Source organism: Thioalkalivibrio sulfidiphilus HL-EbGr7 (assembly GCF_000021985.1).
Taxonomy (GTDB): domain Bacteria; phylum Pseudomonadota; class Gammaproteobacteria; order Ectothiorhodospirales; family Ectothiorhodospiraceae; genus Thioalkalivibrio_A; species Thioalkalivibrio_A sulfidiphilus.
The window spans coordinates 2663666-2773762 of record NC_011901.1 but is presented as its reverse complement, the minus strand read 5'-3'; the positions used below and the strand labels follow the sequence as shown (position 1 = coordinate 2773762).

114 protein-coding genes and 2 pseudogenes (2 of these 116 only partly in view) are annotated in these 110097 nt (G+C 65.3%); 73 read left to right on the top strand and 43 right to left on the bottom strand.

Annotated features, from left to right (window positions below; genetic code table 11):
• From rsxG to metG, 9 genes are all read right to left on the bottom strand, one after another.
• A protein-coding gene (rsxG, locus tag TGR7_RS13220; protein ID WP_012639180.1) for an electron transport complex subunit RsxG crosses the window boundary here: on the bottom strand, positions 1-60 show its start. It extends 642 nt beyond the left edge of the window; 60 of the gene's 702 nt are visible here — the first part of the coding sequence; it begins with the start codon at positions 58-60; its stop codon lies beyond the left edge, outside the window.
• Positions 57-1115: an electron transport complex subunit RsxD gene (gene rsxD, locus TGR7_RS13215; protein WP_012639179.1), complete on the bottom strand. Its 1059-nt coding sequence runs from the start codon at positions 1113-1115 to the stop codon at positions 57-59. Before rsxD ends, rsxG begins: the two co-directional genes overlap by 4 nt.
• Before the next feature lie 66 nt (positions 1116-1181).
• On the bottom strand, positions 1182-2780 hold the full coding sequence (rsxC, locus tag TGR7_RS13210; protein ID WP_012639178.1) for an electron transport complex subunit RsxC: 1599 nt from the start codon (positions 2778-2780) through the stop codon (positions 1182-1184).
• 210 nt (positions 2781-2990) lie between these two features.
• Positions 2991-3551, bottom strand: a complete 561-nt coding sequence (gene rsxB, locus TGR7_RS13205; protein ID WP_012639177.1) for an electron transport complex subunit RsxB — start codon at positions 3549-3551, stop codon at positions 2991-2993.
• 7 nt (positions 3552-3558) lie between these two features.
• Positions 3559-4137 (bottom strand): electron transport complex subunit RsxA, encoded by a 579-nt coding sequence (gene rsxA, locus TGR7_RS13200; protein WP_012639176.1) that lies wholly within the window; start codon positions 4135-4137, stop codon positions 3559-3561.
• Positions 4138-4380: 243 nt separating this feature from the next.
• Positions 4381-5055, bottom strand: coding sequence for an acireductone synthase (gene mtnC, locus TGR7_RS13195; protein ID WP_012639175.1), 675 nt, complete (start codon positions 5053-5055; stop codon positions 4381-4383).
• A 139-nt stretch (positions 5056-5194) separates the two neighbouring features.
• Positions 5195-5737: a 1,2-dihydroxy-3-keto-5-methylthiopentene dioxygenase gene (locus tag TGR7_RS13190; RefSeq protein ID WP_012639174.1), complete on the bottom strand. Its 543-nt coding sequence runs from the start codon at positions 5735-5737 to the stop codon at positions 5195-5197.
• Entirely contained in the window at positions 5734-6357 is a 624-nt protein-coding gene (locus TGR7_RS13185) for a methylthioribulose 1-phosphate dehydratase (protein ID WP_012639173.1), read from the bottom strand. Before TGR7_RS13185 ends, TGR7_RS13190 begins: the two co-directional genes overlap by 4 nt.
• 64 nt (positions 6358-6421) lie before the next feature.
• The gene (gene metG / locus TGR7_RS13180; RefSeq protein ID WP_012639172.1) at positions 6422-8464 is read right to left on the bottom strand and encodes a methionine--tRNA ligase; all 2043 of its coding nucleotides are present in this window, start codon (positions 8462-8464) and stop codon (positions 6422-6424) included.
• 234 nt (positions 8465-8698) lie between these two features.
• Here metG and apbC point away from each other — a divergent pair, with 234 nt between their 5' ends.
• Both apbC and dcd read left to right on the top strand, forming a co-directional pair.
• Positions 8699-9790 (top strand): iron-sulfur cluster carrier protein ApbC, encoded by a 1092-nt coding sequence (gene apbC / locus TGR7_RS13175; protein ID WP_012639171.1) that lies wholly within the window; start codon positions 8699-8701, stop codon positions 9788-9790.
• Between the two features lie 86 nt (positions 9791-9876).
• On the top strand, positions 9877-10443 hold the full coding sequence (gene dcd / locus TGR7_RS13170) for a dCTP deaminase (protein WP_012639170.1): 567 nt from the start codon (positions 9877-9879) through the stop codon (positions 10441-10443).
• A 219-nt stretch (positions 10444-10662) separates the two neighbouring features.
• Here dcd and TGR7_RS13165 read toward each other — a convergent pair whose 3' ends face one another.
• From TGR7_RS13165 to TGR7_RS13150, 4 genes are all read right to left on the bottom strand, one after another.
• Complete coding sequence (locus TGR7_RS13165; RefSeq protein ID WP_012639169.1) at positions 10663-11238, bottom strand: DNA-3-methyladenine glycosylase I; 576 nt, start codon at positions 11236-11238, stop codon at positions 10663-10665.
• 300 nt (positions 11239-11538) lie between these two features.
• Positions 11539-12900, bottom strand: a complete 1362-nt coding sequence (locus tag TGR7_RS13160; RefSeq protein WP_012639168.1) for a sigma-54-dependent transcriptional regulator — start codon at positions 12898-12900, stop codon at positions 11539-11541.
• An 11-nt stretch (positions 12901-12911) separates the two neighbouring features.
• Entirely contained in the window at positions 12912-14507 is a 1596-nt protein-coding gene (locus TGR7_RS17935) for a sensor histidine kinase (protein ID WP_012639167.1), read from the bottom strand.
• 6 nt (positions 14508-14513) lie between these two features.
• Positions 14514-14753: a PP0621 family protein gene (locus TGR7_RS13150; protein ID WP_012639166.1), complete on the bottom strand. Its 240-nt coding sequence runs from the start codon at positions 14751-14753 to the stop codon at positions 14514-14516.
• A gap of 523 nt (positions 14754-15276) precedes the next feature.
• Here TGR7_RS13150 and TGR7_RS13145 point away from each other — a divergent pair.
• The 6 genes and pseudogenes from TGR7_RS13145 to TGR7_RS13120 form a co-directional block, all read left to right on the top strand.
• Positions 15277-18102: pseudogene (locus TGR7_RS13145) on the top strand (ribonucleoside-diphosphate reductase subunit alpha); the annotation flags it as partial.
• Positions 18103-18334: 232 nt separating this feature from the next.
• Positions 18335-19561, top strand: coding sequence for a ribonucleotide-diphosphate reductase subunit beta (locus TGR7_RS13140; RefSeq protein WP_012639164.1), 1227 nt, complete (start codon positions 18335-18337; stop codon positions 19559-19561).
• Between the two features lie 470 nt (positions 19562-20031).
• Entirely contained in the window at positions 20032-20910 is an 879-nt protein-coding gene (locus TGR7_RS13135; RefSeq protein ID WP_012639163.1) for a hypothetical protein, read from the top strand.
• Positions 20911-20980: 70 nt separating this feature from the next.
• Positions 20981-21796 carry an LPO_1073/Vpar_1526 family protein gene (locus TGR7_RS17515; protein WP_012639162.1) on the top strand — a complete coding sequence of 272 codons (816 nt, stop codon included), beginning with the start codon at positions 20981-20983 and terminating at the stop codon, positions 21794-21796.
• Positions 21797-21971: 175 nt separating this feature from the next.
• Entirely contained in the window at positions 21972-22886 is a 915-nt protein-coding gene (locus TGR7_RS13125) for a D-hexose-6-phosphate mutarotase (protein WP_012639161.1), read from the top strand.
• 64 nt (positions 22887-22950) lie between these two features.
• Entirely contained in the window at positions 22951-23466 is a 516-nt protein-coding gene (locus TGR7_RS13120; protein WP_245522987.1) for a hypothetical protein, read from the top strand.
• A 55-nt stretch (positions 23467-23521) separates the two neighbouring features.
• Here the strand turns inward: TGR7_RS13120 and TGR7_RS13115 are convergent, their stop codons facing one another.
• A complete protein-coding gene (locus TGR7_RS13115; RefSeq protein ID WP_012639159.1) occupies positions 23522-24460 on the bottom strand; it encodes a manganese-dependent inorganic pyrophosphatase in 939 nt (312 codons plus the stop codon).
• On the opposite strand from TGR7_RS13115, the gene TGR7_RS16855 reads away from it, so the two are divergent.
• From TGR7_RS16855 to TGR7_RS17645, 4 genes are all read left to right on the top strand, one after another.
• Entirely contained in the window at positions 24459-25436 is a 978-nt protein-coding gene (locus TGR7_RS16855; protein ID WP_049764676.1) for an Lcl C-terminal domain-containing protein, read from the top strand. The genes TGR7_RS13115 and TGR7_RS16855 overlap by 2 nt on opposite strands.
• A gap of 156 nt (positions 25437-25592) precedes the next feature.
• Positions 25593-26021: an N-acetyltransferase gene (locus tag TGR7_RS13105; protein WP_012639157.1), complete on the top strand. Its 429-nt coding sequence runs from the start codon at positions 25593-25595 to the stop codon at positions 26019-26021.
• 90 nt (positions 26022-26111) lie between these two features.
• Positions 26112-26900 carry a class I SAM-dependent methyltransferase gene (locus tag TGR7_RS13100; protein WP_012639156.1) on the top strand — a complete coding sequence of 263 codons (789 nt, stop codon included), beginning with the start codon at positions 26112-26114 and terminating at the stop codon, positions 26898-26900.
• 60 nt (positions 26901-26960) lie between these two features.
• Positions 26961-27128 (top strand): hypothetical protein, encoded by a 168-nt coding sequence (locus TGR7_RS17645; protein WP_187148400.1) that lies wholly within the window; start codon positions 26961-26963, stop codon positions 27126-27128.
• Positions 27129-27214: 86 nt separating this feature from the next.
• On the opposite strand, the gene TGR7_RS13095 is transcribed toward TGR7_RS17645, so the two are convergent.
• On the bottom strand, positions 27215-27736 hold the full coding sequence (locus TGR7_RS13095) for a hypothetical protein (protein ID WP_012639155.1): 522 nt from the start codon (positions 27734-27736) through the stop codon (positions 27215-27217).
• Positions 27737-27933: 197 nt separating this feature from the next.
• Here TGR7_RS13095 and TGR7_RS13090 point away from each other — a divergent pair, with 197 nt between their 5' ends.
• The 4 genes from TGR7_RS13090 to TGR7_RS17640 all read left to right on the top strand — a co-directional run bounded on the left by TGR7_RS13090 (position 27934) and on the right by TGR7_RS17640 (position 31248).
• A complete protein-coding gene (locus tag TGR7_RS13090; RefSeq protein ID WP_012639154.1) occupies positions 27934-28143 on the top strand; it encodes a DUF2788 domain-containing protein in 210 nt (69 codons plus the stop codon).
• Between the two features lie 147 nt (positions 28144-28290).
• Complete coding sequence (locus TGR7_RS13085; RefSeq protein ID WP_012639153.1) at positions 28291-29682, top strand: FAD-dependent oxidoreductase; 1392 nt, start codon at positions 28291-28293, stop codon at positions 29680-29682.
• 32 nt (positions 29683-29714) lie between these two features.
• On the top strand, positions 29715-30131 hold the full coding sequence (locus TGR7_RS13080) for a VOC family protein (RefSeq protein WP_012639152.1): 417 nt from the start codon (positions 29715-29717) through the stop codon (positions 30129-30131).
• Positions 30132-30399: 268 nt separating this feature from the next.
• Positions 30400-31248, top strand: coding sequence for a hypothetical protein (locus tag TGR7_RS17640; RefSeq protein ID WP_049764674.1), 849 nt, complete (start codon positions 30400-30402; stop codon positions 31246-31248).
• Between the two features lie 52 nt (positions 31249-31300).
• Here the strand turns inward: TGR7_RS17640 and TGR7_RS13065 are convergent, their stop codons facing one another.
• Complete coding sequence (locus TGR7_RS13065; protein WP_012639150.1) at positions 31301-31600, bottom strand: DUF190 domain-containing protein; 300 nt, start codon at positions 31598-31600, stop codon at positions 31301-31303.
• A 24-nt stretch (positions 31601-31624) separates the two neighbouring features.
• The gene (locus tag TGR7_RS13060) at positions 31625-32032 is read right to left on the bottom strand and encodes a hypothetical protein (protein WP_012639149.1); all 408 of its coding nucleotides are present in this window, start codon (positions 32030-32032) and stop codon (positions 31625-31627) included.
• Between the two features lie 239 nt (positions 32033-32271).
• Between TGR7_RS13060 and TGR7_RS13055 the strand changes: the two genes are divergently transcribed.
• Complete coding sequence (locus TGR7_RS13055; RefSeq protein ID WP_012639148.1) at positions 32272-33306, top strand: S1C family serine protease; 1035 nt, start codon at positions 32272-32274, stop codon at positions 33304-33306.
• Here TGR7_RS13055 and TGR7_RS13050 read toward each other — a convergent pair.
• The gene (locus TGR7_RS13050) at positions 33303-33779 is read right to left on the bottom strand and encodes an IS66 family transposase zinc-finger binding domain-containing protein (protein ID WP_012639147.1); all 477 of its coding nucleotides are present in this window, start codon (positions 33777-33779) and stop codon (positions 33303-33305) included. The two genes, TGR7_RS13055 and TGR7_RS13050, sit on opposite strands and share 4 nt — an antisense overlap.
• 182 nt (positions 33780-33961) lie before the next feature.
• Here TGR7_RS13050 and TGR7_RS13045 point away from each other — a divergent pair, with 182 nt between their 5' ends.
• The 3 genes from TGR7_RS13045 (at position 33962) to TGR7_RS13035 (ending at position 36578) form a co-directional block, all read left to right on the top strand.
• Entirely contained in the window at positions 33962-34459 is a 498-nt protein-coding gene (locus TGR7_RS13045; protein WP_041441899.1) for a hypothetical protein, read from the top strand.
• A gap of 29 nt (positions 34460-34488) precedes the next feature.
• Positions 34489-35253: an SDR family oxidoreductase gene (locus TGR7_RS13040; RefSeq protein WP_012639145.1), complete on the top strand. Its 765-nt coding sequence runs from the start codon at positions 34489-34491 to the stop codon at positions 35251-35253.
• A 128-nt stretch (positions 35254-35381) separates the two neighbouring features.
• Positions 35382-36578, top strand: a complete 1197-nt coding sequence (locus tag TGR7_RS13035; RefSeq protein WP_245522986.1) for a mechanosensitive ion channel family protein — start codon at positions 35382-35384, stop codon at positions 36576-36578.
• Between the two features lie 9 nt (positions 36579-36587).
• On the opposite strand, the gene TGR7_RS13030 is transcribed toward TGR7_RS13035, so the two are convergent.
• Positions 36588-37073 (bottom strand): DUF4124 domain-containing protein, encoded by a 486-nt coding sequence (locus tag TGR7_RS13030; protein WP_012639143.1) that lies wholly within the window; start codon positions 37071-37073, stop codon positions 36588-36590.
• A 114-nt stretch (positions 37074-37187) separates the two neighbouring features.
• A complete protein-coding gene (locus TGR7_RS13025; RefSeq protein WP_012639142.1) occupies positions 37188-37493 on the bottom strand; it encodes a hypothetical protein in 306 nt (101 codons plus the stop codon).
• A 294-nt stretch (positions 37494-37787) separates the two neighbouring features.
• On the opposite strand from TGR7_RS13025, the gene TGR7_RS13020 reads away from it, so the two are divergent.
• The 17 genes from TGR7_RS13020 to TGR7_RS17925 all read left to right on the top strand — a co-directional run bounded on the left by TGR7_RS13020 (position 37788) and on the right by TGR7_RS17925 (position 54690).
• On the top strand, positions 37788-38639 hold the full coding sequence (locus tag TGR7_RS13020) for an MOSC domain-containing protein (RefSeq protein ID WP_012639141.1): 852 nt from the start codon (positions 37788-37790) through the stop codon (positions 38637-38639).
• Between the two features lie 501 nt (positions 38640-39140).
• Positions 39141-40508, top strand: coding sequence for a YeeE/YedE thiosulfate transporter family protein (locus TGR7_RS13015; RefSeq protein WP_012639140.1), 1368 nt, complete (start codon positions 39141-39143; stop codon positions 40506-40508).
• A gap of 1 nt (position 40509) precedes the next feature.
• Positions 40510-42789: a putative bifunctional diguanylate cyclase/phosphodiesterase gene (locus tag TGR7_RS13005; protein WP_012639139.1), complete on the top strand. Its 2280-nt coding sequence runs from the start codon at positions 40510-40512 to the stop codon at positions 42787-42789.
• Positions 42790-44496 carry a GGDEF domain-containing protein gene (locus TGR7_RS13000; protein WP_012639138.1) on the top strand — a complete coding sequence of 569 codons (1707 nt, stop codon included), beginning with the start codon at positions 42790-42792 and terminating at the stop codon, positions 44494-44496.
• The gene (locus TGR7_RS12995) at positions 44493-44915 is read left to right on the top strand and encodes a GNAT family N-acetyltransferase (protein WP_012639137.1); all 423 of its coding nucleotides are present in this window, start codon (positions 44493-44495) and stop codon (positions 44913-44915) included. Before TGR7_RS13000 ends, TGR7_RS12995 begins: the two co-directional genes overlap by 4 nt.
• Before the next feature lie 141 nt (positions 44916-45056).
• Complete coding sequence (locus TGR7_RS12990; protein ID WP_012639136.1) at positions 45057-45794, top strand: MipA/OmpV family protein; 738 nt, start codon at positions 45057-45059, stop codon at positions 45792-45794.
• A gap of 213 nt (positions 45795-46007) precedes the next feature.
• On the top strand, positions 46008-47006 hold the full coding sequence (locus tag TGR7_RS12985) for an HDOD domain-containing protein (RefSeq protein WP_012639135.1): 999 nt from the start codon (positions 46008-46010) through the stop codon (positions 47004-47006).
• Between the two features lie 27 nt (positions 47007-47033).
• A complete protein-coding gene (locus TGR7_RS12980; protein WP_012639134.1) occupies positions 47034-47477 on the top strand; it encodes a YaiI/YqxD family protein in 444 nt (147 codons plus the stop codon).
• A gap of 154 nt (positions 47478-47631) precedes the next feature.
• Positions 47632-48084 (top strand): DsrE family protein, encoded by a 453-nt coding sequence (locus tag TGR7_RS12975; protein ID WP_012639133.1) that lies wholly within the window; start codon positions 47632-47634, stop codon positions 48082-48084.
• A 154-nt stretch (positions 48085-48238) separates the two neighbouring features.
• On the top strand, positions 48239-48574 hold the full coding sequence (locus TGR7_RS12970) for a 4a-hydroxytetrahydrobiopterin dehydratase (protein ID WP_012639132.1): 336 nt from the start codon (positions 48239-48241) through the stop codon (positions 48572-48574).
• A 41-nt stretch (positions 48575-48615) separates the two neighbouring features.
• The gene (locus tag TGR7_RS12965; protein ID WP_012639131.1) at positions 48616-48939 is read left to right on the top strand and encodes a hypothetical protein; all 324 of its coding nucleotides are present in this window, start codon (positions 48616-48618) and stop codon (positions 48937-48939) included.
• Between the two features lie 199 nt (positions 48940-49138).
• Entirely contained in the window at positions 49139-50641 is a 1503-nt protein-coding gene (locus TGR7_RS12960; protein WP_222702407.1) for an OpgD/OpgG family glucan biosynthesis protein, read from the top strand.
• Positions 50638-50892 (top strand): hypothetical protein, encoded by a 255-nt coding sequence (locus tag TGR7_RS12955; RefSeq protein WP_012639129.1) that lies wholly within the window; start codon positions 50638-50640, stop codon positions 50890-50892. Before TGR7_RS12960 ends, TGR7_RS12955 begins: the two co-directional genes overlap by 4 nt.
• Entirely contained in the window at positions 50882-53032 is a 2151-nt protein-coding gene (mdoH, locus tag TGR7_RS12950; RefSeq protein WP_012639128.1) for a glucans biosynthesis glucosyltransferase MdoH, read from the top strand. Before TGR7_RS12955 ends, mdoH begins: the two co-directional genes overlap by 11 nt.
• 2 nt (positions 53033-53034) lie before the next feature.
• Positions 53035-53997 carry a calcium/sodium antiporter gene (locus tag TGR7_RS12945; RefSeq protein ID WP_012639127.1) on the top strand — a complete coding sequence of 321 codons (963 nt, stop codon included), beginning with the start codon at positions 53035-53037 and terminating at the stop codon, positions 53995-53997.
• A 61-nt stretch (positions 53998-54058) separates the two neighbouring features.
• Entirely contained in the window at positions 54059-54292 is a 234-nt protein-coding gene (locus tag TGR7_RS17930; protein ID WP_081434296.1) for a serine dehydratase beta chain, read from the top strand.
• 137 nt (positions 54293-54429) lie between these two features.
• Positions 54430-54690, top strand: coding sequence for a hypothetical protein (locus TGR7_RS17925; protein WP_281054568.1), 261 nt, complete (start codon positions 54430-54432; stop codon positions 54688-54690).
• A 65-nt stretch (positions 54691-54755) separates the two neighbouring features.
• Here the strand turns inward: TGR7_RS17925 and TGR7_RS12935 are convergent, their stop codons facing one another.
• The gene (locus tag TGR7_RS12935) at positions 54756-56012 is read right to left on the bottom strand and encodes an MgtC/SapB family protein (protein ID WP_012639126.1); all 1257 of its coding nucleotides are present in this window, start codon (positions 56010-56012) and stop codon (positions 54756-54758) included.
• Positions 56013-56110: 98 nt separating this feature from the next.
• Positions 56111-57202, bottom strand: a complete 1092-nt coding sequence (locus TGR7_RS12930) for a class I SAM-dependent methyltransferase (RefSeq protein ID WP_012639125.1) — start codon at positions 57200-57202, stop codon at positions 56111-56113.
• Positions 57203-57315: 113 nt separating this feature from the next.
• Between TGR7_RS12930 and TGR7_RS12925 the strand changes: the two genes are divergently transcribed.
• The 3 genes from TGR7_RS12925 to TGR7_RS12915 all read left to right on the top strand — a co-directional run bounded on the left by TGR7_RS12925 (position 57316) and on the right by TGR7_RS12915 (position 60074).
• Positions 57316-58353 (top strand): GlxA family transcriptional regulator, encoded by a 1038-nt coding sequence (locus TGR7_RS12925; RefSeq protein WP_012639124.1) that lies wholly within the window; start codon positions 57316-57318, stop codon positions 58351-58353.
• 124 nt (positions 58354-58477) lie between these two features.
• Entirely contained in the window at positions 58478-59479 is a 1002-nt protein-coding gene (locus TGR7_RS12920) for a carboxypeptidase-like regulatory domain-containing protein (protein ID WP_012639123.1), read from the top strand.
• Positions 59480-59600: 121 nt separating this feature from the next.
• On the top strand, positions 59601-60074 hold the full coding sequence (locus TGR7_RS12915) for a cyclic nucleotide gated channel beta (protein ID WP_245522985.1): 474 nt from the start codon (positions 59601-59603) through the stop codon (positions 60072-60074).
• Positions 60075-60148: 74 nt separating this feature from the next.
• Here the strand turns inward: TGR7_RS12915 and TGR7_RS12910 are convergent, their stop codons facing one another.
• The 8 genes from TGR7_RS12910 to nosR form a co-directional block, all read right to left on the bottom strand.
• Positions 60149-60706 carry an OsmC family protein gene (locus TGR7_RS12910; RefSeq protein ID WP_041443077.1) on the bottom strand — a complete coding sequence of 186 codons (558 nt, stop codon included), beginning with the start codon at positions 60704-60706 and terminating at the stop codon, positions 60149-60151.
• 205 nt (positions 60707-60911) lie between these two features.
• Entirely contained in the window at positions 60912-62441 is a 1530-nt protein-coding gene (locus TGR7_RS17920; protein ID WP_012639120.1) for a sigma-54-dependent Fis family transcriptional regulator, read from the bottom strand.
• Between the two features lie 85 nt (positions 62442-62526).
• Entirely contained in the window at positions 62527-63042 is a 516-nt protein-coding gene (locus TGR7_RS12900) for a nitrous oxide reductase accessory protein NosL (protein WP_012639119.1), read from the bottom strand.
• 48 nt (positions 63043-63090) lie between these two features.
• Positions 63091-63921, bottom strand: coding sequence for an ABC transporter permease (locus TGR7_RS12895; protein WP_012639118.1), 831 nt, complete (start codon positions 63919-63921; stop codon positions 63091-63093).
• On the bottom strand, positions 63914-64846 hold the full coding sequence (locus tag TGR7_RS12890) for an ABC transporter ATP-binding protein (protein ID WP_012639117.1): 933 nt from the start codon (positions 64844-64846) through the stop codon (positions 63914-63916). Before TGR7_RS12890 ends, TGR7_RS12895 begins: the two co-directional genes overlap by 8 nt.
• Entirely contained in the window at positions 64843-66156 is a 1314-nt protein-coding gene (locus TGR7_RS12885; RefSeq protein ID WP_012639116.1) for a nitrous oxide reductase family maturation protein NosD, read from the bottom strand. Before TGR7_RS12885 ends, TGR7_RS12890 begins: the two co-directional genes overlap by 4 nt.
• Before the next feature lie 51 nt (positions 66157-66207).
• Positions 66208-68094: a TAT-dependent nitrous-oxide reductase gene (gene nosZ, locus TGR7_RS12880; RefSeq protein WP_012639115.1), complete on the bottom strand. Its 1887-nt coding sequence runs from the start codon at positions 68092-68094 to the stop codon at positions 66208-66210.
• A 23-nt stretch (positions 68095-68117) separates the two neighbouring features.
• Complete coding sequence (gene nosR, locus TGR7_RS12875) at positions 68118-70262, bottom strand: transcriptional regulator NosR (protein ID WP_012639114.1); 2145 nt, start codon at positions 70260-70262, stop codon at positions 68118-68120.
• A gap of 152 nt (positions 70263-70414) precedes the next feature.
• Here nosR and TGR7_RS12870 point away from each other — a divergent pair, with 152 nt between their 5' ends.
• A complete protein-coding gene (locus TGR7_RS12870; RefSeq protein WP_012639113.1) occupies positions 70415-70756 on the top strand; it encodes a hypothetical protein in 342 nt (113 codons plus the stop codon).
• 12 nt (positions 70757-70768) lie between these two features.
• Here TGR7_RS12870 and TGR7_RS12865 read toward each other — a convergent pair whose 3' ends face one another.
• The 5 genes from TGR7_RS12865 to TGR7_RS12845 all read right to left on the bottom strand — a co-directional run bounded on the left by TGR7_RS12865 (position 70769) and on the right by TGR7_RS12845 (position 76650).
• Complete coding sequence (locus TGR7_RS12865; protein ID WP_012639112.1) at positions 70769-71458, bottom strand: alpha/beta hydrolase; 690 nt, start codon at positions 71456-71458, stop codon at positions 70769-70771.
• Positions 71459-71491: 33 nt separating this feature from the next.
• Positions 71492-72685 (bottom strand): NnrS family protein, encoded by a 1194-nt coding sequence (locus TGR7_RS12860; RefSeq protein WP_012639111.1) that lies wholly within the window; start codon positions 72683-72685, stop codon positions 71492-71494.
• Between the two features lie 121 nt (positions 72686-72806).
• Positions 72807-74063: a metallopeptidase TldD-related protein gene (locus TGR7_RS12855; protein WP_012639110.1), complete on the bottom strand. Its 1257-nt coding sequence runs from the start codon at positions 74061-74063 to the stop codon at positions 72807-72809.
• A 62-nt stretch (positions 74064-74125) separates the two neighbouring features.
• Positions 74126-75562, bottom strand: a complete 1437-nt coding sequence (locus TGR7_RS12850; protein ID WP_012639109.1) for a TldD/PmbA family protein — start codon at positions 75560-75562, stop codon at positions 74126-74128.
• A 296-nt stretch (positions 75563-75858) separates the two neighbouring features.
• Positions 75859-76650, bottom strand: a complete 792-nt coding sequence (locus TGR7_RS12845; protein ID WP_012639108.1) for an oxygen-binding di-iron domain-containing protein — start codon at positions 76648-76650, stop codon at positions 75859-75861.
• Between the two features lie 157 nt (positions 76651-76807).
• Here TGR7_RS12845 and TGR7_RS12840 point away from each other — a divergent pair, with 157 nt between their 5' ends.
• Genes TGR7_RS12840 through TGR7_RS12830 form a run of 3 tightly spaced genes read left to right on the top strand, consistent with a single transcriptional unit; the run spans position 76808 to position 78466 of the window.
• Positions 76808-77413: a TetR/AcrR family transcriptional regulator gene (locus TGR7_RS12840; RefSeq protein ID WP_245522984.1), complete on the top strand. Its 606-nt coding sequence runs from the start codon at positions 76808-76810 to the stop codon at positions 77411-77413.
• Positions 77410-77826, top strand: coding sequence for a DUF488 domain-containing protein (locus tag TGR7_RS12835; RefSeq protein ID WP_012639106.1), 417 nt, complete (start codon positions 77410-77412; stop codon positions 77824-77826). Before TGR7_RS12840 ends, TGR7_RS12835 begins: the two co-directional genes overlap by 4 nt.
• Positions 77816-78466 carry a class I SAM-dependent methyltransferase gene (locus TGR7_RS12830; RefSeq protein WP_245522983.1) on the top strand — a complete coding sequence of 217 codons (651 nt, stop codon included), beginning with the start codon at positions 77816-77818 and terminating at the stop codon, positions 78464-78466. Before TGR7_RS12835 ends, TGR7_RS12830 begins: the two co-directional genes overlap by 11 nt.
• A 332-nt stretch (positions 78467-78798) precedes the next feature.
• On the opposite strand, the gene aceK is transcribed toward TGR7_RS12830, so the two are convergent.
• Complete coding sequence (gene aceK, locus TGR7_RS12825; RefSeq protein ID WP_012639104.1) at positions 78799-80568, bottom strand: bifunctional isocitrate dehydrogenase kinase/phosphatase; 1770 nt, start codon at positions 80566-80568, stop codon at positions 78799-78801.
• Between the two features lie 221 nt (positions 80569-80789).
• Here aceK and aceA point away from each other — a divergent pair, with 221 nt between their 5' ends.
• Together aceA and rraA are read left to right on the top strand one after the other, a co-directional pair.
• Positions 80790-82106 (top strand): isocitrate lyase, encoded by a 1317-nt coding sequence (gene aceA, locus TGR7_RS12820; RefSeq protein WP_012639103.1) that lies wholly within the window; start codon positions 80790-80792, stop codon positions 82104-82106.
• A 79-nt stretch (positions 82107-82185) separates the two neighbouring features.
• A complete protein-coding gene (gene rraA / locus TGR7_RS12815) occupies positions 82186-82671 on the top strand; it encodes a ribonuclease E activity regulator RraA (protein ID WP_012639102.1) in 486 nt (161 codons plus the stop codon).
• Between the two features lie 132 nt (positions 82672-82803).
• On the opposite strand, the gene aceB is transcribed toward rraA, so the two are convergent.
• Positions 82804-84384, bottom strand: a complete 1581-nt coding sequence (gene aceB / locus TGR7_RS12810) for a malate synthase A (protein WP_012639101.1) — start codon at positions 84382-84384, stop codon at positions 82804-82806.
• Positions 84385-84776: 392 nt separating this feature from the next.
• On the opposite strand from aceB, the gene TGR7_RS12805 reads away from it, so the two are divergent.
• The 7 genes from TGR7_RS12805 to TGR7_RS12775 all read left to right on the top strand — a co-directional run bounded on the left by TGR7_RS12805 (position 84777) and on the right by TGR7_RS12775 (position 89857).
• Positions 84777-85790 (top strand): LysR family transcriptional regulator, encoded by a 1014-nt coding sequence (locus tag TGR7_RS12805; protein WP_012639100.1) that lies wholly within the window; start codon positions 84777-84779, stop codon positions 85788-85790.
• Positions 85791-85837: 47 nt separating this feature from the next.
• A complete protein-coding gene (locus TGR7_RS12800) occupies positions 85838-86593 on the top strand; it encodes an FHA domain-containing protein (RefSeq protein ID WP_012639099.1) in 756 nt (251 codons plus the stop codon).
• Positions 86594-87069: 476 nt separating this feature from the next.
• A complete protein-coding gene (locus TGR7_RS12795) occupies positions 87070-87510 on the top strand; it encodes a hypothetical protein (RefSeq protein ID WP_012639098.1) in 441 nt (146 codons plus the stop codon).
• Positions 87511-87639: 129 nt separating this feature from the next.
• Positions 87640-88185, top strand: a complete 546-nt coding sequence (locus tag TGR7_RS12790; RefSeq protein WP_012639097.1) for an Lcl C-terminal domain-containing protein — start codon at positions 87640-87642, stop codon at positions 88183-88185.
• A gap of 294 nt (positions 88186-88479) precedes the next feature.
• Positions 88480-88734 carry a hypothetical protein gene (locus TGR7_RS12785; protein ID WP_012639096.1) on the top strand — a complete coding sequence of 85 codons (255 nt, stop codon included), beginning with the start codon at positions 88480-88482 and terminating at the stop codon, positions 88732-88734.
• 320 nt (positions 88735-89054) lie between these two features.
• Positions 89055-89495, top strand: coding sequence for an EamA family transporter (locus TGR7_RS12780; RefSeq protein ID WP_012639095.1), 441 nt, complete (start codon positions 89055-89057; stop codon positions 89493-89495).
• A gap of 80 nt (positions 89496-89575) precedes the next feature.
• The gene (locus tag TGR7_RS12775; RefSeq protein ID WP_012639094.1) at positions 89576-89857 is read left to right on the top strand and encodes a peptidylprolyl isomerase; all 282 of its coding nucleotides are present in this window, start codon (positions 89576-89578) and stop codon (positions 89855-89857) included.
• A 59-nt stretch (positions 89858-89916) separates the two neighbouring features.
• On the opposite strand, the gene TGR7_RS12770 is transcribed toward TGR7_RS12775, so the two are convergent.
• Positions 89917-91119, bottom strand: a complete 1203-nt coding sequence (locus TGR7_RS12770) for an MFS transporter (protein ID WP_012639093.1) — start codon at positions 91117-91119, stop codon at positions 89917-89919.
• A 58-nt stretch (positions 91120-91177) separates the two neighbouring features.
• Between TGR7_RS12770 and TGR7_RS12765 the strand changes: the two genes are divergently transcribed.
• The 3 genes from TGR7_RS12765 (at position 91178) to TGR7_RS12755 (ending at position 92851) form a co-directional block, all read left to right on the top strand.
• Positions 91178-91483 (top strand): hypothetical protein, encoded by a 306-nt coding sequence (locus tag TGR7_RS12765; protein WP_012639092.1) that lies wholly within the window; start codon positions 91178-91180, stop codon positions 91481-91483.
• Positions 91484-91613: 130 nt separating this feature from the next.
• Positions 91614-91826 (top strand): hypothetical protein, encoded by a 213-nt coding sequence (locus TGR7_RS12760; RefSeq protein ID WP_012639091.1) that lies wholly within the window; start codon positions 91614-91616, stop codon positions 91824-91826.
• A gap of 311 nt (positions 91827-92137) precedes the next feature.
• On the top strand, positions 92138-92851 hold the full coding sequence (locus TGR7_RS12755; protein ID WP_012639090.1) for a DUF3581 domain-containing protein: 714 nt from the start codon (positions 92138-92140) through the stop codon (positions 92849-92851).
• 77 nt (positions 92852-92928) lie between these two features.
• Here the strand turns inward: TGR7_RS12755 and fabA are convergent, their stop codons facing one another.
• Both fabA and TGR7_RS12745 read right to left on the bottom strand, forming a co-directional pair.
• Positions 92929-93441 carry a 3-hydroxyacyl-[acyl-carrier-protein] dehydratase FabA gene (gene fabA, locus TGR7_RS12750; protein WP_012639089.1) on the bottom strand — a complete coding sequence of 171 codons (513 nt, stop codon included), beginning with the start codon at positions 93439-93441 and terminating at the stop codon, positions 92929-92931.
• A gap of 116 nt (positions 93442-93557) precedes the next feature.
• A complete protein-coding gene (locus tag TGR7_RS12745) occupies positions 93558-93878 on the bottom strand; it encodes a hypothetical protein (protein WP_012639088.1) in 321 nt (106 codons plus the stop codon).
• A 161-nt stretch (positions 93879-94039) separates the two neighbouring features.
• On the opposite strand from TGR7_RS12745, the gene TGR7_RS12740 reads away from it, so the two are divergent.
• Entirely contained in the window at positions 94040-95458 is a 1419-nt protein-coding gene (locus tag TGR7_RS12740; RefSeq protein ID WP_012639087.1) for a hypothetical protein, read from the top strand.
• 143 nt (positions 95459-95601) lie between these two features.
• Here TGR7_RS12740 and TGR7_RS12735 read toward each other — a convergent pair whose 3' ends face one another.
• On the bottom strand, positions 95602-96033 hold the full coding sequence (locus TGR7_RS12735; RefSeq protein ID WP_012639086.1) for a rhodanese-like domain-containing protein: 432 nt from the start codon (positions 96031-96033) through the stop codon (positions 95602-95604).
• A gap of 204 nt (positions 96034-96237) precedes the next feature.
• Here TGR7_RS12735 and TGR7_RS12730 point away from each other — a divergent pair, with 204 nt between their 5' ends.
• On the top strand, positions 96238-96894 hold the full coding sequence (locus TGR7_RS12730; RefSeq protein WP_012639085.1) for an OmpW/AlkL family protein: 657 nt from the start codon (positions 96238-96240) through the stop codon (positions 96892-96894).
• A gap of 142 nt (positions 96895-97036) precedes the next feature.
• Here the strand turns inward: TGR7_RS12730 and TGR7_RS12725 are convergent, their stop codons facing one another.
• Positions 97037-97270 carry a hypothetical protein gene (locus TGR7_RS12725; RefSeq protein ID WP_012639084.1) on the bottom strand — a complete coding sequence of 78 codons (234 nt, stop codon included), beginning with the start codon at positions 97268-97270 and terminating at the stop codon, positions 97037-97039.
• A gap of 151 nt (positions 97271-97421) precedes the next feature.
• Between TGR7_RS12725 and TGR7_RS12720 the strand changes: the two genes are divergently transcribed.
• The 14 genes and pseudogenes from TGR7_RS12720 to TGR7_RS12655 all read left to right on the top strand — a co-directional run bounded on the left by TGR7_RS12720 (position 97422) and on the right by TGR7_RS12655 (position 108492).
• Positions 97422-98081 (top strand): TIGR04211 family SH3 domain-containing protein, encoded by a 660-nt coding sequence (locus tag TGR7_RS12720; protein WP_012639083.1) that lies wholly within the window; start codon positions 97422-97424, stop codon positions 98079-98081.
• Between the two features lie 178 nt (positions 98082-98259).
• Complete coding sequence (locus TGR7_RS12715) at positions 98260-99198, top strand: MBL fold metallo-hydrolase (RefSeq protein WP_012639082.1); 939 nt, start codon at positions 98260-98262, stop codon at positions 99196-99198.
• Positions 99199-99409: 211 nt separating this feature from the next.
• Positions 99410-99580, top strand: coding sequence for a hypothetical protein (locus TGR7_RS12710; RefSeq protein WP_420084399.1), 171 nt, complete (start codon positions 99410-99412; stop codon positions 99578-99580).
• A gap of 243 nt (positions 99581-99823) precedes the next feature.
• Positions 99824-100090 (top strand): annotated as a pseudogene (locus TGR7_RS12705) (OsmC family protein); the annotation flags it as partial.
• A gap of 165 nt (positions 100091-100255) precedes the next feature.
• Positions 100256-102556, top strand: coding sequence for a putative monovalent cation/H+ antiporter subunit A (locus TGR7_RS12700; RefSeq protein ID WP_012639081.1), 2301 nt, complete (start codon positions 100256-100258; stop codon positions 102554-102556).
• Positions 102553-102978 (top strand): Na+/H+ antiporter subunit B, encoded by a 426-nt coding sequence (locus TGR7_RS12695; RefSeq protein ID WP_012639080.1) that lies wholly within the window; start codon positions 102553-102555, stop codon positions 102976-102978. The genes TGR7_RS12700 and TGR7_RS12695 overlap by 4 nt, the downstream gene beginning before the upstream one ends.
• Before the next feature lie 100 nt (positions 102979-103078).
• Positions 103079-103432, top strand: coding sequence for a four helix bundle protein (locus TGR7_RS12690; protein ID WP_012639079.1), 354 nt, complete (start codon positions 103079-103081; stop codon positions 103430-103432).
• A gap of 79 nt (positions 103433-103511) precedes the next feature.
• Positions 103512-103859, top strand: coding sequence for a Na+/H+ antiporter subunit C (locus TGR7_RS12685; RefSeq protein ID WP_012639078.1), 348 nt, complete (start codon positions 103512-103514; stop codon positions 103857-103859).
• Positions 103856-105373, top strand: coding sequence for a Na+/H+ antiporter subunit D (locus tag TGR7_RS12680; protein ID WP_012639077.1), 1518 nt, complete (start codon positions 103856-103858; stop codon positions 105371-105373). The genes TGR7_RS12685 and TGR7_RS12680 overlap by 4 nt, the downstream gene beginning before the upstream one ends.
• A complete protein-coding gene (locus TGR7_RS12675) occupies positions 105370-105843 on the top strand; it encodes a Na+/H+ antiporter subunit E (RefSeq protein WP_012639076.1) in 474 nt (157 codons plus the stop codon). The genes TGR7_RS12680 and TGR7_RS12675 overlap by 4 nt, the downstream gene beginning before the upstream one ends.
• 11 nt (positions 105844-105854) lie before the next feature.
• Positions 105855-106130 (top strand): MrpF/PhaF family protein, encoded by a 276-nt coding sequence (locus tag TGR7_RS12670; protein WP_012639075.1) that lies wholly within the window; start codon positions 105855-105857, stop codon positions 106128-106130.
• Complete coding sequence (mnhG, locus tag TGR7_RS12665) at positions 106123-106509, top strand: monovalent cation/H(+) antiporter subunit G (RefSeq protein ID WP_041441863.1); 387 nt, start codon at positions 106123-106125, stop codon at positions 106507-106509. The genes TGR7_RS12670 and mnhG overlap by 8 nt, the downstream gene beginning before the upstream one ends.
• Positions 106510-106680: 171 nt before the next feature.
• On the top strand, positions 106681-107166 hold the full coding sequence (locus tag TGR7_RS12660; protein ID WP_012639073.1) for a CBS domain-containing protein: 486 nt from the start codon (positions 106681-106683) through the stop codon (positions 107164-107166).
• A 36-nt stretch (positions 107167-107202) separates the two neighbouring features.
• Entirely contained in the window at positions 107203-108492 is a 1290-nt protein-coding gene (locus TGR7_RS12655) for an arsenic transporter (RefSeq protein WP_012639072.1), read from the top strand.
• A gap of 54 nt (positions 108493-108546) precedes the next feature.
• Here TGR7_RS12655 and TGR7_RS12650 read toward each other — a convergent pair whose 3' ends face one another.
• The gene (locus TGR7_RS12650; RefSeq protein WP_012639071.1) at positions 108547-108996 is read right to left on the bottom strand and encodes an OsmC family protein; all 450 of its coding nucleotides are present in this window, start codon (positions 108994-108996) and stop codon (positions 108547-108549) included.
• Positions 108997-109149: 153 nt separating this feature from the next.
• On the opposite strand from TGR7_RS12650, the gene TGR7_RS12645 reads away from it, so the two are divergent.
• Positions 109150-110097, top strand: the 5' portion of a protein-coding gene (locus TGR7_RS12645; protein WP_012639070.1) for an MFS transporter. The gene runs 246 nt beyond the window's last position; 948 of the gene's 1194 nt are visible here — the first part of the coding sequence; the start codon lies at positions 109150-109152; the stop codon falls past the right edge of the window.

Sequence of the window (110097 nt, the reverse complement as noted above, 5' to 3'; positions counted from 1 at the left end):
CGTGCCGACCACGCCGAACAGGGCCAGCAGCACGCCGGAGATGACGATGTTGCGCATCATGGCGCGCCACCGTTCTCGCGCCGTGGCGGCTTCTGGCCGAACACCCTTGGCCGGGTGTAGTGATCGATAGTGGGCGCGGCCATATTCATGAGCAGCACGGCGAAGGCCACCGCGTCCGGGTAGCCGCCCCAGGTGCGGATCACGTAGATGAGCACGCCGATGCCCAGGCCGTAGAGGATGCGCCCCATCGGCGTGGTGCTGGCGGACACCGGGTCCGTGGCGATGAAGAAGGCGCCCAGGATGGCGGCGCCGCTGAACACGTGGAAGGCGGGCGAGGCGAAGGCGTCCGGGTCGACGATCCAGAACAGACCCGCGGTGACGGCCAGGCCGCCCAGCACCGCCACGGGGATGTGCCAGGTGATCACGCGCATGAACAGCAGCGCGATGCCCCCCAGCAGGAACCAGTTGCCGATCCATTCCCAGCCCCGGCCGGAGAAATCGCCGAACAGCGGGTTGTCGCGGATCTCCGTGATGGTCAGGTTCCTGGCCAGCTCGGTCTTCATGAGATCGAGCGGCGTGGCGGTGGTGATGGCGTCCCAGGTCAGTCCGGGCGGTAGCTGGCCCAGGAAGGTGATGGCCAGGGCCTGGGTCGGGCTGAAGCTCACCTCGGCCAGGGCCGTGGGCGGCAGCCACAGGGTCATCTCCCGGGGAAATGACAGCAGCACCACCACGTAACCCACCATCGCCGGGTTGAAGGGGTTGTAGCCCAGGCCGCCGTAGAGGTGCTTGGCCACCACGATGGCGAAACCGACGCCCACCAGGGTCACCCACCAGGGGGTGAGCGGCGGCAGGGCCAGGGCGAACAGCCAGCCGGTGACTACCGCGCTGTAGTCGGAGAGCGTCGGGATCACCGGCCGCCGGCGCAGCACCAGCATGAGCGCCTCGAGGCCCACCGCCAGCACCACCGCCAGGGCCACGTTGATCAGCACGCCCCAGCCGAAGTACCAGGCCATGGCGAGCGTGCCCGGCACCAGGGCGTAGAGCACGCGGCGCATCACCTGGCCCACGTTGTGGGCAGGGGTCATGTGGGGGGAGGTTTGGGTGCGGAAGTGCATGAAGGCGCTAGAGGTAAGATCCAAGAGGCAAGAGACAAGTAAAAGCCGGTTTCCGTGGCATGGTGGTCAGCCCGACGGTTCCTTATCTGCCTTCTCTGCGCTCATCTGTTCGGCTTCCTGGGCGGCCTTGCGGGCCTTGGCCCGTTCCAGGGCGGCCTGGATGGCGGCCTTCTTGGGGTCGTCGGCGGTGTCGTCCTGCTTGGCGGCCAGGGCGGCCTTCTTGCGGGCCAGGCGCTCGGCCTTCTCCCGTTCTTCCTGTTCCAGGCGTGCCTGGCGGAACTCATGTCGCTCGCGGGCGATGTCCGCCTTCCGGCGTTCCCGCTCCTGGGACCAGATCTCGTTCTTGGCGAAGCGGTAGTACTGTACCAGAGGAATGTTGCTGGGGCAGACGTAGGCGCAGCAGCCGCACTCGATGCAGTCGAACAGGCTGTAGTCCTGGGCCTTGTCGAAGTCCTTGGCCCGGGCGAACCAGTAGAGCTGCTGGGGCAGCAGCTGCGCCGGGCAGGCCTCGGCGCACTGGCCGCAGCGGATGCAGGGCATCACCGGTCCGGGCGGGGCCACGTCCTCGTGGCTGGCGGCCAGGATGCAGTTGGTGCCCTTGACCACGGGGATCGCGTCGCTCTGCAGGGCGAAGCCCATCATGGGACCGCCCATGATCAGCCGGCTCACCTCGCCGGTGTAGCCCTCGGCGGCGGCCACCAGGTCGGCGATGGGAGTGCCGATCAGCACCTCCAGGTTGCGCGGGTGCTGCACGCCTTTGCCGGTGACGGTGATGATGCGCGAGATCAGCGGCTCGCCGTGGGCCACCGCCCGGTAGATGGCGTAGGCGGTGCCCACGTTCTGGCACACCATGCCGATGTCCGCCGGCAGTCCCTGGCTGGGCACTTCCCGGCCGGTGAGCACCTGGATCAGCTGGCGCTCACCGCCGGCGGGATACAGGCTGGGGATGGGCACGATGCGGATGCCGTGGGCCTCGTCCCCGCCCAGGGCATTGCGCATGGCGGCGATGGCGCCGCTCATGTGATCCTCGATGCCGATCAGGCAGCAGCTCGGCTTGAGGGCCTGCATGAGGATGCGGATGCCCTCGATCACGCCCCGGGCATGGGTGCGCATCAGGGAATCGTCGCAGGTGATGTAGGGCTCGCACTCGGCGCCGTTGATGACCAGGCAGTCCAGGGTCTGACCCGGGCGCGGCGTGATCTTCACGGCGGCGGGGAAGGCGGCCCCGCCCAGGCCCACGATGCCCGCTTCGCGGATGCGGTTGCGCAGGCTCACCGGGTCGGCGTTGAGATAGTCCTCGATGGGCGGCAGGCGGCTCTCGCCCCAGGACTCACGGCCGTCCGGTTCGATCACCACGCAGGGGGCGGACAGGCCGGAAGGATGGGGCACCGGGTGATCGGCGATCTCCACCACGCGCCCGGAGGTGGGGGCATGGACCGCCGCACCCACGTAGGTGTCGCAGCGGCCGATCACCTGACCCTTGTTCACCCGATCCCCCGGCGCCACGCAGGCCTCGGCGGCCTCGCCGATGTGCTGGCGCAGGGGCACGATCAGGCGCGCCGGGATGCGCATGGGCAGCACCGGATCCCGGGTGCTCTCCTCCTTGTGGCGGGGCATGTGCAACCCGCCGTGGAAGCGATGCAGCTTGTGGGCCTGTTCGGTCATGATGGTGAAGCATTCTAACCCGGTTCGGGCTATCTAAAGACGCCGCGGAGGCGCGGAGGCGCAGAGAAAATCAATTTGACAGGATTTACATGATGAACAGGATTAAATAACGAAACCCGAACGGCTTTTTGAAATCATGTTCATCATGTAAATCCTGTCCAGTGTTTTCAGTTCTCTGCGCCTCCGCGCCTCTGCGGCGCAGCGTGGAATTCAGGACACTACCGGCTCCCGGGCGGGTGTCTCGCCGGCCGGGAAGGGCCACTTCCAGGTGCTGATGTCCTGGGCGATGGGCACCATGTCGATGCAGTCCACCGGGCAGGGTTCGATGCACAGCTCGCAGCCGGTGCACTCGGATTCGATCACCGTGTGCATCTGCTTGGCGGCGCCGAGGATCGCGTCCACCGGGCAGGCCTGGATGCACAGGGTGCAGCCGATGCACACCTGCTCGTCGATGATGGCCACGCTGGGCGGCTTGGTCTCGCCCTCCACGGGCTTGGGGTCCCGGCCCAGCAGGTCGGCGAGCGCCAGCACCGTGGCCTCGCCGCCGGGCGGACAGCGGTTGATGTCCGCCTCGCCGGCGGCGATGGCCTCGGCGTAGGGGCGGCAGCCGGCGTAGCTGCACTGACCGCACTGGGTCTGGGGCAGCAGGGCGTCGATCTGGTCCACCACCGGGTCGCTTTCCACCCGAAAGCGCACGGCGGAATAGCCCAGCAGCAGGCCGAACACGGCGGCCAGGGTGCTGATGGCGAGGATGGCGGCAAGCACACTCACGGGGGCCTCACTTCACCAGGCCGATGAAGCCCATGAAGCCGAGCGACATGAGCCCCGCGGTGATCAGGGCGATGGCGTTGCCCTTGAAGGGCAGGGGCACGTCCGCCACCGCCACCCGCTCGCGGATGGAGGCGAACAGCACCAGCACCAGGGAGAAGCCCACCGCGGCACCCAGGCCGTAGAGGGCGGACTCGATGAAGCCGTGGGCCTCCTGCACGTTGAGCAGGGCCACGCCCAGCACCGCGCAGTTGGTGGTGATCAGGGGCAGGAAGATGCCCAGTACGTTGTAGAGCAGCGGGCTGGTCTTGTGCACCACCATCTCGGTGAACTGCACCACCGCGGCGATCACCAGGATGAAGGCGATGGTGCGCAGGTATTCCAGGCCCAGCGGCGCCAGCAGGTATTCGTTGACCAGGTAGGAGCACACGGAGGAGAGCGTGAGCACGAAGGTGGTGGCCAGCCCCATCCCGGTGGCGGTCTCCACCTTGCGCGACACCCCCATGAACGGACACAGCCCCAGGAACTTCACCAGGACGAAGTTGTTCACCAGCACGGTGCTGATCAGGATGAGGGCGTATTCGGTCATCGTTCGTCAGTATCCGGCGCCAGCCTTCGGGCTGCAACCGGGTTGGGATTGGGGTTAAAGGATGGAAGGGCTTGCCGCAGAGGCGCGGAGGCGCAGAGACAATCGATTTGACAGGATTTACATGATGAACATGATTTCAAAAGGCCGTTCGGATTTCCTTATTTAATCCTGTTCATCATGTAAATCCTGTCCAGTGTTTTAACTTCTCTGCGCCTCCGCGTCTCTGCGGCAATCTTGCGCTTTTCAAACCCCGACCCCGGCAAAATCCCGAGCCACCGGATGCGGGCCGAAGTCTTCGCCGTTGCCGGCGCGGTCCAGCGCCGTGGTCTTCATGCCGGCCTCGGCGGCGGCGTCCAGTTCGGCGCGCAGGTCGGAGAGGAACAGCACTTCCCGGGGCTCGACACCCAGTTCCTTGGCGATGGCCTTGTAGGAGGCGGTGTCGCGCTTGCCGCCGATGCGGGTGTCGAAGTAGGCCTCGAACAGGGGGTTGAGATCACCGAAGGCGGTGTGGCCGAACAGCAGCTTCTGGGCATGCACCGAGCCGGAGGAGTAGACGGCGAGCCGGAGGCCCTGCTGGTGCCACTGGCGCAGGTGCGCCACGGCGTCCTCGTAGACGTGGCCCTGGAAGTCGCCGCGCGCGTAGCCGTCCTCCCAGATCAGGCCCTGGAGGGCCTTCAGCGGGGTGATCTTCTGGTCGTTGTCGATCCAGCCGATCATGCGCTCGATCAGCGCCTCCTCGTCCAGGTCCCCGCCGGCATAGGCCCGGGCGTCGGCCAGCAGGCGCTTCACCTCGGTGTCGTCCCGGTGGCCGCGCACGAACTCGGGCAGGTGTTCCCGGGCATAGGGAAACAGCACGTCCTTCACAAAGGACAGGCTGGAGGTAGTGCCTTCGATGTCGGTGAGGATGATCTTGGTCATGGTTGTTTATCGGTGAGTCGGGGCGCTTTTGTAATCAACGCAGAGAGCGCAGAGGCGCAGAGGTCGCAAAGATTTTGACTCGAATCTCTTTGCGCTCTCCGCGCCTCTGCGCCCTTTGCGTCGACAGCGGGCCCCAATCTCACTCGCCGAAGCGAGGAAAGCGGCTGGCGATGTCGCTGCCGGTGAAGTTGGCCACCCAGCCTTCCGGGTTGGAGAACAGCCGGATGGCGGTGAAGCGCGGCTCGGGGCCCATGTCGAACCAGTGGGTGGTGTTGTCGGGCACGCTGATCAGGTCGCCCTTCTCGCAGAGCATGGCGTAGACCCGGTCGTTCTTGTGGATGTAGAACAGGCCCTGGCCGTCCACGAAGAAACGCACCTCGTCCTCGCTGTGGGTGTGCTCGTCCAGGAACTTGGCGCGCAGGGCCTCCCGCTGGGGGTGGTCCGGGGTCAGGCTCACCACGTCCACGGACTTGAAGCCGTTCTCGCGCATCAGCCGGTCCACGTCGGCCTGGTAGGCCTCGAGGATCTCCTCCTGGCTGGCGCCGGGGGCCACGGGTTTGCTGGCATCCCAGCGCTCGAAGCGCACGCCGATGGCGTTGAGTTCGCGGCGGATGTCGTCGAACTCGGTGAAGCGCCGGGCCTGGCCCGGGTCGTTGTCCGCGTAGATGCTCAGTGCGCTCACGATCTCAACCTCCGCATTTGCATGTCACATTCAAACAGGAACTCGAAGGCCTCCATGTGCCGGCGCGCCGCCGCCACGTCCTGGCCCCAGGTGTACAGGCCGTGGCCCTCGATCAGGTAACCGGGGATGTTGGGCTCCCGGTTCATCAGCTCGTCCACCCGCGCCGCCAGCTGGCGGATGTCCTGGTCGTTGGCGAACACCGGCACGTTCAGGTGCGTCTGGTGGGTGTCGATGCCGGGAAAGGCCTTCAGCACCTCGTAGTCCTCGATCACCAGCCCGCCGGGGGACAGCTTGGAGAGTACCGTGGCGTTCACCGAGTGGGTGTGCAGCACGGCGCCCAGGTCCGGGAAGCGGCGGTACAGGACGATGTGCAGGAAGGCCTCCGCCGAGGGGCGCTTGCCCTCGGAGATCACGTTGCCGTCCAGGTCCACCACCATCAGGTCGTCCTCGGTGAGCTCGCCCTTGTGGCGCCCGGAGACGGTCACGGCCATGTGGTGCCCGTCCAGGCGCGCGGAAAAGTTGCCCGCCGTGGCCGGCACCCAGCCCCGCTCGAAGAAGAAGTGCCCCGCCGCGATCAGCTCCGCCGCGCGCACCTTGAATCTGGGATCCCGCTCGTCCATCCGTTACCTATCGTGTCCTGATTTTCCTAGCCACTTGAGACATGCCACTCGCCACTGCCGCGGCTCACTTAACCCGCATCCCCGGCCTCGCGCCATCATCCGGGTTCAAAATGAACAATTCCTTCCCGCCCGGCCCCGCGGCCAGCACCATGCCTTCCGACATGCCGAACTTCATCTTGCGCGGGGCGAGGTTGGCCACCATCACCGTGAGTTTGCCTTCCAGGTCCGCCGGGTCGTAGGCGGACTTGATGCCGGCGAACACCTGGCGCATCTCGCCGCCGAGATCGAGGGACAGGCGCAGCAGCTTGTCGGCGCCCTCCACGTGCTCGGCCTTGACGATACGCGCCACGCGCAGGTCGATCTTGCCGAAATCCTCGATGCCGATTTCTTGGGCAATGGGGCCGCCTTCCAGTTCCTGCTTCGGCGCGGTGGCGGCGGTGAGATCCTCCCTGGAGGCCTCCTGCAGGCGCGCCACGGCGTCCGGGTCCACCCGGGTCATGAGCGGCTCGAAGGGGTTGATCCTGTGCGCCAGCAGGGGCTCGGCCACGTGGTTCCAGGCGAGCGGCGCCACGTTCAGGAAGCCCTCGGCCTTCTCCGCCATGGCGGGCAGCACGGGCTTCAGATAGGTCATGAGCACCCGGAACAGGTTCAGGCCCTGGGTGCAGACCGCCTGCACCCGGTCCTCCATGCCTTCCTGCTTGGCCAGCACCCAGGGCTTGTGCTCGTCGATGTACTGGTTGGCCACGTCGGCCAGCGCCATGATCTCGCGCATGGCCTGGCCGAATTCACGGGCCTCGAAGAGTTTCGCGATCTCGTCCCGGCTGCGGGCGAAGCGCTGGTAGAGGTCGGCGTCGGGCAGGCTGTCGGCCAGCTGGCCGTTGAAGCGCTTGTGGATGAAGCCGGCGCAGCGCGAGGCGATGTTCACCACCTTGCCCACCAGGTCGCTGTTCACCCGGGCGATGAAGTCATCGAGGCTCAGATCGATGTCGTCCACCCCGGAGCCGAGCTTGGCGGCGAAGTAGTAGCGCAGGTACTCGGGGTTCAGGTGATCCAGGTAGGTGCGCGCCTTGATGAAGGTGCCCCGGGACTTGGACATCTTCTGGCCGTTGACGGTGAGAAAGCCGTGGCAGAACACCGCCGTGGGGGCGCGGAAACCGGCGCCCGTGAGCATGGCGGGCCAGAACAGGGTGTGGAAGTAGGCGATGTCCTTGCCGATGAAGTGATACAGCTCCGCCTGGCTGTCCGGCGACCACCAGGCGTCGAAGTCCAGGCCGTGGCCCTCGCAGTAGCGCTTGAAGCTCGCCATGTAGCCGATGGGCGCGTCCAGCCACACGTAGAAATACTTGCCCGGTGCATCGGGGATCTCGAAGCCCCAGTAGGGGGCGTCCCGGGAGATGTCCCAGTCGGTCAGGCCCGCCTTGAACCACTCGTTCAGCTTGTTGCGGATCTCCGGCTGCAGGCTGCCGGAGCCGGTCCACTCGCGCAGGAACTGCTCAAAATCCGCCAGCTTGAAGAAATAGTGTTCCGACTCCTTCTCCACGGGGGTGGCCCCGGAGATGGCGGACACCGGGTTCTTCAGGTCCGTGGGCGCGTAGGTGGCGCCGCAGGCCTCGCAGGAATCGCCGTACTGATCCGCCGCGCCGCACTTGGGGCACTCGCCCTTGATGAAGCGGTCCGGCAGGAACATGCCCGCCTTCGGGTCGTAGGCCTGGCGGATGGTGCGCCGGGCGATGTGCCCGCCGTCGCGAAGCCTTGTATAGATGAGTTCCGCGAAGTGCTGGTTCTCCGGCGAGTGGGTGCTGTGGTACTGGTCGAAGGCCACGTGGAAGCCGGCGAAGTCGGCGCGGTGCTCGTGGCCGATGCGCTCGATGAGTTCTTCCGGCTCGATGCCCTCGGCGCGCGCCTTGAGCATGATCGGGGTGCCGTGGGCATCGTCGGCGCACACGTAGATGCAGCGGTGCCCGCCCATGCGCTGGAAGCGCACCCAGATGTCGGTCTGGATGTATTCCACCAGGTGGCCCAGGTGGATCGGGCCGTTGGCGTAGGGCAGGGCGCTGGTGACCAGGATCTGCCGGGTGGCCGGGGAGTTGTCGGGGGTCTGGGTCATGGGTGCACGGATCGGCGGGAAAAGTGAACTAAGTTAGCAGGTTGGCGCCCTGATCGCCATATTTCACGGGCCGTTGACCCCGCTTGCCGGCCTGATCCGGACCCTTGCGCGCCATAAACCCCCATTCTGTGGTTTTTTTGCCGGGGCGCCGTTGGTGTAGAATCCCGAGGCTGTGTCCGGTCCAGCCGCAGGCCGGCCCGTAACCCGATTCGATAGCCCCCAAGGAGCCCAGACATGTCCGACGTTTCCCGGTTGCAGGTTGAGACCGCGCTCAAAGAGATCCAGGACCCCTACATGGAGAAGGACCTGGTCGCCGCCAGTGAGATTGCCGACATCCGTATCGATGGCGCCAAGGTGGCCGTGGACGTGCGCATGGGCTACCCGGCCGCCGGTTATCACGCCAAGCTCGCCGACCAGATCAAGGCCAAGGTGGGCGGCATCAGCGGCGTGTCTTCCGTGGACGTGAAGGTGGAGACCCGCATCACCGCCCACGCGGTGCAGAAGAACCTCAAGCCCATGGAGGGCATCAAGAACATCATCGCCGTGGCCTCCGGCAAGGGCGGCGTGGGCAAGTCCACCACCGCCGTGAACCTGGCCCTGGCCCTGGCCGCCGAAGGCGCCACCGTGGGCATCCTGGACGCCGATATTTACGGTCCCAGCCAGCCGCGCATGCTGGGCATCCACGGCAAGCCGGAGTCCAAGGACGGCCGCCACATGGAGCCCCTGGAGAACCACGGCATCCAGGCCATGTCCATCGGCTTCCTGATCGAGGAAGACACCCCCATGATCTGGCGCGGCCCCATGGTCACCCAGGCCCTGGAGCAGCTGCTGCGCGATACCCGCTGGCGCGGCCTGGACTACCTGGTCATCGACCTGCCGCCGGGCACCGGCGACGTGCAGCTGACCCTGGCCCAGAAGATCCCGGTCAGCGGTGCCGTGATCGTCACCACCCCCCAGGACATCGCCCTGCTGGACGCCCGCAAGGGCCTGAAGATGTTCGAGAAGGTGGAGGTGCCGGTGCTGGGCATCGTGGAGAACATGAGCATCCACATCTGCTCCAAGTGCGGCCACGAGGAACACATCTTCGGCGAGGGCGGCGGTGCCCGCATGGCCGAGGAGTACGGGGTGGAACTGCTGGGCGCCCTGCCGCTCGACATCCACATCCGTGAGCAGGCCGACGGCGGCAAGCCCACCGTGGTCGCCAATCCCGACAGCCGCATCACCGAGATCTACCGGGAGATCGCCCGCCGCACCGGCGCCCGCCTGGCCGCGCAGACCAAGGACTACAGCTCCAAGTTCCCGAGCATCGTCATTCAGAATACATAACGGCGCAGAGGCAAGATGCAAGAGACAAGAGGCAAGTAAACCCTTCTTGTATCTTGGATCTTGCCTCTAGTAACTGGCGATTTCCTATGTCCATAAAATCCGACCGCTGGATCCGCCGCATGGCGGAGCAACACGGCATGATCGAGCCCTTCGAGCCGGGGCAGGTGCGTCATGCCGGAGAGGAGCGCATCGTCTCCTACGGCACGTCCAGCTACGGCTACGACGTGCGCTGCGCCGACGAGTTCAAGATCTTCACCAACATCAACTCCAGCATCGTCGACCCCAAGGCCTTCGATGCGCGCAGCTTCGTGGACGTGAAATCCGACGTCTGCATCATCCCGCCCAACTCCTTTGCCCTGGCGCGCACGGTGGAGTACTTCCGCATCCCCCGTTCCGTGCTCACCATCTGCCTGGGCAAGAGCACCTACGCCCGCTGCGGCATCATCGTCAACGTCACCCCGCTCGAGCCCGAGTGGGAAGGCCACGTGACGCTCGAGTTCTCCAACACCACCCCCCTGCCCGCCAAGATCTACGCCAACGAGGGCGTGGCCCAGATGCTGTTCCTGGAGTCCGACGAGGTCTGCGAGACCTCCTACAAGGACCGGGGCGGCAAGTACCAGGGGCAGGTGGGGGTGACGCTGCCAAAGACCTGAGTCCTTCGCCCCCGTAGGAGGCCCGACCCCGGGCCGAACGCCCAAGCCCGGTGAATTCGGCCCGGGGTCGGGCCTCCTACGAAGGGGCGCGGTCTCAACCGGTGCGATCGTGATCCGTAGGTCGGGCTTCAGCCCGACAAGCGATGCTTCGTGAGACATGGGCGTCGGGCTGAAGCCCGACCTACGTCCATTCCCACTTCCCAATTCACCCTTCCCACTTCATCGCTTGTCCGGGTGACTCGGACAATCGATGAGATGGTCGTTCACCAGTCCCACCGACTGCATGTAGGCATAGCAGATGGTCGGCCCCACGAAGCGGAAGCCGCGCTTCTTGAGATCCCGGCTGATGGCCTCGGACACGGGGGTCTGGGCGGGCACTTCTGAAAGCGTCCTGAATCGGTTCACCACCGGTTCGCCGTCCACGAAGTCCCAGAGATAGGGCGCGAGTCCGCCCCGTTCGTCCCGCAATTTCAGATACGCCTGCGCGTTGCTGACTGCCGCCTGCACCTTGAGCCGGTTGCGCACGATGCCGGGGTCCGCGAGCAGTTTCTCGATCTTCTTTGGCGTGTAGCGGGCCATCTTCTCCGGATCGAAACCATCGAAGGCGGCCCGGTAGGCCGCGCGCTTCTTCAGGATGGTCGCCCAGGACAGCCCCGCCTGCGCCCCCTCCAGGATCAGCATCTCGAACAGGTGTGCCTCGTCGTGGCTCGGCACGCCCCATTCCTCGTCGTGATAACGCACGTACTCGGGAAACGCGAGACACCAGGGGCAGCGGGGGTCGTGTGTGTCGGTCATGGTTGTTGCTCAGCCACAGAGGGCACAGAGGACACGGAAGAAAAGCATTCTCTCGCGGAGGCGCGGGGGCGCGGAGAAAAGATTTCTGGATGTGTTTTCCTCCGTGTCTCCGTGGCCCCGTGAGAGGACAAGTCTTTGGGATGTTCCCTGCAAAACCATCCTCTCACGGGGCCACGGAGGCACGGGGAAAGCATTATTGATGCAGTTCTCCGCGTCTCTGCGCCTCTGCGAGAGCATCTTCTTTTGATCTTCAGGTCTTTCTCCGCGCCCCTGCGCCTTCGCGAGAGAACAACGCCTTCCTCACCCCGGCACATCGATATCCAGCTTCTTCAGCCGGTAGCGCAGCTGGCGGAAGCTGATGCCGAGGAGCCTGGCGGCGGCGGTGCGGTTGCCGGAGGTCTTGGCGAGGGCGGCGAGGATGGCCTGGCGTTCCTGGTCTTCCAGCACGTCGTCCAGGGGCAGGCCGTCGGCGCCGGTTCGGGCGGTGATGCCCAGGGGCGCGCCCGCTTCGGGCAGGTGCAGGTCGGCGGCCTCCAGGATATCGCCCTCGCACAGGGTCGCGGCCCGCTCCAGGATGTTCTCCAGTTCGCGCACGTTGCCGGGGAAGGGATAGGCGCGCAGCGCGGCCAGGGCGTCCTCGGAGAGCTGCGGCGGCTGGGTGCCCCAGTCCTGGGCGATGCGCGCGAGGATGCGGCGCGACAGCAGCGGCAGGTCCTCCAGGCGTTCGCGCAGCGGCGGCACGCGCAGTTCGATGACGTTGAGCCGGTAATAGAGGTCCTGGCGGAACTGGCCCTCGCGCACCAGGGCGGCCAGGTCCCGGTGGGTGGCGGAGAGGATGCGCACGTCCACGGGGATCTCGCGGCTGCCGCCCACGGGCTTGACCGCCCGCTCCTGGATGGCGCGCAGCAGCTTCACCTGCATGTGCAGGGGCAGTTCCGCCACCTCGTCCAGGAACAGGGTGCCGCCCTGGGCGGACTGGAACAGGCCGGGATGGTCTCCGGTCGCGCCGGTGAAGGCGCCCTTCACGTGGCCGAAGAACTCGCTCTCCATGAGCTCCGTGGGGATGGCGCCGCAGTTCACCGGCACGAACGGCCGCTCCGCCCGCGGACCCAGGCGGTGGATCTCCCGGGCCACCCGCTCCTTGCCGCTGCCCGACTCGCCCAGGATGCACACCGGCGCCTGGCTGCGGGCGAGCTTGGCGATGGTCTCCTTGAGCTTGCGCATGGCCGGCGCCTGGCCCAGTAGCTGGGAGCCGTCGTCATGATCCTCGCTGCTCTCCCGCGCCTTGTCCTTCTCCGAGAGCCGCAGGGCGGTGTTGATCAGGTCCCGCAGCATGGACAGGTCCACGGGCTTGGAGACGAAGTCGAAGGCGCCGGCCTTGAGCGCCGCCACGGCGGTGTCCATGCTGCCGTAGGCGGTGATCACCGCCACCGGCAGGCAGGGGCAGTGTCGCTGGATGTGTTCCACCAGCTCAATGCCGTTGCCGTCGGGCAGGCGCATGTCGGTCAGGCACAGGTCGAAGTCATGCCTGGAGAGCAGCGCCCGGGCCTCGGTGACGCTGCCCGCGGCGTGGGTGCTGAGCTTCATGCGCCCCAGGGTGATCTCCAGGAGTTCGCGGATGTCGGGCTCGTCGTCGACGATGAGTACGTGCTGGATGCTCATGGACGTCCTGATCACTCGGGCACGGGGAAATGAATGCGGAAGCAGCTGCCGCCGGTGGGCAGGGGAAGGTATTCCAGGCCGCCGCCGTTGTTTTCGCACAGTTCCCGGGCGATGTACAGGCCGAGTCCGGTGCCGTCACGGCCGCTGGTGATGAAGGGTTCGAACAGCTTGTGGCTGATCTCGGCGCTCACCCCGGGGCCCTGGTCCATCACGTCCAGGGTGGCGTGGCGGCCCACCTGGCGGGCGCCGCCCTGCAGGCGGATGTAGGCGCGTCCGTCGGCGGAGCGTCCGTAGGTGAGCGCGTTCTCGCACAGGTTCCAGAGCACCTGGTGCAGGTGGTCCGGGTCGAACAGCACCCGGCTGTCGGCGGGCTCGATCAGCGCCTCCAGCTGGATCTCGTCCAGGCCCTTCTGGCGGCGGAACTCCTCGGCGAACTGGGTGACCCAGGCCGCCAGGCTCAGTTCCTCCCGGCGCGCGTCCTCGCGCCGGGACAGGCGCAGCACGCTCTGGATCACCGCGTTCATGCGCTGGCTCTGGGCCTGGATGATGCCCGCCAGGCGCTTGTCCGGGGTGTTGAGGTCCTCGGACTCCCCCAGCAGCTGGGCGGCATGGCTGATGGCGCCGAGCGGGTTGCGGATCTCGTGGGCGATGCTGGCGGTGAGCCGGCCCACCGAGGCCATCTTGTCCGCCTGCATCTGGCGGCGCAGCTCGGCGGTGTCCTCCAGGAAGATCAGGGTGCCCACCGCCCGGTCCACCCCCAGGCGGGTGAAGCGCACCCGCAGCTCCGGTCCCCGGGCATCGCCGGGCAGGGTCAGGGCCGAGGCCTGGGCCGGGTCCATGAGCCATTCCTGCAGGGCGGCGTAGAGGCGCGGCGAGAGATGGGCCAGGTCGCTGGGGTTGTCCGTGTCCGGGTTGCCCACCAGGGCCCAGGCCGCCTCGTTGATCAGGTGGATGTGCCCCTGGTCGTTGGCCACGATCATGCCCGACTGCATGCGGTCGATGATGTGGGCATTGAGCTCCGCCATGTTGGCGAGGTCGATGCGGTGGCGGATGGCCAGGTCCTCGCTCTCCCGGGCCCGGCGCGACAGGGCCAGGGCCAGCAGGGCAGTGGCGAACAGGGCCGCGCCCAGCAGGCCGGTCTGGGTGAAGGCGCCGTCGTCGATCACCCCCAGCACCAGGCCCTGGCCCTGGGCCGCCAGCAGGGACAGGGTGGCCAGGGCCGCGAACAGCAGGGCCCAGCGCCCGGACACCAGCAGGGCCAGGCCCGCCACGGCGGGGATCATGAGCATGCCCAGGCCGCTGGCCACACCGCCGCTGGCGTACATCAGGGCGGTGATCAGGGGCAGGTCCACCGCCGCCTGCAGACCCACCTGGGTCTCGTAGGCGGGCCGGCGCAGCAGGCCCAGGGCGAGCAGCACCAGGCCGGCGACCAGGTAGGCCAGCAGGGCGGTGTCGAATACCTGGGGCAGGGCCTCGCCGAGCAGCTCCGGGCCGGTGCCCAGCCACTCCACCGCCAGCAGCAGGCAGACCACCAGCAGGCGGTACAGGGAAAAGGCCCGCAGGGAACGCCAGTGGGAATCCTTGCGGGGGCCGGAACGCAGGCGCACGGCGTGTCAGCCGTCCCGGCCCAGGCGGGCCTGGTGTTCGTGCTCCGGGCTGCAGTAGCGGTGCCCGTCGGCGAGGATCGCCTCGTGTTCCGGCACGTGCAGGCCGCAGTGGTCGCAGCGCACCATCTTCTCCGCCCCCAGGGGCTTGCGCTCGTCCCGCTTCAGGGTCTTCTTCGGCCGCTTCAGCAGGGTGCGGGCAATCATGAACACGATGACGATGGCGGCGATGACGAAAAGGATGCGCATGAAGGATCCAGAGGCAAGTTGGCAGATACAAGATACAAGGGTTTGGGGCGTTGCCCCAGAGGCCTGCTGACACGGGTCCACCCGTAGGTCGGCCTTCAGGCCGACAGCGATGTCCGGAAGCACGCCGTCATACCGCGTCCGAGCCGCTCTTCCATGAAACTTTTCTATGGTCCCGATCAGGTCATTTTAGAGCCTCTGATGCCCCCCTGTCCCGGCGCCGGTCGCAAACCCAGACGGGGCGCGGGTTTGCGCCCCGAAGGGGCCATTCATGCCCAGTTTATCCACAGCCTGTCCCCATGCTGTGCACCCTCTTACACACAAGATCTTGTGCTTGACGGTTTTCGGAACCCCGTCCTATAGTGTTTCGAGTCACGGGGCCCCACAAGACCCCGACCTCCCCCACCACACCGCTCATCCCGCGAGGCCAACCTACATGCAAACGGACGTCAGCACCGAACAGAATACCCGCCCGGCCGCCGCAGGCGCCGCACCCGAAGTCAGCCCAGAATCCCAGGTGACCGCCGCCGAACTGGCGGCCACCGCCCCCGGTCAGCACCACGTGATCCGCCGTAACGGCAAGGTCACCGCCTTCGACGCCTCCAAGATCAAGGTGGCCATCACCAAGGCCTTCCTGGCAGTGGAGGGCGGCAATGCCGCCGCCAGCCGCCGCATCCACGACATCGTCGCCGAGCTCGCCGAGCAGGTGTGCGAGAACCTGTTCCGCCGCGCCGGCGGCTCCGCCGTCACCGTGCACATCGAGGACATCCAGGACCAGGTGGAACTGGCCCTGATGCGCGGCGGCCACCACAAGATCGCCCGCGCCTACGTGCTCTACCGGGAGCAGCAGGCCCAGAAGCGCGCCGCCGAGGCCGCCACCAGGAAGCCCGCCCGGCAGGCCGAGGCCGCCGTCATCCACGTCACCCGTCCCGACGGCACCCGTGCCCCCCTGGACACCGCCCGCCTGGTCAAGGTGGTGGAAGAGGCCTGCGCCGGTCTCGAGGCCGTGGACGGCCAGCTGATCCTCAACGAGGCCCAGCGCAACCTGTTCGACGGCGTGGCCGAGAAGGACGTGGGCACCGCGCTGGTCATGAGCGCCCGGGTGCTCATCGAGAAGGAGCCCAACTACTCCCAGGTCACCGCCCGCCTGCTCATGGACACCCTGCGCCGCGAGGCTCTGTCCTTCATCGCCGGCCTGCCCCAGGCCGCCACCCAGGCGGAGATGACCCAGCGCTACCCGGAATACTTCAAGGCCTACGTGAAGCGCGCCGCCGAGCTGGAACTGCTGGACAGCGAGCTGACCCGCTACGACCTGGACCGCCTGGGCGCCGCGCTCAAGCCCGAGCGCGACCTGCAGTTCACCTACCTGGGCCTGCAGACCCTCTACGACCGCTACTTCATCCACTCCGGCGGCGTGCGCTTCGAGCTGCCCCAGGCCTTCTTCATGCGCGTGGCCATGGGTCTGGCCATCCACGAGATCGACCGTGAAGGCCGCGCCATCGAGTTCTACAACCTGCTGAGCTCCTTCGACTTCATGAGCTCCACGCCGACCCTGTTCAACTCCGGCACCCTGCGTCCGCAGCTCTCCTCCTGCTACCTGACCACCGTGCCCGACGACCTGGACGGCATCTTCGGCGCCATCAAGGACAACGCCCTGCTGTCCAAGTTTGCCGGTGGCCTGGGCAACGACTGGACCCGGGTGCGCGGCATGGGCGCCCACATCAAGGGCACCAACGGCAAGTCCCAGGGCGTGGTGCCGTTCCTGAAGGTCGCCAACGACACGGCGGTCGCCGTGAACCAGGGCGGCAAGCGCAAGGGCGCCGTGTGCGCCTATCTCGAGACCTGGCACGTGGACGTGGAAGAGTTCATCGAGCTGCGCAAGAACACCGGCGACGACCGCCGCCGCACCCACGACATGAACAGCGCCAACTGGATTCCCGATCTCTTCATGAAGCGCGTGGCGGAAGAGGGCGAGTGGACCCTGTTCTCCCCCAACGAGACCCCCGACCTGCATGACCTGGTCGGCGAGGCCTTCGAGCAGCGCTACGCCGAGTACGAGGCCAAGGCCGCCCGGGGCGAGATCAAGGTGTTCAAGAAGCTCAAGGCCGTGGACCTGTGGCGCAAGATGCTCGCCATGCTGTTCGAGACCGGCCATCCCTGGATGACCTTCAAGGACCCCTGCAACCTGCGCAGCCCCCAGCAGCACGTGGGCGTGGTGCACAGCTCGAATCTCTGCACCGAGATCACGCTCAACACCTCGGACGACGAGATCGCCGTGTGCAACCTGGGCTCCGTGAACCTGGCCGCCCACGTGGACGAGAACGGCCTGAACCTGGAGAAGCTGGAGCGCACGGTGAGCACCGCCATGCGCATGCTGGACAACGTCATCGACTACAACTACTACTCCGTGCCCCAGGCCCGGCGCTCCAACCTGCGCCACCGTCCGGTGGGCCTGGGCATCATGGGTTTCCAGGATGCCCTCTACCAGCAGCGCATCCCCTACGCCTCGGAAGATGCCGTGGAGTTCGCCGACCGTTCCATGGAGGCGGTCTCCTACTACGCCATCAAGGCCTCCACGGATCTCGCCGAGGAGCGCGGCCGCTACCAGAGCTTCGACGGCTCCCTGTGGAGCCAGGGCGTGCTGCCCATCGACTCCATCGAGCTGCTGGCCAAGTCCCGCGGCCAGTACCTGCAGCAGGACACCAGCATGACCTTCGACTGGGACAGCCTGCGCGACCGGGTCAAGACCGTGGGCATGCGCAACTCCAACACCATGGCCATCGCGCCGACGGCGACGATCTCCAACATCTGCGGCGTGAGCCAGTCCATCGAGCCCACCTACCAGAACCTGTTCGTGAAATCGAACCTCTCCGGCGAGTTCACCGTGATCAACCCGAACCTGGTGAACGACCTGAAGGCGCGCAAGCTGTGGGACGAGGTGATGGTCAACGACCTCAAGTACTACGACGGCTCCGTGCAGCCCATCGACCGGGTGCCCGCGGACCTCAAGCAGCTCTACGCCACCGCCTTCGAGCTGGACGCCCGCTGGCTGGTGGAGGCCGCCTCCCGCCGCCAGAAGTGGCTGGACCAGGCCCAGAGCCTGAACCTCTACATGGCCGAGCCCTCCGGCAAGAAGCTGGACAATCTCTACAAGCTCGCCTGGGTGCGGGGTCTGAAGACCACCTACTACCTGCGCTCCATGGGCGCCACCCACGTGGAGAAGAGCACCGTGGCCGATGCCAGCCGGGCTAACAAGCTTAACGCGGTGAAGGGCGCCGATGCGGCCGCGCCCGCCACCGAGGCGCCGAAGATGTGCTCGATCCTCGATCCCGAATGCGAAGCCTGCCAATAGGCAGGCAGTGGCAAGTGGCTAGTGGCAAGTCTCAAGGTTTAAGCCCCCTCTCCCTCAGGGACAAATCCGCCGGGAGCGGATTTGAACAGCCGAAAGGCTGGCCCGAAGGGTGGAGGGCAGGACGCCCGGAATAGAGGGCCGGGGTGAGGGTGGTCCCCCTTGCCACTAGCCACTTGAGACTAGCCACTAGGCTGCCCAGCACCCATACCGAATAAGAACTGGAGGAATCAACATGCTCTCATGGGAAGACCCCATCGCCGCAGTCACCAAAAAGCAGCCCGAACCGCAGGTTCGTCCAGGCATGGGCTTTCAGGACAACGAATCCCTGATGAACACCGCCGGCGCTGCGCCGAGCGTGAACCCCGATCCCATGGCCGCCCTGGCGGACGTGGAGGCCGAGGGCACGGGCAACACCGGCCTCGAAGACATCGAGCTGGGTGCCGAGCGCATCCGCGTGGATGACAAGAAGATCATCAACTGCCGCGCCGACCTCAACCAGCTGGTGCCCTTCAAGTACCAGTGGGCCTGGCAGAAGTACCTGGACGGCTGCGCCAACCACTGGATGCCCCAGGAAATCAACATGAACGCCGACATCGCCCTGTGGAAAGACCCCAACGGTCTGACCGAGGACGAGCGCACCATCGTCAAGCGCAACCTGGGCTTCTTCTCCACCGCCGATTCCCTGGTGGCCAACAACCTGGTGCTGGCCGTCTACCGCCACATCACCAACCCCGAGTGCCGCCAGTACCTGCTGCGCCAGGCCTTCGAGGAGGCCCTGCACACCCACGCCTACCAGTACTGCGTGGAGTCCCTCGGCCTGGACGAGGGCGAGATCTTCAACATGTACCGGGAAGTGCCCGCGGTCGCCCGCAAGGCCGAGTGGGCGCTGCCCTTCACCCGTTACCTCGCCGATCCCGACTTCCACACCGGCACCCCCGAGAACGACCAGAAGCTCCTGCGCGAGCTGATCGCCTTCTACGTCATCTTCGAGGGCATCTTCTTCTACGTGGGCTTCGTGCAGATACTGTCCATGGGCCGGCGCAACAAGATGACCGGCGTCGCCGAGCAGTTCCAGTACATCCTGCGCGACGAGTCCATGCACATGAACTTCGGCATCGATGTCATCAACCAGATCAAGGTGGAGAACCCCCACCTCTGGACCGCCGCGTTCAAGGAAGAGATGCGCACCATGATCCGCGACGCCGTGGAGCTCGAGGCCCAGTACGCCCGCGACACCATGCCCCGCGGCGTGCTCGGCATGAACGCCGCCATGTTCGAGGAATACCTGCACTTCATCGCCAACCGCCGCTGCGCCCAGATTGGCCTGGCGGAGATCTACCCCGGCGCCGAGAACCCCTTCCCCTGGATGAGCGAAGTGCTGGATCTCAAGAAGGAAAAGAACTTCTTCGAGACGCGCGTGACCGAATACCAGACGGGCGGTGCGCTGAGCTGGGATTGATGTGCTTTATTTAACCCGAAGGTTTCATGAAATCGTGCGATGATCGCGCCGGATATTGGTCGCACAAGGGATTTTCCGAACGAGCGTCGTATCTGGCTATACGGCCGACTGAGGAAAATCCCTTGTGCGGGCAAGAGACAAGCGAGGGCGTGCGCAATTCATGAAACATTCGGGTTTAGGAATGCCGCAGAGGCGCGAAGGCGCCGAGGGACAGGGCACGAAGTGACTTGGGGGAATGTTCAAGGGATTGAATGCAGGAACCACTGCAGGAGTGGTGATTGGAGCCATAACAGGAAGAACCCGCAACGGGATGTAGTGTGATTGAGAGGGGTGCCCCGGTGGGGGTGCCCCTTTTTGTTTGGGGGCTGGGGGTGTTAGACGGAATCTGTGATATTGGTGATAGGCGGAATCAGTCTATCACCAATATCACAGATTCCGTCTAACATACTGTTAGCGTAATTGGAGTCTGAGTGGGCGACGGTAAGATCAAAGAGCAGCTCCACGATGTCATGCGCGAAGCCAAGAATGCCGCGCGCAGTCTCGATCACCTGATGCACGGCGTCGTAATGATCCTGGTGCTGATAGGGTTGCTTTTCCTGCTTGTCAGCGCGATTTCGACTGGATTGCTGATCGCCATCACCATGACAGTAGTGTTCTCTGTTTCGCTCGCTGTGTTTGTAAGCACTCAAAGCTTTGGTGAAGGTGCTCTGGCGTTGATCTTCGGCTTGGTTGGGATCTTCTCAGTGGACTGGACGACAGGCGGGCTAATCGCTTTCAACTTTGCCTGGGTTGCCTTTGCGGGTTTGGCGTTCATCATCTCAGCCATCCGCTCAAACGCTGATCTACAGATCATTTACGGAGACATCGCGCAACGTCTTTCCGATAGTCGTCAAGAAGCCGCCTCGAAGGAGAAAGAGATTACTGCGCTGGCAGACTCACTCAAAATTGGTTTACTTGGCTACGAGGGAGTTGCCGAGACATTCCGGTTGATGGCGTACCGAGGGGTGAAGGAGGCGCTCTTCAGCCCTGTTGTCCTGGAAACCGAGCGGCTTGTGAAGCTAACGCGAACCGACCACGAGAAGCTCAGCAGCTTCTTGGTGGACCTGATCAAGCGCCTAGATGTGCAGACGGTAGGTGAGTTCGAGAAAGTAGCCGAGGAGGTTCGCGATATTCTGAGGGGCGTAAAGGCAACTCCGGGCGAGTTTTTCGCAGCGTACGAGGCGAGCAGGGCTATTCTTCTCCGCAGAGAAGTTCGCCATGATGAGTTCTTTCGGGCGCTTGGTCAGGCCATTGACGAAGGCGTTCCGCCCGAACAAGCGCATGCGGCAGTAATGGAGAAAATGCGCTAACCAGGCGTTCGAGCTGACGGCCCACCTGCGGCGGGCCGTCACCTCAACTCTGCGTTAGAGGTCATAAACAATGGCAGATCCGCTATCCCTTATTGCACTGGGCGCCGCAGTTGGCGGTGCTGCAGGTAAGTTCGTTGAGAAGGCATGGGACTCCGGCGATAAATGGATTACATCCTATTTCGCCGATCATCGTCCCAAGGCAATAGCGCAAGCGCAGGAAAATTCCGCAGATTTCCTGAACGAATTGGCACAACGCATTAAGGCGCTGGAAGACCGCGGAGCTATCTCGAAACATGACATTGAAACTGCTCAAGAGCATCCAGATTTCTCAATTGCCCTACAGAAAGCGCTGCTTACTGCAGCGCAAACAGACGATAAGCAAAAACATCAATTGCTTGCTCGTACACTTTCAGAGCGGCTAGGCGCGAAGCCAGAAGGGCTCCGCGCAATGGCGAGTAAAATGGCACTTGATGCTATCGGGTACATGACCCCCTCTCAGATGAAGCTTCTTGCATTGGTTGCCGACCTGCTTTACGTCAACCCGGGATCTCCCCTGCCATCATCGGCGTTCAAGCAATGGTTCGAGGTACGATTCAGTCCATACGCCTCTCTGGCCTTCACAAATCTGGATTTGCTTCACTTGGAGTCAATCTCCTGCCTTAAGTACACGCCAATCATTTCCAGAGATCTGTCCGCAATTTTGTCTCAGAAGAACTCAAGCGAGTTTGATCCCGCCATGCTTGAGTCGCCCCTGGGTCAGCACATTCGCACGCTCTGGAATCAGGGGATTCAGGCCGTAGACCTCAGTTCGGTTGGTCAACTCATTGGTGTATATGTATCGGACTTGATGACTGGTGGAAGCACTTCATTCACTGGGTGGGACTGACCTCTAACAAGTCGCTGCACCTGACCGGCCAAAAGCTGCGCTTTTGTCCGTCAGGGGGGACGCTTTGGGACACCCAAAATTCGAGAGCACACCAGATCAGAGCGGGATTTTCTCTGGCTATTACAGCGAGTTACCCTGTGACCCCTGTTTCTCTAGCTAATCCAAGGAGCCCGGCGTGAGCATCGAATCCCTGAACAAGCGTTTTTCCAATCCCCATGTGCGCTTCAGCCAGCACGAGGCGCTGATGATGGTGGATCTGGAGAACGATCACGGGCATGCAAGCCTGACCACCTTCGGCGCCACGCTCCTGAGCTACCGTCCCCGGGGCGGCGAGGACGTGCTTTGGGTCAGCGAGACCGCGCTGTATGACGGCAAGAAGCCGGTGCGGGGCGGGGTGCCGGTGTGCTGGCCGTGGTTCGGGGCCTACGATCCCGCTGCGCTGGGCGCGGATCCCAGCGATGCACACAAGAAGGGCCACGGCGTCGCGCGTTATGCGCTCTGGGACGTGGAGTCCGTCGAGACGGTGGGTGATGCCACGCAGGTGGTTTTCGTGCTCAGGCCCGATGACGAGATCCGCAAGGCCTGGCCGCTGGATTTCATTCTTCGCCTGAAGGTGAGCCTCGGTCAGTCACTGGAGATGACGCTCGTGGGCGAGAACCTGAGCGATCGTGACTGGCAGGTCTCCGAGGCCTTCCATACCTATTTCAGCGTGGCGGACGCCGAGGGCCTGGTGGTGCGCGGTCTGGACGGCACGCCCCGTGTGGACAAGCTCGCCGGCGGCGCCCGGGGTGTCCAGGCCGGTGAGGTGCGCATGAGCATGCCCATGGAGCAGGTGTTCCTGGGTCATGGCGGCCCCCTGGTGATCGAGGACCGGGGCAACGGGCGCGAGATCGTGATCGAACGGGAAAACAGCGCGAGCAGCGTGCTATGGAATCCCGGTCCCGAGGGCGTCAAGGCCTTTGCCGACATGCCCGACGACCAGTACCGCAAGACCGTGTGCGTGGAAGTGGCCAATGCCCTGGAGGATGCCTATGCCCTGAAGGCCGGGGCGAGCCATGCCATGCGCATGCGTCTTTCGGTACGGGGTTAAGGCCATCCGTCATCCCTGCCGGGACCGTTGGAAAAGGTGACAGATCGATTTTTACAGCGCGACAATGACCCTGTCATTTCTTTCAGCGGAAGAATCCGTTATGGAAAATCGAGACGAAGAACCTGCGGGCGTCAACACGCCGGAGTCCGCTGCGCTCACTGGCTTAGCGAACCTGTTCAAGCTGGTTTTTGTCATGCTCGTGCTTGCCCTGCTGTGGATACTGGCTGTCGTGGTCGCCATCTATTACAGCTACGTCTCACTGGACGGCAGCTTCCAGCAGGGCCTTGCAACCACCTCCCTGGCTGCATTGATGCTCGCTGTCGCGGTGCCTGTCCTGTTCACAGTGGTCCTTCGCAGGCCGCTCTGGCATTCCATCGCCGTCGCGATCTTGGCCGCGGGCATTTTGTGGCTGGCCGCACTTGTACCTGGCGCGTTGAGAGACGTCTTGCTGAGCCTGGGTGTCGGGGTTTGGTTCGTTCTGGCAATCGACTACTACATCGTCTATCGAATCAAGGCCTGGAAGAAGCGAATGGAGAGTGATGCGAGGGAAGCGTCTAGGGATATTCGGCTCGTCCTTTGAGTGAATATGGATCTGTCGCGACTTGCTGATCTTCCCCCGGTTTGACTGACGCGTTTCACGCGCCCCGCCGGGCCAGCACTTCCTCGAGCGGCGGCACCACCTGTTTCTTTCGCGACAGGCAGCCGGGCAGGTGTACGCGGCCCTGGCTGATCGGGCCAAAGGCCTGTTCGGCCACATCGAGACGATCGCCCACGACCCACAGGTCGCTGGCCTGGGCGTCGATGTCGGTGACCATGAGTATGACCAGCGCCAGCCCCCGCGCCTCGAGCACCTCGCGCATCTCGGTGAGGATGTCCTGCTTGCGGTGCGCCAGCGCGTCCGCCCCCATGACCTCCACCTGGCCGATCCCCAGGCGCAGTTCGCCCATGTGGAATTCCTTGAAGTCGCTGCCCAGGATCGCCGCCGCGCTGAGACTGGCGGTGGCCTGTGTGCGGATCTCCCGCAGACGCCGGTCGAAGTCCTCGAGGTCCAGGCCCGCCAGCGGCGCCAGCCGGGCCGCGACGTCGCGATCCTTGTCGCTGGTCGTGGGTGAGCGGAACCCGACCGTGTCGGACAGGATGGCGGCGATCATCAGCCCCGCCATGGCGGGGCTGGGCGTGAGGCGGCTGGAGAAGTAGCGCTCGGCGATCAGCGTGGCAGTGGCCCCCACGGGCTCGCAGTGGATCAGGATGGGTTCCGGCGTGCGCAGATCGCCCATCCGGTGGTGTTCCAGGATCTCGTGCACCCTGGCCTGCTCGATGTTCGGCAGGGCCTGGCCGATCTCACTGTGGTCGACCAGGATGAGGTCGAGTCCGGTGGCGTCGCTGAGCAGTTCCGGCGCCGGCACGTGGAAGTGCTTGAGCACGAATCGGGACTCCGCGTTCAGTTCTCCGGCGCGCGCGGGGCGGACATGCGACTCGCCCTGCAGGTTCTTGAACTGCGCATAGGCGATCGCCGCGCCGATGCTGTCGGTGTCCGGATTGCGGTGTCCGATGACGTAGATGGGCTTGGGCATGGCCGGTCAGGGTATCCAGTCGGGGGTGGTGCCGGTGTCGATGTCGATGTATAAACCGGATCAGAGAGAGATCTTCGCTAATATCAATAATAATTGCACCCTGACCCTGTTCATCTGGACCCTTCACATGACCGTCATCGATTCAATGAATGTCTCGAGTTTTCGCCATGTTCGTAGAGGAATGACTTGCACCCTGGTGGTGATGTTGCTGGTGATGCAGGCGGGATGCAAAACCGGCGATACGGGGCCTACCGGTGCGGTCGGGCCACAGGGTGAGCAGGGCGACGTCGGGCCCATGGGCCCCCCGGGGCCACAAGGCCTGACGGGGTCCGTGGGGCCTGCGGGACCGATGGGCGAAGCAGGGCCCGGCGTTCCCGCCGGTGGCGTGACCGGTCAGGTGCTGACGAAGGCGGGGGATACTGATTTTGACACGCAATGGTCCGATGCCCCACCGCAGTATGTCGTGGGTCAGGAGGCATTGGGTGGTGTCATCTTCTGGGTTGATCCGACAGCGGGCTATGTCCTGGTCGCGGCCAGGCAGGACACGGTTGGCCAGAGCTATCCTTGGGGGCCGAATGTACTCACCGGTGCGAGAGGCAACGGGATCGGCGCAGGGATCAGGAACACGGACTTGATCATTGCTGCCTTCGCAAATGTTGGTTCCTACAACCAGCTCAGCGTCCCGGCAGTCTGTGCCGAGTATGCCGTCCAGGCGGATGGTGTGACCCCGTGTGGCTCGCCGGGTGATGCCGGAGAGGTCTGTTATGGCGACTGGTACGTGCCCTCGCCGTTTGAACTGAACCAGTTGTTTCTGAATCGCGCCGTGGTCGGCGGTTTTGCAAACGCGACTTACTGGTCGTCTCGGGAGGTCGACAGTAATCTGGCCGAGACACAGTCTTTCTTGAATGGCAGTGTGACCATCACATCCAAGCCTGCAGGCGGAGTCAGAGGGCGCTGCATACGCATGGCCCGATGACGTGAGCACTGGGGCCTGTTTACTAGGGGTTGAATAGGGGGTGGTGAGAAATGAGAATCATTTGTCACCGCCTCCCCCTGCTGCTCTCTTACTGCTCGCAAAGGCGATGACACTTCCTGCAGATGCCAGGCTTTTGGAGTTGCCAGGAACACCCTCATGATTCGTGACTATAGAGAAGCGGATATCGATCAGGTCATGGATATCTGGTTGTCAGCATCAATTAAAGCACATGACTTTGTCGAGCCTGCTTATTGGGAGTCCAAGCTTAGCGACATGCGGAGTGTGTACATCCCCACATCAGAAACCTTTGTATTCGAGGTCAATGGCCAAGTGGCTGGATTCTATTGCCTATTCGGGAATGCTCTGGCTGCAATCTTCGTTTCCCCGGATTATCAGGGCAGGGGTATCGGTGCTTGTTTGCTTAACGATGCGAAGAGTCGAAGAGAGAGCTTGACGCTAACTGTTTATCGTGCAAACGATCGAAGCATCAAGTTTTATGAGAGGCACGGATTTCATTCAAGAGGCGAGCAAATGGATAGCTATACTGGCCACCCCGAGCTCATTATGGAATATCGCTCATACTAAATTGCACTCGTAAAAGCCTGCAACACAGGTCGCTATCTCGCCCAACTTCAGAGCTATCACTGCAGGTATCACCAGGCACCAGGGTCAGACATGGCAACGTACGGAAATCTCTGTACAGAATTCTACAATGCGGACAAGCCGTCCGCCCCGCCGGAGTCACTCGCCTTCTATCTTGGCAAAGCTCGCGCTTCCGGTGGTAGAGTGCTTGAGCCAATGTGTGGTTCAGGTCGCTTCCTCTTGCCAATGATCCAGGCTGGATTCCAGGTTGACGGCGTCGACGCATCGTCTGCGATGCTGGAGTCCTGCCGGGCCAGCGCACGAAGGCTAGGGGTTCATGTTTGCGTTTATCAGCAGGAGGTGGCGTCACTGCAGCTGCCTGAATGGTACTCCATGGTCTTCATCCCCTCTGGATCTATTGGGCTCCTTGCCGAGGACGAAGAACTCCGCACTGGGCTTACACGTATTCGTTCACACATGCAGCCCAATGCAGAGTTTCTGCTAGAGGTTCCGGCCTGCGAGCAGGTGTCCAGCGAGAAAGTGCGACTCGAATCACGCACAGTAGTCTGCGCTGATGGTGCTTCGATCACCTACTCTTGCACCGTTTCAAAATCGAGTTGGGCGGATTCGGTCCGTTTCACCGGGCTGTATGAGAAGCGTCGAGGAGGCCATGTTATTGATACGGAGCATGAGGAATTGATCCTGAGGATGTACAGCGTTGAGCGAGTCGTGGAGGAGTTGACCATGTGTGGCTTCCGGTCGATTGTGGTGTCGACGGTTTCTGAGAAACCTTTTCTCTCCGAGAGTGGTTGCACTCTAATCGAGGCGCGTGCCGATGCAGGAGCATACTTTCAGCGCAACATCTCCTCGCGAAGCAGTTAGAAGAGGTCATGGACGGTCATCAATTATATTTGGGATGTCTATAGGCTGATGGACTAATTCGTGTTCGATAAAAACGATTACGTGCTCATTCCACTCTCAAGATCACTGGCTGCTGGCAGCCCATACCACCTCCAGGACGACCGCCGCCACTTCCTGCGCGAATCGTTCATGAGTGACGATGGTATAGTGATCTGCGCCGACGATCTTTCGGTGCTCCCCGCGCTCTGAGAGAGTGAAAAGGGGTCGGTGACAAATGAGAATCATTTGTCACCGACCCCTTGCCTCATCTTACCCCTTGCCTCATCTTGCTTGCCTCATGACTCTGGATCAGCGCGCTGACCACCCTTTTGCCTCACCGAGCCGGCACCGCCCAGGAGCCAGCCGCGCCCGGCGTCTGGGTGCTGTTCGAACTGACGGCTGGAACCGGCCACCCAGATGAAGGCGGCCATGAGCAAGGGGAGGGTGATGTCGTACCAGAGCGGTTCGCGCAGGCCGAGCAGCAGCTCATACCAGGGGAGCTGGCCGGGCAGGGCCAGAGTGGCGGGCGCCAGCCACTGGTGATAGCCGGCATCGATCAGGCCGAAGCCCAGCACCAGGGCGATCACGCCGAATACGGCGCCGATGGAGTCGGACACCCGGTGCGCGATCCAGCCGCCGATGCTGGCGGCGGTGAGGCTCACGATCAGGGCGACCCCGATCCAGGCAGTGTTGAACTGCAGGGTGCCAGCCACCAGGGCGTGTTCGGGACCCAGGATCAGGAACAGGGGAACAAGGAACAACAGGCTGATGCCTGTCACGGCGGCCAGACCGGCCGCAATACCCAACAGCAAGCGCATCGAAGCATTCTCCGCTACACGGCCACGGGCCGAACCGGCGCACCCCGCGATACGGGATTGGCGTAGGATTAGAAAGGGATTTCGGGTGTTGGTTCCGTGCTCACTGCTCCAGAATCAGCGCAGGGGGTGGCAAAGGATGTCAGGCTCCCGCCGGGCACGAGGCGGCCAGGCTGACACATTCACAGACAGGTAACCCCATGTTCGGCTTCACAGAAGAGCAGATCGCGCGGTTCGGCATGACCTGGGGCCTGGGCCTGTTCATCGGCTTCATGCTGTTCATCATCTGGGACCTGGCGCGCAAGTCGAAGGCCGGCCGGCTGGGTACCTTCGTGCTGTTCTTCGTCCTGGCCTTCGGCATGCTGGGGTTCGGCATCAAGCAGTTGATCGAGTGGCTGCTGGATGTGTAGCCCGCCAGGGGTCCCGCCCTGTCCTAGACACCATGGGTAGAATCTTTGTTCGACCAGCACGGATGCCGGCCCATGAGTTATGATTGACCGATTATGTTTAAACGAAACAACGGGTTGCGAATCCACCCGGTATCTTGAGGTTTTGCAATGGCCCAGGTTTTCGATCTGTTGATCGTCGGCGGCGGTGTCACCGGCTCGGCGCTGCTGTACGTCGCGAGCCGCTACACCGATATCAAGCACATCGGCATGCTGGAGAAGTATGCCGCGCCGGCGCGGGTCAATTCCCTGCACAGCAACAACAGCCAGACCCTGCACTGCGGCGACATCGAGACCAACTACAGCCTGGAGAAGGCCCTCAAGGTGCAGCGCGCGGCGCGCATGGTGGAGAACTACGCCGTCGCCCAGCCGGATATCGACCACCTGATCTTCCGCTATCCCAAGATGGTGCTGGGGGTCGGCGAACGGGAGTGCCAGCAGCTGCGCAAGCGATTCGAGACCCTTTCACCCCACTACCCGAAGCTGCGCCTGCTGGAGGCGAAGGACATCGCCCGCATGGAACCGGCAGTGGCCTACAGCAAGGGCAGCCCGCGCGCCGACGAGATCGTCGCGCTGGGTTCCGAGAACGAATACACCGCGGTCAACTTCGAGGCCCTGGCCCGCTCCTTCGTGCGCCAGGCCCAGCGGGTCGGGGACAAGCAGGTGTCGGTGGAGTACAACCAGCGGGTGCTGCACATCCGCCGCAAGGGCGAGGTGTTCGTGGTGGAGACCGGCGACACCAGCTTCCAGGCGCGCAGCATCGTGGTCTGCGCCGGCGGGCACAGCCTCAAGCTCGCCCACGACCTCGGCTACGGCCACCACTTCTCGGTGCTGCCGGTGGCGGGCAGTTACTACTTCACCCCCCAGGTGCTGCGCGGCAAGGTCTACACGGTGCAGAACGACAAGCTGCCGTTCGCCGCCATCCACGGCGATCCGGACGTGATGGTGCCGGGCAAGACCCGCTGGGGGCCCACCGCCCTGGTGCTGCCGGTGCTGGAGCGCTACAACTGGGAGACGGTGAAGGACTTCATGCGGGTGTTCAACTTCGATCGCAAGGTCTGGGACGTGCTCTACGACCTGCTCAAGGTGCCGGACATCCGCAACTACATGCTCAAGAACTTCCTGTTCGAGGTGCCGGTGCTGCGCCGCGACCTGTTCCTGCGCGACGTGCGCAAGATCGTCCCGGACATCAAGTTCCGGGATCTGAAGTTCGCCCGCCACGTGGGCGGCATCCGCCCGCAGCTGATCGACAAGGAGAACCGGCGCCTGATGATGGGCGAGGCGAAGATCGACACCGGGCTCGGCGCGATCTTCAACATGACGCCCTCACCGGGCGCCACCTGCTGCCTGGAGAACGCCGAGGTGGACATGCGCGCCGTGGCGCAGTTCCTGGGCGCGAAGGTGGACGAGGAACGCTTCGCCCGTGATCTGCTGCGGGGCGACAGCCGGCATGCGGCGTCCGACCTGCCGACGCACCTGATCAGCGGCGAGGACGCCAGCTGATCGCACAGCCCATGGTCCGAGTGAGCCCGCGTATGAACAACCCCTTCCATCTCGCCTTCCCGGTCCACGACCTCGCCGCCGCCCGCGCCTTCTACGGTGGCATCCTGGGCTGCCCCGAGGGGCGCAGCGCAGAGACCTGGGTGGACTTCGATCTCTACGGCCACCAGATCGTGGCGCACCTGGCCGAGGGCCTGTCCCGTCCTGCCGTGGAGAACGAGGTGGATGCTCACCAGGTACCGGTGCCTCACTTCGGGGTGATCCTGACCATGGACCAGTGGCATGCACTGGTCGAGCGGCTGCGTGAGGCGCAGGTGACGTTCGTCATCGAGCCCTACGTGCGTTTTAAAGGCGAGCCCGGCGAGCAGGCGACGATGTTCGTGCTCGACCCCAGCGGCAACGCCCTGGAGTTCAAGGCCTTCGCCGACTTCGGTCAGATCTTCGCCAGGTAGGGGAGGCCGTGAGTGGGCCCATGGCGCACGCGTGTTTGCCTGTCGGGGTGGCCCGGCAGATGCCATCGGCAGCCGGTGCAGAACGGCAGACGGAAGGTCAGACGTCTGTCTTGACGGGCTGACCTGCTCAGGAGGACCCTATCCGCAAGGCTTACAGATTGTGCGGATTATCCCGCATGACCGGGTGCCGGGGCTCGTCGGTTTGGGGACCGACGCGGCAACACGGAGGCAGGCCTGCATACCACCACAACGATAATCAGGGAGTGCAATGATGTTCATGATCAGGCGTATCGCAGTCATCCTGGTGGCTGTTCTGTGGGCCGCGACGGCATCAGCTCAATTCGAGGACTTTGATCTGTCACCGGGCTTTACGCCCGATCCGGCGACCGGTACGGGGATCTCCGGCGGCAGCGTGGATGCGGCCGGGCATGGCAGCACATCCAGCGGGCCGTGCACGGGGAAGATCGACACGACCCCCGATCACACCCTGGTCCTCAGGGCCGATTTTTCGCAGCTGCGCGTTCAGGTGAACTCGGCCAAGGACACCAGCCTGGTCATCCGGGGACCTGCCGGCTATCGCTGCAATGATGATGGCGATGGGCTCAACCCCGTGATCGAAGGTTACTGGCCTGCCGGTACCTATCAGATCTACGTGGGCAGCGTGGACACCGGCGCCCACTCGTACACCATCTCGATCAGCGAGTTGCCTCCCGGGGCCAGTTTGCCGGGGTCGGCAAGCGGCGATTACGAGAGCGTGGTGCTTGCCCCGGGATTTGAGCCCGATCCCCGGATCCTGACCGGCACCTCGGGCGGCGGCACCGATGCCGCCTCCATGGGCAGCAGCTATCACGGGCCGTGCGTGGGCAAGATCGACGGGACGCCGGATCATGTGGTGACCCTCAGCAACGAGTTCGCTTATCTGAAACTCCACGTGCTGAGCGACGCGGACACCAGCCTGGTCATCCGGGGGCCGGACGGGCTGCGATGCAATGACGACACTGACGGCCTGAACCCGGTGGTCCAGGGGCGCTGGCCTGCCGGACGCTACGAGGTGTTCGTCGGCAGCGTCGCAGAGGGTTTTCACCGCTACAGGCTGCGGGTGACCGAGTTCCGCTGACCCGGTCGATCCATGGCAGAAGGGGGCGGATCATGAGGTTGCAGCGGCGCTGTTACTGATTGATCCGCGCCGTCCAGCTGAGGAGATGACCGGGCTTGATCTCGGTCTGCAGGTGCCGGAGCACGGCCTCGATCTTCTCCGGGGTGTCGAAGAACTCCACCACCACCGGCAGGTCCGGTTCCAGGCGAACAGGGCCTTCGCGACGGATCACGCCGTCATCGCCGAAACCGGAGATCCCCCGGAACACGGTCAGACCCCGCAGTTTCTCCCAGTCGCGCAGCCGCCGCATCAGGCTGTCCAGCTGCGCCTCGCCTTCGCTGAGATAGAGTCGAACCACGGTTACTTCGGTCATGGGCATGATCCCGGTGCGTGCGTCTCAGGTCGAAACCCCGAGGCCCAGGTTGCGCAGGGCAGTCCGGAACGCGTTGAAGGGACTCAGGATGGCGTCGCCCAGGATGATGGCGAAACCGAACCAGTGGTAGAAGGTCGGGACCTGATCGAGCGAGAAATACAGGTAGCTCAGCAGTACGGTGGCGACGATCAGGGACAGGACCGCGCTGCTGAGATCGATCAGGAACGCCGCGGCGTTGATGTCCCCGCTCTTGAAGAATTCCACGAACAGCACGAACACGCCGAGGCCGATGAAGACGTAGCCGGTGATCCCGCTCATGTCGAGGGCGGAGTAGTGCACCACCACCATGTACAGGATGATCACCAGTGTCCAGGGAATGCTGGCCAGGGTCGAGAGACGACGTCTGCCGCTGCGGATGTTGAGTTCGGTCATCCGGGTATGCTCCGGCGGGTAGGGCATGTGGATATGGGGCCTTGTTCAGTCACCATAGTGCCTCAGCGCTTAAAGGCAAGGAAGCGCAAATCCGGCTGCCGGGGTGCCTACGACCCGCATTCCGGGCAGGGTAAGGATTCCGTCATGCCTTGACCGGCCGATCCGGGGTGGACCTCGTCGCGCCGATCGCTTCAAATGGCAGGGACGACTACAAGCCCAACATCAGCGGAGTCTTCTCAATGCCCCGGTTTCTTGCCTGTCTTCTTTCACTCCTGATCCTTGCATCCGCCTCGGCGCAGGCAGCGGATCTCGCCGATCTGTTCGAGCGGGTCAATCCCAGCGTGGTGGTGATCCAGTCCCAGGAGCAGGTGGCGCGGGGCACCGACCAGCTGGCGTGGCGTACCATCCAGCGCGTCGGGTCGGGGGTGCTGGTGTCCGGGGACGGCCGCATCGTGACCGCCGCCCACGTGGTGCAGTCCGCGGACCAGATCCAGGTGAGCTTTGCCGATGGCAGCACGGTGGATGCCCGGGTGATCGGTTCGGAGCCCGCGGCGGATATCGCCCTGCTGAAGGTGGAGGCGGTGCCTGCGAGTGCCGCGGTGGCACGTCTGGGGGACTCGGACGGCGTGCGCATCGGCCAGCCGGTGTTCGCCATCGGCGCGCCCCACGGCCTGGCCCATGCCCTGAGCGTGGGACACATCAGCGCCCGCCATCGGGGCAGCGACATCACCGGCGACTTCGGCCTGGGCGAGCTGCTGCAGACCGATGCCTCCCTCAACCGCGGCAACTCCGGTGGACCGTTGTTCAACCATTCAGGTGAAGTGGTGGGCATCGTCAGCCGCATCCTCACCAGTTCCGGCGGCTCCCAGGGCCTGGGGTTTGCGGTGACCTCCAACCAGGTGCGCGAGCTGCTGCTGGAGCAGCGGGCCTTCTGGAACGGCCTGAACGGTTACTGGGTGCAGGGCAACCTGGCCCGGCTCCTAAACATCCCGCAGGCGCGGGGCCTGCTGGTGCAGGGCATGGCCTCGGGTTCGCCCGCGGCGCGCATCGGCCTGCGCGCGGGCACGGTGGAGGTGGACATCGCCGGCGAGACCCTGATCCTCGGCGGCGACGTGATCCTGAGCGTCGCGGGCATCTCCTTTGCGGACGATGATGGGTATCAGCGTGTCCGTCAGCATCTGGGCGGGCTCAATCCTGGCGACAGCGTCACCATCAGCGTCCTGCGTGCGGGCGAGCGGATCTCCCTGACCACCACCCTGGGCGAATCGGATTAGCCCGGCGGGATCTCCGCGCTGCGAAACGCGTTGGCCACCGCCTGCATGACATCGCGCTGAAGCCCCGACTCCGGTTCGCTGGCCTGCTTGTCGCAGGCCGGGCAGCGATACAGGGGCACGATCACTTCCACCGCCACCGGGTCTCCTTCCGGCACCGCTACGTGCGCGCGGCCGTTGCGCCGGTCTTCGGCCACCGAGGAGAGTTCCTTGCCGCAGGCTGGGCAGAGCAGGCGCTTGCGGAACAGGCCCTTCTGAACGGCGGGCGTGACGCCATCCAGGGCCTCGGATTCCACCAGGTGGCGGATGAATTCAAGCGGGAAGTCCGGCGTGGGAAAGCGCCGGTGGCCGTTGCTGCAGTCCAGGACGGGCAGGCCCTCGATGGTGACGTGGATGCCGCTGTTCTCGCCCTCGACGCGATCCAGTCGCAGTACCGAGACATCGGCACTGCACTGACGACAGACGTGTGCAGTCATGATGATTCCTCCGGTTGGATGGTGCGTGTGTCCTCCTCTGGTCATCCCTGGGGAACAAGCCCGGCACCGTGCCTGGCTGGCCGGACGGCGGGGTGTGGGTACAATTCAAAAGTATAGAAGCTGCGGCGGGTCACTGCCGCGGGCCGCTGTTGCCCATGCCAAATGGGCGTATATTCAGGCCTGTGACACACAGACATCGCAAACGCCTGCAGCGCTTCCTGCGCGACGTGATGTTCCATACGCCGTTCGTGTGGATGTTGTTGCTGCTCGTGGGGCTGTGGTTGCTGTTCGCCGCAGGCATGCTCCTGGCCGAGCGCGCTGCGGACGGATCATCCATCGATGGCTACGGCGCGGCGCTCTACTGGGGCGTGGCGGCCTTCTCCACCGCCGGCATCGCGGACACCCCCGTGACGGGCACGGCGCGATTCATCGGCGCGCTCTGGATCGTGCTGGGCTCGGTGCTGTTCTTCGGCACCATCGTGGCCACGGTCACGGCCTACTTCATGCGCCCGCTGCAACGCCCCGCGAAGCAGATCATCGACACCATCGAGTACAACCTGGAAAGGCTCGACGATCTGTCCGTCGAGGAACTGGAATTGCTCAAGGAGACCACCGACGGACTCATCGAGCACATGGAAGCACTCAAGGCCCGGAAGGCCGAACCCGGGCGCGCGCCCTGAAACCGAATCCCGAACCCGGAGAGAGCCTGATGAGCAGCAGACGCGTGGTCTATGTCACCGGCGGTGCCCAGGGCATCGGCAAGGGGATCGCTGCCCACCTGCTTGGAGAAGGCTATGCGGTGGTCATCTCGGACATCGACGCCGAGGCGGGACAGGAATGCCTGGAGGAGCTGGGGGCCGGGGATTCGCTGCGCTTTCTGCACTCGGACGTGCGTGACGAGTCCGCGGTGGCCGGCAGCATCGCGGCCACGGTCGAGGCCTTCGGGCGTCTCGACGGGGTGGTCAACAACGCCGGCATCGCCGATCCCTTCCTGGGTCCGGTCGAGTCGCTGTCGCTGGCGGACTGGCAGCGCGTGATCACGACCAATCTCACCGGCGCCTTCCTCACCGTGAAACACGCCGCCCCCCATCTGCGCCGGACCCGGGGCGCCATCGTCAACATCGCCTCCACCCGCGCCCTGCAGTCGGAACCCGACACCGAGGCCTATGTGGCGAGCAAGGGCGGGCTGGTGGCCCTGACCCATGCCCTGGCCATGAGCCTGGGGCCGGAGATCCGGGTCAATGCCGTCAGCCCGGGCTGGATCGATGTCAGTGAATGGCGCAAGCGCTCCGACCGACATCCTGCTGATCATAGGGCAGTGGACCATGAGCAGCATCCCGTGGGTCGGGTAGGTCGGCCACAGGATATCGCCGCATTGGTGGCATTCCTGCTTTCGCCTGACGCAGGCTTCATCACCGGGCAGAACTTCGTGGTGGATGGGGGTATGACTCGAAAGATGATCTACGTGCCGTGACCTGACCCTAGGGAATTACCGAACGGGGGCAAGCACAATGCTGCGGCTCGGGCAGGGGGCAGTCTCCATGATCCTCCGCGGAGGCGGGTGTGTCCTCGTGCCACCAGTGGTAGTCTTCCCGGTCGTGAGTGTCTGAACTGATCGGGAAACTGGATTCGATGGATATCGCCACATTTGGGGAATTCTGGGAGCTTGTCACACAGGTATGGCGTGAGGGCGTGTTTGGCATCAATATTTCAGACACTCTGATTGCTCTTTCAATATTCCTGTTATTCCTGCTGTTGAGGAATGTCTTAAGTCGTTTTCTTTTGCGTGCGCTTGAGCGGGCAGCCTCGCGAACCAGATCAAATCTGGATGACCGTATCATTAACGCGCTGTACGACCCAATCCGGTTCATTCCGGTAGTGATGGGAGTGTTTTTTGCTCTGAGTGTGCTTGAGGTCGACGAGGGTAAGCGCGAGGTGTTTTACAACCTCAATCGCACCCTGATCGCGTTTACGCTTTTCTGGGCCTTTTACCGCATTACGACCCCTGTGGGTTCTCTGCTGCTCAAGGCAGAGGGTGTGCTCACACGTCCGATGGTCGACTGGATTGTCAAAGCGGCGAAGATTGCTTTTGTGGTGCTGGGCGTAGCCACAATATTGGAACTCTGGGGGATTGCGGTGGGGCCGATCATCGCCGGCCTCGGCCTGTTCGGTGTCGCCCTCGCGCTGGGTGCTCAGGACCTGTTCAAGAATCTGATTGCAGGCCTTTTCGTGATCGGCGAACGTCGTTTCCAGCCCGGGGACTGGATCCATGTGGATGGCGTAGTGGAGGGAACGGTCCAGCAGATCGGGTTTCGTACCACCACGGTACGTCGGTTCGATCGTGCCCCCGTCTATGTCCCCAATGCCCGCCTCGCGGACAGCGCGGTCACGAATTTCTCACGCATGAGCCACCGTCGTATCCGCTGGATGCTTGGTGTTGAGTACAGAACCACCCTTGAGCAGCTCAAGCAGATCAGAGACGGCATCGAGAGATATATTCTGGAAAACGAGGAATTCGCAAAGCCAGATGATGTGCCGACTTTCGTGCGCATAGACTCCTTCAATGACAGCTCCATCGACATCCTGGTGTACTGCTTTACCACCACCACGGTCTGGGGCGACTGGCTGGAGATCAAGGAACGCCTGGCCTACGCCATCAAGGAGATCGTCGAGAGCGCGGGCACAGGCTTCGCCTTCCCGAGCCGGTCTTTGTACCTGGAAAGCCTTCCCGATGCGCCCGAGGTTTTTCCTCTCTCTCCGCCGCCTACAGGCACTGCGCAGTCCGGTCAAAATCCCTGATGCAGGACGCTAGTCGCAGAATCGTGCGACATTCCCCCTGGCCTGCTGGATCTGCGTGCTGCGTGTCGCGTCGTCCAGGTAGACGCGCTCACCTTTCTCGTCCACGTGAAACACCGGGCGGGGCGTCTCCAGGATCCTGAGCTCGCTGCGGGCCTGCTGGCAGTAGCTGCGGCGCTGTGCCTGCTGGCGTTCCTGCTGCTGTTGCTCGCGACGTTCCGCCTCCTGCACCTGTCTCTGGATCAGTTCCCGCTGCTCGCGCGCCTCGCGCTGTCTCTCCCGTTCCTCCCGGGCGCGCTCCAGCTGTTCCTGGCTGGGCCCCGGTGCCATGCGGACCTCGGTGGAATTGCAGCGCGGCGGTGCACAGTCGCCGAAGTGGACCTGGCCCTGCTCGTCCACCCAGCGGTAGATCTGCGCACCGGCCGGGGCGGCCAGGGCCAAGGCGAGGACAAGAACCAGGGGCAGGATCAGGGAAATCGATGCAAGGGATGTGTTCATGTTGCGCCTCCATGTGCTCGGGCTGGTTGCCCTCTCAGGGGCAGGCCATGAAAAAGGCCATGCCCGATCGGGCATGGCCTTGTGTTAGCGGTATTGATGGACGCTGGCTGACGCCTACTGCGGGCGCCGGAACAGTTCGCTGTTGCGGGCGGTGTCGCGATCGGAGACCAGGGGGACCTGCATCTCCTCGATCTCCTCGGACATCAGCTGATCCCCTTCCACCATGGGCGGCGGGGTCTGGGGCCGCATCTCGAACACCTGGGAGATGTCCGGCACCTGGACCCGGGAGATCAGTTCCGCGGCGGAATCACGGGCCATGGGGTTCTGCAGGGTCAGTAGCAGCCCGGTGGCCAGCACCAGGGCGGAGAGCATGAAGCGCTGGTCGCCAACAAGTGTGTTCAAACGTTCGGTGAGGTGCATGGGCTATGCCTCCGGGATTGCCTGATGCTGAAACCGTAAGCCCGCGGCTCCCCGGGGTCAAGTCTGCCCCCCGGTCCGTACGGTCATGGGGGTGTAGCGATTTACCTTGTTTTTGCAGGGTTTTGCGCACCAATCCGGTGCCTCTGCACACGGCCTTGCCGCGCGGCCGGGCCATGCGTCCCCCGGTTAGGCGGTGCGTGGCCCACCGGGCAGGGCGTGGAACGTATCTTGCCTTGTGTTTGGCCAGGCCTGGAGGGTGCCGGAGGGCCCGGCATCCCGGCGGGGAGAGACAGCATGATCAAGGTGGGCAGGATCGGTGAAATCTGGCGTTACCCGGTCAAGGGCATGGCGGGGGAGCGGCTCGAGGACTGCGCCCTGGGCGAGCGGGGTCTGGAGGGTGACCGGATCTGGGCCCTGCGCGACGAGGCGCGTGAGGAGGTGCAGAGCTGCAAGACCCGTCCGGACCTGCTGCGCTGCTCGGCACGCTGTCGCCCCGGGGGAGGCGGTGAGGTTGAGGTGCGTTTTCCCGACGGCTCGGTGCTGGGCAGCGACAGCGCGGAGATCGACGAGCGCCTCTCGGCCCTGGTGGGCCGTGCGTCCACCCTGCAGGCCCTGAGACCCGCCTCGGACAGTGCCTTCTACCGGCGCTACAAGCCCGACGCGCACAGCTGGCTCGAGGAACTGGCGGCCACCTTCGAGCGCGAGCCGGGCGAACCGCTGCCGGCCCTGGACCAGCTCCCCGAACCCCTGGTGGATCACGTCTCGGTGCCCGGCAGCTTCTTCGTGGTCACCACCCTGCACCTGCTCACCACCGCCTCGCTCAGGCACCTCAAAGGGCTCCATCCCGGCGCAGACTGGGACAGGCGACGCTTTCGCCCCAATGTCCTCATCGAGACCGAACCCGGGCTGGAGGGCCTGGTGGAGCAGGACTGGATCGGCCGGCGGCTGCGCATCGGGGATGTGAGCCTGGAGTGTGTCGGCACCACGCCCCGTTGCGGCGCCATCACCCGCGCCCAGGCCGATTTCGACGCCGACACCGCCATCCTGCGCACGGTTGTCCGGGAGGCGGATCAGAACGTGGGCGTGTACGGGGAGACCCGTCTGGCAGGCCGCGTGCGCGTGGGTGATGAGGTTCTGCTGGATTGAGGTCCAGGATGATGGGTGTCCCAACTCGCCCGTCTCAGGATGATGGGTGTCCCAACTCGCCCGTCTCAGGATGATGGGTGTCCCAACTCGCCCGGATGATGGGTGTCCCAACTCGCCCCGATGAGGTTCCGTCTGGCAGGCCGCGTGCGCGTGGGTGATGAGGTTCTGCTGGATTGAGGTCCAGGATGATGGGTGTCCCAACTCGCCCCGGCTGGATTGAGGTCCAGGATGATGGGTGTCCCAACTCGCCCCGGACGCGCAGGGTTCACCGAACATTCCCGACACCTGGCGCTGTCGGGCTCAGCGGCTGAGAATCCCCGACAGGCGGGCCATATCCCATCGCGGAGTGCGGTTATCGTGTGCGATTGAGGCCACTGTCCGGGGATTACCCATGGTATCTGGCCCCAGTCATTCACGACAGCCGCGATGACCTGGACAGTCGGCGAGTCCGTGATAGATCTCATACGGAAGTGCGCGAGGGACCGACGGGTATGGAACTGCATGGGTGAATCCCCTTACACACTGATCATCGTCACCTCGGCTGTGATCGGCCTGGTCGCCGGTTTCGTGATGCATCGTTCCGATTTCTGTGTCACGGCCATGTTCCGTGACCTGTTCCTGGTGAATGACCGGTTCCTGCTGCGCATGCTCGTGCTGCTGGTGGTGGTGAGCATGTTCGCCTTCGAGCTTGCCCGCCTTGGCGGACAGCTTACCCCCTATCCCTTCCCGCTCCTGGGTCCCGCTTCACTGACCACTTTGGTGGCTGGCGTGCTGTTTGGCATCGGCATGGTCCTGGCGGGTGGCTGCGTCGTGGGGACCCTCTACAAGCTGGGGGCGGGCAGCGTGGTGGCCGCGGTCGCCTTCGTGGGCCTGCTGGTCGGCTCCGCGCTCTACGCCGAATGGCATCCCTGGTGGAGTGACCTGGCGCGCTCCACGATGCTGCATTCGGCGGTCACCCTGCCGCAACTGTTGGGTCTGCAGCCCGGCTATCTGATCCTGCCCCTGGCCCTGCTCGGGCTGGTCTACCTGGTGCGATGCCAGCATCTTGGTCTGCTCAGCCGGCCGGCCTTTGCCCGGGGCCACATCGCGCCCTGGCAGGCGGCCCTGGTGCTGGCGGCCCTGGGCCTCATCTCCTGGTATGTGATCGGCATGCCCCTGGGTATCACCACCTCCTACGCAAAGCTTGGCGCCACCCTGGAATCCCTGGTGCTGCCCGAACGGGTCTCCAGTCTCGCCTTCTTCCAGGCGCAGGGGCTGAACTACACCCCGCCGTTCGCGGACTCTGCGGTGCAGGGCGGGGCGGGCCCGCAGCTGGATGCCATTGCCGCCATCCAGTATCCGCTGATCGCCGGTATCGTCCTGGGGGCCGCCGCCTCCGCCCTGAGTGTGGGCGAGTGGCGCTTGCGCTATCGCATCCCCGCCCGCCAGTATGCCTCGGCCCTGTTGGGAGGGATTCTGCTGGGCGCCGCCTCGCGCATGGTCCCGGGGTGCAACATCTGGCATCTGTGGGGCGGGGTTCCCATACTGGCCCATGCAGAGTCTGCTGTTTCTGCTCGGCCTGGTGCCGGGGGCGTGGATTGGCAGCAGGCTGCTGTCCAGGGTAGTGATTCGCTGATGGCCGAGCGTGCACAGGACAATGTCGTGCTTGATATCAGGGGGCAGATCTGTCCCTCCTGTCTGTTGTTGGCCCTGAAGGAGCTCAACCGATACGGCGAGGCGGTACGCAGCGGCAGCCTGGAGATCGTCGTGATCACCGACGACCGGCAGGCCACCAGTACTATTCCCGCCGCCGTGGACAAGATGGGCTACATCGCGGAAGTGACACACATCCCGGAAGGCTACCGGATCTGCCTGCGTGGAGCGGTTTAAGGTGAGCGGCGTGGGAATGGACTACCAGTCGGAGTACTACAAGGCGATCACCTATATCCGGGCCAAGATCGATCAGATGCTGACCCTGATCGGCACCCTGCCGCTGCGCCCTGAAGAGCTGGATGATCGCACCCTCATCGACCTGGATCCCATCGGCATCGTCAGCGATGCCTTCGGGCAGATCCTCTCCCACCTCCATGACACCAATCAGAAACTCGATGTGGCGCGTCAGGAGATCCGGGCCATTTTCGATTCCATGGATGCCGCCGTCGTGGTGGTCAACCACGATGGCAGCATCGATGATTGCAACCGGCAGGCCCGGGAGTGGCTGTTCGGAGATCTGGATGCCCAGATGCTGATCGGAAGACCGCTGGCGGAATTGTGTCCCTGCGACAGGGAAATACAGCAGCAGGTGATGTCGGGCAGGGGGCGTGGACAGACGATAGAGGTGGACGGCCGTCATCTTCAGATCATCGTCTCCGATATCACCGACGCCCATCAGAACAGCATCAAGAAGGTGGTCATCTGTTTCGACGTCACGCAACAGAAGAAGACGGAGGCAAGCCTTGGTCTGTATGGCAAGGTCTTCGAGAGCACGGCGGAAGGGATCGCCATCACCGACAGCAGAATGCGTTTTCTGCAGGTCAACGAGGCCTACTGCCGGATCACCGGGTACAGCGACGGGGAACTCCTGGGCCGGACGCCTCGCATGCTCAAGTCAGGCCATCATGATGCGGCCTTCTATGCGGATATCAGCAAGACGCTGGAGGTCCGGGGACACTGGCGGGGCGAGATCCTGGATCGTACCCGTGACGGCCGCGTCATTCCCTTGCTGCAGACCATCAGCGTGGTGCGCGACACCCAGGGCGCGGTGAGTCACTACATCACCATCGTCACCGATATCTCGTCCATCAAGGAGACCCAGAGCCGGTTGGACTTTCTGGCCCACCACGACCCGCTCACCGAGCTTCCCAATCGGCTGCTGTTCACGGCACGGCTCGAGCATGCCATCGACTGGGCGGTGCGCAACCAGGCGCACTTCGGCCTGCTGTTCATCGACCTGGACCGGTTCAAGACCATCAACGACAGCCTGGGTCATCAGCTTGGCGACAGGCTGCTGGTGCAGGTGGCCAGGCGGTTGCGGGGGCTGGTGCGCAAGTCGGACACCATCGCCCGCCTGGGCGGTGACGAGTTCGTAGTGCTGGTCGAGGGTATTCATAACGCCGGCGAGGCGGAGTTGCTTGCCGAGAAGCTGGTGCATGCCATGCGACAGCCCTTCTTCCTGGAAGAGACCGAACTGCACATCGGTTGCAGCATCGGTATCACTCTTTACCCGGAGGACGGCGAAGACCCGGTGACCCTGTTGAAGAATGCAGATGCCGCCATGTACCGGGTCAAGGACTTCGGGCGCGACGGGTTCTGCAAGTTCAGCCAGGACCTGGCCGAGGCCGTCGACGAAAGGCTGGCGCTGGAGACTGCGCTGCGTCAGGCCTTGCGTGAAAATCAGCTGCAGGTGCATTACCAGCCGGTGATCGATCTGGCACAGGGCCGGATGGTGGCGGTGGAGGCCCTGGCGCGCTGGCGGCATGCGGAGCGGGGCGAGATAGCGCCCTGCAGTTTCATCCGCCTGGCCGAGGAGACCAAGCTCATCCTGCCGCTGGGCGGGTGGATGGCCCGCACGGCCATCGGGCAGTTCCGCCTCTGGCGCGAGCGGGGCATGGAGCTGGATTACGTCTCCATCAACACCTCGGGGATCGAGTTGTTCGACCCCGGATTCGTGGACGGATTGTTCGAGGCCCTGGACGAGCACGGTCTGGAAGGCAGACACCTGCAGATCGAATTGACGGAGAACGTGCTCATGCAGGACTACGAGGCCTGCCGCAGGGTACTGCTGCGCCTGCGTCAGCAGGGGGTGCGTATCGCCATCGATGACTTCGGCACCGGCTACTCGTCTCTGGCCTACCTCAAGCAGCTGCCCATCGACATGCTCAAGATCGACAGATCCTTCATCAAGGATGTGCCGGGGGATCCCGGTGACTGTGCCATCGTGGAAACCATCATCGCCATGGCCCACCGGCTGGGGCTCGCCACGGTGGCCGAGGGCGTGGAAACCGAAGAGCAGGAAGACTATCTGCTGGCCATCGGTTGTGAGCGCTTGCAGGGATATCGCTATGCCAGGCCCCTGGACCCCGTCTCGCTGGAGCGCTTACACGCGGATTCAGTCCGGCAAGCGGCGCCGGACAGCGCGTCGAGTGCTGTTAGGGTTCCAGGGGGCAGGTAAGTGCGACGTCAGCTGAGCATCCTGCTGTTTCTGGCCATCCTGCTGGCCTCCCTGGGCACGGCCCTGGTGGTGGCCCTGTCGATGTACAGGGAGCTGGTGGCCAGCAGCGATGCGCATGTCTCCAGGCTGCACGATCAGCTCCGGGATCGTTTCCATGCCTTCGACCTGTTGCTTGCGGAACAGGAGCAGGGCCTGAACCGCCGCCTGGAGGGCATCCTGCCCCGGGTGGCAGAGGAGCTCGAGGCCATGGTCGATGACCCCCTGGGCGCCACGCCCGAGCAGCTGGATCTGCTCAGCGAGCGCCATGGGGTCTCCTACCTCTACCTCATCGACCGCGCGGGCCGTGTCGCGGCCACCAATTTCGCGCCGGACCTGGGCCTTGAACTGGCGGCCGCCGGCGAGGGCATGCGACAGATGTTCGAGCGCCTCTACGGCAGCGGCCAGATCAACGCGGACCGGTTCAATGCCTCCATCCACACCGGTCGGCTGTACAAATACGCCTACTACGGCCCCCGTGACCGGGACTACATCCTGGAGGCGGCGGTGGACCTGCGCGACTACCTGCAGACCGAGGTGAGCCCGCGCATGGACCAGTTCCTGTTCGGGGACCTGCTGCGGCTGGGCACCGCGGACAATGGGCATGTGACGGATTTCGACCTGTTCATCGCCACCGAGTACGGCGGCTGGTCCCTGTGGCGGGAAGGGCGCCGCCTCGACAGTCATGTGCTGGAGGCCTTGCGAGGCCACGGTCGCGTGGTGCTGCAGGACAACGGCGTCCAGGCTGTCTATGAGCATCTGCGCCGGGTGGACGCGGACGGCGCCGAGACCGACAGTCTCATCACCCTGGTCGCCTATGACCGCAGCGGTCAGGAGCGGCTGCTGATGAGCTCGGTGGGATTCGCCCTGCTGCTGGCCGTGGTGCTCGGGGTGCTGGCCTTCCTGGTGGCCCGCGTGATCATGCAGCGCAGCCTGCTGCGGCCGGTGTTGCAGATCGTCAGCCGGCTGGACGACGTGAGCCGGGGGGAGTTCCGTCGCCTGCCCACCACCGGGGTCTCGGAGCTGGACGTGATCACCCGGGGCGTGAACACCATGCTGGAGCGCATCGACGACCGCGAGGAGCGCCTGCTGGAGGCCAAGCATCAACTGGAGCGGCGGGTGCAGGAGCGGACCGCGGCACTGGAATCCCTCAATCAACAGCTGGCGCACCTGGCCACCACCGACCCGCTGACCGGGCTCGCCAACCGGCGAAGCTTCTTCGAGGCCGCCGAGCGGGAACTGGGCCGCTCGCGGCGCGCCGGCTACGCCACGGTCGTCGCCATGCTGGACCTGGATCACTTCAAGGACGTCAACGATACCCACGGCCACGCCGCGGGGGACCGCATCCTGGAGCTGGTCAGCCGCGTGCTCGTCAAGGAACTGCGCGATGCCGACCTGGTGGGCCGACTGGGCGGCGAGGAATTCGGCCTGCTGCTGGTGGACGTGAGCGTGGCCCATGCCCGGGAGATCGTGGAACGCATCCGTACCCGGGTCATGCACTGCGACACGGGCCTGGATCTCAGCGTGACCCTGAGCGCCGGGATCGCCGACTGCGATCCCGCCATGCTCGGGCTCGACGTGGCCATGGCCCTGGCGGACCGCGCCCTGTACGAGGCCAAGCGCCAGGGACGCAACCGGGTCATCACGCGGGCCATCGGCAGCCCGTCATGAACATCCGTCACGCCAGCGAAGAGGCCGATCTGGTCGCCTGCTACCCGGTGATGCGCGCGCTTCGCCCTCAGCTTGATCCGGAAGATTTCATCGCCCGGGTGCGACGCCAGCAGGCCGGCGGCTATCGCCTCGCCATGCTCGAGGCGGATGGCCAGGTGGTGACCGTGGCCGGCTATCGCCTGGGAGACAACCTGGCCTGGGGGAGACACCTGTACGTGGATGACCTGGTGACCCTGGAGAGCGCCCGTTCCCGGGGCTACGGGACCCGGATGCTCGCCTGGCTGCGCGCCGAGGCCCGCCGCGAGGGCTGCGTCCAGCTGCACCTGGATTCGGGCGTGCAGCGCGAGGATGCCCACCGTTTCTACCTGCGCGAGGGGCTGCAGATGACCAGCCTGCACTTTGCTGAACGCCTGGACTGATCCCTGGCCGATCCGGAGCTGCGTTGTTGCTATGACGGGCCGGACCCTTTGAACTGTCCAGCCGTTGTACTGTCATTGGGAAGGTAAGACTGCCCAATCTGTCGACAAAGACGGCCACTGCCTTCCTTAAAGGATCTCACCATGACCCACCCACGCACCTTGATATGGGCGATGCTCACCCTGCTGCTGACCATTCCCCAGGTCCAGGCCCAATGGGAATTGGGCGTGGGCGTCATCGCCCGTGACGCCATCCAGAAGGGCGCCGACAGCGATCCCTTCGTGGTGCCCCTGATCACCTACTCCGGCGAGCGGGTCTATTTCCGCGGCATCGAGGCCGGCGTGCGCCTGTACGACACGCAACAGCACAGCACCACCCTGTTCGCGCGTCCCCGGCTGGACGGTTTCAAGGGCACGGACGATCCCTTCCTGGAGGGCATGACTTCGCGGCGCAATTCCCTGGACGCGGGCCTGCGCCACACCGTACGCGTGGGCCCGTGGCAGTACACCGCGCTCGCCACCACCGATGCCCTGGGCCGCAACGATGGCCAGACGGTCACGGGCACGGTGGGCTACGTGTTCGGCTCCATGCGAAGCCTCCTGTTCGTGCCCTACGCGGGCGTGGAATGGATGAGCGCGGATCTCGTGGACTACTACTACGGCGTGCGTGATGCCGAGGCCGTCTCCGGCAGGCCCGCCTACTCGGGCTCCGATGTCTGGAACCTGGTCTACGGTGCGCGCATGGTGGCGCCCATCACACCGCGGGTGTCATTCCAGGGCGTACTCGCAGGCACCCGCTACGGCGACAGCGTGGCCGACAGCCCGCTGACCGAAGACCGTCACCGGGCCATCGCCATCTTCGGGGTCTCTTACCGGTTCTGAAACCGGATTGCCTACCGAATCCCCGGTCTAGAGCTCCGCCCGGCTCGGGGCATTGCCTGTGTCCGGTCCTAGGCCGGATCTGAACCCGCCTTTCAGGGATGTGCCGCAGGGCCTGCTTGCTGCGGTTCAGGACCTGTTCGCGCTATAGTCTTCACCAAACAAGCGCCATTGGGGGCGGGCCCTGGAGCGGGCCTGGTGGGGGTAGGCGGGTCGATGTTTTCCTGGTTCAGACGCAAACACAAACCGGAGCCCGAGGGGTTCACGCTGACGGCTGCGCGCGCGCAGGCCCCGGAGAGCGGCGCGGCGCCGGCTGCGGCCGCCGTCCCCGAAGACGCCGAGATCCAGCTGCGTTACCTGGCCAGGCTGTTCCGCGCCGCCGTCGATGCCGATGCCGCCCTGCGGGAGGACGAGGCCGCCTGGCTGCGGCAGCGCGATGAGGAGCTGCGTTCCAGGCACGCGAGTCTGCTGGAACAGGTGCCGCGCCTGCCGTCGCTGATGCCGCGCCTGCTGGCTGCCATCAATGATCCGGGCAAGGGCAATGCACGGGCGCTGGCCGCCCTGCTGGAGACCGATCCGGTGTTCGCCGCCAACGTGCTCGGCGTGGTCAACGGGCCGGCCCTGCGGGTGCGCCGGGAGCCCATCGAGAGCCTGGAACAGGCGGTGGTCATCCTGGGCCTTTCCGGCATGCGTGAGGTGATCGCCGCCGCCGCCATCAGCCCCATCGTGAACTTCAACCGTGATCGTCGCCTGGACGGGGAGGCCGTCAAGGGGCTCTGGTCCCAGAGCCTGGACGTGGCCATGGCCATGCGCTTGGCGGCGAGCAGGACAGGCTCGGCCCATGGCTTCGCGCTCTACCTGGCCGGGCTCACCCATGCCAGCGGCCTGATGGCCCTGCTCAGGGGCGTGGGCAGCCTGACCGCTGCCGTGCCCAGCGGGGCGTTTCTCAGCGGCCTGGAATCCCTGTCACGACGCTACACGGTCGCCATCGTGCGTCACTGGGGACTGCCCGAGCACACGGCCCACGTGCTCTCCTGCCGGACGGGCGCGCGTTGCAGCCATCCGGAGGCGGCCATGCTTGAACAGGCCGTCAGCCTCATGCGTGCCTGTGTCCTGGCGCAGGCGGGATTGCTGGACCAGGCGCGACTGGCGGCCCTGCGTCAGCGGTTGCCGGACTACGCCGAGGGCTGGTGCCAGGGCGCGGCACATGGCTGAGCTTCACATCCAGGGGCCCGGCGTGGCATGAAGATCTGGGTGGACGCCGATGCCTGTCCCGGGGTGATCCGGGAGATCCTGTTCCGTGCCGCGCAGCGTACCGGCGTGGCGCTGACCCTGGTGGCCAACCAGCCGGTCAAGGTGCCGCCGTCCCCCCATATCCGCAGCTTGCAGGTCTCTGCGGGCTTCGACGTGGCGGACAACGAGATCGTCAGGCGTGTCAGCGCGGGCGACCTGGTGATCACCAGCGATATCCCCCTGGCGGCGGAGGTGATCGCCAAGGGAGGCCATGCCCTGAGTCCCCGGGGCGAGCTGCACACCCGGGAGAACATCGGCGCGCGGCTCAACATGCGCGACTTCATGGACACCCTGCGCGCCAGCGGTATCCAGTCCGGCGGTCCGCCGGCGCTCAACCAGAAGGACCGCCAGGCCTTCGCCAATCAGCTGGACCGGCTGCTTGCCAAGCGTTGAATGCGGGGCCCGGCGACGCCGGTGCACGGATCAATATTCCGTAGTCCACGGGCCGTCAGTACGTTTATGATCAGACTTCGAAAGCCCGGTATTCATCTGCGGTCCGCCCTGGCATGGAATGCTGAATCATCCCTTACATGCGAGGTTTTCCCGTATGCCTAGCCGTCTCGTTTCCCTGCTGTTGCTGGTTTTCCTGGTCGCGTCTTTTTCCGCTGTCTCTTTCGCCGCCGATACCGAGGCCAAGCCCTTTGCCGAGAAGCGCGTGGTCCTGCAGATCAGCGAGGACTCGGTGCAGCGCCAGACCCTGGTGCTCAATGTGGCCAACAACCTGATCCGTCACTACGGGCCCGACAAGGTGGACGTGGAGATCGTGGCCTTCGGGCCTGGGTTGAACATGCTCATCAAGGGCAATCCCAATGACGAGCGCATCAACAGCATGGCGGAGCAGAGCGGCGTGCGCTTCGCCGCCTGCCTGAACACCTTCTCCAACATGACCCGCACCCTGGGCTACGAGCCCGAGCTCAACGCCAACGCCGTCAAGGTGGACGCTGGCGTGGTGCGCATGATCGACCTCACGGAACAGGGCTACGTGCTGATCCGTCCCTGAAACCCTGGCGCCGGGCAGGATGAAGTCCCGCCCGGCGCGCGCTCCCTTTCCTGTACGCATCCTGTGGGCTTTGTCTCCCCCATCGGGGGCGGTGTCTGCATCTCGCGCGTCTGCTATGGTATCTAAATTGAGCGATTTCCCGAGGAGACGAACCATGGCTGGATTGACCGCTGAGACCTGTGAGGCCTGTCGCGTCGGCGCGCCGACGGTGACCGAGGAGGAGATGCAGACCCTGGGCCAGGAAGTGCCCGAGTGGAAGGTGGTGGAGGTTGACGGCGTGAAGCAGCTGGAGCGCCAGTTCAAGTTCGACAACTTCGTCGCTGCCCTGGCCTTCACCAACCGGGTGGGTGAGCTGGCGGAGTCCGCCGGCCATCATCCCGCCATCCTCACCGAGTGGGGCAAGGTGACCGTGAACTGGTGGTCCCACAAGATCCGCGGCCTGCACCGCAACGACTACATCATGGCGGCCAAGACCGACGCCCTGGTCTGATACCGCGACAGGACCGCCCGCATCACCCACAGGACGCAAGCATGGAACTGAAGGTCATCATCGACCAGGACGAGTACACCCTGAACGTGCCCGACGAGATCATCGCCGGCGCCGGCGAGGTGTTCGACCGCATGGACCGGGACATGGACGGCGGCTGGCAGATGGGCCGAGACTGGGTGGCCGAGCCCAGCGTCGAGGACCGCATCAAGATCGTCGGCGACAAGCTGCTCACGGCCCTGGAACAGGAAGACCACAACCTCGGCCGCGTCATGGCCGCCTACATCCTGAGCCGCGCCCCGCACATCGACTGCCTGCGGCTGGATACTTCCGGGGAGGTGTCCAGCAGCGAGGTGTATTACCGCTGACGCGTCCTTCCTTGAGCCTTCCCCAGTATGCGCATCCCCGCGGATGGTCTAAGCTAGTGCCGCCGTAAAAATTGCGGTTTTCTCAGGGCCCTGGGGAGGGGCGCATCAGATTATGGTGTCTGGGTCCATTGTTCGTGCTTTTTTGTCTGGCCGGGTGCCCCGGCCAGTGTTCGCCTTGCTCTTGTGTCTCTGTTTCATATTGGCTGCTGGCAGGGTCGATGCCTTCGCCTTCGAGGAGGTAGTGGCCCGGGCTCAGCAACTGGCCGGCCAGGCCTACGTGCCGCCCACCCCTATTCCCCGTTTCATGCGGGAACTCGACTACGATGCCTATCAGGGCATTCGTTTCGACGAGGCGCGCAGCCTATGGCGGGAGAGCAATTCCCGTTTCCAGGTGATGCTGTTCCCGCCGGGACTGTTCTACACCCACCCGGTCGAGATACACGTGGTGGATGCCGAGGGCGTGCACCGGCTGCCGTATCGCAAGTCCTACTTTGACTTCTCGAATCCGGAGCTGGAGAAGCGCGTTCCGCCGAACCTGGGCTATGCGGGCTTCAAGCTGACCTACCCCCTCAAGGCCCGCGGCGAGCAGAACCAGTTCCTGGTGTTCGCCGGCGCCAGTTATTTTCGCGGTGTGGGCAGGGACAATGCCTGGGGGCTGTCCGCCCGGGGCATTGCCGTTGACACCGGCCTTCCCGGCGGCGAGGAATTCCCGTCCTTCACCGCGTTCTGGCTGGTGCGCCCCTCGCCCCAGGCCGACAGCATGCGTTTCTATGCCCTGCTGGACGGCAAGCGCGTCACCGGGGCCTACCAGTTTGATGTCACGCCGGGCGAGAGTACCCGGATTCAGGTCAAGTCCGTGGTGTTCGCACGGGACAGGATCGAACTGCTGGGGCTCGCGCCGCTGACCAGCATGTTCTTCTATGGCGAGAACACCGCCCGCCCCGTCGGCGAGTGGCGCCCCGAGGTGCATGATTCCGACGGTTTGCTGATCCATGACGGGGTCAGCGGCGAGTGGCTGTGGCGCCCGCTGATCAACCCCCGGCGACTGGAGATGGACGTCTTCCAGACCGAGGGGGTCCGCGGTTTCGGTTTGCTGCAACGGGACACCCGGTTTGACAACTACCAGGACCTGGGCGCCCGCTACGACCAGCGCCCCAGCGCCTGGGTGACGGCCCGGGGTGACTGGGGACCGGGACGCGTGGTCCTCACGCAGCTGCCCACCAACACGGAAACCAACGACAACATGGTGGCGTTCTGGAGCCCCGCCGAACCGCTGGCACCCGGCGCGTCCCTGCGTCTGGACTACCAGCTGGATATCGGCGGGCCGGGGGTGGCCCCCAGCCCCACTGGCCAGGCCGTGAACACCTTCGTGGGCGACGGGAGCATCATCGGTGGCGGCAACGTGGAAGGGGCCTACCGGGTCGTCGTGGATTTTCGCGGGGGTCCGCTGGACAGGCTGCGCCCCACGGCGACGCTGAGCAGTTCAGTCACGGCCCTGGATGGCGGCGAGGTCATCGAGCACTTCGTGGAATACAACCCGGCGGCACAGGCCTGGCGGCTGTCGCTGCTGGCCAGGCCGGCCCGGGATCGTGCCCTGTCGCTGCGTGCCTTCCTGGCCCACGATGGCCAGCCCGTGACCGAGACCTGGACCTACCGCCTGCCGCCGGACAACGACATCCTGATCTCCGGGCGGCGGCGATGACCGCGACCCTGAGCGAACAGGCCCTGGCGCGGGGGCTGGCCTACCTGGGACTGAGCGGCATACCGCTCAGCCGGGAGGTGATGATCTCCCTGCTCGGGTTGATCCAGGAGGCGCTGGCGGAAACAGAGGGTGAGCAGGATCTGCTCGAGAGGGTCATGGATCGACTGCCCGCGCGCTTCCCCGCGCCGGAGCCCGGCGTCCCGCCCCTGTGTCCCGCACTGCGGCGAGGCAGTCTCGGATATGCGCCATGATCCCGGGCAAACCGGGCAGGACAAACCCGGCAGCAGACCGGCCTGGCGCCGGGTCGCGCTGTTCAGGCGTCTGAGTCTGACCACGGTCGTGCTCGCGCAGACCGTCTACGCCACGATCCACTTCAAGGGTGTTCTGCCCTACCACGGCGGCAACCCGGTCGAGGTCGGCCTGCTGGTGCTGTTCGCCCTGCTGTTTGCCTGGATCTCGGTGGGTTTCTGGATTGCCGTGACCGGCTTCGTGCTGCGGCGCCGGGGCGGGGACCGCTGGTCACTGCTGAACCGGCATCCGCCGGCGACGCTCGAAGCCGTCCCGCTGGCGCGCACGGCCGTGGTGATGCCCATCTACCATGAGCCCGTGGAGCGCACCCTCAACGGGCTGCGCGCCTGTTACCAGTCCCTGGAGCGGACCGGTGCCCTGGACGCCTTTGATTTCTTCATCCTCTCCGACAGCCGGGATCCGCAGGTGTGGCTTGCGGAACGGGAGGCCTGGTATCGCCTGTGCCGGGAACTGGGTGCGGAGGGGCGCCTGTTCTATCGCCGTCGCCCCGTGAACCTGCATTACAAGAGCGGCAACATCGCCGATTTTCTGCGCCGCTGGGGCCGTGCCTACCGTTACATGGTCGTGCTGGATGCCGACAGCCTCATGGCAGGCGAGACCCTGGTGAACATGGTGCGCCTCATGGAGCGGGAGCCGCGCGTGGGCATCCTCCAGACCAGCCCGGCCATCGCCAACGCCGAATCCCCCTTCGCCCGGGTGCAGCAGTTTGCCAGCCAGGTCTACGGTCCGATCTTCACCAGCGGCCTGGCGGCCTACCAGCTGGGCGAAGCGGCCTACTGGGGACACAATGCCATCATCCGCAACGCGGCCTTCATGTCCCATTGCGGGCTGAGAAAACTCAACGGCCCGGGTCTGTTCAGCGGGCCGATCAGCAGCCACGACTTCGTCGAGGCGGCCTACATGGGACGCGCCGGCCAGGAGGTCTGGTTGGAACCGGGACTCTCCGGCAGTTACGAGGAATCGCCGCCCGCCCTGGTGGAGGAACTGACCCGCGACCGGCGCTGGGCCAAGGGCAACCTGCAGCACCTCTGGATCCTGCTGACCGAGCCGGGTCTGCGGCTGGCGCACCGCATGGCCCTGCTCAACGGCGTCATGTCCTACCTGGCCTCGCCCCTGTGGTTTGCCTTCCTGGTGCTGACCACCATCGCCGCGGCACGCCTCACGCTGCTGCCCATCGATTATTTCCCGGTCCCTTACAGCCCGTTTCCCGTCTGGCCGGAATGGGATCCGGTGGGCGCGCTTGCCCTGGTGGGTGTGACCCTGTTGCTGTTGTTTTTTCCCAAGCTGCTGGCGGCATCGGATGCGCTGCTCGACAGGCGCCAGCATGCCCATGGTGGCGCGGCGGGCCTGACTGCCAGCATCCTGCTGGAGAGCCTGGTGTCCGCACTGCTCGCGCCGATCCGCATGCTGGCGCATACCCGCTATGTGCTGGAGGCACTGTTCAACACCACCCTGCGCTGGGCGGGCCAGAACCGCAGCGATGAGACCGGATGGCGCGACGCCTTCGCCAATCAGGCGCCCGGTACACTGCTGGCGCTGGGCTGGGCCGGTTTTGCCTGGTGGCTCGATCCTGCATTTTTTTACTGGACCTTGCCGGTGGCCGTGCCTCTGATGCTTGCCGCCCCGACCTCGGTCCTGCTTGGGCGCGTCCGGGCCGGTCGCTGGCTGCATGAGCGGGGCCTGCTGCGTGTCGCCCATCCTCGTCCCATGGGGGCCCATGAAGACGCGCCTGCGTTGCTCCCCGGGGACGGGGCCCCTGCCTTCGAACGGGCCGTGCTCGACCCGCAGGTCAACCGGATGCATCGCGCCTGTTGCCGCACGGTCCGACACGGTGCACGCGTACGTCACCTGCGGGTGCTCCTGGAGCGCTGCCTGTCCGAGGGTCCCGCTTCGCTGAGCCGCAAGGAGTTGTGTCAGCTCGGCGATGACGCCGGCGCGCTGGCGACGCTGCATGAACGGGCCTGGAAGTCCTCGCCCGATGCCTGGTGGGGGCAGGCACTGTCGCGCTACATTCGCACCTGGTCGCACAGCCATGAGGCGGAGGCCGGGACGGACGGCCCGGTCATCTCGGAGCGGTCTTGATCATGCTCGTTGACGTGCTGCTCATCCTGGCGGGTATCGGGCTCCTCACTTTGGGGGGTGAGGCGGTGGTGCGCGGCGCCCTGGCGGCCGCGAAGCGGCTCGGGGTTTCCCCCCTGCTGGCGGGACTGGTGATCGTGGGCTTCGGTACCTCGGCGCCGGAGCTGGTGGTCTCTGTGGACGCTGCGCTCAATCAGCAGCCCGACATCGCCATCGGTAACGTGGTGGGCAGCAATATCGGCAACATCCTGTTGATCCTCGGTTTGTGTGCCCTGATCTCTCCGCTCGCCACGCGGCGTTCCGCCTTGATGCGAGATGGCATGACGGTGATCCTGGCGAGTCTGCTGTTCCTGCTCCTGGTCTGGGGCAGCGCGCTGGCGCGAACCGATGCGGTGATCCTGCTGGGTGGTCTGGCGGTCTATCTTGTTCTCGCCTACCGAACCGAGTCCCGGGCGCATTCACCTGCGGCGCAGGTTCATGCACAGGAGGCCGAGGAGCTTTCCCTCTTGCCCCGTTCCATCCCGGCAGTGGTGATGGCCCTGGTGCTCGGCCTTGTGTGCCTGGTGGTGGGGTCCCGTCTGCTGCTCAGAGGCGCCGTGGATCTCTCAGCGCAGCTGGGTATTCCGGAAGCGGTCATCGGCCTGACGCTGGTGGCGGTGGGCACATCGCTTCCGGAACTCGCGGTCTCGGTGATTGCCGCGATCCGGCGTCATGCGGACGTGGCGGTGGGCAACATCCTCGGCAGCAATATCTTCAATCTGCTGGGCATCCTGGGCGTCTCGGCGCTGCTGCAGCCCCTGCCGGTGCATGCCCGGGTCCTGGCCTTCGATCAATGGGTCATGCTCGCCTCGGCCGGTCTGCTCATGCTATTCCTCTACACGGGCATGCGACTGTCGCGCCTGGAAGGCGGCGTGCTGTTGACGGCCTACATCGCTTACCTGGTGGCCAGTTTCACGGTCTTCGCCTGAATCCGGGGTGCCAGGCTCGGGGCAGGTATGGGCGCCCCAAAGTCTGCTACAGGAGGTCGCCATGTTCATCAGCGTGCTGGACCTGTTCAAGATCGGTATCGGGCCCTCCAGTTCACACACCATGGGGCCCATGGTGGCCGCCGGCGCATTCTCCAGACGCATCCGCGAGCAGCTCGCCGACCAGCCCGGCCTTCAGGGGCTGTCGCTGCGCTGCGTGCTCAAGGGCTCTCTGGCCTACACAGGGCAGGGACACGCCACGGATCGGGCGGTGCTGCTGGGGCGGTTTCATGGTTAAAACCCCCGTGGTGTGGCAGACGAGAACATGGATGACCTAGTGGCGCGTCTGCGCGTGGCCACGGCCGTTCCCATGGGGGGTCGCAAAGACGTGGGTTTCGTGGCCGATCGGACATCGTCTTAGACCGGGGCGAATTGTTGCCGCAGTGTCCCAATGGCCTGCTGTCCGAGTTGCGCGATCACGCATGTAGCGTGGTGCTCGGCGAGCCCTGTTTCTCCATCGGCGGTGGCTTCGTGCATACCATGTCGGAGATCCACCAGACCGTCGCACCCCTGCGCCAGGACTTTCCCTTGGGTATCGATTCCGCCCGCTGCATGCTTGAGATGGACGATGCCAGCGGACTCTCCATCGTCCCCATGCAGCAGGCCGGTCAGGAGATGTCTTCCAAGTTCAAGTAGACATCGCCTGGCGGACTGGCGGTGGGCTTTACTGAGTGCTGGGCATGCGGTTGCGTATCCCGGCTTCAGGAAACAAACCACCAGGCGGCATAGCCGACAATCACCGCCGTGAGCAGGCTCAGCCCGACCCGTGCACCCAGGGCTGTCCCGCCGATGCCCAACGACACACCTGCCTTGATCATCGAGTTGCTGAAGCTGGCGATCAGAATGGCCAGCGCCGCGGTTGAGGTGTTCAGGTCGGTGCCGGCCATGTCGGCCAGCGACAGGGTGATGGCATCCACATCCGAGGCCCCGGAGAAGGCGGCCAGCAGGTAGATACCCAGGTCGCCGAATTGATCCGACAGCGCCCTGGACAGCAGCATGATCAGTACCAGCAACGCCGCGAAGCTCAGCGCAGGCCTGAGTTCGAAGGGGTTCTTCAGGCGGGTCTCGCCACTGGAGGCGCTATCTTCTCCCCGGCGCCAGAATAGCCATGCGGCGGTATAGGTCACCAATGCCATGGCGAGAACGGGGGCCAGCAGTGTCGTTGCCAGCGTCCAGCTGAAGATACCGCTGACCACGAGGATGCGCGGGAACATGGTGGCGCAGGCGACCAGGATGCCTGCCGCCAAGACGTTCTCCTTGTTTTTGGTTTGTTTGGCCAGACGGGAGAAATTGAGTGTGACGGCGGTGGACGAAGCCAGGCCCGCGAACAGCCCGGTGAACAGGATACCCTTGCGTTCGCCGATGATCTTCATGGCGAAATAACCGGCAAAGGAGATGCTCGCGATGATCACCACCATCCACCAGATCCGATACGGATTGAGTGACGACCAGGGGCCGTAGCCTTCGTTCGGCAGCAGGGGCAGGATTACCACGGAGATGAGCAGCAGCTTGAGTGTCGCGAGCAGTTCCCTGCGCTCCAGCCGGGCAACCCAGTCGTGGAGTGTCGGCTTGATGCCCAGCAACAGGGTCGTGACCACCGCGCCGGCGGCCGCAGGGGCAATCAGGTCGAGTGTTGCCATGGCGCCGAAGGCGAATGTGAGCAGACCGGCGATGACACCGGTGATGCCGATATCCGGATCCTCGCGCTGGCTGATGGCATGGGCGGCGACCAGCACAACGGCCACGGCCGTGAAGGCAATGGCCAGCAGGAGATTCCCGAGTTCCTGTGACAACAGGCCCCAGACTCCGCCCAGCAGGCCGATGAGGGCATAGGTGCGTATCCCGGCGACCCGGTGCCCTTCGGCCTGTTCGCGTTCATGCCAGCCACGCTCAAGGCCGATCAGCAACCCCAAGGCCAGCGAGATGGCGAGTGTGTAGAAGGGTGCAAGTTCATCCATTCAGTAATTATTGCATGGGCCTGCCCTTCATGCGGGTGCTGCATTGCGATACGCCGAGGGGCAGGGTGGATCCCGCCCGGCCCCATGAGCATCCGCAATCAGCCCTTGTGCGACACGAACCAGACGTTCATGGGGTCGTGGGGCAGTACGTGGCGCGTGACCCTGTCAAAGCCCGCATCCATGAGCATCGCCTCGGCGGTCTCCCAGCCCCACATGGTGCCCAGCCCCTCGCCGCCCTGTCCCAGCGAGACCGGCGTGCAGTGCACGCAGGAGATGGCGTACAGGAACGCGGCCATGGGGAAGTCCAGGTTGTTCTCCAGCTGCGCCGAGCCGCCGATGTCCTGCATCAGGTAGGTGCCCTGTGAACGCAGCGAGCGGTGCAGGCGCCGGATCAGGTCCGCAGGCGCCTTCTGGTCGTGTACCGCATCAAAGGAGGTCACCAGGTCGTAGCGCGCCTGCTCGTCGAAGTCCGTGAGATCGCGCACCCCGAAGCTCAGGTTGTCCAGTCCCGCATCCCGTGCCGCGCGGGCGGCGTCCTCGATGGCATCGCTGCACAGGTCGTAGCCGGTGAAGCGGCTCTCGGGGAAGTGCCGGGCCAGGGCGATGAGCGCCTCACCCCGGCCGCAGCCGGCGTCCAGCACGGCGATGCCCCGTTCCAGACGTTCCCGCAGGCCGGGGACCAGCGGCAGGATCTGTTCGAACAGCTGCGCCACCACGGTCTGGCCGCTGTCCTCGGCCATCATGTGATGGAAGCAGGGGTAGTCCTCATAGCGGGTGCCATCGCCGCTGCGAAAGCGTTCCAGGATGTGGTCCTGCACCTGGCCCATGAGCGCCACGTGCTGGGCGTAGACCGCCAGGTTGCCGAGCGGCGCATCGCGGGTCAGGCAGGCGCCGTGTTCGCCGGGCAGGGCATAGCGGCGGGTGGCCGGGTCGTAGTCCACGATGCCGCCGGTGACCAGCGCGGCGAGCCATTCGCGCACGTAGCGTTCGGCAAGGCCTGCGCGCCGGGCGATGGTGTGGCTGTCGCTGGGCGGCAGGCTGGCGAGGGCTTCGAACAGCCCGGCGCGATGACCCAGGGAGATCATCACGGCCACGGCGCCGTCGTTGATCAGTTGCGCGATGCGGTCCGCGAAGGCCTGGGCCCGTTCGGGGTCGTAGGCGGTATCGAGTTTCTGGGCTGTCTGGTTCATGGCGCTGTGCTCCTCCGGTATCAGTCTGGCGTGGAGACAGCATGGGCCGGCGAGGCCACCGTGATGAGAGGCGCAATGGACACAAGCGGGCCTTTCCGGCCATATTCCCGTGCATGGAGACCCGCCCAGCACCCGCAACGGTGAACGTGTGCCTGGTGGCGTTGCCCGAGAGCACGCCCACGGCTCTGTATGGCCTCTACGAGGTGCTCGGCGCTGCAGGCCGTGCCTGGCCGGTGTTCACCGGCGAGGCGGTCAGCGCCAGCCCGCTGTCGGTGCGCATTGTCGCCGCGAGCAGGCAGTCGTTTGAGTGCGGCGTGGGCCTTCCTTTGACCCCCCAGGCCAGCTTCGCCGAATGGCCACGCCCGGATGTGGTGATCATCACCGACCTCAACCTCCCGCCCTATGAGGATCCACGTGGCCGTTGGCCAGAGGCCGCGCACTGGATACGCCAGGCCTACGAGGCGGGTGCCACCGTGTGCTCGGTGTGCACCGGCTCCGTGGTGCTGGCCGAGGCGGGTCTGCTGGAAGGTCAGGAGGCGACCAGCCACTGGAGCGCCACCGGCCTGTTCGCCGAGTACTACCCGGCGGTGCAGCTGCGGCCCGAACGCATCCTGTCACCGGCGGGGCCGGATCACCGGCTGGTGACCTGCGGCGGCATGGCCTCCTGGGAGGAACTGGCCCTGTACCTGGTGCGGCGCTACTGCGGCGATGCGGAGGCGGTGCGCATGGCCAAGCTGTTCCTGATCGGCGACCGCAGCGAGGGGCAACTGCCGTTCTCCGCCATGATCCGGCCGCGGCGCCACGAGGACGCGGTGATCGAGCGCTGCCAGACCTGGCTCGCCGAGCATTACGACGAGCCCCACCCGGTGGCGCGCATGGTGGCCCTGTCGGGCCTGACCGAGCGCACCTTCACACGCCGCTTCCGCGCCGCCACCGGCTACGCGCCGGTGGACTACGTGCAGACCCTGCGCATCGAGGAGGCCAAGCAGCTGCTGGAGAGCAGCGACCAGCCCACCGACGACGTGGCCCGGGCGGTGGGCTACGAGGACGCCGCCTTCTTCCGCCGCCTGTTCAAGCGCCGCACCGGCGTGACGCCGTCCCGTTACCGGCAGCGCTTCCGGGACCTGGGGCGGGTCTACGGCATCGAGTAGTACCTTGGTCCAATGGACAGCGCTGATCCCCGGGGGAAATGATGTGCCCCTGGATGCTTGATCTCTCCCCGTTGCAGCTCTGACGGCTTCCCTGATCTGACTTGACCTCCGAGGACCCGGCGCCGTGGGTTTCCCCATTCGTTCCCTGTCTGCCCTGGCTTTGTGCCTGGGTGTTCTGCTCCTACAGTCAGGATGTGGCGGCGGCGGTGGCGATGATGAGCCGCCGCTTCCCAGCGGCGGCTGGGTGACCATCACCTCGCCGACCACCGATCCCAGCTTCACGGACTACTGCAACGAGGCCTACCTGTTCGGCGAGGCCTTCATCAGCCCCGACTGGTCGGCGGTGGGTTTTGATGGCAGTGTGATCACTGGTGTCACGGTCACCTGGTACAACGCGGCCACCGGGCAGAGCGGGCCGGCCACGCAGAGTGCCAGCATCTGCTACATCCTGGGTACGCCCGTGCCCTGCAATCATGTCTGGTGGGCGACGGTGCCCATGGAGGTGGGGTTCAACGAGATCAGGATCACGGCCACGGACCCGGATGGCCGTACCGGCACGGACACCCTCACCATCGATCACCCGGAGCGCAGCTTCAGCCTGTCGGGCACCGTAAAAACGGATGCGGGTATCGGCCTGTCTTTCCGGGAGTCCCAGATTGATCTGATCTTGTCCGACGGCAGCACGACGCGCCGTACCGTGACCTCTCTTGATGGCAGTTATCGCTTCAGCTGCGCGCGCAGCAACATGGGTTACACCATCACCCCGTCCTCGCCGATCCCCTACGACTTCACGCCCGAGGAGCAGACGGTGATTCCCCAGGGTGCCGATGTGAGTGATCTGGATTTCTCCACCCCCGCCTGGTTCCTCTCGGGTCTCGTCCAGCTCGAGTCCGGCGGCGTTCTGTCCGGCATGATGGTGAATGTGAGCGATGCATCCGACACAGATGTCACCCAATTCACGGACAACACCGGCGCCTACCGGCTTGCCCTGCCCAATGGCAGCTACACCGTGCTGGCCAGGGATATATGGAACTACTTCAGCCTCAGTCCGGATGGCTGGACGGGTCCTGTCGTGATCAACGGGGCAGACGTTGCGGATCAGAATTTCCTGGCAACACACCCTTGAGCTGCGGGTACGTGATTCTGGAATGAAGGTTTCAGATATTCCTGCGGCGGCAGTTCACAATTTTATTAATGGGCGCGGAACAGCGCCCTGTTTTCCTGGCAAGAGGAGCCATGCAATGAAGATGAAAAGATCCGCAGTGATGATCGGTGCCCTGCTCGGCACCGCCCTGATGGCCGCGCCCCTGTGGGCCGCGGGTCCCGGTGGCGCGGGGCAGGGCATGGAACAGGCGCGTGACGCCCTGATCCTCGCCCAGGGCCAGGGTGGCGGCATGGGTGGCGGCATGGGCGGCGCAGGTGCCGGCCGTGGTCAGGCCCAGGATGATCCCGCGCGTGTCGAGGAGCGGGTTCGCGAGCAGGTGCGCGAGAACGAGGCCGATAAGGAGCAGGCCGAGCGCGCCCGGGAGCAGATCCGCCAGGAGACCCAGGAGCGTCAGAACGGCGCCGGTCCCCAGGACAACCGGGGCATGGAACAGCAGCGTGAGCGCGTGATGGAGCAGGAGCAGCGTGAACTGGGCCGCGGCTCCGAGCAGGGCCAGGCGGCCCGGGAAGAGCACCGCAGGAAGTGGTGGCGCTTCTGGGATCGCTCCGGCGAGTAAGCCTCGCTCAGAAATCTGATGTTTGCGTGAGAGGGGCGGCGTGGTGACACGCCGCCCCTTTTTCGTGGTGAGACTCAGACCCGGCGCAGTGCCACCGGCACCGGCCGGCACACGGTGTTGCACACCGGCGAGTGGGCCTTGGCGTACTCGATCAGGGCGTCCAGTTCCTCGTCCGGGCAGTCGGCCTTCACGTGCAGGCCGATGCGGATCTCTCGGTAACCGGGCACGACGCCCTCGTCCAGGCCCAGCAGGCCGTGCAGGTCGATGTCGCCCTCCAGCTCCGTGGACAGTTCCCGGATCTCGATGCCCCGGGCCGCGGCGTGCAGTACCAGGGTGGTGGTGACGCAACCGGCCAGGGCGTGCAGCAGGTACTCCACCGGGTTGGCGCCCTCGTTGTGGCCGAGCAGCACCGGCGGCTCGCCGTTGGTGAATTCGAAGGCCTCGGTGCGTGAGCTGTCCTCGGCGCCGGCGCCGTAGAAGTCGCGGATGCTGGAGCGGTTCTCGCCGCCGCTGACCCATCGGTTGCGGGCGCGGAAGCGGAACTGGGCCAGTGCCGGTTGACCCTGGATGGCGGCGATGGTGTCCATCATCTGCTGCTTGTCCAGGCCGTTGATGGTGGTGCGGGTTTGCATGTCCATGACGATCTCCTTCGGGGTTGACTTGTGAATGTCGGGTCCGGGTGGACCACGTCTTCACAGGTGCAACCGCCGTGCCACGGAGCGAAGCTTCGTGTATTCAAAGGCTTGCGACAGATCGGGGCGGATTGAGTGTCACGATATCCCGTGACAGGCGCCGGGAAGGCCCGATTCCCACGGGATCTCGTGACTCAGACCCGGTTCAGTCGGGGCGCCGGATGCCCAGGGACTTCATGCGCGAGGCCAGGGTGTTGGGATGCAGGCCCAGCAGCCGCGCCGCACCGCCCACCCCGGAGAGTTTCCACTGGCAGCTGACCAGGGCGCGCTCGATGTTGCTGCGCTCCATCTGCAGCATCTCGGCGGCGGTGAACACCGCGTCGGGATCGGCCGCGAGGCCGGGGGTGCGGGGCGTGACCTCCGAGCCCGGCAGTGCCCGTACCAGGTTCAGCACGCGTCCGTCCGGGGTGTCGGTGCCGGTGATCCAGGCCCGTTCAATGACGTTCTCCAGTTCCCGTACGTTGCCGGGCCAGGGGTGGGCCTTGAGTCGGGCGCGGTCCGCCGGGGAGAGCGGCGCGAGGGTCGCACCCTCCTGGCGTGCCAGGCGCGTGGCGATGGCCTCGGCGAGCAGCACCACGTCCTCGCCCCGCTCCCGCAGCGGCGGCGCATGCAGGGGAAACACGTTGAGCCGGTAGAGCAGGTCCTCGCGGAAACCGCCCTCGCGCACCATCTGCGTCAGATCCCGGTGGGTGGCGGCGATCACGCGCACGTCCACCCGCACGGTGCGCCCGCTGCCCACCGGCTCGAACTCACCCTCCTGCAGCACCCGCAGGAGCTTGGCCTGCAGGTCCAGGGGCATCTCGCCCACCTCGTCCAGGAACAGGGTGCCGCCGTCGGCCAGCTTGAAGCGTCCGTCCCGGCGCTGGGCGGCACCGGTGAAGGCGCCTTTCTCGTGACCGAAGAATTCGCTCTCCTGCAGCGTGGCGGTGATGGCGGCGCAGTTCACCTTGATGAGCGGTCCCTGACTGCGCCGGCTGTGGCGATGAATGGCCCGGGCGATGAGTTCCTTGCCGGTGCCGGTCTCGCCGGTGATCAGCACCGTGGCCTCGCTGGGGGCGACGCGCCCGATGTCCGCCAGCAGGCGCCGCAGGGCGGCGCTCTCGCCGAGGATCTCCTCGAAGCCGCGCAGGCTGCCCAGCTCCGCGCGCAGGGCGGCGGCCTCGTCGTTGAGCGCGCGCAGCCTGCGGTCCCGGCGCAGGCGGGCCAGTTCCGCGGCCGCCCGGGCGCCGAAGATGCCGAACACCGCCTGGCAGGTGGCATCCGCCTCAAGGGGCCGGCTGTCCAGCACGGCCAGGTTGCCGAGCACCGTGCCGTCCGTATCGCGCAGGGGCATGCCCATGTAGCTCACCGCGTCCTGGCCGGGCAGGTCCGGGTCATCCGGGTAGAGTTCCACCACCCGCTCCGGCACCACCACCAGACGTTGCCCGCTGATCACCGCTTCACAGGGGGTGCCGTGGATGGGGTACTCGTAGTCGGGCACAAATCGGCCCCTGGACCAGAAGGACAGGGCGCGCAGGCGTGATGCTTCCGGGTGCCATTCGGTGACCCAGGCGGATTGCACATTGAGGGCGCCGGCCAGGTGCTGGACCAGGGCGTCGAAGAAGGCCTCGCCGGTCTCGGCGGCGACGCCGTTGGCGATGGCCTGCAGGACAGTGTGATCAACGGGTGCGGACATGGAGATTCACTAGTCCACGATACCGTGCGCGTCAACGTCCGGCAGCGAGTTCCTGCCGCCGTCCGGCGGGTCCGTATGATTTCGATCAATGCCCGGTGATTTCGTCGCGGATGCTGTCCCAGTCGAGCTGGTCGAACGCGAGCACATGACCACCATGGCGGGCCATGAACGACTCCGCGTCGGCCTGGCGCGAGAACGGCGCGGGCGAGTGTCCCATGGCGCCTTGCTGATCGTGTCCCACCACGTAGAGGGCGTCCCGGGCATTCATGTAGGCGTCGTCCGAGGGATGAGCCCACTCGGTGCGCGACAGGTCGTGCACGTGGAGCGCACCGAGGGCAGGGGCAGATTCGGGTTGCCAGGCCCACGCCAGCAGATCATGCACCGAGCAGAAGGTCAGCACGCGTCCGTCGCGCAGGCATGCCTGTCCCTTGGGTCCGGGAAAGTGGACCACGATCATGCCGCACAGGGCGCATTCGTGTTCGTCGCTGAGGGGGATCGGAGGGCAGGCGGTGACCTGGCTGTCCGGTTCGCGTCCGCAGGCGATCAGGCCGAGGCCCGGGAGTCCGGCGAGGAGGATGAGGATCTGGCGTCGCGTGCTCATGGTGACAGGGTCCTGTGTACGGTCATGGAGAAGCTGCGGGGTGTGCCTTCAGGTCCGCCGCGCGGAGAACAGGGCCGCGGCGGCGGCCAGGGGCACGAGGATCCAGGCCACCAGGATCCCGAGCAGCAGCGGCAGGGGATAGTCCTGGTCCTGGAAGACGCTCAGCAGACCGCTGCTGGCCGCGGTCTCCTCGAAGCCGATCAGGTTCACCAGGCGAAAGACATCGGTGGGATTGAGCAGCAGCAGCACCCTGAAGACATCGCCGTCCAGCCTGCCCTGGGTGCCTACCAGCACGCCCAGCAGCGTCAGATCGTAGACCAGCACGAACATGAACCAGGTCAGCAGGGCCAGGCCCGCGGCCCGGGCCTTGTCACGGGTCAGCACGCTCACCAGGTAGGCCAGGGCGAGGAACACCAGACCGAGCAGGATCGCGCTGAGGATGAACAGGGAGAAGGGCCCGGACAGGTTGGCGAAGGTGGCCTGCTCCGCCAGCGTGACGATCAGCACCGCGGCGATGCCGAATCCCAGCAGCGTGGACAGGGCGAGTATGGCGCCGTGGCCCAGGAACTTGCCCGCCAGCAGTCCGGTGCGACTCAGCGGGTAGGTCATGAGCAGCAGCAGGGTGCCCTTTTCCTCTTCGCCCACGATGCTGTCGTAGGCCAGCATCAGCGCGATGAGCGGGATCAGGAAAACGGCCAGGCTTGCCAGGCTGACGATGGTGGTGGAGATGCGTGTGAAACCGACGCCGCCGGAGGCGGCGGCGCCGAACCAGGCGAGCCCCATGGCGAGCAGTGCGAAGGCCAGGGTGATGGCCAGGATCCAGCGGTTGCGCATGCCATCCCGGAATTCCTTGCCGGCGACGATGAAGACCTCACGCATCGACCCTGTCTCCTGCGCGGCCCACGGCGTCGAAATGGGCATAGAGTGCGTCCAGGCTGGGCGGCTCCAGGCTGACATCGCGCAGGCGCTCATCCTCGAGCAGGGTCCTCAGTACCGCGAGCTTTGCGTCTGGCCGGGTACTCAGGTGCAGCCGTCCGTCGCCGTTGCCCACGACCTGTGCGCCCTGTTCCGCAAGCCGTTGGCGCAGGGCGTCGGAGAGCTGGTCGCCGCGTGCCTGGATGCGCAGGGGAAGACCCGCTGCTTCGCGCAGGGCATCGATGCTGCCCAGGGCCAGGAGGCGCCCCTCGCATAGGATGGCGACCCGGTCGATGTGGCGTTCGACGCCGGGGAGCACGTGGGAGCTGAGGATCACGCTGGTGCCCGCGGCACGCAGTTCATCAATCATGCCGTAGACGTCGCGCACCGCCATGGGGTCGAGGCCCACGGTCGGTTCGTCCAGCAACAGCAGTTGCGGTGCGCCGAGCAGCGCCTGGGCAAGACCGAGTCGCTGGCGCATGCCCTTGGAGTAGGTGCGTATCCGGCGCCGTGAAGCCTGGGCAAGACCGACCCGTTCAAGCACCCGGTCCGCCTCCGCGACGGGCACCCGCTTCAGGCGGGAGAAGTAGTGAAGCACCTCGCGTCCGCTGAGGTTGTCATAAAAGCTCACGTTCTCCGGCAGGTAACCGAGCTTGAGGCGCAGGTTGCGGGCGTGACGGCCGCGCGGGTCCTGCCCAAGCACGGCCACGCGTCCGGAACTGGGCGCGAGGATGCCCAGCACCAGTTTCATCAGCGTGGACTTGCCGGCCCCGTTGTGGCCCAGCAGGCCGAGGACCTCGCCCTGCTCCAGGCCAAGGCTCAGACCCTTCAGGGCCTGCACGGCCCCGAAGCGCCGTCCGACCTGCTCCATCTGTACCACGGGACTCATCCCAGCTCCTCCAGTGAACGGGTTGGACGCATCAGGGGGGCGCTGTCCTGGACGCCGGGCGGGCGGAGCACCGGAAAGGCCCGCTGCACCCAGCGTAGCAGTTGCACGGATGGGCTGTTCATGAGCACACGCGCCATGGGGTACATCCACAGCAGTTTGTCCACGGCATCGTTGGGCTCATAGGGCTGATCGCCGATGCCGTCGCCCGTGAGATCCCAGCCCAGGTAGTCACTCCAGTAATTGCCCAGGCCATCATGAGACCAGTCCTGGCGGCGGTTGGCCACGTACATCACCTGGGTGCGGTTGTTGACGAAGCTGTTGCTGTGGATGCGGTTGTTCTCGGATCCCGCGGTCAGATGGATGCCGATCTCGCTGTTGGCGAAGACGTTGTCGCGGATCACGTTGGCATAGGCGTTGTAGATGAAGATCGCTTTGCCTTCGGCACCCAGGGTGACGCCATGGTCGCGGACCTCCGAGCCGGACCATCCGGTGATGCCGTTGACCACGTTGTTCTCGAGCACGGAGTGATTGACGAAGTTCATGAGAAAACCGTAATTGCGGTCCTGCTCGGAACGATTGCCCACGACCTGCAGGTGGTTTGAACTCATCAGTGCATAACCACTGCGGGTGCGGGTGGTGTGATTGTTGATGATCAGGCCATGATGGGAATACATGTAATGGATGCCGTAGCGCAGGTCCGCGAAGCGATTGTTGCGAAACTCCACGTGCCGGCTGGTATCGATGTAGACCCCGTCCCGGGCGAGACGGATCTCGTTGCCGGCCACCAGCCCGTCATCCACGTTGAACAGCCGGATGCCGTCGCCCCGGTCCTGGGAACGCACCGAGGGGTTTCCCTGGATGCGGTTGTTGATGATCTGCGGACCGCGCAAGTGCCACAGCCACAGCCCGAAGGCGACATTCTCCAGGGTGTTGTCTTCCGCATGCAGGTGGTGGGCGCTGCGTTCTGCATGGATGCCCGCATTCATGTGCGTCAGGTTGAAGCCGGAATTGCGCAGGGTCAGTCCTTCGATGCGTACTCGCTCCGCCCGGACCCGGATGACGTCGCCCACGCCCTGGGCATCGATGATGGCCCCGGGCATGCCCTTGAGGGTGAGCGGGCGGTCTATGACGACACCGCCCTGATAGACGCCGGGCTCGAGCAGCAGAACCGCCCCGGGCTCCGCGGCGTCCAGGTGTTTCTGCAAGGGACCCTCCAGTGGACTGATGTGACGGATCTGCGCCCATGCCGTGTAGGGCAGGAGCAACAGCGCAAGCAGGATGCAGATTGCCCAGGTGCGCAGTTCGATCATCGCGTGTCTGCCATCGGGCCGGCTCCCGCACGGGAGCCGGCCCGCAAGGGCTCAGGCCTCGACCATCATGCGACCCGCCATTTCCATGTGCAGCGCGTGGCAGAACCAGCTGCAGTAATACCAGTACACCCCGGGCTTGTCGGCGATGAAGGTGGCCGAGGCGGTCTGGTGCGCGCTGATCTCGAAGTTGACGCCGTAGTTGACCAGGGCGAAACCGTGGCTGAGATCCTCGATGTTGTCGAGATTGGTGACCACCACGGTGACCTCATCGCCCAGCTTGACGCGGAAATGATCCAGGCCGAAGGAGGGCGCGACGGAGGTCATGTAGACGCGGACCTTGTTGCCGTCGCGGATGACCTTGTTGTCCTGCTCCAGATTGACGCCATCCGCCCTGGCCATGGCCACGGTTTCAGCGAAGAACGGGTCGTCCCGCTTCCAGATGGCAATGGGGTTGATCAGGTCACGTCTGACCATGAGCGAGTCATGGGGCTCCGGGTAGGTGGGGCCGTCATGCACCAGTTTCATCTGCGCTCCGGAGATGTCGATGAGCTGGTCGTTCTCCGGACGCAGGGGTCCGGCGGGAATGAAACGATCCTTGGAGAACTTGTTCAGGGACACCAGCCAGCGTCCATCCGCTTCCACCGTCTCGCACATGCTGGCCATGATGTGTCCGACCTGGTAGTGAACGTCCAGCTTCTGGCGGATGTAATTGACCTGCTCGCCCTTGTAGGCCCGTATGGCGTCGTCGATGTTCCATTTCACCACCTGGCTGTCCAGGAACAGGCTGGTGTAGGCATCGCCCCGTCCGTCGAAGGTGGTATGCAGTGGACCCAGGCCCACCTCGGGTTCCGCCACGATGGTATCCCGGGGGTCACTGATCTTGCCGTTGAACCAGTCGTCCACCTTGCTCCACTCCACCACGGATACGGTGGGCGAGAGCTTCCCGGAGACCACCACGTACTTCTTGTCCGGGGTGGCGTTGATGCCGTGCGGACTTCTGGGGATCGGTACGTAGAGTGTGTACTTGGAGCCGCCCTTATCGGCGCCACGCCCGTCCACCACCGGGATCCTGGAGTCACCGATGGTGGTGTAGTCCCCCGCCGCGACGGCCGCCTCGATGGCCGGGATGTTGAAGAACACCGCCCAGTCACGCTCCGAGCCCATCTTCTCCGCCAGGGTCATGCCACGCTCGGAGTTGTAGCAGCTGGCGCCTGCGTACTTGCCCGTGTAGTCGGTGACCAGGTTGTCCATGTTGCCGTCCACCCACAGCTGCCAGCGGATCTCCATGGTTTCCGCGTCGAGGGAACTGAGCAGCGTCCAGTAGTGCTCCGGCTCGTCCATGTGGCGCCCGTCGTTGGGCAGGGGGGCGATCATCTCGCCGGCGGCGAGCAGGTACTCGGTCCTGGGCCAGCGCTGGGGATTGATGCCGTGGATCGCCTGCACGTTGGGGATGTGGGTGATCTTGTCGGTCTTCATCACGTCCAGGCGGATGCGGGCAACCCGGGTGTTCAGCTTGTCATTGGTGAAGGCGAACCTGCCATCGTAGGTGCCGTTGACGTAGCTCAGGTGAACGTGATGGGTGTCGCCGTTGATGAAGTCGCTGCCCAGGACGCGCTTGCTTTCGTTGGTCTGGCCCCAGCCGGTGGCGCTGTCAAAGTTGAACACGGCGATACGCATGATCTCGCGCATGGAAGGCACCCCCAGGATGCGCACCTCGCCGGAGTGTCCGCCGCTCCAGAAGCCGTAGTAGTCGTCCAGTTCGCCAAGCGGCACGGAATAGCCGTTGCTGCCCTGGGCCGCGGCAGTGGGTCGGCTGCCCATGAGCAGGCCGGTGCCGCTTGCGCCTGCCGCGCCCAGGGCTCCGATGGCCGCCGTCGCGCCCAGGAATTGCCGGCGTTGGGGGTTCTCGATAGTGCCTTGATCGTTTTTCTTGGTCATGACGTCATCTCCTCACTTCGGGGTCACGGGCCGGTAGGCGCCTGTGATGTCTTCTGTTCGGCCTGGGTATCCGGGAGGCCGTTGCCCAGTCGTGCAAGGGAAATCGTTGCCGCCTTCTCACGCCGCTTGCGGCGGGCAACCATGGGCGGGCATTTGCGATCGTTCCAGTAGGTGACCTGGCAGTCGAGACAGTAGTGACACTCGTTGGCGTTGATGCGGCCGTCCGGGTGGATGGCCTTGACCTCGCATTCATTGGCGCAGATCTGGCAAGGCGATCCGCACTCCTTGTGACGCTTGAGCCAGTCGAACAGGCGGATGCGCGCGGGGATGGCGAGACCCGCACCCAGCGGACACAGGTAGCGGCAGAAGAATTTGCGGTTCACCACCGAGATGGCGAGCAGGATGCCCGCGTAGAGCACGAAACCCCACTCGCGCTGAAAGCGCATGGTGACCGCGGTCTTGAAGGGCTCCACCTCGGCATAGATCTCCGCGCTCGCCATGGAGTGCAGGGAGATGCCGAACAGGCCGAGCAGTATCAGGTACTTGATGGACCAGAGTCGCTCGTGCACGGCCCAGGGGAGCTCGTACTGCGGCACCCTGAACTTGCGGGACACCTCGTTGATGAGTTCCTGCATGGCGCCGAAGGGGCACAGCCAGCCGCAGTAGACTCCTCGGCCCCAGAGCAGCAGGGTGACGGCCACGAAGCTCCAGAGCATGAACATCATCGGGTCCATGAGGAAGGTGCCCCACTGGAAGTCCGTGAACAGGGCATGGGTGAAGCTGAAGATGTTGACCACGGACAGCTGCGCCAGGGCATACCAGCCGATGAAAACCACCGTGTAGATCAGAAAGCCATGACGGATGTGGTTCAGCAGGCGTGGGCGTCTGGCCAGTACGTCCTGAAACATCAGGATGAAGGTGAGCAGCAGCAGGCCCGCGCTCAGCACGACGATCTGCATCACCCGGTCCTCCCAGACCGAGATCCACAGCGGGCGGTCTTCGTGTGCGAGTTGTGGCGGTGGTTCCGGGTAGTCGAAGAACGCCCTGGGCGGCAGGTATTCGAGGCTGAAGTTGACGAACGCGGAGTCCAGTGCACCCACCTGGCGTCTGACCAGCAGCTCGATCTCCCAGGGCCGTCCCGGGTCGAAACCGTGTTCGGCTCGCACCACGAAGATCTCCCGTTCACCGAAGCGCGGCACGCCGTCCAGCGCCAGGCGCGGGGCGCGGATCAGGTCCGTGTCGCGGAACTGGAAGGCGCGTTCGGCCTGCAGCAGCTGGATGCGGTCGAAGATGCCGCCGCGCACGAAGCCGGAGCCCTTGAACGAGTAAATGCCCTCGGCCATGAGAATGATGGCGTGCTCGCCTTCCGCAAGCCGTTCCATGAGCTGCCGGTGCAGCGCCTCCCCGAGCAGGTTGCGTCCCACCGTGGGCGCGTTGAGGTAGGCGGCGTAGAGATGGATGAAGGTTTCTTCCTCTGCCCCGGGCGGTGCCCGGTCCACGTGCTCGGCCTCCGTGCCCACGAACGCCGCGTCCACTTCACCCCGGGTGAGATGCCGGTGCGCCACCGCCCCGGTGCTCAGCAGGGTCTCCCAGTCCGCTGGCTCGAAGTCCCCGGTGCGCACCCTGGCCGGTTCAGCTGCCCCGGCGCCGGGCGCCACCAGCCCGTGGGCCACGGCCATCATGCGCGCGCCGCGCATGATGGATTCGCCCATCACCACCACCGTGACGGTGGCGCCGGAGACCGCGTCCACGTAGGTATAGCCCTCACGCTGACGCGGTGACAGCCCGACCCGCACCCGGTCACTCACGGTGCGGGTCACGTACTGATTGACGAAGTCCGCCAGGCGCGACTCGGGGATGCCCACCAGCATGATGGGCTCGCTGTGCTCGATGACCCGCACCCCGGTGATCTCGCCCTTCATGTCCAGGCCCACCAGCATGTTGACCGGCAGTCCCGAGTAGGCGGGGATGGGGGTCACGTGCCGGGTCTCGAACAACAGTCCGATCTGCTCGTCGCCCCGGAACACGGGAATGGCGGGCGGGTCGCCGGTAGGGTCACCCAGGCGGTCGGCCTCGGGGAAGAATGGACTGATCTCGCCGTGCGCCGGGGACGCCAGCAATATGCCGATCACCAGGAGCAGCCCTGCCAGGGCGGCGCAGGCAGGCATGCAGACCCTCCGTGCGGGACCTCCCCTCATCAATGGATAACCCCTGATCATCCGGCACACCTCGGGCACTGCCCGGCGTTGACCTGGATCAACCGGGGGCAAATAGGTGTATTTAATCTATAACAATAGATGGGATATGGGGGTTGGCAAGTATGAGCGGCGATTCAATCGGTGACAGCTTCAGGCGAGCGGGCATCCACTGGGCAAGGCGGCTGGTGGACGAATACGCCTTCGCGCTCGACGGGATCCCGGAACTGATACGGGTGCGCTTCTACCAGGGGGTCGGGCAGGACTGGTTCGAGACCGAGCAGAGTCACTACCTGCAGACGCCCGGCATGGCCACCCCGGAGGTGTCGGATATTCAGCGCTATGGCTCGCTCCAGGAGGCCCTGGATGACGTGCTCAAGGGCTTCAGCGAGGGCTATCGGGTGGCTGTGCGGGCCGGCCACCGACCGGACACGAGCTGGCTGCTGCCCAACCGGGACTTTCACTAGCCGGCTTGCCTGTCAGCCTTCGGCAGCCGCGGGCGCGAGCATCGCATACGACCACGCATCGATGATCTCGATCTCCTCAGGCAGCACGCCGTGTCCCATGGGCAGTTCGTGCCAGGTCACGGGGTGGCCGGATTCGACCAGAAGGTCGCGGCCGTGCCTGGCCTCCTGCAGGGGGATGATCGGGTCGTCCCTGCCATGGATCATCAGCACGGGGGTGTGGATGTTTGCCGGGTCGCGTTCATGGATCAGCTCATCGGCAAGCAGCAGTTCCCCGGAGAGCACGACGATGCCGCCCAGCCCGTGGGGATAACGCAGTCCCGCATGCAGGGCCAGGGCGCCGCCCTGGGAGAAGCCACCCAGAATCGTGTGCCGTGAAGCAATGCCCCGTGCCCGCTCACGGTCCAGCAGGCGGTGGATGTGCCGCGTGCTCTCCTCGATGCCCTCGCGGTCCACGGGCGTATCAGCGGGATCTCCGGTGACATCGAACCACGCCCGGGTATGCCGGCCGGCGTTGACCGTGATCGGCCTGAGGGGGGCATTGGGGGCGACGTGATGCAGACCCAGTTCCCAGGATCTGCGCATCCGGCTGATGATGCCGTCCATGTCCGCCGCGTTCACCCCGAGTCCGTGCAGCCAGAGGGTACAGGCCACCACCCGGGGGCGGGTGTAGGCCTCGATCAGGTCATCATCGCGTGGCGTCATGGGATCTCCGGGGATGATTGTGAAGGCGTCTGCTCAACCATAGCGGCCATCGATGCGGGGTCTGATCAGCATGGGCGCATAGATCCAGACGAATCCGCCGAAGGCCACCGCCCACAGGGCCTGGGAGGCGCCGATCCACAGACCATGGTGCGTCGGCAGGCCCAGGGGCAACAGAACCCGGATCACGGCGCCCACCACCAGCACGGCAAACAACCAGCCGAGGATCGGCGGCGGTTCGAACACATTGCGTCCCGTGTGTCCCAGGCTCACGCGGCTCATCATGCTCAGGGTGATCAGGCCGATGCCGCCATAGGCCAGGGCATGGGTGGCAAGAAACGGGTTCAGCGGCATGATCAGGACGGCGGCCTTGAGGCCAAACCCGGCGGCGATCCAGACAAAGGCCAGGTACAGGCTCCAGAGCAGCGGCTTTTTCCAGATCCCGGGCGTGTGCCAGTCGTAGAGGCGCAGCACCTGCAGCAGAAACACCGGCACCGCCAGCCAGGCGGCAGCCTGGCCCCATGACATGAACACCTCGGCGAGGATGAACAGGGCCAGGGAGATGACGATGGCCTGGTCCAGCCAGGCGCGTTCCCTGATCCTGATGTTCTCACCCAGCCCCTTCTCGATGAAGAACGGCACGACCCTGCGTCCCATGACCATGATCAGCAGCACCAGCAGGTACAGGCCCAGGTAGAGGCCCGCCTGGGTGCCCTGGGGCAGTCTGCCCAGGGCGCCCAGATAGAACAGCCCGTTCGCAAGTGCCAGGAACAGTGGGATGGCAACGACCCCGCCCTGGCCCCATTGACGGGCCCTGGCCACCGGGCGCGCGACGGCCAGCACCAGGGCGAGGTTGAAGCCCAGGTCCAGGACCGCCATGACTGCCAGGGCGCCGCCATGGGGGATCAGCCCCAGGACCCGTGCCCCGAGCCAGCACAGCGCCAGCAGGAGCAGCGGCATGCCGTTGAGGGTCTGCACGCCGGTCCAGTTGCGCACTGCCGTGAGCAGAAAACCAGCCACCACGGCGAGACCGTAGCCGAAGATCATCTCGTGGGCGTGCCATGTCATGGGCGACAGGGCCAGCGATGGCGCGGTCCCGCCGCCGTGGTAGAGCCAGGCCCAGAGGAGTGTGGAGACCACCGAGAACGCACCGGCCAGCAGGAAGAAGGGGCGAAAGCCCAGGTGAAGCAGGGAGATGCGGTATTGGCCGGGGGGCTCGATGGTCAGCATGGCGATCTTCCAAGCGTGGGCAGGCCCTGGATCCTGGGCCGGGTTATTAACATGCAGAAAGCATACATCTTTTTGCCCGGCGTCGCCGGATGCCGATCGGGAGATCGAGGGGGCGTGCCCTCTACAGGGTGAAAGTGAAGCCGTCCACCAGCAAGCCGGGCAGGCGCGCGCTGGCCTGGGAACGCCTCTCGTAGGTGGCGTTGTCCAGGATCTGGTGACGCTCGGCGGTGATGGCCTCCAGGCGATCCCCGAGGATGTGAAACAGGCTCTCGTCGAAGCGCATGACGTTGACTGGCGCGACCGCTTGCCCGTGCTCCACCCAGAGGCAGGCGAAGCGCGTCATGCCGGTGATACGGCAATGGTTGCGGTCGGAGTAATTGCAGTACCAGAGGTCGCTGATGTAGACGCCCGTGCCGAGCGCCGAGAGCACCTGATCCTCGGGCAACGCCCCGCCCGCCATCTCCAGCGACTCAGGCGCCTCCCGGGTGCAGTTCACCGCTTCCCCGTACTCACGGGCGCTGCGGGCGTCGGCCAGGCACTCCCCGTAGCGCCCCCGGGTGATGAGTTCCACCCGATCGGGCTTGACGAACCCCTCGGGGGTGAATCGGGGTGCGAGTCCGTCCCCGTGGTGCTCCCGGAGGCTGACCCGTGGATCCAGTTCGAGGCCCTCCCGCACCATGCGGATCAGCGGGGTCTGGCGGGTGCGGTGACTCTTGAGCCCGAAGCCGCCCCAGCCCAGCAGGGCCATGAGTTCGTGCACCGCCGAGGGAGCCAGGTAGACGCGGTAGCGCCCCGGGGAGAGCCGCTTGGGCGCGCGGCCCAGCAGCGCGAGGGTGTCGCGGGCCTCGGCCAGCAGCCGGGCGATGGCGTCGGGGTCATGGGCGCGACCGGCATGGTGCTGCTTCACCGCCACATCGGCGCCGCCGTGCACGCTCCAGTCGGCGTTGAAGCTCCAGTCGCTGTGCCAGTTGTACTGGCCCAGGGAATTGGCAAAGCCGCGCACCATGCGCCCGCTGGCCCAGAGCCCGGCGAGGTCCAGGCCCCGGGCTGCCTCCAGCCAGTGCGCCACGGCGTCACCCGGCGGTGGCAGTCGGTGCTCGCCCTCGTGCCGGGTGTCCTGGCGCACGGTGGCGTAATGGAGGTGGGGGTCCTCGGGCAGATGCCCGAGGTACGCACGCAGATCACCGAGGCTGTCGATGAGCTGCGCGGCGTCCGTCTCCGGGTGCCCGGTAAGGGCGAGTGTGGCGCTCGCGGTGCGGCCACGGCTGATCAGTGTCAGTGCCAGGGACTGCTGGCGCACATGTCCCGCCTGGCGAATCTGCGCCCGGCTGATGCGCACAAAGTCGCTGTCCTCCGCCGCCAGGTTGAGGAGCAGCACCTCGTCGTCCCGCAGTCCCGCGAAGGCCCCGCGTCGCCAGGGTGCGGAAATGCTCCTCCGGATCAGTCGCCACCGAACACCTCCACGTTGTGAAACAGGCAGGGTGGCGATGCATGGCCCACGTGGATCATCTGGTTGGGTTCGCCCTTGCCGCAGGAGGGCGTGCCCCAGGCCTCCACGCCGTCGGCCGCGCCCACCCCGGCGAGCTTGCGCCAGAACTCCGAAGAGATGCCCCGGTAGCAGGGGTTGCGGACCACCTCCTGCAACGCGCCGTCACGGATGATGCGCCCCAGTTCGCAGCCGAACTGGAACTTGTTGCGCCGGTCGTCGATGGACCAGGATCGGTTGGTGTCCATGAGCACGCCGAACTCCACCGAGGCGATCAGGTCCTCCAGGCGGGATGACCCCGGCTCCAGGTTCAGGTTGGCCATGCGATCGATGGGCGGACGGTTCCAGGCGCAGGCCCGCGCGGTGGCGACCCCGGGCAGGCCCGCCCGCGCCGAGGAGAGCGCCCCGCCCAAGGGGCGCTCCAGGATGCCGTTGCGGATCAGGTATTCGCGCCTGGCGGGCGTGCCCTCGTCATCGTATCCGTAGCCGGCCAGCTCGCCGGGCAGGGCCGGATCGAAGGTGACATTGAGCAGTGCCGAACCGTAGCGGTAATGACCGAACATATCGGGCGTGACGAAACTTCCACCCGCATAGTTGCGTTCGTCACCGAGGATCCGGTCCAGCTCCAGGGGGTGGCCGATGCTTTCGTGGATCTGCAGCATCATCTGGCTGGGCATGAGCAGGATCGAGGCGACGGCCTCGGGACACTCGGGGGCATCCAGCAGGGTGAGCGCCTCGTTGGCCGTGCGGGAGGCGTCTTCATGGAAGTGAAAGCGATCCAGCAGCTCCAGGCCGCCCTGGCCCCCCGATCCCCAGCCACCGCCGGTGCGCACCTGGGTCTGGGCGCCGCGGTTCGCCGCGACCGCATAGCCCGGCAAGAGGATGTGCTGGTGCTGAACGATCTCGACCCCGTCACTGGTCAGGAAATGCAGCGCCAGATGCCGACGGGTCAGCTGCACCTGCCGGTCGACGATGGCCTCGTGGATGGCCAGTGCCCGATCGATATGGCCAAGGCGCTCCAGCTTCTCCTGCAGCGGCCACTCATCCCAGGGGATCTCCACGGGACTCGAGTAGGTACCCGAGCGCTCGGGCCGGGGAACGCAGCCGGTGTCGAAGAGCGGGTGATGGCGGCTGTTCTCCAGCCAGGCCATGGCCTGCTCGCAGGCGGCGCGCAGGCCGGCGGGGGTGAGATCGCTGGTGGCCCCATAGGCGAGGCCGCCCCGGTCCATGAGCGTGATATGAGCGCCGCGGTCCAGGGATCGGACGGGAGGCTCCACCACGCCGGTGCGCAGGCGCAGGGTCTCAGTCTCTTCCTGAACCAGGCGCAGGGACCAGAACTCCACCGCAGGCACCACGGACCGGAACTGCTCGAGAACCCGTTGGAAGTGCATTGGGAGGCTGCCCCGTCGGTTAGCTGCTGCGCGTCCGAGGGATTGTAGTCCCGGGACCCGCCGGGATCATCCGTTGAGATCTGCGGGTACTGTCGATGGATTCAACATGCAGCTTGATTCATGGAAACAGGCGCGACAGCCAAGTTCCCGCCAGTATGCAAGGCAACGCAAGTCAGACGATTCATAGGGCGGGCCATGCCCGCCGCCCTGGACGTGGTCGGGTTCCGGTGTGCTGCCCAAGGGGCGCCTGGGGCGCCCCTTGGGCTTCGCGCGCAGCGTGATGCTGGCGCGTTCGCTCAGGCCGCCAGCATCTGCTCCAGCGCGGCCTGATCGGGGCCGACGAAGGGCGGGGCATCCGGGGCGTCCGCCAGATTGCCCAGCAGGGTGGCGGTCATGTTGCTGGCCGGCGGCAGGTGGCTGCTGAGGATGCGTTTCGGCTGCAGGTCGGCGACGGCCTGGAGGCTCTCCCGGAAACGGCCCCGATCAACCCGGTGCAGCCACGGGGCATCCACCGTGGCCCAGCCGATCATGCCGGCGCGCAGCAGCTCCGGCGCCACGTCCGCCGCACCCGCCGCCGGCGCCGGCAAAAGGGCGCCGAAGCAGTCGGCGCTGAACAGCGCGCCCGTGGACGGATCGAACAGGCCCGTGGATTCCGGCGCGTCGAACACGGGCGGCGCCACGGCCAGCAGTCTGCGCTCGCCCACATCCAGGGACTGACCGGGGTTGAGCAGGTGGACCCGATCCACCGGCAGCCCCAGCAGGCCCAGCTTGCCCATGCCGAGGAAGGTGGTAACGACCCTGGCTCGGGGTGCGCGTTGCAGCACTGCGGCCAGATTGCCCACATGGTCCGGGTCCGGGTGGGTCAGCCAGATCCACTCGAGCCGCGCCGGATCGATGGCCCTCTCCAGGGCCTGGATAAACGCGTCTCCAAGTACTGCGGGGCCTGTGTCCACCAGCACCGGTCGGGTGGCGCGGATCACGAAGGCATTGACGGCCAGCACGCCGTAGCCCGGCACGGGCAGCCACGTGCCGAGGGCGTCCACGTCCGGGGTGACAGGGGTCTGGGTGATCATGGGTTGTGCGGTCATCGGGATGTTCCTCCGCGGCGTGTTAAGGAGGTGAAGGCGAGGGGTCTGGCGTCTGCTCGCGAGGCCTATTTCAGTAAACAGTATTGTTCACATAAGGGGAGGCTAGTCCCGATCTTGAGGCTTGTCAAATTTTCGATGAACATCTATGATCACTGATATGGGAACTCGCAGATACACACTCCGAAAGCGGGCCGAGGCGCAGGAGGACACGCGGGCGCGCATCGTCGATGCCATGATCGAGGTGCACCGGGACCTGGGGCCGCGCAACGCCACCGTCAGCGCCATCGCTGAACGGGCGGGCGTTCAGCGTCTGACCGTGTACCGCCATTATCCGGACGATGCGAGCCTGTTCGAGGCCTGCACGTCCACCTGGCTGCAGCGCAATCCACCGCCAGATGCGGCTGAATTCGAAGGGGTGTCCGATCCCGTGGCGCGCACACGGCAGGGTCTCGAGGCCTTGTATGCCTATTACGCAAGGACGCAGCGGATGTGGGCTGTCTCCTACCGCGACGTCGGGGAGGTTCCGGCGCTGCAGGGGCCCATGGCCGGATTCGAGACCTGGCTGGATGCCTATCTTCAGGCCTTGCTGCGCGGCTGGCGGCTGCGTGGCCGCCGTCGTGAGCGCCTGGCCGATACCCTGGCGCTGGCGCTGCGTTTCCACACCTGGCAGACACTGGACACACGGGGCCTCGACGACGCGGCCAAGGCCGCACTGGTGATGGAGTGGCTTGCGGGCGTCGCGGGCGGAAGGCCGGCGCAATGACCGAGCGCATCGCTCTGAAGCGTATCTACGCCGCTCCGGGGGCTGACAATGGACTGCGTGTGCTCGTGGATCGGATCTGGCCGCGCGGTGTGCGCAAGGCGGATGCAAAGGTGGATCTGTGGCTTCGCGAGATCGCACCGTCCCATGAACTGCGCCGCTGGTTCGCTCACGAGCCCGCCCGGTGGGAGGCATTCCGTGCCCGCTACCGGGACGAGATCGCCAGGGTGCCCGAGGCCGTCGAGACGCTGCTGGCGCACTGCCGCGCGGGCACGGTGACCCTGCTGTTCGCGGCGCGGGATGGCGAGCACAACAACGCGGTGGTGTTGCGGGAGGTGCTGCTGGAGGAACTGGCCGAGGAGGCGCGGGCCAACGAGCCGGCCTCGCCGGTGTGTTACCGGGGTGATGATGCGTGAGCTGAGCTGCCCCCTGTGTACCGCGATCGCCCCCTGGTACACGGCAGACCAGTACCGGGACTTCTTCCGCTGCCCGGCCTGCGACCTGCTGTTCGTCGACCCGGTAACCCATCCATCCCCGGATGAAGAACGGGCCATCTACGACCTGCACGAGAACGATCCCGACGATCCCGGTTACCGGCGTTTCCTGTCACGCCTGACCGGTCCGCTGATCGAGCGCCTGGAGCCCGGCATGTCCGGGCTCGACTTCGGCTGCGGTCCGGGGCCTGCGCTGTCGATGATGCTGGTCGAGTCGGGTTTCGAGGTGGCGCTCTACGATCCCCTGTATGCCCCCGATGCGCGTGTGCTGGAACGCCGCTACGACTTCGTCACCTGCACCGAGGTGGTGGAGCATTTCCATGAGCCCGCCCGTGACTGGCCGCGGCTGGTGCAGCTGCTGCGCCCGGGCGGCTGGCTGGCGGTGATGACCCGTATGCGGGTGTCTTTAGAGAAGTTCCCCGGCTGGCAATACAAGAACGACCCCACCCATGTGTGTTTCTACAGTCCGGCGGTGATCCAGTGGCTCGCGCGCCGGCTGGGGCTCGAACTGCATCTGCACGCGGGGGACGTGGTGCTGTTTCGGCGTCCTGTTTCGAAGTGAGTGTCGATGCGCTGAAAAGCGATCCTCTCACGGGGACGCGGAGCCACGGAGTTTGAGTGCTCAAGCATTCCCCGTGTCTCTGTGGCTCCGTGAGAGGATGAGGATTTGGTTGCTTCGATGTGCGAATAAACCCCGTTCTCTCGCGGAGGCGCAGAGGCGCTGAGAAATGATCAGAGATGAAAAAATTCCGTGACCCCATGTTCCCGTGAGAGGACGGAATTGCGATTGCTTCGATTGATTACAAACGTTTTCTCGCAGAGGCGCAGAGAAATAACACTTTCTTAATTTTTCTCTGCGTCTCTGCGCCTCCGCGAGAGAACATGTTTTATTAATCAGGGTTCGGCGGTCAGCGCCTCTTCCTGTTGCTTGACGGCGCTGCCTTCCGGGCGCGGGAAGCGCAGGCGTCGCGGATAGGGGAACACGTCGCCGTACACGCCGCGCTCCACCTCCGCCTGGCGTGCCTGCCAGTAGCGGTAGTCGAACAGCTCCGGATGCAGCTCCTTCAGCAGACGCCGCTGGGCCGGGTCGGTGGTGAGGAAGGTGGGGAACTCCTCGGGGAAGATGTCGTTGGGGCCCACGGAATACCAGGGCTCGGCGCTCAGTTCGTCCTCGGGGGTGCGCGGCGGCGGGATCCTGCGGAAGTTGCACTCGGTCAGGTAGCAGATCTCGTCGTAGTCGTAGAACACCACCTTGCCGGCGCAGGTCACGCCGAAGTTCTTGAACAGCAGGTCGCCGGGGAAGATGTTCACCGCCATGAGCTGCTTGATGGCGCGTCCCCAGTCGTCCAGGGCCTCGCGCATCTCCTGGGGATCCGCCTGCTCCAGGTAGAGGTTGAGCGGCGCCATGCGCTTCTCGATGTACAGGTGTCGGATGAACAGCAGATCGCCGTCGATCTCCATCTTGGAGGCGATCTGTTCGCGGAAGGCCTCGATCAGCTCCGGCGGGAAACGGTCCAGGGGGAAGGCCACGTCGGAGAATTCCAGGGTGTCGGCCATGCGTCCCACGCGGTCGTGCATCTTCACCTGCTGATAGCGCTTGCGCACCAGGTCGGCGGTCACCTGTTTCTGGGGCGCGAAGTGGTCGCGGATCACCTTGAACACGTAAGGGTAGGAGGGCAGGGTGAACACGGTCATCACCAGGCCCGGCGTGCCGGGGGCCATCTGGAAGGCGTCGTCGGTCTGCTCCAGGTGATGCAGGAAGTCGCGGTAGAACTCGTTCTTGGCCTGCTTGTGGAAGCCGATGGCCATGTACAGCTCGGCGATGGGCTTCTCCGGCATCAGGTCCTTGAGGAAGCTCACCGTGGCCGCCGGCACCGGGGTCTTCACCAGGAAGTAGGCCCGGGCGAAGCTGAACACCGCCTCGGCCCGCTCCTCGGTGGTGAGCAGGGTGTCGGCGTAGATGCCGCCGTGCTCGTTGTTGATCAGCGGCACGATGAAGGGGTGGGCCTCCGCGCCGCGTACCACGCGTCCGATCAGGTAGGCCCCCTTGTTGCGGAAGAACGGGAACTCCATGACGTCGATGCGCACCTGGTGCAGGTCGCCGCCGGCCAGTGGTGAGCGGGCGCGCAGGGCCTCGGCGATGCGCCGGGCATCCCGGTCGATGTCCTCGTAGGGCACGTTGAAATAGAAGGCGGAGAGGATCTCCCAGGCGCAGGTCTCAAGCCCCCCGTCACGGGGGTGGAAGGACATGAATCCCCGGTAGCGGCTGGCCAGGGCCGCGCGGTCGGCCACCGACTCCACGAAGATGTTGCGGTTGTTGAAGTACTTGCGCTCGAACAGCTGGCAGAACACCGAGTTGTAGAAGGTCTCCGCCAGCTCCGGACGGCTGTGCTGCTTGAGCAGCCCGGTGTAGACGGTCTTGACCTCCTGCCACAGGGGCTCGTCCAGTGCCTGGATGCCGAAACTGGTGCGCAGCTTGTCGATGGTCTCGCGCACCCGCTGGTCATAGAAGCTGATGCGCTTGGCGGCGGCGTGGCGCGCCGCCTCCCAGTCCGCCTCCTCGAATCGCTCCCGGGCACCGCTGGTGATCTCCTGGAAGAAGGAGAAGTGGCGCTCAAAACCGGTGAGGATGGAGCGGGCCAGTTGTTGGGCCTTGTCGATCATGCGCAGCAGATGCTCCCGCAGTCGGAGGGGATAGCATTCAGTCTAGACAAGAATGACGGGCGTGTTTATTGGATTTTTTAATGCTTACCATTGGAAATTGACCTCTGTTTCAGTCGTCGGGGCTGGGGTAGTGTCGCTGTCATGCGCTTGAAAAGCGCGCCGCGCAGCCCTGCTGCGCGAGCCATAACGACAGCAAACCACCAGCAGACGAGGACGAGACCATGAACAGAGAACAGCAGATCAAGGCCCTGGAGCGGGACTGGGCGGAGAACCCCCGCTGGCAGGGCGTTGCCCGGGGCTACAGCGCCGCCGACGTGGTGCGTCTGCGTGGTTCCCTGCAGCCGGAATACACCATCGCCCGGCGTGGCGCCGAGAAGCTCTGGCGCCTGGTCAACGGTGAAGCGAAGAAGGGTTACGTGAACTGCCTGGGCGCGCTCACCGCCGGCCAGGCCCTGCAGCAGGCCAAGGCAGGCGTGGAGGCCATCTATCTCTCCGGCTGGCAGGTGGCGGCGGACAACAACAGCTCCGAGACCATGTACCCGGACCAGTCCCTGTACGCCTACGACTCCGTGCCCACGGTGGTGCGGCGTATCAACAACACCTTCAAGCGCGCCGACGAGATCCAGTGGAGCCGCGGTATCTCCCCCGAGGACGAGAACGGGGTGGACTTCTTCCTGCCCATCGTGGCGGATGCCGAGGCGGGTTTCGGCGGCGTGCTCAACGCCTTCGAGCTGATGAAGAACATGATCACCGCCGGGGCCTCCGGGGTGCACTTCGAGGACCAGCTGGCGGCGGTGAAGAAATGCGGCCACATGGGCGGCAAGGTGCTGGTGCCCACCCAGGAGGCGGTGCAGAAGCTCATCGCCGCGCGCCTGGCTGCCGACGTGATGGGCGTGCCCACCGTGCTGCTGGCGCGCACCGACGCCGAGGCCGCCAACCTGCTCACCTCCGACGTGGACGACAATGACCGGCCCTTCGTCACCGGCGAGCGCACCAATGAGGGCTTCTACCGGGTGAAGAACGGCCTGGAGCAGGCCATCAGCCGCGGCGTCGCCTATGCCCCCTACGCGGACCTGGTGTGGTGCGAGACCGGCACGCCGGATCTGGGCTTCGCCCGGGAGTTCGCCGAGGCGGTGCGGGCGAAGAACCCGGACCAGCTGCTGGCCTACAACTGCTCGCCGTCCTTCAACTGGAAGAAGAACCTGGACATGAAGACCATCGCCGGCTTCCAGGACAAGCTCTCCGAGTACGGCTACAAGTACCAGTTCATCACCCTGGCCGGCATCCACAGCATGTGGTTCAACATGTACGACCTGGCCTATGACTACGCCCGGGGCGAGGGCATGCGCCACTACGTGGAGAAGGTGCAGGAGCCCGAGTTCGCCGCCCGTGAGCGTGGTTATACCTTCGTCTCCCACCAGCAGGAGGTGGGTGCCGGCTACTTCGACGACGTGACCACCACCATCCAGGGCGGCGCGTCCTCGGTGACGGCCCTGACCGGCTCCACCGAAGAGGCCCAGTTCGAGGAAACCCACTGACGCGTCCTGCCGCCGTCGCGCCTTACGACTATCATTGAAGTCGTGAGGCGCGACGGCGCCGTTTTGCGAGGGCAAGCCCATGGAACCTGCAGCCTACGGATTGACCGCCACCGCCGATCTGTGCGACCAGCACGGCGAGGCGGCGGGCGTGTGCGAGACCCACTTCGGCGATTACGGCGGCATCACCGCCTTCTCCGGGGAGATCGTCACGGTGCGCTGCTTCGAGGACAACGTGCTGGTGCGCCAGACCCTGGAGGCGGAGGGCCGGGGCAAGGTGCTGGTGGTGGACGGCGGCGGCTCCCTGCGCTGCGCCCTGTTCGGCGACATGCTGGCCCAGACGGCGCTCGACAACGGCTGGGCGGGGGTGATCGTCAACGGCTGCATCCGCGACGTGGCGGTGATCGTCACCCTGCCCATCGGCGTGAAGGCCCTGGGCACCCATCCCCGCAAGAGCGAGAAGCGCGGCGAGGGTGCGGTGAACGTGCCGGTGAGCTTCGGGGCCATCACCTTCCGGCCGGGGGAGCGGGTGTTTGCGGATGAGGACGGGGTGGTGGTGCTGAAGTAGGAAGTGTGAATTGGGAAGTGGGAAAGAAAACCACCCTCCCTGAGGTAGAGGGAGAAGGTTTTACTTCGCACTTCTCAATTCACACTTCCTACTTCCTTTCCCACTTCCCAATTCACACTTCGTACTTACGTTTCACTCCAAATGTTCGTACGCAATCAGCGTCAGGAAATCCGCCAGTTCCTCCGCCTTCGTGATGTCCGCGAACAGCTTCGCGGCGAGTTGATAGTGGCCTGACGCGAAGGCCTCATCACCCACCTCCTGGCGGATCGTCTCCATCTCCTCGGGGATGAGCCGCTCGACCATCTCCAGGCTCACGCGCCGACCGTCGTCCAGCACGCCGCCCGGATGGCGGATCCACTGCCAGATCTGGCAGCGGGAGATCTCGGCGGTGGCGGCGTCTTCCATGAGGTTGTGGATGGGCACCGCACCCCGCCCGCCCAGCCAGGCGGCCATGTACTGGATGGCCACGTTGATGTTGTTGCGCAGCCCCGCCTCGGTGATCGTGCCCTCGGGCACGGCGATCAGTTCGTCGCGGCCGGGGTTCACGTCGGGACGCTGGCGCGACAGCTGGTTGGCCTCGGGCATGTGCGTGTTGAACACCTCCATGGCCACGGGCACCAGTCCGGGGTGCGCCACCCAGGTGCCGTCATGGCCGTCCTTCGCCTCCCGCTCCTTGTCGGCCCGCACCTTGGCAAACGCCGTCTCGTTGGCGGCCTCGTCGCCGCGCACCGGGATCTGCGCAGCCATGCCGCCCATGGCGAAGGCGCCGCGGCGGTGGCAGGTCTTGATCACCAGCTGGGAATAGGCGCGCATGAAGGGCACGGTCATGCTCACCTGGGCGCGGTCCGGCAGCAGCCGGTCGGGGTGATTCCGGAAGGTCTTGATGTAGCTGAAGATGTAATCCCAGCGGCCGCAGTTCAGGCCGACGATGTGGTCCTTCAGTTCCCAGAGGATCTCGTCCAGCTCGAACACCGCCGGGAGGGTCTCGATGAGCACCGTGACCTTGATGGTCCCGGCGGGGATGCCGAGGCGCTCCTGGGCAAACAGGAACACCTCGTTCCACAGCCGCGCCTCGGTGTGGGCCTGGAGCTTGGGCAGGTAGAAGTAGGGGCCGGTGCCCTGGTCCAGCAGGGTGCGGGCGTTGTGGAAGAAGTACAGGCCGAAGTCGAACAGGGCGCCGGGAATGGCGCGACCGTTCACCCGCATGTGCTTCTCCGGCAGGTGCCAGCCCCGGGGGCGCACGATCAGTACCGCGGTCTGGTCATTGAGCGTGTAGTGCTTGCCCTCCGGGGAGGTGAAGTCGATGCTGCGCGTGACCGCGTCGTGCAGGTTCACCTGGCCCTCCAGGCCGTTGCGCCAGGTGGGGGCGTGGGCGTCCTCCAGGCAGGCCATGAAGCATTTCGCGCCGCTGTTCAGCGCATTGATGAGCATCTTGCGGTCCGTGGGACCGGTGATTTCCACGCGCCGGTCGCGCAGGTCCTCGGGGATGGTGCCGACGGTCCAGTCGGCGGCGCGGATCTCCCGGGTCTCGGCCAGGAAGTCCGGCAGTTCGCCGGCATCGAAGCGGGCCTGGCGCGCCTTTCGGGCGGCCAGCAGGGCATCCACCCGGGGGGCGAAGCGCTCGTGCAGGGCCACCAGGAAGTCCACGGCCTCGGGGGTGAACAGGTCCTCGAAGCCCTCGATGGGGGCGGTGAAGCTCACGGCCTCGTGCATGGTGGTTCCTCCTGCCGTCGGTCGGTTTATTCTGGTTTGTGGTTCGACTTAACCCGGATATTGCACCAAGGCGGTCGGCGGCTTTGTGTAAGCGTTTGAATTGCATGCATCAATAAGCCCAACTGGCTACAAAGCCGCAACAGCAGTCTCTGCCACGCCGCCGACCTATCGCGATGCCTGCGGCCTCTCGGCCTGTCTCGCTTGCTCTTCAGTCGAACCGTAGCTATGGCTACGGCTTCTCCTTCCAGAGGCGGCGCGAGACAGGCCGAGAGACCACAATCATTCGCGATCCTTGGTGCAATATCCGGGCTAGGGTAGAAAACCCGCCACTATTTGACTAGCTTATTCAATCTATACTGACTATTAAATTGATCAATGAGGACTGGCAGTCCATGAGCCGATCCGCCGCGCCCCCCGCCACCCCCAACCGCCTGCGCCAGCTGCGTGCCTTCTGCCAGGCGGCCCAGACCGGCAGCATCTCCCGGGCCGCCGAGCGCCTGTGCGTGAGTCAACCCTCGGTGTCGCTGCTGATCAAGGGGCTGGAGCAGGACCTTAACGTGCTGCTGTTCGAGCGCCGCGGCCCGCGCATCGAGCTGACCGCGGCCGGCCAGGTGCTGCTGGAGACCAGCCTGCCCCTGGTGGAGGGCATGGACCACCTGCCGGAGGTGTTCGCCGCGCGCCTGGGCGAGGCGGGCCAGGGCAGCCTGGACCTGGCGGCGGGGGAATCCACCATCCTTTACCTGCTGCCCGAGTACGTGAAGCGTTTCAGCGAGCGTTACCCGGCGGTGAAGCTGCACCTGCACAACGTCACCGGCCGGGACGGCCTGAAGATGCTGCGTGCGGGCGAGGTGGACTTCGCCGTGGGCTCCATGATCGACGTGCCCGAGGACATGCACTACCACCCCATCTTCACCTACGAGCCCATGCTCATCACCGCCCTCAACCATCCCCTGGCGAAGAAAAAGAAGGTGAGCCTGGAGGACGTCTCCCCCTGCGGGCTGATCCTGCCGCCGCGGCATCTCTCCACCTGGTCGATCGTGGACCTGGTGTTTCATCAGCACGGCCTGGATTACCACGTGGTGCTGGAGGCCGGCGGCTGGGAGGTGATCAAGAAGTTCGTGGAACTGGACATGGGCGTGTCCATCGTCACCAGCATCTGCCTGACCGGCGAGGAGAAGCTGGCCGCCATTCCGCTGAGCGACTACTTCCCCAGGCGCACCTACGGCGTGGTGATGCGCAAGGGCAAGTTCCTGTCACCCCAGGCCTGCTCCTTCCTGGAGCTCATGGACCCGGACTTCACCCGCTGCCGGCACGCCGACCAGATGCGCATGCTGGGCACGGGCCGCGTCGCGGACATGGTGGAGCAGAGTGTCGATTTCACCGGCCACGACCGCTCCTACCCCTGAAAAGATGTCAGAATGATGAACGCATTCATGCGCCCCTGGATCCGCCCATGATGAAACTGCATATACACCACAAGGACAGCCTGATCGCCGTGCACGAGCTCGCCCCGGGCACGACCCGCATCGGGCGCAAGGAAGACAATGACATCGTGCTGCCCGACCGCACCGTCAGCGGTCACCACGCGCGCATTCACCACGCCTACGGCCTGGCGGTGCTCGAGGACCTGGGCAGCACCAACGGCAGCTCCGTCAACGGCAAGCGCGTCACCCGCCGTGCCCTGGAGAACGGCGACATCATCGTGATCGGCAATTGCCAGTTGCGCTTCGAGACCGATGAGCAGGTGGGCACCGACGAGCCGGAGACCCAGGACAGCGGGCCGCCCACCCAGATCCTGCGCGTGAACACGCCCGGGATGCCCCCCGGCCCCGTGGGCGGGAAGGCCACCCAGCACATCCGCAAGCTGCGTGCCGGTGTCCCGTCCAATCCGGCGGAACTCTCCCTGCGCCTGCGCTTCATGAGCGGCCGCAATCAGGGCCGGCATCTCGATCTCATCAACACCGTCACTGCCCTCGGCCAGCCGGGGCAGGAGGTGGTGGCGCTGGTGCGCGAGGCTGGCGGACTGATGCTTCGGGTCATCGAGGTCAACGACGGCCTGGTGCTGGTCAACGGCGAGGCCGTGGCCGAGGGCACGCGCGCGCTCAAGCATCACGACATCATCCAGCTGGGCGAGGTGCGCATGATGGTGCTCTTCGAGCATCCCATCGCCGCCATGGAAAAGGGCACCGAGGACTGGTCCCTGGAATAAGCCACCTGTACCACGCCGTGCCTCGTCATGGTGCGTCCTGCGCGCTGATCGGGCATGTCAGCCACGCGTTTGTGTGTTCGCCAATACCCAAAAGACGCAATGGAAACCGGCATCAATCCAGTTGTCGGAACCGGTTCTAGCGCCTTCGTACTGAATCACCTGTTGCAGCATGGCGTCCTCCCGGCCTGTCACGCCGGTCTGCCTGCGTGCTTGTGGGTCGGGCTTCAGCCCGACATGCGGTGTCTGACCGGGCAGCGGCTGTCGGCCTGAAGGCCGACCTGCGGTTGTGCTGCCCCTGGAAGACAACGGCGTGGGACAGGTTTGCGAGACCCGCATCTCTTGAAGCGCATGTCCAGCCCTGCCGGTTGCGATTCCCCTAAAAAAATACTGGTTCGGTTCTTGCTTTGCTGATGGGCTGTGATGCCGGTGCCCGGCATCCGCACCCGGATTCCAACCGCACAGGGCCAGACCAGACCATGACCGACCTGCACCTCTCCCCCGAAGCCATGCGACTCATGATCCAGCTGCGGCGCCTGCTGGCCTCGGATCACGATGTGCACGTGGACATGGCGGCAGAGCAGCCCTGGGTGCAGCTGCTGGACGCCACCCGTGAATGTCGAGATCGCAAGGCGGACATGATGGCCGAGGCGGTGTGCGAGGCGCTCAGTCGCAGCAACCCGGACTCGCTGGTGAACGCGCTGCGCGCGCGCCTGCGCCCCGGTTTCAGTCCGCCCCTGCACGAGCGGCAGGTGGGCTTTCGTCCCGGCAAGGTCTACCGGGGGCAGCGGGTACGCGACGAGCAGCCGGCGGCGCCGTCACCCGAGGCCGCCCCTGTCGCGCCTGGGCCTGAGCAGGCGCAGCCGGATGCCCCTCCGCGCCGCGTACTGGTCTACCGGGGGCAGAAGCGGGTGGTGTGATCCGTGCCGGGACAGTGACCGTGCGTGGCTGAAGCGTCCGTCACCCGACGGGTCAGGTCATTGGGCTCACGGGTGACAGCCCCATGCGCGCGGTTATACTCAGGCAGTCATGGGCTGCCGGGGTTATTCATGGACTGTTTCAACCGGGCTTCTCGCGCGCTCGTCGCCTTGCTGCTGACTTCGCTGCTGCCGGGCGTGGCAGCAGCGGCCGATGAGGGTCGTTTCCAGAGCTTGGAGGATACCGTCGTGATCGATCACCAGACGGGGCTGATGTGGATGCGATGCAGTCTGGGCCAGCGCTGGGAGAACGGGCGCTGTGCCGGCGCCCTCGGCGAGTACGGCTGGGACGCGGCCCGTGTCGCGGGCGAGGACCTCAGCCACGCCGGTTTTGATGACTGGCGTCTGCCGGAGATCGACGAGCTGCGCAGTCTGATCCGCTGTTCCGAGGGCATGGAAGGCGAGGGTCGGGAGGCGCGCTGCCGTGCCGGTTCTGCCATGCCCACCATCGATACGGATCTCTTTCCCGATACCCCGGACGGCTACTACTGGTCCGCCACGCCGTTTCGCGGCGACCCGCGTCATGCCTGGATCGTGCTGTTCCGCGACGGCGGCGCCTATGACGGCTACGACCGGGACTGGGATCATCATGTGCGGCTGGTGCGCGGCGGGCGCTGAAGTCAACAGCCTGTTCTCTCGCGGAGGCGCAGAGGCGCTGATAAAACAATGCGATCTTTCGCCAAGACGCGAAGAAATTATTTTGAATGGTTCTCCCCGTGACCCCGTGCCTCCGTGAGAGAAAATTGGTTTTCTCCCGGATCAAATCAAAACCGCGTCCTCTCACGGAGCCACGGGGACACGGAGGAAAAATTCAAAGCGCTTTTCTCTGCGCCTCCGCGCCTCCGCGAGAGAATCATCCTTTCAACGTTCAAGATAGATGACGAACGCGCGCCGATGCCGTAGGCTCGACCCATGCGCGGACTTGTCCCTCCCGATCCCGAAACCGGCGTCTCCACGCCCCGCTACGCGGTGGTGTACATGCCGGCCCGTGCCCGCAAGCGCTTTCCTGCCGGCTGCGTGCAACTGATGGAATCCGCCGAGGCGGCCCTCAATGCCGCCGATCCCGCCGCCCGGCAGTTCGCCGCCCAGGTGCTCGGGCCCTCCAAGTCCTCGGAGGGGCAGTACCTCTACTACCTGCTGGAATGGCTCGATCCGGCTGCGCCCTGATCCGGAAAGGCTCTTCTCTCGCGGAGGCGCAGAGGCGCTGAGAAAAACAATGCGATCTCTCGCCAAGACGCCAAGAAATTATTTTGAATGGCTCTCTCCGTGTCCCCGTGGCTCCGTGAGAGAAAATTGGTTTTCTCCCGGATCAAGTCAAAACTCCGTCCTCTCACGGAGCCACGGGGACACGGAGGAAAAATTCAAAGCGCTTTTCCCCGCGCCTCTGCGCCTCCGCGAGAGCACAGGCTCTTGCACTCATCGCAGGGGCTCCCGCACGGTCCCGGTTTCGTTATAGTGCCGCCAGGTCTGAGCACAGGATCAACACCATGAATACACTGCCCTGGTATGCGGCCGGTCTCGGCGCGGCCCTGTTGTGGGGTATCCACTATCCCCTGCTGGAACATGCGCTCAAGCGCGTGTCCCTGGTCACGGTGCTGGTGCTGACGGTCCTGCCGGTGCTGGTGGTGGCCCTGGTGTTTCGCGACACCCTGTGGCGGGATGCCCTGGTGCTGGCCTCCATGGACTGGCCGGACCGGGCGCGCATTCTGCTCCTGTCGGTCACCAGCCTGGCCGCCACGGTGATGCTGTTCCTGGCTATCGGCGGCCGCAACGCGACGCTCGCCAGCCTGATCGAGATCACCTATCCCCTGTTCGTGGTGCTGTTCACCTGGCTCCTGTTTCGCCAGGTGCATGTCACGCCCAGCGCCGCCATCGGCGGCGTGCTGGTGATGGCGGGTGCGACGCTGATCATCTGGAATCATCCCTGAGTCAGGGCAACGGCGGGTTTCCAGGGCGGCCCCGGTCCGGGATAATCGCCCCGGACATTCAATCAATAGAGGACAGACATATGGCCATGGCAAGCGCCCGCCACCTGCTGGTGGACTCCGAGGAACTCTGCAATGAACTGAAGGCCCGCATCGAGGCCGGCGAGGATTTCGCCGCCCTGGCCAAGGAATACTCCTCCTGCCCCTCCGGGCAGCAGGGCGGTGAGCTGGGCCGTTTCGGCCGCGGCCAGATGGTGCCGGAGTTCGACCGGGTGGTGTTCTCCGCGCCGGTTAACACCGTGCAGGGGCCGGTGAAGACCCAGTTCGGCTATCACCTGCTGGAGGTCACCTCCCGCCAGGATTGAGTCGGTAGGACCTGCATGACGAGCCCGGCCGATGCGCATCGGCCGGGCTTTTTTGTGTCTCAGCGCTGGGTCTGATAATCCACTGCCCGTGCCCGGCTCATTGCCCAGATCCCCAGTGCCGGTCCCGGCAGCAGGAGCCACAGCACCAGCAGCTGCCAATCACCCCACAGGTGCATGACCAGCGCGATGGACGGCAGCGTGAGGGCAAAGCCCACGGCGTTCATCATGGCCAGGGCAGCACCCAGGCGGTCCCGGGGCGCGCTCAGGGAGGCGAGGGTGGTGAACTGGGGGGAGTCGGCGATGACCGTGAGGCCCCAGAGGAACAGCAGACCCAGCAGCAGGAGCGGTGCGGCCTCACCGAGCAGCGGATAGATGAGGCACAGGGCACCGGACACGCCGAGGGCGACCCGGGCCACGCGCAGGCTGCCCTGGCTGCGGCTTAGCCGCCCGCCCAGCACGCAACCCAGCGCGCCGATGCCGATGACGCCGAAGGCCAGCCAGGGCATCCACTGCGGGGAAAGGTCCAGACGCCCGAGTTCCCGCAATACCAGCAGCGGCGCCAGGGTCCAGAAGGCATACAACTCCCAGCAATGGCCGAAATAGCCCAGGGCGGCGGCACGGAACGGGCGGCGCCGGAATGCCGCGAGCCCGGACCAGGGCCGTCCGCCGGAGGCGGTGGCGGGCAGGTGCGGGCCATCGCCCAGGGCGCGCACCATCACGGCGGCGAACAGGGCCAGCAGGGAGGCGAGCAGCAGCGGTGCCTGCCAGGGCAGTTCCAGGGTGGCGCCGCGCAACAGGTGGGGCAGGGCGGTGCCCAGGGTGAGCATGCCCACCAGCCAACCCAGGGCCAGGCCCGCGTGCCGGGGTGTCCAGCTCACCACCAGCTTCATGCCCAGGGGGTAGATGCCGGCCAGGCACAGGCCGGTGGCAAAGCGCAGGGCCATCGCGAGGCTGAAGTCGCCGGCGACGGGGATGAAGGCGGCATTGATGACAGCGCCGCTCACGGCAGCCGCGGCGAACAGCCGGCTGGCAGGGAAGCGGTCGGCCAGCCCGGTGATGGCCAGCAGCAGGGTGCCGGTGATGAAACCTGCCTGCACGGCCACGGTGAGCAGACCCAGCCCGGCATCCGTGAGCCCGGTCTCGCGCTCCAGAGACAGGGCCACGCCGTTGACGCTGAACCACAGCGAGGTGCCGAACAGCTGCGCCAGCACGATGACTACCACCGGGTGGCGCAGATACCAGCGCTTGTTGTGCGTGCTCATGGTGTGTTCAGGTGTCGCTGTCTATGATCGTCATGGACCGATGAACGGAGGTGGAACGATGCTGTTGAAAAGAATGGTCTTGTCGCTGGCCGTGCTCCTGCTGCTCGCGGCCTGTGCCCAGATGCAGTCCCAGGGTGGCGAGACCGTCCTGCCCGAGCCTCGCGGCGGGTTCGTCACGGACATGGCCGCCTTCGAGCAGTTCATCGCAACGCGCCCAGGTCCTGAGGACTTCCGCAGGGTCTATCCCGACGTGCTGCTGGTGCTGCCCGGTGACATCGCCACCCGGGAATACCGCATGAACAACAGCCGCTACTTTGCGCATCTGGATGAGGCGGGGCGCATCACCGGGGGGCAGTTCCAGTAGGCGCTCAGCCGCTGCACAACGCCTTGCCTGTGCTGACCCAAGCCGGTGCCCTCGTGTGATGCGATCCGGTCGATAGCTTATCATTGTGCCCCTGCCCGTCCCGTCCCGAAGGGCGCGAGGTTTTATCCGGATGCTCAAGTTCCTCACATTGCTGGCCCTGATCTGGTTTGCCTGGTGGCGCGTCCGGCGCTTCCTGTGGCATCGGCGTCTGCGTCGGGAGGGCCGGGAGATTCCCGTCGAGAAGGGGCCGCGCCCGATCACACTGCTGGCGGGCATGCTGCTGGCGGTCTATGGCGGTTACATGCTCTGGCACCTGTTCAGCCTGAGTGGTTCGGGGGCCTGAGCACCCGCCTGGCCCGGACCATGCACCCAGGCAGCCGCCGGCCTGCCGAGGTGCTTGCGGTCTCGCACTCTGTCCCGCTTGCATAGGGCGGCCCGTGGCCGCCTGCCGACCGTGAACCTGCGGCTGATGGCGGGTACGGCCCGCCCTATACTGTTCAGGAAGGCTGACAGGGAGAGACAGGCGCTGAGGTCACGATCATCACGATCCCTGGTGCAATGTCCTGGCCAGGCATGCCGGCGGCGCCGGGAAGGTATAGAATGCCCGGTCCGGCGATTTGCCCCGGGATTCATGCGTATTCACGAAGGTCAGCCATGTTCCTTGCCCCCTTTCATGCCAGCGCCAACGGCCTGGTGACCATCAGTGCCGAGCAGGGCAGTCGCTTTGCCAAGGAGATCGCCGGCGATTTCAACCCCATCCACAACCCGGATGCCAAGCGCTTCGTGGTGCCGGGAGACCTGCTGTTCTCCCTGGTGCTGGACCGCTACGGCCTGAACCGGCGCATGGCCTTCAGCTTCACGGGCATGGTGGGCGCCGGGGTGGGTCTGCGTTTCCCCGAGACCGACGCGCCTGCCTTCGCGGTTGAGGACACCACCGGCAAGGGCTATCTGAACGTGGACCGGGAAGGCGCCGTGAGCCGCGATCCGGGGCTGGTGGAAGGCTTCACCCGCGGCTACGTGGCCTTCTCCGGCCAGACCTTCCCCGGCGTCCTGGTGCCGCTGATGCGCGAGCACGGCGTGATGATCAACCCGGAACGCCCGCTGGTGATCTACGAGGGCATGAGCTTCGATCTCAAGCACCTGGACTTCGTTGCGCCACAGCTGGAACTGGTGGATGCCAGCCTGGTGGTGAGCGGCAAGCGGGGCGACGTGAGCCTGCGTTTCGGCATCCGCGCCGACGGCGCCCAGGTGGGCACCGGCGCCAAGAAGCTGGTACTCAGCGGCCTGCGGGAATTCGACGAGGATGACATGGACGCCCTGGTGGATCAGTACGCGGGCTGGAAGGTCGCCTACCAGGGCGGGCTGTAACGCCCGACCTACGGCGCTCGCTGTAGGCCGGATGCGCTGCGCTTATCCGGCCTACAGGATTTCAGGGTCAGCCGGGTTCAAAAATTGTCGGTGGAGGTGAACAGGCCGACGCGCAGGTCCTTGGCGGTGTAGATTTCACGGCCGTCGACGCTCACGGTGCCGTCGGAGATCCCCAGGATCAGCTTGCGGGTGATGATGCGCTTCACATCCACCTGGTAGGTGACCTTCTTCGCCCTGGGCAGCACCTGGCCGGTGAACTTCACCTCGCCCACTCCCAGGGCCCGTCCGCGGCCCGGGTTGCCCAGCCAGGCCAGGTAGAAACCCACCAGCTGCCACATGGCGTCAAGGCCCAGGCAGCCGGGCATCACCGGGTCGCCGGGGAAGTGGCATTCGAAGAACCAGAGGTCCGGGTGGATGTCCAGCTCGGCCTTCATCTCGCCCTTGCCGAAGGCTCCGCCCTCGTCGGCGATGCGCGTGATGCGATCCATCATGAGCATGTTGGGCACGGGCAACTGGGCGTTGCCGGGGCCGAACATCTCCCCATGGCCGCATTTCAGGAGCTGGTCACGATCGAAACTTTCTACGCGCATGAAGGCATCCGGTCACAGTCAGAAAGCCGCCTATTGGACCGGATTATGGCCTTGGACACAAGGCACAGAGCGGGTTTCAACTTGCCTCTTGGATCTTGTCTCTTGTCTCTGCGCTTTCATCCATCCCACGGCAGCCGCGCCAGCTCCGCCCGGGTGAAGAAGCGCCCATGGCGCATGAAGCCCGCGATGATGCCTTCCTTGAGCGCAGTGATGCGGCCTTCCTCGTCCCGTTCAACCACCCAGTGATCCGGCAGGCTGTCCAGCAGGTGCACGGCGGACAGGCTGCCGTCCAGGTTCACCGAGAGGTGGGTTTCCTGGCTGTCCAGGTCCCGGAAGGCGGGCAGAAAGCCCAGGATGGCCGCGCCGGCAGTCATCTCCGGGATCTCCCGGTAGGCGGGGCTGGTGATGCGGTCGTGGGTCAGTTCGCTGCTGTGCATGGTCCGGGCTCTCCGTGAGGGCGGTGGTCTGTTCCCCCTGTTATGCTTTACGGCAGCGCGCGGGAATTCTTTAATGGGATCTGTGCGCGAACCGATGGGGCCCCGGTGACGGGGCGGTGGGAGGCCTCTTCCCATGGAACACACAAGAACAAGGAGTCTGCATGTCCGCTGAAGCCCTGCTTGGCCTGTGGGCCGAATCGTTGCCGGTGTCTCTGATCATCTGGCTGGTGCTGCTGGTGGTGGTGCTCTACGCCGGCCGGCGCTGGATCGAGCCCCTGGCCGCGACCGTGCTGGGCGGGGTGGACCGGATGCTGCGCTACAGCGCCCGCTCGGTGCGCGCCGCGGCCCGCTGGATGGACCGCCGCCAGCGCCTGTACCTGCGCTGGCTGGAGCGGGAGCGTCTGGACCAGCGCCTGTACCGGGAGCTGCGCGGCCTGCATGACCGGGTGAACCGGGACCTGGGGGGTTATCCGGTCCTGCAACACAGCCTGCATACCCAGATCCAGCGCCTGGAGCGGGACTATCACGCCACCGAGGACGTGCCTCCGCCGGAACCGGCCTGGCTGCGCACCGTGGCGGACCTGGCCGCCAACCCGCCCCAGGGGGATCCCGCGGTGGCGCGGGTGCTGGAAGACATCCATGACGGTCTGCAGCGGGCCAGTCGCGCCTCCCTGGAGCAATACCAGGCGGCCAGCCGCAAGCGCCTGGAACTGTTGCGGGACATGCTGCCCGCCTGGCGTGCCCTGGGCGAGCGGCTGCGGGGCGTGGAACAGGCCATCCAGGGGGTGACCGCACGCAGCCGTCAGGTGGACGAGGTGCTGTCCCGGGAACGGGCCTTGGCCGATGGCGGCCCGGAGCTGGATGCGGGTCTCGGTGTCGGGGCCATCGGTCGAACCCTGCTGGGCCTGCTGTTGCTGGGTCTCATGGCCGTGGCGGCGGCGACGAGCTTTTATCTGATCCAGCGCCCCATGGCGGAGAGTTTCGGCATGACCGAAACCCTGGGTCCCTGGCCGCTGGCCTCCGTGGCCGCGGGCGTGCTCATCGCCCTGGGCATCGCCGCGGGCCTGCTGATGACCGAGACCCGGCGGATGAGCGGCCTGGTGTCCGCCTTGGGGACCCTGGACCAGCGTGGCCGGGCGCGGTTGTTCTGGGCCGGTCTGCTGGTGCTGGCGGTGGTGGCGAGCCTGCAGGGGGCGCTGGCCTTCTCCCGGGACATGCTCCTGGGCCGTGACCAGTGGCTGGCCCTTATCATGTCCGGCGAGCCGGATCCCGTGATGGCCGCGACCCAGTGGATTCCCACCCTGACCCAGATGGTGATGGGCGTGCTCCTGCCCCTGCTGCTGGCCTTGAGCGCCGTGGTGCTGGACTCCTGCCTGCGCCACGGCCGGGCCGTGCTCGGCATGCTTGCAGCCCTTGCCCTGCACCTGCTGGGGTTTGCCCTGGGCCTGGCGGGCAGGCTGGTGCGCTGGATCGCTGCCCTGGTGGCGGTGATCTACGGGCTGCTGATCTTCGTGCCGGTGAAGCTTGAGGCACTGGTTCGGCAGAAGGCCAACGGTCGGGGGCTGAAGTTGGAAGGCTGAATTGGGAAGTGGGAATGGAAGTACGAAGTGTGAATTGGGAAGTGTGAATTAAACCAACTCCCTCTACTCTCAGGCAGAGGGTTGGGGCGAGCTGAACGGCCTTGATTTATTTCCCACTTCCAAATTCACCCTTCTACCTTCAATCAACACTGCTCCCACGGCAGCCCGTGATAGCGCCAGCCGCCCTTGGTTGAGCGGTGGTGCTGTTCGTCCAGGTCCCCCTCGAAACCCTCGTTCACGTTGAATACCTTCCGGATACCGGCCTCCAGCAGGGCGCGGCCGGCCTCCTTGGAGCGTTTGCCGCTGCGGCAGATGAGCACCACCGGCGCGCAGTCCTCCGGCCCTTCGCACAACACCCCGCCCAGCAGCAGCTTGCGCACCTCGGTGACGAAGTGCGGGTTGATGGTCCAGTCCGGCTCGTCCATCCAGGGGATGTGGATGGCCCCCATCGGATGCCCCACGAACAGGAATTCCATGGTGGAGCGCACGTCCACCAGCAGGGCGCGAGGGTTGTCGTGGACCAGGTCGTGGGCCTCCTGGGGGCTGAGGCCCACGGGGGTGAGAGGGTCAGTCATGGCGCATTCTCCCGGGGTGATCTGCTTCAAGCATAGCGCAGCAGTGCATGGGTCAAGGTTTATCGGCTCGATTCAGGTTTTGCTTATGTTTCTTGATCCCAATCAATTGTTGGTGAACGGGGAAGGGTTAGCGTTAATCCATGCGCACCGCCAAAGACGGTGGCACACGGATTCCAACAACTCCTTCAGAGGGGAGATGCAATCATGAAAAAATGGCAAGCGTTCGCAGCCGCCGGCTGCCTGGCCCTTTCCGCCGCCCCTGCCATGGCCCTGGATCAGGGCGATATGCTGGTGCGCTTCGGGCCGACCTGGGTGATGCCCAATGATGATAGTGGGGCTGTCAGCGCGAACGGCACTGCTATCGCGGGTTCTGGGGTTGAGGTGGATAATGGCGTTGCGCTCGGGATCAGCTTCACCTACATGATGACGCCGAACCTGGGTGTCGAGGTGCTCGCGGCCACCCCGTTTTCCCATGACGTGAAGGGCAAGGGGAGTTTGCAGGGGGAGGGTACTATTGCCACCATCAAGCACCTGCCGCCCACCGTGTCTCTGCAGTATCACTTCTCGGACTTCGGTCAGTGGCGTCCCTATGTGGGTGCGGGCATCAACTACACCACCTTCTTCGACGAAAAAGGCAAAGGTAACTTCGCGGGTGCGGACGTGAGCCTCAAGGACTCCTGGGGCTGGGCCTTGCAGGCAGGGATGGATTTTGATGTGAACGATCGCTGGTTCGTGGGCGCCAGTGCCTACTACATCGCGATCGACACCACCGCGACCATTCGCGCTGGCGCCGATACCGTCAAGGTCGACGTGGACATCGACCCCTGGGTCCTGATGGTCGGCGGCGGTCTGCGCTTCTAAAAGGCCAATTCAACATTCAAAATTCAAGATTCAAAGGGAGGGCAACCACTGTCTCTTCCTTTGAATCTTGAATCTTGAATCTTGAATCTTGAATCTTGAATCTTGAATCTTGAATCTTGAATTTTGAATTCCGAATCGCGCCTCAGCGTGCCCGCTTTTCCCGCACCAGGTTCACCAGCCTGAGCAGCATGCCCAGGTTCTGTTTCTCCACGGCGCTCACCTTCGGGTCACGCTCCACGGCATCGCGTCCCAGACGCTCCAGTTCCGTCAGTTCCTCGTCGCTCAGCTTCTCGAAGTTGAAGCCCTCGCCGTAGCGCTGCTCCAGGCTGTCGAAATAATCCGCCAGGGGCGGGCGGTAATCGTCGTCTGTGCTCATGGCGCGGACTCTCTGGAATGGATTCGCGCCGATTGTAACAGTCCTGAAAACCGTTCCGTTGCGCCGTGTTATGTGACTTTCGCACGGCAGCCTGCGGGCAGGGGCACGTAGAATGTGGCGATTTTCCTCAGTCCATGCCGGAGGTCTCCGCGTGAAGTCCGTTGTGCTGCTGCTCTGCCTGCTCCTGTTCTCCGCCGCCTTGCACGCGGAGACCGCCTATATCAGCGACGACCTCAACGTGGCCATCCGTTCCGGCAAGACCTTCCAGCACCGCATCATGCGTTTTGTGCCCAGCGGCGCCCGGGTGGAGGTGCTGCAGCGGGACGAGGACGGCTACGTGCTGATCCGCACCCAGGAGGGCACCGAGGGCTGGCTGGAAGGCAGCAACCTCGCCAACCAGCCCCATGCCCGGGATCGACTCGCCCAGGTGGAGCGTCAGCTCGCGACCCTGCGCGATCAGCGGGGAGAGCTGCAGGGCCAGATCCAGGCCCTGCGCGGCGAGCGTGACGAGGCCCTGGGCCAGGTGCGGCAGACCCAGTCCGAGCTGGAACGCCTGGCCACCGAGATGGAGAACCTGCGCCAGGCCGCCGCCCGGCCCCTGGAGCTGGCCGAGGACAACGAGCGCCTGCGAGGCCTGCTGGGTCAGACGCGCACCCGGGCCGAGACCCTGGAGCGGGAGCTGGCCGAGGTGAAACAGACCGAGCAGCGGGAGTGGTTCATGGTCGGTGCCGGCGTCACTGTGGGCAGTATCCTGCTGGGCATCATCCTGACCCGCATCCGCTGGCGCCGCCGCAACGACGGCTGGTCCTGATCTGCATCGATCTCTCGCCAGGGCCAGGGCGGGTCGTTCTGATCGGCACAGAGTGACTTCTTGTCTGGGCGACTTTGCGAAAGATGGGCATTCCCGTTCCGAATGACGGGCTTTGACGGCACGGGATCCGGGGGAATATATTCGGCACATCGAATGTCACCCTGCCGGAGTGCTTCCTATGGTCCGATTCCTTGCCGCGCTGGCCGTACTGGCCGCGCTGTTCACCACCGTCCAGGCCGATGAGCTGGACGAGATCCTCAAGCCCATCCAGGTCACCGAGCGGGTCTGGTACTTCAAGGGTTCGCTGGAAGGCCGCACCTATGAGAACCAGGCCTTCACCAACAATCTGGCCTTCGTGGTCACCGATGAGGGCGTCGCGCTGATCGACAGCGGCCCGTCAAGCCAGGTGGCCGAGCGCGTGGCCCGGGCCGTGGCCACGGTCAGCGACAAGCCCATCCGCTGGGTGATCAATTCCGGCAGCCAGGACCATCGCTGGCTGGGCAACAGTTACTTCGCGGAGCAGGGCGCCGAGATCATTGCACTGAAGCGCACCGCCGAGACCCAGGCGCGCTTCGCCGATCAGCACATGGCCCGTCTGCAGGGGGTCCTGAAGGAGCGCCTGGAAGGCACCCGCCCCATGCCGGCCCCCGAGCCGGTTGATGCAGATCGTCATGCCATGACCCTGGGCGGCGTGGACTTCGAGCTGATCTATGCCGGTGACGCCCACTTCCCCGGCGACGTGCTGGTGTGGTTGCCCGGCGAGAAGACCGTGTTCACCAGTGACGTGGTTTATCTGGATCGCATGCTCGGTATCCACCCCTGGAGTGACATCCGCGGCTGGCTCGAGGCCTTCGCGGCCCTGGAGGCCCTGGAACCCGAATACGTCATCCCCGGCCACGGCAGGGCATCGGATCTGGCCCAGGCCCGGGCCGATACCGGCGACTACCTCCGGGCCATCCACGACGGCGTGCGCGAGGGCCTGGAGAACTGGGAGCAGCTGGACCAGACCGTGGAGCGCCTCGGCGAGATGCCCGAGTTCCGCCACCTGACCCACTACGACGAATGGCACCGCATGAACATCAACCGGGTCTACCTGGACCTGGAGGCCAATCCCTGAGCCCTCGTACGCAGAGCTCTCTCTTGTAGGAGGCCCGACCCCGGGCCGAACGGGGTGATGGGGACTCGATCCCCGGCATTCAACGCAGAGAGCGCAAAGACGCGAAGCACGCAAAGAGTTCATGTCAAAAAGCTTTGCGTTCTCTGCGTGATCAACTGGCCTTAGATAGCTACCCGGGGATTCGCGGCTGCCGGGCAACGCGGAGGACACCATGGACACCCAAGGCATGCTCGAGTACGCGCTCGACGTGGAGCGTCTGGATGCACACGGAAGTGTCGCCCGTGCCGCCAAGGGCGCCGAGGTGGTGCTGGACACCGACATGGCCGGGCGCGACGATGCCTTGAGCCCGCCCGAACTGCTGCTCGCGTCCCTAGTGTCCTGAGTCAGAGATTCGTTACATTACAGCGGGCCTGTACGGGATGCACGGCAAGGCGCACGAGCGAAGGACGGGCAGGCCCATTCGAGCGAGAGCAACGCGGCCGAGCGCCCGTACAGGCCCGCCCGCGGGGAGCCCCGCACAAGACCCAATGCGGCGTTGCGGTCCTTGCCAAGGGCTTGCCATTGCCTGCGGCCCGCGCCTTGCCTTGGGTCTTGTGCGGGGCTCTGAAATGCAACGAATCTCTGACTCAGGACACTAGCCGCCTGCATGATCCGCGCGACCCAGCGGGCGCTGCCCCTGCTGCGCGTGGAAATTTCCGGCCTGTCCATTCGCCTCAAGGGCTGGCGCCAGGACAGCCCGCCGGCCATTGCCCGTATCGAGTACGAGCTCATCGTCAGGACCGAGGCCGACGAGGAGATGCTCGAGCTCCTGCATCTGAACGTTCAGAAGGGCACCATTTACCACACCCTCAGCAAGGGTACGCAACTCGAAGGCACCGTCCGCGCGGCCTGACGATGCAAAAAAGGGGTTCTTGCCTCTTGTCTCTTGTCACTTGCCTCTAGCGCATTATTTGAAAGCCCCGCTCCGCTTCGGTAGGATTCGGCGGGTTCGAGCGCCAGCCCCGCCGGACCTGGGGCAGCCCATAACCCACAAGAACACGGTAGCCACCATTTCCCCATGCTGTTCGCTGTCCTCTCGGGATTCCTGATCGCCGCGGTCGCACCGTGGCTGCACCGCCTATCCGGCCGCCACAGCGGCTGGCTGCTGGCCCTGCTGCCAGGCGCGCTGTTCGTCTACTTCCTCGGATTCATCCCGGAGGTCTCCGACGGCTCGGCGGTGCGCCTGGTCTATCCCTGGGTGCCGGGGCTCGATATCCAGCTCTCCTTCCTGGTGGACGGCCTGTCGCTGCTGTTCGCCCTGCTGATCTCCGGCATCGGCTTCTTCATCGTCGCCTACGCCGGCCGCTACCTGGAAAAACACCGGGATCTGGGCCGCTTCTACGTGCTCATCCTGTCCTTCATGGCCTCCATGCTGGGCCTGGTGCTTGCGGACAACCTGATCGCCCTGTTCGTGTTCTGGGAACTGACCAGCATCACCTCCTACCTGCTGATCGGCTACAACCACGAGGACAAGTCCGCCCGCCAGTCGGCCCTCCAGGGCCTGTTCGTGACCGTGGGCGGCGGCCTGGCCCTGCTCACCGGATTCATCATGCTGGCCATCGTCGGCGGCAGTTACGAGCTGTCCGAGATCCTGGCCTCCGACGGTCTCCAGGAGCATGCCTGGTACCTGCCCATGCTGCTGCTGATCCTGGCGGGGGCGTTTACCAAGTCCGCCCAGGTGCCGTTCCATTTCTGGCTGCCCAATGCCATGGCCGCGCCCACGCCGGTGTCCGCCTACCTGCACTCCGCCACCATGGTGAAGGCGGGCGTGTATCTGCTGGCGCGCCTCAACCCCGGCCTCGGCGGCACCGAGACCTGGCTGCTGATCCTGTCCCTGTTCGGCGGGCTCACCATGCTCACCGGCGTGTTCCTCTCGGCGCGCAGCACGGGGGTGAAGAAGGTGCTGGCCTATTCCACGGTCATGGCCCTCGGCACCCTGGTGATGCTCATCGGCGTGGGCACCGAGACCGCCATCATCGCCGCCGTGACCTTCCTGCTGGCCCATTCCCTGTACAAGGGCGCGCTGTTCCTCATCGCCGGCATCCTGGACCATGAGGCCGGCTGCAAGGACTTCCTGCAGACCGGCGGCCTGCGCCGTGCACTGCCGGTGACCACCTTCTTCGCCGCCATCGCCGCCCTGTCCCTGGGCGGTGTGCTGCCCCTGTTCGGTTTCATCGCCAAGGAGCTGATGCTGGAGGCGGTGCTCGACGCCCCGTCGGTGTCCGGCATCCTCACCGCCTTCGCCGTACTCACTGCCATCCTGGGCGTGCTGGTGGCCGCCATCGTGGGCATCAAGCCCTGGTTCGGTCCCCGGGTGGAGACCCCCAAGACGCCCCACGAGGCGCCCCCGGCCATGCTCGCCGGTCCCGCCGTGCTGGCCTCCCTTGGCCTGATCTTCGGCCTGGCGCCGTGGCTCGCCGAGGGCGGCATCCTGGCCGCCGCCGCCACGGCCGTGTACGGCGCGCCGCTGACGCCGAAGCTGGCGCTCTGGCACGGCATCAACGCGCCACTGATGATCAGCATCGCCGGTCTGGTGCTGGGTCTGCTGCTCTACACCCAGTGGGCGCGGTTCCGTGCCGCCTTCGCCTGGCTGGACCCCCTGGCAGCCCGCATCGGGCCCGAGCGCCAGTACGAGCGCATCATGGCCGCCATGGTGGCCAGTGCCGACTGGCAGACCCGGGTGTTGCAGAACGGTTACCTGCGCTACTACCTGCTGCTCATCCTGATCACCACCCTGCTGATGGTGGGCATCACGGCGCAGATCTTCGATATCTCCATCGGCGAGCTCTCCGTCACCGGCGTGCAACTGCAAGAATGGGCCATCCTGGGCATCATGCTGGGCGCCGCGTTCGTTGCGGTCACCTTCCGTTCCCGCCTGGGCGCCGTGGCCTCCCTGGGCGCGGTGGGCTTCGCCGTGGCGCTGATCTACGTGCTGTTCAGTGCGGCGGATGTGGGCATCACCCAGGTGCTGGTGGAGACCCTCACCGTGCTGCTGCTGGTGCTGGTGCTGTTCCGTCTGCCCGGTTTCCTGAACCTGTCCTCGCGACTGGTGCGCATCCGCGACGCCATCGTCGCCCTGTCCGTGGGCGGCATGATGACCCTGCTGATGCTGAGCACCGCCCATACCCGTCTCTACGACAGCATCTCCAGCTATTTCGTGCAAGAGAGCGTTGCGTCCGGCTATGGCCGCAATATCGTCAACGTGATCCTGGTGGACTTCCGCGCCCTGGATACCCTGGGTGAGATCTTCGTGCTGGCGCTGGCCGCCGTGGGTGTGTACGCCATGATCAAGCTGCGCGCGGAGGACAAGAAGCAATGAACATGCAGTCCCTGATCCTGCGCACCGCGGCCCACTTCCTGCTGCCGCTGCTGATGCTGTTCTCCGTGTTCCTGTTGCTGCGCGGCCACAACGAGCCGGGCGGCGGTTTCATCGGCGGCCTGGTGGCCGCGGCGGCCATCCTGCTGCACCTGTTCGCCATGGAGATCAAGTCCGCCCGCAATGTGCTGCACGTGGATCCGCGCACCCTGATGGGCGTGGGTCTGGCGCTGGCGTCTCTGTCCGCCGTGCCCGCCGCCTTCCTGGGTCAGGCCTTCTTCACCGCCCAGTGGCTGACCCTGGACGTCCCGGCCCTGGGTGAACTGAAGGTGGGCACCGTGCTGCTGTTCGACATCGGGGTGTACCTGGTGGTGATCGGTGCGGTGCTGACCATCATGCTGTCGCTGGCCGAGGCGGAAGACTGATTTGAAGTGGGAAGTGTGAATTGGGAAGTGGAAATGGAAGTGCGAGGTGGGAATTGGGAAGTGAGAAGTGAATAGATAACGATCAGGGAGGCTCCGGGTCATGGATGATTTGCGGGGCAGGACGAAGCGCCTGGCGCTTAACGTAATTCGATTTGTGGGGCAGCTGCCGGGGTCAATGGAGGGGCGAATCATCGGTAGGCAGGTACTGCGCTCGGCGACATCGGTGGGCGCGCATTATCGGGAATGCCGACACAGCCGCTCCCGGGCGGAGTTCAGAAGCAAGCTGGGCCTCGCCCTGCAGGAGCTTGAAGAGACGCTCTACTGGCTGGAATTGTTGAAAGAATCCAAGGTGTCCGCGGGCCCAGGGCTTGAGGCACTCATGAACGAATGCGACGAGTTGATCGCCATATTGATTGCATGCATCAAAACAACCAAACAATCAGGCAAGGCATGATGGCCAATGCGAGGGTAGGTGAAGCGGGTTTCCATTCCCACTTCCCAATTCTCCCTTCCCATTTCAGGAGCGTTTCCACATGGAAACGTTAATGGCGTTCGCCGTCGGCGGCCTCTATGCCGCCGCCATCTACATGATGCTGCGCCGCTCCATCGTGAAGCTGGTGATCGGCCTTGTGCTGTTGTCCAACGCGGCGAACCTGCTGATCTTCACCGCCGCGGGCATGGATCGCGGCCTGCCGCCGCTGATCCCGGAAGGCATGCTGGTGCCCGACGGCCCGGTGGCCGATCCCCTGGCACAGGCGCTGATTCTCACCGCCATCGTGATCGGCTTCGGCGTGCTGGCCTTCGCCGTGGTGCTCATTCACCGGGCCTACGAGGTGGTGCGCGCCGATGACATGGACCAGATGAAGGACACCGACACATGAGCACCATGGTCGCGTTGCCCGTCATGCTCCCGCTGATCGCGGGTGCGGTGTCCCTGGCCCTGTGGCGGTCGCGCTTAGCCCAGCGTTCCATCGGCGTGGTGGCCAACCTGGCGCTCATGTGGGTGTCGGTGGAACTGCTGCTGCTCACCTGGAACGAGGGCATCCAGGTCATGCACATGGGCAGCTGGCCGGCGCCCTTCGGCATCGTGCTGGTCTCCGACATGCTGGGTGCCATCATGGTGGTGCTCACGGCCATCATCGGCCTGGCCACCGCCGTGTACTCCCTCTCCGGGGTGAGCCGGCGCCATGAGCACTACGGCTACTACCCGCTCATGCACCTGTTGCTAGCGGGCGTGAACGGCGCCTTCCTCACCGGCGACATCTTCAACATGTACGTGTGGTTCGAGGTCATGCTGGTGGCCTCCTTCGCCCTGCTGATCCTGGGCGGCGAGCGGGCGCAGATGGAAGGCGCCATCAAGTACGTGACCCTGAACCTGCTGTCCTCGGCCCTGTTCCTGTCGGGCATCGGCCTGCTCTACGGGCTGACGGGCACCCTGAACATGGCGGACATCGCCGTGAAGCTTAACGACCTGGAAGACACCGGGCTGATCACCGTGATTGCGATGCTGTTCATGGTGTCCTTCGGCATCAAGGCCTCCGCCTTCCCGTTCTTCTTCTGGCTGCCGGCCTCCTACCACACGCCCCAGGTGGCGGTCTCGGCCCTGTTCGCCGGCCTGCTCACCAAGGTGGGTGTGTACGCCCTGTTCCGGGTGTTCAGCCTGATCTTCGACCACGACGTGGGCTACACCCACACGCTGTTGCTGTGGATGGCGGCACTCACCATGCTCACCGGCGTGCTGGGTGCGGCGGCGCAGTTCGAGTTCCGGCGCATCCTGTCCTTCCACATCATCAGCCAGATCGGCTACATGATCCTGGGCCTGGCCCTGTTCACGCCGCTGGCCATCATCGGCGGCGTGTTCTACCTGATGCACCACATCATCGTGAAGGCCAACCTGTTCCTGGTCAGTGGTGTGGTGTTCCGGCTCAAGGGCACCCATGAACTCAAGGACCTGGGCGGGCTGTACCGCAGCCATCCCTGGCTGGGCGTGCTGTTCCTGATCCCGGCCCTGTCCCTGGCCGGCCTGCCGCCCCTGTCCGGTTTCTTCGCCAAGTTCATCCTGATCCGCGCCGGCGTGGAGGTGGAGGCCTGGTGGATCGTCGCCGTGGCCCTGGTGGTGGGTCTGCTGACCCTGTATTCCATGATCAAGATCTGGGCGGAGGTGTTCTGGAAGGCCCAGCCGGAAGGCGTCTCGCACCCGGTGGATCCCGCGGCCCACCAGGGTGGCCTCTGGCTCATGGTGCTGCCGATCGTCGGCCTCGGTCTCATGACCCTGTTCATCGGTCTCTGGGGTCAGCCCATCTACCTGCTGGCCGAGCGGGCCGCGGTGGAGATGCTGGATTCGTCCCGCTATATCGATGCGGTGCTGGGCTCGGCCCAGGGGGTGCGGCCGTGATCGCCCTGGTCTGGAACTTCGCCCTGGCCCTGGCCTGGGTGGCGCTCACCGGCAGTTTCACCGGCGTCAACCTGCTGGTGGGTTTCGTGCTCGGCTACGTGATCCTGGGCTTTGCCCTGCGCCACAAGCCGGTGTTCGCCAACTACGTGAGCAAGGTGCCGCGCTTCATCCGTTTCATCGGCTTCTTCATCTCCGAGCTGGTCATGTCCAACCTCAAGGTGGCCTACGACGTGCTCACCCCCACCCATCACATGCGTCCGGGGGTGATCGCCTTTCCGCTGGAGGCGCGCACCGACGGCGAGATCACCATCGTGGCCAACCTGATCTCCCTGACGCCGGGAACCCTGAGCCTGGACGTCTCCAGCGACAAGAAGGTGCTCTACATCCACGTGATGTACCTGGATGACGAGCGGCAGGTCCATGACAGCATCAAGTACCTGGAGTCCCGGGTGCTGGAACTGCTGCGTTGAACGGAGGAAGCATGCTGCAGATCGCCGCCATCCTGTCCTACCTGCTGCTGAGCCTGGCCCTGCTGTTCGGCTTCATACGCCTGGTCAAGGGCCCGACCCTGCCGGACCGGGTGGTGGCCCTGGAGCTGATCGCCTCGCTGACCATCGGCTACATCGCCGTGTACGTGATCACCAGCGGCAAGACCGCGTTCCTGGACGTGGCCATGGTGCTTGCGCTCACCGCCTTCCTGGCGGCCGTGGGTTTTGCCCGTTACCTGGAGAAGGGAGGCCAGCGCGATGATGATTGAGATGCTCACCGGCATCCTGCTGGTGGTGGGCGCCGCGTTCATGCTGATCGCCGCCCTGGGCGTCTGGCGCATGCCCGACCTGCTCACCCGCATGCATGCCACCACCAAGGCCGGCGTGCTGGGCGCGGGCCTGATGCTCGCGGGCGTGGCGATCTTCTTCGCCGAGGTCAACGTGCTGGTGCGCGCCCTGGCCGTGATCATCTTCGTGATGCTCACCGCGCCGGTGGCGGCCCATGTCATCGGCCGCGCCGGCTACTTCGTGGGTGTGCCCCTGTGGGAGCACACGCTGAAGGACGAGCTCAAGGGCCGTTACGACGGCAAGACCCATACGCTGGCGAGTCCGCCCGAGGCCGCTGAGCGGTCGAAGGATGAAGGCTGAAGGGCAGGCCCGAATCACAAGCCATTGACCCCGAGTAGGAGGCCCGACCCCGGGCCGAACTCGCCGGGGCTTGGGCGGTTCGGCCCGGGTCGGGCCTCCTGCGGCGTTTGACAGGTCCGCGGATCCGCGCCAGCCTCTTCATCTGAGTCTCTGCGAGCGTCACCTCCCCCGATGAATGTCCGCGACCTGATGACCCCCGAGCCGATCACCGTCGCCCCGGAAACCCCGGTGGCGCAGGTGATCGCCCTACTGGTGAGCCAGGGCGTCAATGGCGTGCCGGTGGTGGATGCCTCGGGCGCGCTGCTCGGCATGGTGACCAGCGGTGACCTGATCCATCGCCTGGCCGACGAGCGCCTGGAACCGCACTCCTCCCTGTGGCGCGAATCCTTCTACCGGTCCGTGTTCAGCGCGGCCCACCGGGATGCCCCGGATCCCGCCGAGGGCGCGACCGCCGCCCAGGTCATGAGCCGCGACACCGTGTGCGTGGCGCCGGAGGATGACATGGTGGTGGCGGCGCGCCTGCTGATCGCCCACGGGGTGAAGTCCCTGCCGGTGCTGGAGGCGGGGCGTCTGGTGGGCATGATCTCGCGCATGGACCTGCTGCGCTGTCTGCACGCCCATCCCGACTGCTGCAATCCCCTCAAGAAGACCGACTGAGCCCATGTCCCGGTCCGAACTGCGCGCTGTCCGTTCATGCTGCTGACCGCGCTGGCCATCTTTGTCGTCACCCTCGTGCTGGTCATCTGGCAGCCCCGGGGGCTTGGCATCGGCTGGAGCGCCGTGGCTGGCGCCCTGGTGGCGCTGGCCACCGGCGTGGTGGGTCTCGCCGACGTGCCGGTGGTGGTGGACATCGTCTGGAACGCCACCCTCACCCTGGTGTTCATCATCATCATCTCCCTGCTGCTGGACGAGGCGGGCTTCTTCGAGTGGGCGGCGCTACACGTGACCTGTTGGGGGGCGGGCAGCGGTCTGCGCCTGTACGTGTTCATCGTGCTGCTGGGGGCGGCGGTCTCGGCCATGTTCTCCAACGACGGCGCGGCGCTCATGCTCACCCCCATCGTGCTGGAGATCCTGCGTGCCCTGGGCTTCGGCGCCGGGGCCATGCTGGCCTTCGTCATCGCGGCGGGCTTCATCGCCGACACCGCGAGCCTGCCCCTGGTGATCTCCAACCTGGTGAACATCGTCTCGGCGGACTTCTTCGGCATCGGTTTTCTGGAATACGCCCGGGTCATGGTGGTCGTGAATATCGTCTCGGTGCTGGCCTCACTGGCCGTGCTGGTGCTGCTGTTCCGCCGCCGCATCCCCGCCCGCTATGACCCCTCGCAGCTGCGCGCACCCCACGAGGTGATCCGGGACGCCGCCGTGTTCCGCGCCGGCTGGTGGGTGCTGGGCCTGCTCCTGGCCGGCTTCGTGGTGCTGGAACCCATGGGGGTGCCGGTGTCCTTCGTGGTGGGTCTGGGCGCGGCCCTGCTGCTGGGCGTGGCGGCCCGGGGGCGGGTCATCGCCATTCGCCGGGTGCTGGGCAACGCACCCTGGCAGATCCTGATCTTCTCGGTGGGCATGTACCTGGTGGTCTACGGCCTGCGCAATGCGGGGCTGACCGCGGAGCTGGCGGGGCTGCTGGACTGGTTCGCCGGACAGGGGGTCACGCTGGCGGCCCTGGGCACCGGTTTCCTGGCGGCGTTCCTGTCCTCGGTGATGAACAACCTGCCGGCGGTGATGGTGGTGGCGCTCGCCATCGACGAGTCCGGGGCCGCGGGGCTTGTGAAGGAGGCGATGATCTATGCCAACGTGATCGGCTCGAATCTCGGCCCCAAGATCACCCCCATCGGAAGCCTCGCCACGCTGCTCTGGCTGCACGTGCTGGCCCGCAAGGGGATCACCATCACCTGGGGTCAGTACATGCGCATCGGGCTGCTGATCACGCCGCCGGTGCTGCTGGTGACGCTGCTGGCCCTGGCGGGGTGGATCTCTTTGAAGTGAGAGGTGTGAATTGGGAAGTGCGAAGTGAAAATCCTACTTCCCAATTCACCCTTCTCACTTTTCAACCACTTCCAGCGTCACCTCCACATTCCCATGCAGGGCCTTGTGCACCGGGCACTGGTCGAGCATGCGGTAGAGGGTCTGGCGGCCCATCTCGTCCAGCTGCGCATCCACGTGCAGGCGTACCCGCAGGGCGTCGATGCAGCACTGCTGCACGCTCACGCCCCAGTGCATCTCGATGCGCAGGGTGGGGGGGAGCTTGCGGCGTTCCAGGAAGCGGCCGGCGAATTCCGACAGGCAGCCGCCCAGGGCCACGGCCAGGTGTTCCACCGGGCGCAGGCCCAGCACACCGTGGTCGGATGCCTCCCGGGGCTCCAGGTGCAGCTGTCCGTCGGCCCCGCGATGCAGGACCAGCGTGCCGCTGGATGGGGGTTTGACGCCACCGGGATGGGCCGGAGACGAGGGGGGCGAGACGGGCAGGGTGTTGGCATCCATTTCCATCATGATTGCTGAGGCTAGTAGTCCGGCGGTCATGGTGAAACAGCCTGTTTGGGATATGCCTCAGGGAAAATGGGGATACTGGTCCGGGCCGGGTCACTTGTATGCCCGGGGTGGCATCCGCTAGGGTGGGCGGCTTATCCGGGGGAGGGGATCAGGATGGAGACGGTAACGCGGGAGCGGCTCAATATCGGCGTGCTGGCCACCAGCCAGGCCTTCTACAGCATCACGGCCATCACGGTCATGACCCTGAGTGGCCTGGTGGGTCTGCACCTGAGCCCCGATCCGGCGCTGGCGACCCTGCCGGTCTCCGCGATGATGCTCGGCACCCTGCTCACCACCCTGCCGGCCTCCCTGTACATGCAGCGCGTGGGTCGCCGGGCGGGTTTCCTGACCGGCACGACCCTCGGTGGCCTGGGCGGCCTGCTCAGCGTCTGGTCCATCGGCATCGGTTCCTTCTGGATGTTCTGCGCCGCGAGCCTCCTGTTCGGCTGCTACCAGGCCTTCTCCATGTACTACCGCTTCGCCGCCGCCGACGTGGCGCGGCCCGTGTGGCGCAGCAAGGCCATCTCCCTGGTGCTGGCCGGTGGCGTGGTGGCCGCGATCCTCGGGCCGCTCAATGCCAGCCGCGCCGTCGACCTGATGCCGGGCCTGCCCAATGCCGGACCCTACGCGGTGGTGGCCGGCATGTCCCTGCTGGCCTTCCTGTTGCTCCTCTACCTGCGCGTGCCCCCTGCCCACGAGCCGGACGGTGACGCACAACGTCGTCCCATGGCCGCGATCGCCCGCCAGCCCGCCTTCGTGGTGGCGCTGATCTCCGGCGCACTGGGCTACGGCATCATGGCCCTGGTGATGACCGCCACGCCGCTGGCCATGCGCGCCGAGGGCTTCAGTCTCAACCAGGCGGCCTTCGTCATGCAGTGGCACGTGTTGGGCATGTTCGCACCGTCCTTCGTCACCGGGCACCTGATCGCCCGCTACGGGGTGCTCAACATCATCACCGCCGGCACGGTACTGCTGTTCGCTGCCGGACTGACGGCCTCGGGCGGCGTGAGCATGGCCCACTTCTGGGTCGCGCTGTTCCTGCTGGGGGTGGGCTGGAATTTC

What these genes read in the sequence shown, in the direction of transcription:
- rsxD (WP_012639179.1), bottom strand. Translation starts at nt 1,115, where the DNA reads ATGCACTTCCGCACCCAAACCTCCCCCCACATGACCCCTGCCCACAAC.
- rsxC (WP_012639178.1), bottom strand. Translation starts at nt 2,780, where the DNA reads ATGACCGAACAGGCCCACAAGCTGCATCGCTTCCACGGCGGGTTGCAC.
- rsxA (WP_012639176.1), bottom strand. Translation starts at nt 4,137, where the DNA reads ATGACCGAATACGCCCTCATCCTGATCAGCACCGTGCTGGTGAACAAC.
- mtnC (WP_012639175.1), bottom strand. Translation starts at nt 5,055, where the DNA reads ATGACCAAGATCATCCTCACCGACATCGAAGGCACTACCTCCAGCCTG.
- TGR7_RS13185 (WP_012639173.1), bottom strand. Translation starts at nt 6,357, where the DNA reads ATGGACGAGCGGGATCCCAGATTCAAGGTGCGCGCGGCGGAGCTGATC.
- metG (WP_012639172.1), bottom strand. Translation starts at nt 8,464, where the DNA reads ATGACCCAGACCCCCGACAACTCCCCGGCCACCCGGCAGATCCTGGTC.
- apbC (WP_012639171.1), top strand. Translation starts at nt 8,699, where the DNA reads ATGTCCGACGTTTCCCGGTTGCAGGTTGAGACCGCGCTCAAAGAGATC.
- dcd (WP_012639170.1), top strand. Translation starts at nt 9,877, where the DNA reads ATGTCCATAAAATCCGACCGCTGGATCCGCCGCATGGCGGAGCAACAC.
- TGR7_RS13165 (WP_012639169.1), bottom strand. Translation starts at nt 11,238, where the DNA reads ATGACCGACACACACGACCCCCGCTGCCCCTGGTGTCTCGCGTTTCCC.
- TGR7_RS13160 (WP_012639168.1), bottom strand. Translation starts at nt 12,900, where the DNA reads ATGAGCATCCAGCACGTACTCATCGTCGACGACGAGCCCGACATCCGC.
- TGR7_RS13150 (WP_012639166.1), bottom strand. Translation starts at nt 14,753, where the DNA reads ATGCGCATCCTTTTCGTCATCGCCGCCATCGTCATCGTGTTCATGATT.
- TGR7_RS13140 (WP_012639164.1), top strand. Translation starts at nt 18,335, where the DNA reads ATGCTCTCATGGGAAGACCCCATCGCCGCAGTCACCAAAAAGCAGCCC.
- TGR7_RS17515 (WP_012639162.1), top strand. Translation starts at nt 20,981, where the DNA reads ATGGCAGATCCGCTATCCCTTATTGCACTGGGCGCCGCAGTTGGCGGT.
- TGR7_RS13120 (WP_245522987.1), top strand. Translation starts at nt 22,951, where the DNA reads ATGACCCTGTCATTTCTTTCAGCGGAAGAATCCGTTATGGAAAATCGA.
- TGR7_RS16855 (WP_049764676.1), top strand. Translation starts at nt 24,459, where the DNA reads ATGGCCGGTCAGGGTATCCAGTCGGGGGTGGTGCCGGTGTCGATGTCG.
- TGR7_RS13115 (WP_012639159.1), bottom strand. Translation starts at nt 24,460, where the DNA reads ATGCCCAAGCCCATCTACGTCATCGGACACCGCAATCCGGACACCGAC.
- TGR7_RS13105 (WP_012639157.1), top strand. Translation starts at nt 25,593, where the DNA reads ATGATTCGTGACTATAGAGAAGCGGATATCGATCAGGTCATGGATATC.
- TGR7_RS13100 (WP_012639156.1), top strand. Translation starts at nt 26,112, where the DNA reads ATGGCAACGTACGGAAATCTCTGTACAGAATTCTACAATGCGGACAAG.
- TGR7_RS13095 (WP_012639155.1), bottom strand. Translation starts at nt 27,736, where the DNA reads ATGCGCTTGCTGTTGGGTATTGCGGCCGGTCTGGCCGCCGTGACAGGC.
- TGR7_RS13090 (WP_012639154.1), top strand. Translation starts at nt 27,934, where the DNA reads ATGTTCGGCTTCACAGAAGAGCAGATCGCGCGGTTCGGCATGACCTGG.
- TGR7_RS13085 (WP_012639153.1), top strand. Translation starts at nt 28,291, where the DNA reads ATGGCCCAGGTTTTCGATCTGTTGATCGTCGGCGGCGGTGTCACCGGC.
- TGR7_RS13080 (WP_012639152.1), top strand. Translation starts at nt 29,715, where the DNA reads ATGAACAACCCCTTCCATCTCGCCTTCCCGGTCCACGACCTCGCCGCC.
- TGR7_RS17640 (WP_049764674.1), top strand. Translation starts at nt 30,400, where the DNA reads ATGATGTTCATGATCAGGCGTATCGCAGTCATCCTGGTGGCTGTTCTG.
- TGR7_RS13065 (WP_012639150.1), bottom strand. Translation starts at nt 31,600, where the DNA reads ATGACCGAAGTAACCGTGGTTCGACTCTATCTCAGCGAAGGCGAGGCG.
- TGR7_RS13060 (WP_012639149.1), bottom strand. Translation starts at nt 32,032, where the DNA reads ATGACCGAACTCAACATCCGCAGCGGCAGACGTCGTCTCTCGACCCTG.
- TGR7_RS13055 (WP_012639148.1), top strand. Translation starts at nt 32,272, where the DNA reads ATGCCCCGGTTTCTTGCCTGTCTTCTTTCACTCCTGATCCTTGCATCC.
- TGR7_RS13050 (WP_012639147.1), bottom strand. Translation starts at nt 33,779, where the DNA reads ATGACTGCACACGTCTGTCGTCAGTGCAGTGCCGATGTCTCGGTACTG.
- TGR7_RS13040 (WP_012639145.1), top strand. Translation starts at nt 34,489, where the DNA reads ATGAGCAGCAGACGCGTGGTCTATGTCACCGGCGGTGCCCAGGGCATC.
- TGR7_RS13030 (WP_012639143.1), bottom strand. Translation starts at nt 37,073, where the DNA reads ATGAACACATCCCTTGCATCGATTTCCCTGATCCTGCCCCTGGTTCTT.
- TGR7_RS13025 (WP_012639142.1), bottom strand. Translation starts at nt 37,493, where the DNA reads ATGCACCTCACCGAACGTTTGAACACACTTGTTGGCGACCAGCGCTTC.
- TGR7_RS13020 (WP_012639141.1), top strand. Translation starts at nt 37,788, where the DNA reads ATGATCAAGGTGGGCAGGATCGGTGAAATCTGGCGTTACCCGGTCAAG.
- TGR7_RS13015 (WP_012639140.1), top strand. Translation starts at nt 39,141, where the DNA reads ATGGGTGAATCCCCTTACACACTGATCATCGTCACCTCGGCTGTGATC.
- TGR7_RS12995 (WP_012639137.1), top strand. Translation starts at nt 44,493, where the DNA reads ATGAACATCCGTCACGCCAGCGAAGAGGCCGATCTGGTCGCCTGCTAC.
- TGR7_RS12990 (WP_012639136.1), top strand. Translation starts at nt 45,057, where the DNA reads ATGACCCACCCACGCACCTTGATATGGGCGATGCTCACCCTGCTGCTG.
- TGR7_RS12985 (WP_012639135.1), top strand. Translation starts at nt 46,008, where the DNA reads ATGTTTTCCTGGTTCAGACGCAAACACAAACCGGAGCCCGAGGGGTTC.
- TGR7_RS12980 (WP_012639134.1), top strand. Translation starts at nt 47,034, where the DNA reads ATGAAGATCTGGGTGGACGCCGATGCCTGTCCCGGGGTGATCCGGGAG.
- TGR7_RS12975 (WP_012639133.1), top strand. Translation starts at nt 47,632, where the DNA reads ATGCCTAGCCGTCTCGTTTCCCTGCTGTTGCTGGTTTTCCTGGTCGCG.
- TGR7_RS12970 (WP_012639132.1), top strand. Translation starts at nt 48,239, where the DNA reads ATGGCTGGATTGACCGCTGAGACCTGTGAGGCCTGTCGCGTCGGCGCG.
- TGR7_RS12965 (WP_012639131.1), top strand. Translation starts at nt 48,616, where the DNA reads ATGGAACTGAAGGTCATCATCGACCAGGACGAGTACACCCTGAACGTG.
- TGR7_RS12955 (WP_012639129.1), top strand. Translation starts at nt 50,638, where the DNA reads ATGACCGCGACCCTGAGCGAACAGGCCCTGGCGCGGGGGCTGGCCTAC.
- mdoH (WP_012639128.1), top strand. Translation starts at nt 50,882, where the DNA reads ATGCGCCATGATCCCGGGCAAACCGGGCAGGACAAACCCGGCAGCAGA.
- TGR7_RS12945 (WP_012639127.1), top strand. Translation starts at nt 53,035, where the DNA reads ATGCTCGTTGACGTGCTGCTCATCCTGGCGGGTATCGGGCTCCTCACT.
- TGR7_RS17930 (WP_081434296.1), top strand. Translation starts at nt 54,059, where the DNA reads ATGTTCATCAGCGTGCTGGACCTGTTCAAGATCGGTATCGGGCCCTCC.
- TGR7_RS12935 (WP_012639126.1), bottom strand. Translation starts at nt 56,012, where the DNA reads ATGGATGAACTTGCACCCTTCTACACACTCGCCATCTCGCTGGCCTTG.
- TGR7_RS12930 (WP_012639125.1), bottom strand. Translation starts at nt 57,202, where the DNA reads ATGAACCAGACAGCCCAGAAACTCGATACCGCCTACGACCCCGAACGG.
- TGR7_RS12925 (WP_012639124.1), top strand. Translation starts at nt 57,316, where the DNA reads ATGGAGACCCGCCCAGCACCCGCAACGGTGAACGTGTGCCTGGTGGCG.
- TGR7_RS12915 (WP_245522985.1), top strand. Translation starts at nt 59,601, where the DNA reads ATGAAAAGATCCGCAGTGATGATCGGTGCCCTGCTCGGCACCGCCCTG.
- TGR7_RS12910 (WP_041443077.1), bottom strand. Translation starts at nt 60,706, where the DNA reads ATGCAAACCCGCACCACCATCAACGGCCTGGACAAGCAGCAGATGATG.
- TGR7_RS17920 (WP_012639120.1), bottom strand. Translation starts at nt 62,441, where the DNA reads ATGTCCGCACCCGTTGATCACACTGTCCTGCAGGCCATCGCCAACGGC.
- TGR7_RS12900 (WP_012639119.1), bottom strand. Translation starts at nt 63,042, where the DNA reads ATGAGCACGCGACGCCAGATCCTCATCCTCCTCGCCGGACTCCCGGGC.
- TGR7_RS12895 (WP_012639118.1), bottom strand. Translation starts at nt 63,921, where the DNA reads ATGCGTGAGGTCTTCATCGTCGCCGGCAAGGAATTCCGGGATGGCATG.
- TGR7_RS12890 (WP_012639117.1), bottom strand. Translation starts at nt 64,846, where the DNA reads ATGAGTCCCGTGGTACAGATGGAGCAGGTCGGACGGCGCTTCGGGGCC.
- TGR7_RS12885 (WP_012639116.1), bottom strand. Translation starts at nt 66,156, where the DNA reads ATGATCGAACTGCGCACCTGGGCAATCTGCATCCTGCTTGCGCTGTTG.
- nosZ (WP_012639115.1), bottom strand. Translation starts at nt 68,094, where the DNA reads ATGACCAAGAAAAACGATCAAGGCACTATCGAGAACCCCCAACGCCGG.
- nosR (WP_012639114.1), bottom strand. Translation starts at nt 70,262, where the DNA reads ATGCCTGCCTGCGCCGCCCTGGCAGGGCTGCTCCTGGTGATCGGCATA.
- TGR7_RS12870 (WP_012639113.1), top strand. Translation starts at nt 70,415, where the DNA reads ATGAGCGGCGATTCAATCGGTGACAGCTTCAGGCGAGCGGGCATCCAC.
- TGR7_RS12865 (WP_012639112.1), bottom strand. Translation starts at nt 71,458, where the DNA reads ATGACGCCACGCGATGATGACCTGATCGAGGCCTACACCCGCCCCCGG.
- TGR7_RS12860 (WP_012639111.1), bottom strand. Translation starts at nt 72,685, where the DNA reads ATGCTGACCATCGAGCCCCCCGGCCAATACCGCATCTCCCTGCTTCAC.
- TGR7_RS12850 (WP_012639109.1), bottom strand. Translation starts at nt 75,562, where the DNA reads ATGCACTTCCAACGGGTTCTCGAGCAGTTCCGGTCCGTGGTGCCTGCG.
- TGR7_RS12845 (WP_012639108.1), bottom strand. Translation starts at nt 76,650, where the DNA reads ATGACCGCACAACCCATGATCACCCAGACCCCTGTCACCCCGGACGTG.
- TGR7_RS12840 (WP_245522984.1), top strand. Translation starts at nt 76,808, where the DNA reads ATGGGAACTCGCAGATACACACTCCGAAAGCGGGCCGAGGCGCAGGAG.
- TGR7_RS12835 (WP_012639106.1), top strand. Translation starts at nt 77,410, where the DNA reads ATGACCGAGCGCATCGCTCTGAAGCGTATCTACGCCGCTCCGGGGGCT.
- TGR7_RS12830 (WP_245522983.1), top strand. Translation starts at nt 77,816, where the DNA reads ATGATGCGTGAGCTGAGCTGCCCCCTGTGTACCGCGATCGCCCCCTGG.
- aceK (WP_012639104.1), bottom strand. Translation starts at nt 80,568, where the DNA reads ATGATCGACAAGGCCCAACAACTGGCCCGCTCCATCCTCACCGGTTTT.
- aceA (WP_012639103.1), top strand. Translation starts at nt 80,790, where the DNA reads ATGAACAGAGAACAGCAGATCAAGGCCCTGGAGCGGGACTGGGCGGAG.
- rraA (WP_012639102.1), top strand. Translation starts at nt 82,186, where the DNA reads ATGGAACCTGCAGCCTACGGATTGACCGCCACCGCCGATCTGTGCGAC.
- aceB (WP_012639101.1), bottom strand. Translation starts at nt 84,384, where the DNA reads ATGCACGAGGCCGTGAGCTTCACCGCCCCCATCGAGGGCTTCGAGGAC.
- TGR7_RS12805 (WP_012639100.1), top strand. Translation starts at nt 84,777, where the DNA reads ATGAGCCGATCCGCCGCGCCCCCCGCCACCCCCAACCGCCTGCGCCAG.
- TGR7_RS12800 (WP_012639099.1), top strand. Translation starts at nt 85,838, where the DNA reads ATGATGAAACTGCATATACACCACAAGGACAGCCTGATCGCCGTGCAC.
- TGR7_RS12795 (WP_012639098.1), top strand. Translation starts at nt 87,070, where the DNA reads ATGACCGACCTGCACCTCTCCCCCGAAGCCATGCGACTCATGATCCAG.
- TGR7_RS12790 (WP_012639097.1), top strand. Translation starts at nt 87,640, where the DNA reads ATGGACTGTTTCAACCGGGCTTCTCGCGCGCTCGTCGCCTTGCTGCTG.
- TGR7_RS12785 (WP_012639096.1), top strand. Translation starts at nt 88,480, where the DNA reads ATGCGCGGACTTGTCCCTCCCGATCCCGAAACCGGCGTCTCCACGCCC.
- TGR7_RS12780 (WP_012639095.1), top strand. Translation starts at nt 89,055, where the DNA reads ATGAATACACTGCCCTGGTATGCGGCCGGTCTCGGCGCGGCCCTGTTG.
- TGR7_RS12775 (WP_012639094.1), top strand. Translation starts at nt 89,576, where the DNA reads ATGGCCATGGCAAGCGCCCGCCACCTGCTGGTGGACTCCGAGGAACTC.
- TGR7_RS12770 (WP_012639093.1), bottom strand. Translation starts at nt 91,119, where the DNA reads ATGAGCACGCACAACAAGCGCTGGTATCTGCGCCACCCGGTGGTAGTC.
- TGR7_RS12765 (WP_012639092.1), top strand. Translation starts at nt 91,178, where the DNA reads ATGCTGTTGAAAAGAATGGTCTTGTCGCTGGCCGTGCTCCTGCTGCTC.
- TGR7_RS12760 (WP_012639091.1), top strand. Translation starts at nt 91,614, where the DNA reads ATGCTCAAGTTCCTCACATTGCTGGCCCTGATCTGGTTTGCCTGGTGG.
- TGR7_RS12755 (WP_012639090.1), top strand. Translation starts at nt 92,138, where the DNA reads ATGTTCCTTGCCCCCTTTCATGCCAGCGCCAACGGCCTGGTGACCATC.
- fabA (WP_012639089.1), bottom strand. Translation starts at nt 93,441, where the DNA reads ATGCGCGTAGAAAGTTTCGATCGTGACCAGCTCCTGAAATGCGGCCAT.
- TGR7_RS12745 (WP_012639088.1), bottom strand. Translation starts at nt 93,878, where the DNA reads ATGCACAGCAGCGAACTGACCCACGACCGCATCACCAGCCCCGCCTAC.
- TGR7_RS12740 (WP_012639087.1), top strand. Translation starts at nt 94,040, where the DNA reads ATGTCCGCTGAAGCCCTGCTTGGCCTGTGGGCCGAATCGTTGCCGGTG.
- TGR7_RS12735 (WP_012639086.1), bottom strand. Translation starts at nt 96,033, where the DNA reads ATGACTGACCCTCTCACCCCCGTGGGCCTCAGCCCCCAGGAGGCCCAC.
- TGR7_RS12730 (WP_012639085.1), top strand. Translation starts at nt 96,238, where the DNA reads ATGAAAAAATGGCAAGCGTTCGCAGCCGCCGGCTGCCTGGCCCTTTCC.
- TGR7_RS12725 (WP_012639084.1), bottom strand. Translation starts at nt 97,270, where the DNA reads ATGAGCACAGACGACGATTACCGCCCGCCCCTGGCGGATTATTTCGAC.
- TGR7_RS12715 (WP_012639082.1), top strand. Translation starts at nt 98,260, where the DNA reads ATGGTCCGATTCCTTGCCGCGCTGGCCGTACTGGCCGCGCTGTTCACC.
- TGR7_RS12710 (WP_420084399.1), top strand. Translation starts at nt 99,410, where the DNA reads ATGGACACCCAAGGCATGCTCGAGTACGCGCTCGACGTGGAGCGTCTG.
- TGR7_RS12700 (WP_012639081.1), top strand. Translation starts at nt 100,256, where the DNA reads ATGCTGTTCGCTGTCCTCTCGGGATTCCTGATCGCCGCGGTCGCACCG.
- TGR7_RS12695 (WP_012639080.1), top strand. Translation starts at nt 102,553, where the DNA reads ATGAACATGCAGTCCCTGATCCTGCGCACCGCGGCCCACTTCCTGCTG.
- TGR7_RS12690 (WP_012639079.1), top strand. Translation starts at nt 103,079, where the DNA reads ATGGATGATTTGCGGGGCAGGACGAAGCGCCTGGCGCTTAACGTAATT.
- TGR7_RS12685 (WP_012639078.1), top strand. Translation starts at nt 103,512, where the DNA reads ATGGAAACGTTAATGGCGTTCGCCGTCGGCGGCCTCTATGCCGCCGCC.
- TGR7_RS12680 (WP_012639077.1), top strand. Translation starts at nt 103,856, where the DNA reads ATGAGCACCATGGTCGCGTTGCCCGTCATGCTCCCGCTGATCGCGGGT.
- TGR7_RS12670 (WP_012639075.1), top strand. Translation starts at nt 105,855, where the DNA reads ATGCTGCAGATCGCCGCCATCCTGTCCTACCTGCTGCTGAGCCTGGCC.
- mnhG (WP_041441863.1), top strand. Translation starts at nt 106,123, where the DNA reads ATGATTGAGATGCTCACCGGCATCCTGCTGGTGGTGGGCGCCGCGTTC.
- TGR7_RS12660 (WP_012639073.1), top strand. Translation starts at nt 106,681, where the DNA reads ATGAATGTCCGCGACCTGATGACCCCCGAGCCGATCACCGTCGCCCCG.
- TGR7_RS12655 (WP_012639072.1), top strand. Translation starts at nt 107,203, where the DNA reads ATGCTGCTGACCGCGCTGGCCATCTTTGTCGTCACCCTCGTGCTGGTC.
- TGR7_RS12650 (WP_012639071.1), bottom strand. Translation starts at nt 108,996, where the DNA reads ATGATGGAAATGGATGCCAACACCCTGCCCGTCTCGCCCCCCTCGTCT.